At 37.5% G+C, this 115,343-nt stretch carries 101 protein-coding genes and 1 pseudogene (1 of these 102 running past the window's edge); 21 read left to right on the plus strand and 81 right to left on the minus strand.

The genetic code is table 11. The features are described 5' to 3' along the window. Positions 1–239: 239 nt before the first annotated feature. Entirely contained in the window at positions 240–644 is a 405-nt protein-coding gene (locus tag ACFSFY_RS14095; RefSeq protein ID WP_381539095.1) for a GNAT family N-acetyltransferase, read from the minus strand. Between the two features lie 236 nt (positions 645–880). Between ACFSFY_RS14095 and ACFSFY_RS14100 the strand changes: the two genes are divergently transcribed. Further along, complete coding sequence (locus ACFSFY_RS14100; RefSeq protein WP_381539096.1) at positions 881–1,264, plus strand: VOC family protein; 384 nt, start codon at positions 881–883, stop codon at positions 1,262–1,264. Between the two features lies 1 nt (position 1,265). Here the strand turns inward: ACFSFY_RS14100 and ACFSFY_RS14105 are convergent, their stop codons facing one another. The 17 genes from ACFSFY_RS14105 to ACFSFY_RS14185 all read right to left on the minus strand — a co-directional run bounded on the left by ACFSFY_RS14105 (position 1,266) and on the right by ACFSFY_RS14185 (position 21,298). Further along, entirely contained in the window at positions 1,266–1,685 is a 420-nt protein-coding gene (locus ACFSFY_RS14105) for a zinc-binding metallopeptidase family protein (protein ID WP_381539098.1), read from the minus strand. A 157-nt stretch (positions 1,686–1,842) separates the two neighbouring features. Further along, positions 1,843–3,195 (minus strand): tripartite tricarboxylate transporter permease, encoded by a 1,353-nt coding sequence (locus ACFSFY_RS14110; RefSeq protein WP_381539100.1) that lies wholly within the window; start codon positions 3,193–3,195, stop codon positions 1,843–1,845. Then, positions 3,195–3,437, minus strand: coding sequence for a hypothetical protein (locus tag ACFSFY_RS14115; protein WP_381539102.1), 243 nt, complete (start codon positions 3,435–3,437; stop codon positions 3,195–3,197). Before ACFSFY_RS14115 ends, ACFSFY_RS14110 begins: the two co-directional genes overlap by 1 nt. Before the next feature lie 544 nt (positions 3,438–3,981). Further along, the gene (locus ACFSFY_RS14120) at positions 3,982–4,224 is read right to left on the minus strand and encodes a hypothetical protein (RefSeq protein ID WP_381539104.1); all 243 of its coding nucleotides are present in this window, start codon (positions 4,222–4,224) and stop codon (positions 3,982–3,984) included. 225 nt (positions 4,225–4,449) lie between these two features. Further along, positions 4,450–5,676: a diaminopropionate ammonia-lyase gene (gene dpaL / locus ACFSFY_RS14125; protein ID WP_381539106.1), complete on the minus strand. Its 1,227-nt coding sequence runs from the start codon at positions 5,674–5,676 to the stop codon at positions 4,450–4,452. Between the two features lie 334 nt (positions 5,677–6,010). Further along, positions 6,011–6,352 (minus strand): cupin domain-containing protein, encoded by a 342-nt coding sequence (locus ACFSFY_RS14130; protein WP_381539107.1) that lies wholly within the window; start codon positions 6,350–6,352, stop codon positions 6,011–6,013. 76 nt (positions 6,353–6,428) lie between these two features. Next, a complete protein-coding gene (locus tag ACFSFY_RS14135) occupies positions 6,429–7,805 on the minus strand; it encodes a M20 family metallopeptidase (RefSeq protein WP_381539636.1) in 1,377 nt (458 codons plus the stop codon). A 181-nt stretch (positions 7,806–7,986) separates the two neighbouring features. Further along, positions 7,987–9,318 (minus strand): hypothetical protein, encoded by a 1,332-nt coding sequence (locus ACFSFY_RS14140; protein ID WP_381539109.1) that lies wholly within the window; start codon positions 9,316–9,318, stop codon positions 7,987–7,989. Positions 9,319–9,391: 73 nt separating this feature from the next. Then, entirely contained in the window at positions 9,392–10,765 is a 1,374-nt protein-coding gene (locus tag ACFSFY_RS14145; protein WP_381539111.1) for a CapA family protein, read from the minus strand. Between the two features lie 92 nt (positions 10,766–10,857). Beyond that, positions 10,858–12,474, minus strand: coding sequence for an ABC transporter substrate-binding protein (locus ACFSFY_RS14150; protein ID WP_381539113.1), 1,617 nt, complete (start codon positions 12,472–12,474; stop codon positions 10,858–10,860). A gap of 766 nt (positions 12,475–13,240) precedes the next feature. Beyond that, positions 13,241–14,476, minus strand: a complete 1,236-nt coding sequence (locus ACFSFY_RS14155; RefSeq protein WP_381539115.1) for a M20 family metallo-hydrolase — start codon at positions 14,474–14,476, stop codon at positions 13,241–13,243. Positions 14,477–14,539: 63 nt separating this feature from the next. Further along, positions 14,540–15,655: a mandelate racemase/muconate lactonizing enzyme family protein gene (locus tag ACFSFY_RS14160; RefSeq protein ID WP_381539116.1), complete on the minus strand. Its 1,116-nt coding sequence runs from the start codon at positions 15,653–15,655 to the stop codon at positions 14,540–14,542. Further along, the gene (locus ACFSFY_RS14165) at positions 15,645–16,958 is read right to left on the minus strand and encodes a hypothetical protein (protein WP_381539118.1); all 1,314 of its coding nucleotides are present in this window, start codon (positions 16,956–16,958) and stop codon (positions 15,645–15,647) included. Before ACFSFY_RS14165 ends, ACFSFY_RS14160 begins: the two co-directional genes overlap by 11 nt. Positions 16,959–16,970: 12 nt before the next feature. Next, positions 16,971–17,768 carry a serine hydrolase gene (locus ACFSFY_RS14170; protein ID WP_381539120.1) on the minus strand — a complete coding sequence of 266 codons (798 nt, stop codon included), beginning with the start codon at positions 17,766–17,768 and terminating at the stop codon, positions 16,971–16,973. A gap of 24 nt (positions 17,769–17,792) precedes the next feature. Beyond that, entirely contained in the window at positions 17,793–19,103 is a 1,311-nt protein-coding gene (locus tag ACFSFY_RS14175) for a GntT/GntP/DsdX family permease (RefSeq protein WP_381539122.1), read from the minus strand. A 744-nt stretch (positions 19,104–19,847) separates the two neighbouring features. Further along, on the minus strand, positions 19,848–20,609 hold the full coding sequence (locus ACFSFY_RS14180) for a glucose 1-dehydrogenase (RefSeq protein WP_381539123.1): 762 nt from the start codon (positions 20,607–20,609) through the stop codon (positions 19,848–19,850). A gap of 89 nt (positions 20,610–20,698) precedes the next feature. After that, positions 20,699–21,298: a TetR/AcrR family transcriptional regulator gene (locus tag ACFSFY_RS14185; protein WP_381539125.1), complete on the minus strand. Its 600-nt coding sequence runs from the start codon at positions 21,296–21,298 to the stop codon at positions 20,699–20,701. Positions 21,299–21,645: 347 nt separating this feature from the next. Between ACFSFY_RS14185 and ACFSFY_RS14190 the strand changes: the two genes are divergently transcribed. The 7 genes from ACFSFY_RS14190 to ACFSFY_RS14220 all read left to right on the plus strand — a co-directional run bounded on the left by ACFSFY_RS14190 (position 21,646) and on the right by ACFSFY_RS14220 (position 29,707). After that, entirely contained in the window at positions 21,646–22,578 is a 933-nt protein-coding gene (locus tag ACFSFY_RS14190; protein ID WP_381539127.1) for an NADP-dependent oxidoreductase, read from the plus strand. 796 nt (positions 22,579–23,374) lie between these two features. After that, positions 23,375–23,923, plus strand: a complete 549-nt coding sequence (locus ACFSFY_RS14195) for a helix-turn-helix domain-containing protein (protein WP_381539128.1) — start codon at positions 23,375–23,377, stop codon at positions 23,921–23,923. Between the two features lie 585 nt (positions 23,924–24,508). Then, complete coding sequence (locus ACFSFY_RS14200) at positions 24,509–25,525, plus strand: TRAP transporter substrate-binding protein (RefSeq protein WP_381539130.1); 1,017 nt, start codon at positions 24,509–24,511, stop codon at positions 25,523–25,525. Between the two features lie 85 nt (positions 25,526–25,610). Further along, positions 25,611–26,087: a TRAP transporter small permease gene (locus ACFSFY_RS14205; protein ID WP_381539132.1), complete on the plus strand. Its 477-nt coding sequence runs from the start codon at positions 25,611–25,613 to the stop codon at positions 26,085–26,087. A gap of 1 nt (position 26,088) precedes the next feature. Next, positions 26,089–27,360, plus strand: coding sequence for a TRAP transporter large permease (locus ACFSFY_RS14210; RefSeq protein WP_381539133.1), 1,272 nt, complete (start codon positions 26,089–26,091; stop codon positions 27,358–27,360). A gap of 61 nt (positions 27,361–27,421) precedes the next feature. Further along, complete coding sequence (locus ACFSFY_RS14215; RefSeq protein WP_381539135.1) at positions 27,422–28,126, plus strand: RraA family protein; 705 nt, start codon at positions 27,422–27,424, stop codon at positions 28,124–28,126. Positions 28,127–29,068: 942 nt separating this feature from the next. After that, positions 29,069–29,707 carry a 2OG-Fe(II) oxygenase gene (locus ACFSFY_RS14220; protein ID WP_381539137.1) on the plus strand — a complete coding sequence of 213 codons (639 nt, stop codon included), beginning with the start codon at positions 29,069–29,071 and terminating at the stop codon, positions 29,705–29,707. Between the two features lie 140 nt (positions 29,708–29,847). On the opposite strand, the gene ACFSFY_RS14225 is transcribed toward ACFSFY_RS14220, so the two are convergent. The 4 genes from ACFSFY_RS14225 to adh form a co-directional block, all read right to left on the minus strand. Continuing rightward, a complete protein-coding gene (locus tag ACFSFY_RS14225) occupies positions 29,848–31,059 on the minus strand; it encodes a NupC/NupG family nucleoside CNT transporter (RefSeq protein WP_381539139.1) in 1,212 nt (403 codons plus the stop codon). A gap of 974 nt (positions 31,060–32,033) precedes the next feature. Beyond that, the gene (locus tag ACFSFY_RS14230; protein ID WP_381539141.1) at positions 32,034–32,663 is read right to left on the minus strand and encodes a CBS domain-containing protein; all 630 of its coding nucleotides are present in this window, start codon (positions 32,661–32,663) and stop codon (positions 32,034–32,036) included. Between the two features lie 176 nt (positions 32,664–32,839). Then, complete coding sequence (locus ACFSFY_RS14235) at positions 32,840–33,196, minus strand: DUF779 domain-containing protein (protein WP_381539143.1); 357 nt, start codon at positions 33,194–33,196, stop codon at positions 32,840–32,842. Positions 33,197–33,216: 20 nt separating this feature from the next. Further along, positions 33,217–34,758 (minus strand): aldehyde dehydrogenase, encoded by a 1,542-nt coding sequence (gene adh / locus ACFSFY_RS14240; protein ID WP_381539145.1) that lies wholly within the window; start codon positions 34,756–34,758, stop codon positions 33,217–33,219. A 292-nt stretch (positions 34,759–35,050) separates the two neighbouring features. On the opposite strand from adh, the gene ACFSFY_RS14245 reads away from it, so the two are divergent. Beyond that, positions 35,051–36,889, plus strand: a complete 1,839-nt coding sequence (locus tag ACFSFY_RS14245) for a sensor domain-containing diguanylate cyclase (protein WP_381539146.1) — start codon at positions 35,051–35,053, stop codon at positions 36,887–36,889. 110 nt (positions 36,890–36,999) lie between these two features. Here the strand turns inward: ACFSFY_RS14245 and psiE are convergent, their stop codons facing one another. From psiE to ACFSFY_RS14285, 8 genes are all read right to left on the minus strand, one after another. Further along, complete coding sequence (gene psiE / locus ACFSFY_RS14250; RefSeq protein WP_381539147.1) at positions 37,000–37,440, minus strand: phosphate-starvation-inducible protein PsiE; 441 nt, start codon at positions 37,438–37,440, stop codon at positions 37,000–37,002. A 594-nt stretch (positions 37,441–38,034) separates the two neighbouring features. Further along, positions 38,035–38,247, minus strand: coding sequence for a hypothetical protein (locus ACFSFY_RS14255; protein ID WP_381539149.1), 213 nt, complete (start codon positions 38,245–38,247; stop codon positions 38,035–38,037). 59 nt (positions 38,248–38,306) lie between these two features. Further along, complete coding sequence (locus ACFSFY_RS14260; RefSeq protein WP_381539150.1) at positions 38,307–40,466, minus strand: M28 family peptidase; 2,160 nt, start codon at positions 40,464–40,466, stop codon at positions 38,307–38,309. 414 nt (positions 40,467–40,880) lie between these two features. Beyond that, positions 40,881–41,465 (minus strand): hypothetical protein, encoded by a 585-nt coding sequence (locus ACFSFY_RS14265; protein ID WP_381539152.1) that lies wholly within the window; start codon positions 41,463–41,465, stop codon positions 40,881–40,883. Positions 41,466–41,532: 67 nt separating this feature from the next. Then, a complete protein-coding gene (locus ACFSFY_RS14270; RefSeq protein ID WP_381539154.1) occupies positions 41,533–42,306 on the minus strand; it encodes a hypothetical protein in 774 nt (257 codons plus the stop codon). Positions 42,307–42,345: 39 nt separating this feature from the next. Continuing rightward, positions 42,346–42,768, minus strand: a complete 423-nt coding sequence (locus tag ACFSFY_RS14275) for a hypothetical protein (RefSeq protein WP_381539156.1) — start codon at positions 42,766–42,768, stop codon at positions 42,346–42,348. 464 nt (positions 42,769–43,232) lie between these two features. Beyond that, a complete protein-coding gene (locus ACFSFY_RS14280; protein ID WP_381539158.1) occupies positions 43,233–43,556 on the minus strand; it encodes a YolD-like family protein in 324 nt (107 codons plus the stop codon). 2 nt (positions 43,557–43,558) lie between these two features. Further along, positions 43,559–43,780 carry a transcriptional regulator gene (locus ACFSFY_RS14285; RefSeq protein WP_381539160.1) on the minus strand — a complete coding sequence of 74 codons (222 nt, stop codon included), beginning with the start codon at positions 43,778–43,780 and terminating at the stop codon, positions 43,559–43,561. Between the two features lie 298 nt (positions 43,781–44,078). On the opposite strand from ACFSFY_RS14285, the gene ACFSFY_RS14290 reads away from it, so the two are divergent. After that, positions 44,079–44,420, plus strand: coding sequence for a hypothetical protein (locus tag ACFSFY_RS14290; RefSeq protein WP_381539162.1), 342 nt, complete (start codon positions 44,079–44,081; stop codon positions 44,418–44,420). A gap of 191 nt (positions 44,421–44,611) precedes the next feature. Here ACFSFY_RS14290 and ACFSFY_RS14295 read toward each other — a convergent pair whose 3' ends face one another. Further along, on the minus strand, positions 44,612–48,526 hold the full coding sequence (locus ACFSFY_RS14295) for a S8 family serine peptidase (RefSeq protein WP_381539164.1): 3,915 nt from the start codon (positions 48,524–48,526) through the stop codon (positions 44,612–44,614). 418 nt (positions 48,527–48,944) lie between these two features. Then, positions 48,945–49,469 (minus strand): competence protein ComK, encoded by a 525-nt coding sequence (locus tag ACFSFY_RS14300; protein WP_381539166.1) that lies wholly within the window; start codon positions 49,467–49,469, stop codon positions 48,945–48,947. A gap of 551 nt (positions 49,470–50,020) precedes the next feature. On the opposite strand from ACFSFY_RS14300, the gene ACFSFY_RS14305 reads away from it, so the two are divergent. From ACFSFY_RS14305 to cysK, 3 genes are all read left to right on the plus strand, one after another. Further along, positions 50,021–50,506 carry a sigma-70 family RNA polymerase sigma factor gene (locus ACFSFY_RS14305; RefSeq protein ID WP_381539168.1) on the plus strand — a complete coding sequence of 162 codons (486 nt, stop codon included), beginning with the start codon at positions 50,021–50,023 and terminating at the stop codon, positions 50,504–50,506. Positions 50,507–50,973: 467 nt separating this feature from the next. Then, positions 50,974–51,978 (plus strand): hypothetical protein, encoded by a 1,005-nt coding sequence (locus ACFSFY_RS14310; protein WP_381539170.1) that lies wholly within the window; start codon positions 50,974–50,976, stop codon positions 51,976–51,978. Between the two features lie 337 nt (positions 51,979–52,315). Next, a complete protein-coding gene (cysK, locus tag ACFSFY_RS14315) occupies positions 52,316–53,245 on the plus strand; it encodes a cysteine synthase A (protein WP_381539172.1) in 930 nt (309 codons plus the stop codon). A 624-nt stretch (positions 53,246–53,869) separates the two neighbouring features. On the opposite strand, the gene ACFSFY_RS14320 is transcribed toward cysK, so the two are convergent. After that, positions 53,870–57,352, minus strand: a complete 3,483-nt coding sequence (locus ACFSFY_RS14320) for a right-handed parallel beta-helix repeat-containing protein (protein ID WP_381539174.1) — start codon at positions 57,350–57,352, stop codon at positions 53,870–53,872. 684 nt (positions 57,353–58,036) lie between these two features. On the opposite strand from ACFSFY_RS14320, the gene ACFSFY_RS14325 reads away from it, so the two are divergent. Both ACFSFY_RS14325 and ACFSFY_RS14330 read left to right on the plus strand, forming a co-directional pair. Next, complete coding sequence (locus tag ACFSFY_RS14325; protein WP_381539176.1) at positions 58,037–58,300, plus strand: hypothetical protein; 264 nt, start codon at positions 58,037–58,039, stop codon at positions 58,298–58,300. Positions 58,301–58,663: 363 nt separating this feature from the next. Beyond that, the gene (locus tag ACFSFY_RS14330) at positions 58,664–59,977 is read left to right on the plus strand and encodes a bifunctional metallophosphatase/5'-nucleotidase (protein ID WP_381539178.1); all 1,314 of its coding nucleotides are present in this window, start codon (positions 58,664–58,666) and stop codon (positions 59,975–59,977) included. 128 nt (positions 59,978–60,105) lie between these two features. On the opposite strand, the gene ACFSFY_RS14335 is transcribed toward ACFSFY_RS14330, so the two are convergent. The 5 genes from ACFSFY_RS14335 to ACFSFY_RS14355 all read right to left on the minus strand — a co-directional run bounded on the left by ACFSFY_RS14335 (position 60,106) and on the right by ACFSFY_RS14355 (position 65,190). Next, positions 60,106–60,543, minus strand: a complete 438-nt coding sequence (locus ACFSFY_RS14335; RefSeq protein ID WP_381539180.1) for a hypothetical protein — start codon at positions 60,541–60,543, stop codon at positions 60,106–60,108. 583 nt (positions 60,544–61,126) lie between these two features. Continuing rightward, a complete protein-coding gene (locus ACFSFY_RS14340; protein ID WP_381539182.1) occupies positions 61,127–62,161 on the minus strand; it encodes a TRAP transporter substrate-binding protein in 1,035 nt (344 codons plus the stop codon). A 175-nt stretch (positions 62,162–62,336) separates the two neighbouring features. After that, entirely contained in the window at positions 62,337–63,620 is a 1,284-nt protein-coding gene (locus tag ACFSFY_RS14345) for a TRAP transporter large permease (RefSeq protein WP_381539184.1), read from the minus strand. Positions 63,621–63,644: 24 nt separating this feature from the next. Continuing rightward, the gene (locus ACFSFY_RS14350; RefSeq protein ID WP_381539186.1) at positions 63,645–64,181 is read right to left on the minus strand and encodes a TRAP transporter small permease; all 537 of its coding nucleotides are present in this window, start codon (positions 64,179–64,181) and stop codon (positions 63,645–63,647) included. 268 nt (positions 64,182–64,449) lie between these two features. Next, on the minus strand, positions 64,450–65,190 hold the full coding sequence (locus ACFSFY_RS14355; RefSeq protein ID WP_381539188.1) for an enoyl-CoA hydratase/isomerase family protein: 741 nt from the start codon (positions 65,188–65,190) through the stop codon (positions 64,450–64,452). 351 nt (positions 65,191–65,541) lie between these two features. Between ACFSFY_RS14355 and ACFSFY_RS14360 the strand changes: the two genes are divergently transcribed. Next, entirely contained in the window at positions 65,542–66,759 is a 1,218-nt protein-coding gene (locus ACFSFY_RS14360) for a CdaR family transcriptional regulator (protein ID WP_381539190.1), read from the plus strand. A 147-nt stretch (positions 66,760–66,906) separates the two neighbouring features. Here the strand turns inward: ACFSFY_RS14360 and ACFSFY_RS14365 are convergent, their stop codons facing one another. Next, positions 66,907–68,388, minus strand: coding sequence for an aldehyde dehydrogenase family protein (locus ACFSFY_RS14365; RefSeq protein ID WP_381539192.1), 1,482 nt, complete (start codon positions 68,386–68,388; stop codon positions 66,907–66,909). Between the two features lie 23 nt (positions 68,389–68,411). Next, positions 68,412–68,585 (minus strand): hypothetical protein, encoded by a 174-nt coding sequence (locus ACFSFY_RS14370; protein ID WP_381539194.1) that lies wholly within the window; start codon positions 68,583–68,585, stop codon positions 68,412–68,414. A gap of 1,479 nt (positions 68,586–70,064) precedes the next feature. On the opposite strand from ACFSFY_RS14370, the gene tnpA reads away from it, so the two are divergent. Genes tnpA through tnpC form a run of 3 tightly spaced genes read left to right on the plus strand, consistent with a single transcriptional unit; the run spans position 70,065 to position 72,365 of the window. Next, positions 70,065–70,382 carry an IS66 family insertion sequence element accessory protein TnpA gene (tnpA, locus tag ACFSFY_RS14375; protein ID WP_381539196.1) on the plus strand — a complete coding sequence of 106 codons (318 nt, stop codon included), beginning with the start codon at positions 70,065–70,067 and terminating at the stop codon, positions 70,380–70,382. After that, on the plus strand, positions 70,376–70,732 hold the full coding sequence (gene tnpB, locus ACFSFY_RS14380) for an IS66 family insertion sequence element accessory protein TnpB (protein ID WP_381539198.1): 357 nt from the start codon (positions 70,376–70,378) through the stop codon (positions 70,730–70,732). The genes tnpA and tnpB overlap by 7 nt, the downstream gene beginning before the upstream one ends. A gap of 55 nt (positions 70,733–70,787) precedes the next feature. Further along, positions 70,788–72,365 carry an IS66 family transposase gene (gene tnpC / locus ACFSFY_RS14385; RefSeq protein ID WP_381539199.1) on the plus strand — a complete coding sequence of 526 codons (1,578 nt, stop codon included), beginning with the start codon at positions 70,788–70,790 and terminating at the stop codon, positions 72,363–72,365. A 172-nt stretch (positions 72,366–72,537) separates the two neighbouring features. Here the strand turns inward: tnpC and ACFSFY_RS14390 are convergent, their stop codons facing one another. The 23 genes from ACFSFY_RS14390 to ACFSFY_RS14500 all read right to left on the minus strand — a co-directional run bounded on the left by ACFSFY_RS14390 (position 72,538) and on the right by ACFSFY_RS14500 (position 94,598). Beyond that, positions 72,538–73,614: an NAD(P)/FAD-dependent oxidoreductase gene (locus ACFSFY_RS14390; RefSeq protein ID WP_381539201.1), complete on the minus strand. Its 1,077-nt coding sequence runs from the start codon at positions 73,612–73,614 to the stop codon at positions 72,538–72,540. A 3-nt stretch (positions 73,615–73,617) separates the two neighbouring features. Next, positions 73,618–73,938, minus strand: coding sequence for a (2Fe-2S)-binding protein (locus ACFSFY_RS14395; RefSeq protein ID WP_381539203.1), 321 nt, complete (start codon positions 73,936–73,938; stop codon positions 73,618–73,620). Next, positions 73,931–75,052 carry an NAD(P)/FAD-dependent oxidoreductase gene (locus ACFSFY_RS14400; RefSeq protein ID WP_381539204.1) on the minus strand — a complete coding sequence of 374 codons (1,122 nt, stop codon included), beginning with the start codon at positions 75,050–75,052 and terminating at the stop codon, positions 73,931–73,933. The genes ACFSFY_RS14395 and ACFSFY_RS14400 overlap by 8 nt, the downstream gene beginning before the upstream one ends. Next, a complete protein-coding gene (locus ACFSFY_RS14405; RefSeq protein WP_381539206.1) occupies positions 75,042–75,365 on the minus strand; it encodes a (2Fe-2S)-binding protein in 324 nt (107 codons plus the stop codon). Before ACFSFY_RS14405 ends, ACFSFY_RS14400 begins: the two co-directional genes overlap by 11 nt. Before the next feature lie 88 nt (positions 75,366–75,453). Continuing rightward, entirely contained in the window at positions 75,454–75,909 is a 456-nt protein-coding gene (locus tag ACFSFY_RS14410; RefSeq protein ID WP_381539207.1) for a RidA family protein, read from the minus strand. A gap of 30 nt (positions 75,910–75,939) precedes the next feature. Further along, entirely contained in the window at positions 75,940–78,099 is a 2,160-nt protein-coding gene (locus ACFSFY_RS14415; RefSeq protein ID WP_381539209.1) for a malate synthase G, read from the minus strand. 138 nt (positions 78,100–78,237) lie between these two features. Beyond that, a complete protein-coding gene (locus tag ACFSFY_RS14420; RefSeq protein WP_381539210.1) occupies positions 78,238–79,356 on the minus strand; it encodes an NAD(P)/FAD-dependent oxidoreductase in 1,119 nt (372 codons plus the stop codon). 22 nt (positions 79,357–79,378) lie between these two features. After that, a complete protein-coding gene (locus ACFSFY_RS14425) occupies positions 79,379–80,389 on the minus strand; it encodes an ABC transporter ATP-binding protein (protein WP_381539212.1) in 1,011 nt (336 codons plus the stop codon). Next, positions 80,386–81,375, minus strand: a complete 990-nt coding sequence (locus ACFSFY_RS14430; protein ID WP_381539214.1) for an ABC transporter ATP-binding protein — start codon at positions 81,373–81,375, stop codon at positions 80,386–80,388. The genes ACFSFY_RS14425 and ACFSFY_RS14430 overlap by 4 nt, the downstream gene beginning before the upstream one ends. A 12-nt stretch (positions 81,376–81,387) precedes the next feature. Continuing rightward, positions 81,388–82,299 (minus strand): ABC transporter permease, encoded by a 912-nt coding sequence (locus tag ACFSFY_RS14435; protein ID WP_381539638.1) that lies wholly within the window; start codon positions 82,297–82,299, stop codon positions 81,388–81,390. Between the two features lie 80 nt (positions 82,300–82,379). Beyond that, positions 82,380–83,297, minus strand: coding sequence for an ABC transporter permease (locus ACFSFY_RS14440; RefSeq protein WP_381539216.1), 918 nt, complete (start codon positions 83,295–83,297; stop codon positions 82,380–82,382). Between the two features lie 71 nt (positions 83,298–83,368). After that, positions 83,369–84,919 carry an ABC transporter substrate-binding protein gene (locus ACFSFY_RS14445; protein ID WP_381539218.1) on the minus strand — a complete coding sequence of 517 codons (1,551 nt, stop codon included), beginning with the start codon at positions 84,917–84,919 and terminating at the stop codon, positions 83,369–83,371. Positions 84,920–84,964: 45 nt separating this feature from the next. Continuing rightward, positions 84,965–86,305 (minus strand): M20/M25/M40 family metallo-hydrolase, encoded by a 1,341-nt coding sequence (locus ACFSFY_RS14450; RefSeq protein WP_381539220.1) that lies wholly within the window; start codon positions 86,303–86,305, stop codon positions 84,965–84,967. 286 nt (positions 86,306–86,591) lie between these two features. After that, on the minus strand, positions 86,592–87,314 hold the full coding sequence (locus ACFSFY_RS14455) for a GntR family transcriptional regulator (protein WP_381539221.1): 723 nt from the start codon (positions 87,312–87,314) through the stop codon (positions 86,592–86,594). A 390-nt stretch (positions 87,315–87,704) separates the two neighbouring features. Continuing rightward, entirely contained in the window at positions 87,705–87,914 is a 210-nt protein-coding gene (locus ACFSFY_RS14460; protein WP_381539223.1) for a hypothetical protein, read from the minus strand. Between the two features lie 402 nt (positions 87,915–88,316). Further along, on the minus strand, positions 88,317–88,592 hold the full coding sequence (locus ACFSFY_RS14465) for a hypothetical protein (RefSeq protein WP_381539225.1): 276 nt from the start codon (positions 88,590–88,592) through the stop codon (positions 88,317–88,319). A 637-nt stretch (positions 88,593–89,229) separates the two neighbouring features. Beyond that, the gene (locus ACFSFY_RS14470; protein WP_381539226.1) at positions 89,230–89,469 is read right to left on the minus strand and encodes a hypothetical protein; all 240 of its coding nucleotides are present in this window, start codon (positions 89,467–89,469) and stop codon (positions 89,230–89,232) included. A 317-nt stretch (positions 89,470–89,786) separates the two neighbouring features. Beyond that, positions 89,787–90,263 carry a hypothetical protein gene (locus ACFSFY_RS14475; RefSeq protein ID WP_381539228.1) on the minus strand — a complete coding sequence of 159 codons (477 nt, stop codon included), beginning with the start codon at positions 90,261–90,263 and terminating at the stop codon, positions 89,787–89,789. 20 nt (positions 90,264–90,283) lie between these two features. Next, a complete protein-coding gene (locus ACFSFY_RS14480) occupies positions 90,284–91,540 on the minus strand; it encodes a replicative DNA helicase (protein ID WP_381539230.1) in 1,257 nt (418 codons plus the stop codon). 3 nt (positions 91,541–91,543) lie between these two features. Further along, positions 91,544–92,320, minus strand: a complete 777-nt coding sequence (locus ACFSFY_RS14485; protein ID WP_381539232.1) for a conserved phage C-terminal domain-containing protein — start codon at positions 92,318–92,320, stop codon at positions 91,544–91,546. 291 nt (positions 92,321–92,611) lie between these two features. Next, on the minus strand, positions 92,612–92,884 hold the full coding sequence (locus ACFSFY_RS14490) for a hypothetical protein (protein ID WP_381539233.1): 273 nt from the start codon (positions 92,882–92,884) through the stop codon (positions 92,612–92,614). A gap of 278 nt (positions 92,885–93,162) precedes the next feature. Further along, positions 93,163–93,303: a hypothetical protein gene (locus ACFSFY_RS14495; protein WP_381539234.1), complete on the minus strand. Its 141-nt coding sequence runs from the start codon at positions 93,301–93,303 to the stop codon at positions 93,163–93,165. Beyond that, positions 93,303–94,598, minus strand: a complete 1,296-nt coding sequence (locus ACFSFY_RS14500; protein WP_381539235.1) for a helix-turn-helix domain-containing protein — start codon at positions 94,596–94,598, stop codon at positions 93,303–93,305. The genes ACFSFY_RS14495 and ACFSFY_RS14500 overlap by 1 nt, the downstream gene beginning before the upstream one ends. A gap of 225 nt (positions 94,599–94,823) precedes the next feature. Between ACFSFY_RS14500 and ACFSFY_RS14505 the strand changes: the two genes are divergently transcribed. Together ACFSFY_RS14505 and ACFSFY_RS14510 are read left to right on the plus strand one after the other, a co-directional pair. Then, positions 94,824–94,973: a hypothetical protein gene (locus ACFSFY_RS14505; protein ID WP_381539236.1), complete on the plus strand. Its 150-nt coding sequence runs from the start codon at positions 94,824–94,826 to the stop codon at positions 94,971–94,973. A 709-nt stretch (positions 94,974–95,682) separates the two neighbouring features. Beyond that, a protein-coding gene (locus tag ACFSFY_RS14510) for an IS3 family transposase (RefSeq protein WP_381539238.1) occupies positions 95,683–96,794 on the plus strand; the annotation gives its coding sequence in 2 pieces (ribosomal slippage) (positions 95,683–95,935 and positions 95,935–96,794; 1,113 coding nt in all). A gap of 46 nt (positions 96,795–96,840) precedes the next feature. Here the strand turns inward: ACFSFY_RS14510 and ACFSFY_RS14515 are convergent. From ACFSFY_RS14515 to ACFSFY_RS14600, 18 genes and pseudogenes are all read right to left on the minus strand, one after another. Further along, positions 96,841–97,980, minus strand: a complete 1,140-nt coding sequence (locus ACFSFY_RS14515; protein WP_381539239.1) for a DegT/DnrJ/EryC1/StrS family aminotransferase — start codon at positions 97,978–97,980, stop codon at positions 96,841–96,843. Positions 97,981–98,029: 49 nt separating this feature from the next. After that, positions 98,030–98,872, minus strand: a complete 843-nt coding sequence (locus ACFSFY_RS14520) for a 3-hydroxyacyl-CoA dehydrogenase family protein (protein WP_381539241.1) — start codon at positions 98,870–98,872, stop codon at positions 98,030–98,032. A 77-nt stretch (positions 98,873–98,949) separates the two neighbouring features. Beyond that, entirely contained in the window at positions 98,950–99,510 is a 561-nt protein-coding gene (locus ACFSFY_RS14525; RefSeq protein WP_381539243.1) for a GNAT family N-acetyltransferase, read from the minus strand. A 14-nt stretch (positions 99,511–99,524) separates the two neighbouring features. Beyond that, positions 99,525–100,130, minus strand: coding sequence for a sugar transferase (locus ACFSFY_RS14530; protein ID WP_381539245.1), 606 nt, complete (start codon positions 100,128–100,130; stop codon positions 99,525–99,527). A 4-nt stretch (positions 100,131–100,134) separates the two neighbouring features. After that, positions 100,135–101,163: a GNAT family N-acetyltransferase gene (locus ACFSFY_RS14535; protein WP_381539247.1), complete on the minus strand. Its 1,029-nt coding sequence runs from the start codon at positions 101,161–101,163 to the stop codon at positions 100,135–100,137. Positions 101,164–101,167: 4 nt separating this feature from the next. Beyond that, positions 101,168–102,244, minus strand: a complete 1,077-nt coding sequence (locus ACFSFY_RS14540) for a hypothetical protein (protein WP_381539248.1) — start codon at positions 102,242–102,244, stop codon at positions 101,168–101,170. A 389-nt stretch (positions 102,245–102,633) separates the two neighbouring features. Further along, positions 102,634–103,794 carry a glycosyltransferase family 4 protein gene (locus tag ACFSFY_RS14545; RefSeq protein WP_381539250.1) on the minus strand — a complete coding sequence of 387 codons (1,161 nt, stop codon included), beginning with the start codon at positions 103,792–103,794 and terminating at the stop codon, positions 102,634–102,636. A 2-nt stretch (positions 103,795–103,796) separates the two neighbouring features. Beyond that, complete coding sequence (locus ACFSFY_RS14550) at positions 103,797–105,080, minus strand: nucleotide sugar dehydrogenase (protein ID WP_381539252.1); 1,284 nt, start codon at positions 105,078–105,080, stop codon at positions 103,797–103,799. A gap of 12 nt (positions 105,081–105,092) precedes the next feature. Beyond that, positions 105,093–106,103 (minus strand): NAD-dependent epimerase, encoded by a 1,011-nt coding sequence (locus tag ACFSFY_RS14555; protein ID WP_381539253.1) that lies wholly within the window; start codon positions 106,101–106,103, stop codon positions 105,093–105,095. 36 nt (positions 106,104–106,139) lie between these two features. Continuing rightward, complete coding sequence (locus ACFSFY_RS14560) at positions 106,140–107,234, minus strand: glycosyltransferase (protein ID WP_381539255.1); 1,095 nt, start codon at positions 107,232–107,234, stop codon at positions 106,140–106,142. A 58-nt stretch (positions 107,235–107,292) separates the two neighbouring features. Next, complete coding sequence (locus ACFSFY_RS14565; RefSeq protein ID WP_381539257.1) at positions 107,293–108,192, minus strand: glycosyltransferase family 2 protein; 900 nt, start codon at positions 108,190–108,192, stop codon at positions 107,293–107,295. Between the two features lie 66 nt (positions 108,193–108,258). After that, positions 108,259–109,482, minus strand: a complete 1,224-nt coding sequence (locus ACFSFY_RS14570; protein ID WP_381539259.1) for an O-antigen ligase family protein — start codon at positions 109,480–109,482, stop codon at positions 108,259–108,261. 169 nt (positions 109,483–109,651) lie between these two features. Beyond that, positions 109,652–110,965: an oligosaccharide flippase family protein gene (locus tag ACFSFY_RS14575; protein WP_381539261.1), complete on the minus strand. Its 1,314-nt coding sequence runs from the start codon at positions 110,963–110,965 to the stop codon at positions 109,652–109,654. A 144-nt stretch (positions 110,966–111,109) separates the two neighbouring features. Beyond that, positions 111,110–111,667: pseudogene (locus ACFSFY_RS14580) on the minus strand (glucose-6-phosphate isomerase); the annotation flags it as partial. Positions 111,668–111,705: 38 nt separating this feature from the next. After that, complete coding sequence (locus tag ACFSFY_RS14585) at positions 111,706–113,532, minus strand: polysaccharide biosynthesis protein (protein WP_381539263.1); 1,827 nt, start codon at positions 113,530–113,532, stop codon at positions 111,706–111,708. A gap of 99 nt (positions 113,533–113,631) precedes the next feature. Next, a complete protein-coding gene (locus ACFSFY_RS14590) occupies positions 113,632–114,399 on the minus strand; it encodes a tyrosine-protein phosphatase (RefSeq protein ID WP_381539265.1) in 768 nt (255 codons plus the stop codon). A 63-nt stretch (positions 114,400–114,462) separates the two neighbouring features. Next, positions 114,463–115,170, minus strand: coding sequence for a CpsD/CapB family tyrosine-protein kinase (locus tag ACFSFY_RS14595; RefSeq protein ID WP_381539266.1), 708 nt, complete (start codon positions 115,168–115,170; stop codon positions 114,463–114,465). Beyond that, a protein-coding gene (locus ACFSFY_RS14600; protein WP_381539267.1) for a YveK family protein crosses the window boundary here: on the minus strand, positions 115,167–115,343 show its end. Its footprint extends 552 nt past the window's final position; 177 of the gene's 729 nt are visible here — the last part of the coding sequence; its start codon lies beyond the right edge, outside the window; the stop codon is at positions 115,167–115,169. The genes ACFSFY_RS14595 and ACFSFY_RS14600 overlap by 4 nt, the downstream gene beginning before the upstream one ends.

The raw sequence follows: 115,343 nt of genomic DNA on the forward strand, positions 1-115,343 counted from the left end.
TCCAAGTAAAGTCGCGAGTTATCTAGCTTCGTGTGAATTCTATATACAAAGTGAAAAGTTGAAAACACGATTAAGGAAAAGTACACAAGACTATGGACTTGACTTCAAGATTTTTTATCCGCACCTTTTGGACGGATATCCGACAGTTCGAGCATTATATCCGCACCTTTTACATACATATCCGCAAAACGTGACTTTATGCTCACGGAAAAAAGTTAAGGCCCCACCAGTTCAAACACTTATACGTCCCTACTTAAGAACATTAATCTGTCTATTTCTATAAATCCATTCTTCTTATAAAATGCCTCCGCTGGAATCCCTCTATCCGTTAATAACGATAAGTTGCTCACATTTTCTGAATCAAGTTCTTTTAGTAGATAATTCAAAAGCATTGATCCTATCCCGTTTTTTTGTTTCTCAGCATTTACGCACATTTCATTAATAAAGAATTCATTTCCACTCCACCAAACCCTATGGGCGCCGAAAATAAATCCAATGATCACGTCCCCTTCGACAGCAAGAATCCCCAGAAATCCGGGAGTATTCGTGTAATCAAGTAAATACTTCTCAGCCATTTCTTCTGACCACTTATCATTCCACGGCTCTTGATTAAAGACATCAACAAATAATCTAGTACACTTCAAAAGGTCATCCTTCTCAAATAATCTTAAATCCATTGGCTACATTCACTCATCTCAATTAAAGATTTGTACTTTCCGAACTGATCCGTGATATATTGCGTTGTCCCACTATTTACTCTCGCTCCAACAACTGTGTTATTCAAGCTATTCTATATTATCGAAAAAATCTATTTACGAGACCGGAACGAAACAGGTAGAATAAATAGTAAGTGAAAAATATATTTTATGGAGGGAATCGTTTGAAAATTTCACATGTACGCTTATTAGTGCCGAATATTCGAGAATGCTTTTTATTTTACCGGGATATTCTCGGGCTTGAAGTCCTTTATGAAAATGAAGATACACCGTTTGCTGAGTTTCAAACGGGCGATATCAATATTGCGTTGGAACCTCCAATAGTGAGTGAACCTCTTGAAGATTTGCGTACGTCGCATGAATTCAGTGTTAATGATCGGGTTGCCATCATTTTTAGAGTTGATGACGTTGACGCAACGTACAATCAATTGAAAAACAAGGATGTTGAATTTGTAAAGGAACCACATGACGCACCTGAATGGGGTATGCGTGTTGCCTATTTTCGTGACCCCGCGGGGAATTTGATTGAAATCAACAAAGGAATTTAACTTAAATCAGCAACAGTAGTACACCGTTGTCAGAATAGTGTCCGGATCGTGTGAGTGACTGGCACCACGACAGACCGGCACCACGACAGTAGATTTTGCCGATACGGATTGTTGGCTCAAATGGCGGACTGTCCCATTCTTCTAATGGATCCGCCGCTTGAACATCGTAATGACCGTAGATTAACAATGTGAAATAAGCAGGGTCATTCATAATTTCACCGTACACAACCGGATGACCTTTTGTAGGGAGCAGCTGCGTTTTGATTCCTACTTCCTCCATCATTTTCTGAAGCATTAGAGAAGCCTCGTCCATCCCTATATTTTGTGCACTTATGCTCTTTTGTCTCAAAAATGTAAAGAGCAGTTCCAAATATTCCTCTTTTTTATCCTCAGTGAGTTTTTCAATCTTCGACATATTCATCCATTTTTCACTCCTCATATCACTATTAATTATGTACAGATAGCTATAATTAATTAATAAATCTATTATATCAGACTTCACGCTTCAGAAGACCCTTCGGCACCAATCAAAAAAGGTCGCCATATCCATTGGATACAGTGACCTTCCTCAACTCGTATTAACCAAACAAACCCAATAACCACGGTGCAGCGTACAACACCATGAACATGACACCGTAATTTACGCCGTGTCTATGAAGAAGACCCGATACGAGTGCAACAAGCATCACTCCGAAAATGTTGATCCAACCCGCGTCCATATAGGCAAGCATTACGACAAGTCCTGCGAATAAACCAATCAATGCTTCGTGTGGAACTTTTTTAAAGACAAATTTACTAATTTCACTTGAGAATTTAATCGTCGCGTAATAGGTGACCAGAATTGCGATGGATGCTCCGATAATTGTAACTATCATAATTTCACTCATTGAAAGGATATGATGAATATTATGTTCCGGCGTAAAGACAGGCGGTGCATTGAATAACGCACTTGCCGGTCCGATGGCCATAGGAGATAACGGCAATCCAATCGCAAGAAGTGGAACCAAAGTACCCGCAATATAAGAGGCATTCGTGAGCGCATCCATTGTTGAAATGGCTCGGGAAGCTCTCTTTATCGGATCTTTAATATGTCGCGTCAAAAACTCCCCAAGAAAAACCGTCATTCCAACAGGAGATAAAAAGAATGTAGCGGTTCCCAATATACTTCCGAGGGTAGCCGTACCTATTTCCTTTTTTGTTAAGATTTTAAATGGATTCGGAAATCCTTTTAAGGGAGCCGACTTTTTCAAATATATTTCTTTATTTCCAAGTACGGGTTGCTCTTTTCGATAGTCTTTATCCAACAGTTCAAACAGCTTAAAGATGATTGGACCGATCGTAATTCCTAGGAAAAATGAAATGAAAACGGTTTGAGTCGGTGGAATAATTTCCAATCCCCAATACAGATGACGCAATCCTTGAATAAGAAGTGCAAATGGAACAATAATGGATAAGGATAATAATTTATTCTTCGTCATAAGTGCTAGGAATATTGCTCCAATAAAGAAAATAAGTCCGGCATGACCGCTGATTTTACCTGCAATAGGAAGAATAAGGCTGGCAATTAAAAAACTCGCTGGTATTGCAATAATCGTTCCAATAACGGATCCTGAAGCCATTTTTCGAATACTCAAATCCGGCAATCCATGTTCCTTTAAAACCATGGCATGTTCGACCATTGGCGCGGACATTACACCCCCAGGGATACCTGCGATGGCTACTGGTATTGAGTCTGTCAGCTTCTTTGCGACAATTGCGGACATGAAGAAAGCCAATACTACATAAGGGGATGTCCCTAGTAAAACGAGTGCCAATGTAACAGGCGCAAGAACCGCGGTTTCATCTGTTCCAGGAGCGATTCCGATAACGGTATAGAGAACCGCAGCCCCAAAACTCGCTAGTATCATTTGAATGATGATCGACGCATCCATTAGTTTTTCTCCTCTCCCTCAACAGTGAGTGTCCTTTTCGGTTTAATGATAAAAAAGTTGATGACAAATGCAATCAAACCCCCAACCAGTCCGAAGATTAACGGCTGAGGGGCTTCGCCCGGTGCAATCAAAAAACCGCCAAGAGTGAAAAGAATAGAGATTCCCATAGAAATACACAGATCTTTTAAATCTACGTTATCTCCCCAAATATCAACATACTTTTTATCTTTTACCTCTTTCATACTAAAATCCCCCTTTTCAATTCAAAGTTCCTTAAGAAACGTGAATACATTCATTTCGCCACATTGAAGATGAATGTACAAGTGTTTCATAAGTATATCCTATTTATTAAGTACAGAGAACAATAAGTCGAGCTGTTTTCTATGTAATCGACAAATTCCTATCTCCTTCTACTTTTTCACATATGCTAGTCGCGTGTATCTCGATTATGTACCTAAAACAAAAAAGTGCCTCCCTGCCTTTTACTTGGCTGGAAGACACTTGACTGGAAAGATGTATTCAACGTATTGTTAATTTGGTCAATTCAAAAAAATTGTTCTTATCCATGACCTGTTTAATCTGACCTATATTTGGCGCATAAAACGTCGTATAACTTCTCCTTCACAGTAAAAGTATACCTAGTAAACCATTACAACATTTAACGCCGCGAAGGGGTTCGACAATTATGAATAGTGTTGAAGTTGTAAAAGGGACTGTCACCACCCAGACTAGACAAACAAAAAAACGCCCAAATGGACGCTTCTTTTTGTGAATCGATGCTTGCAGTTATTTGTTTTTTATATAGTCCATGCCTTGTGGTGTTATGGATAAAACTAGATTATCTGTCCCTTGCCCATTATCTACGGCATAGTCCTGTTCGATAAGATAATCAATAGCGATTTTGCTGCTGGGCTCTGCCTCTACCATTGCTTTGGGTAAGTGATAACTCCCACCATCATTAGCAAAATGATAATCATAAAGACTTTGCAACAGCATATCCGATAGTTTGTTTTCTTGTTCATTCGTCATGAATAATCCCTCCTATTTCTTTCATCTATCATACGACAAATCGAGTGAAATATCCTTTATGGACAATTTAGGAGGGAAAACATTCATATGTGTAAATGACAATACAACCTTTTCGTTGTGTTCGCCCGAGTGGCTAGTAATTCTGACAAGCTCTTAGCACAATCCAAAGACTGAATGTAGCTTCCTTTCTGTCAACACTATACAATCTCTAGTTTTTTGTATCTATTATTCGTTTGGATAGAAACCTTTCCAAACTACATCCAAATAGGATTGATAATCCGTATCTCCCTCTGTACTAATAAGTAGAATCCTAGAAGTTTCATTTAATCGTAATTCTTCACATGCTTTACGATTTTCGAATGCTCGAAGATAAAATAATAAACCTAAAGGTACTGCACCCGATTCACCTGAAATAATTTTAGGGTCATTTAGAAGTGGATTTCCTAGAACTCTCATTCCAAGGGCAGCTATATGGTCTGCACAGGAATAAGATGCCCATGCATACTGTTTTAAAATCCGAAATGCGCGTTTATTTGGCTCACCACAGGCTAGTCCTGCCATTATCGTGTTCATATCGCCGGATACAATTTCCATAGTACCTGTACTATTTGAAAATGAACGATAATAACAATCTGCAAGATTCGATTCAACAACTACGATTTTTGGCGGATCATCTCTGTAATATTGTGTATAGTAAGCTCCAATACCAGCTGCATAAGATCCTACACCTGCTTGTAAAAAAATATGAGTGGGAGGCTTTTCCTTTTGAACTTCCATCTCCTCAATAATTTCTTGAGCGATTGCGGAATATCCTTGCATAATCCAAAGCGGAATTTCATCGTAGCCTTCCCAAGCAGTGTCCTGCACCATTACCCATCCGTTCTCCTCAGCCAACTTCGCACAAATTCGAACTGTTTCATCGTAATTAACATCTGTAATTGCCGCCGTGGCACCTTCCTCGCGAATCGCATTCAAACGTTGTTTTGAAGAGCCCTTAGGCATATAGATTACTGACTTTTGACCAAGTTCTCTTGCCGCCCAGGCTACTCCACGACCATGGTTTCCATCCGTTGCTGAAATAAAAGTAATATCACCTAGTTGATCTCTCACTTCAGATGATTGTAATTCTGAAAATGAAAGACTTTCAATATCTCTTCCTAACTTCTCAGCTAAATACTTTCCGATAGCATAAATTCCACCCATAACTTTAAATGCATTTAGTCCAAATCTTTGAGATTCATCTTTCACTCTTATCTCTGCGACTGATAAATAATCTGCTAAACTTGGTAAAGACTCTAAAGGTGTATTCGTATATAAAGGATGAGTTTTTTGAAACTTCAATACTTTATTGATTTCATCCTTACTGAAATAGGATAATTCTTTTTCATTGTATTCGGAAGACCGGGCATGATTAATAACCCAAGTACTCTCGCCATCGGATAACTGACCCATTAAATATCACTCCACTTCTACTTTTTGTGTTCCCTTGAAATAGTTACCAGAATAATAATGAGCTATGTATAGGAATCTCATGTACATAAAACAGGACTTGCTAGACACTCCACTTAACCTTAACCGTCAATGTATGAACACAAAAACAGGTAAAGGTTAAGGAAGAATGCCAACAATGCCCGATATTAATTGTATCAAACCCTACGAAATGTAAAAAAATTTCGATTGATAAAACTCCAAAGATGCCAAATCTTGACTAAGGGTGGCCTGTAAAAAATATTCTGATCAGCCTTATGAGATAGTATCTATAAAATCAGTAAATATCTTTCATTATTCATGTATGATTGTCAAACATAATTATTTTCGCTTCAGATTCACCAGGATTGAATGAGCGATGTGGTACATCGTCCGGAATGATAAAGGCATCTCCTTCACGCCACTCCAACTGTGAATCGCCTAAATCCATTTTATAAAGTCCTGAAATAACATAAATTGAATGCCCTTTATAGCAAACATGATCCCCTTCATATCCCGGAGGAAATGTAATTAAGCGCATGCGAACTGAATCAGTCTGAAGCCATCTCGATACCGCACCTTTTGCGGCCCGATCTGGAACACTGGGGGCATCACCCCTACTAACCAATAACTTCATACTATTTTCATCCTGTTTCTCCATCTTTATATGCCTCCTCTTTATGTTAACCCCTATTATGCCTCTAAAATATCTACAGCCATCTTGGCCATCTCAAGCCTTAACTTCTCAGTCCGGACGGTTTTACACCTTCAGGAATTGGGCAAACATAAGGAGTCTTTGCAAGCTTTAACGCATGTTCAGCTTTAATAGGACCTAGTAGTTCAGGGTCTTCAAGAATTTGAATTGCCGTCAGAGCCATTGCTTCACCAGCACGCAACATTCCAGAATGTGCAAATGAGTTGATTCCCTGTGCGACCATCTGCCACGTATGGAGTTGTGTGCCAATTGCTGATGTAGATACTGTACATTGTGCAGTCGGAACAACCCAGCTTACATCAGCTACATCTGTAGATCCAGGAAGAATTCCATCAGTGGCGACATATGGAGAAATTGTTTCGCATAAATATTTACCTTCAAATTCAGTACCGTCACCTGAATAACCAAATCCCTTCATCAAGTCGACAGAACTATCCTGCTCAACTTCTGATAAAGAATTCCAAATCCCTTTGGCAAAGGTTTTATCAGCTTCGGAAGACTCACCCGGACCGACTTCCACCAGTTTATCAAATAAAATTTCTTCAAGTGCACGGTTCGGTATATAATTCGAACATGCTTTGTCAAAGACAATCGTTAAATTTGTTTCCGTCATAAGAGCTGCCCCTTCTGCAATTTTGCATACACGTTTGTAGATTTCATCAACTTCACTAACTTTTGGTGCACGAATTAAGTAAAGAACTTCTGCATCCGCTTGTACGACGTTTGGAGAAAAACCGCCCGTATTGGTCACTGCATAATGCATACGCGCTTCTGGGATGACATGCTCCCTTAAGTAGTTGACTCCAACATTCATCAATTCAACTGCATCAAGTGCACTACGTCCTAGGTGTGGTGAAATAGCTGCATGGGAAGTAACCCCTTTGAACCGGAAATAAACTTGATAATTCGCAAGTGAAGACAAACTCATCACAGCATTCACGGTTGATGGATGCCACGTCAATGCGATGTCAAGATGATCGAATATCCCATCCCGAGTCATAAATGTCTTACCAGAACCACCTTCTTCTCCAGGGCATCCGAAAAACTGTATCGTTCCAGGAAGACTTTTTTCCTCCATATAGGCTTTCACAGCAAACGCTGAAGATAAAGCACCTGTTCCAAGAAGATTATGGCCACAACCATGCCCCACGTCATCGCCCTCTAGCGATTCGCACTCAGTTACATCCGCTTTCTGACTTAGGCCGGACAATGCATCAAACTCACCGAGAAAACCGATATAGGGAGCACCTTCACCAAACGTTCCCACAAAAGCTGTGCTAATTCCAGCGACATTTCTTTCAACTTTGAATCCTTCCGCTTCCAATGTATCTGCAAGATATTTTGCCGATTCAAACTCCACAAACCGTGTTTCGGGATGGTCCCAAATGTATTTGCTTATTTCTTCAAATTTGCTCCTGTTCTCATCTAGATAAGTCTTAACAACCGATTTCACTTTCAGCATACACCGTCACTCCTCGATTCATATTTAAATCTACTTCACAAGTCTTTATCTGCACGAAAACTTCATATGGCATCAGAATAAGTCGAGTATTATAAAATAAAATCTAAGCTGTACAAGCTTAGATTTTTACAATAAGTTCAAATAATGTTGTTGGCCTGCCTATTTGAGAAACACGTTCTTCTCCTACAACTTTCAAATGATTTGAGTCTAATAGGATTTTCGTAAAACGTTCTGCACTGCGGCGGCTGATTTGCATATATTCGGCAAGTTCAGTTGCTGAGAAGGATTTATAGTTTCTTAGCTTACAAAATTCAACTATCTTCCGAATATTTTTCATATTAATACCACTACTAGTGCTTATTTCAATTATATAGTCAAAATCAAACTTTTCTTCTGTACCCTGAGTATTTTCTGTTGTACTTTGCGTTAACGGTCCTAGCAGACTTTTATCAACATTCATGATATAAGCACACGTTTTATCTTTACTTTCAGATGAATAGTGCAGAGCAATTTGGGCATTATATTCCGCTTCTTTTGCTGTTAATCCAAATCCAAATCCAACATTTACTTTCATATCTATAAGCTTTTTTATTTTAAAAAGAACAGAAAGGTCATTGTAATTGTTTGTAATTATTTCGAATGACCCTTTTGTCCCGTAAATAATGAATTTATCCTTTCCGACCTGTTGCAACGAAGAATCAATCTCAGTACTAAAATCCAGGAGCAATTGGTGCAGTAATAAGGAATTACTCTCTGCAAAATAATTACCTTTCTCAATTACGTGTGATTGATAATTATCTATGGAAACAATTCCTACTACGATTTGTGCTTTCTTACTAACTTCCAATTTTCCAAGCATCATCGCTTGTCTAAATGTATCTTTAATTGTTTTTTGTGGATGGTTCATTCGAATTACAGGAATACCCTTTTTACTAAGTGCTTTATATACGATACTAATACAAGTAACTGCAATTTCTATTTTCCCATCATTCCATAGTTTTTCATGAAATTGTATAATTTCTTCATAAATTCGTTTTCCTTCATGATCATTAATAGTACTTAAATTCTTTATATATACATCTTCATGGTCTAAGCCAACCTCGCCAAATATCTCATAAATATCAACATTATCTAAAATATCAAGAGAGAATTTCTTATGCCGTAAATGATATTTCACGTTGAACAAAGTGAGTACAACAACATATTCGTCAAGTGGAACGTAAACTGCAGGTATCCCTTTTTCTTCAAACACGTGTTTAGATAATGTGTATGGTATTGAACCTGTAAAAAGAAGAACGTCAACACCTTTAGCACTGCGTACTAACTCTATACTTTCTTCAATAGTTTCATATACGTATGGTATCAATTCAACCCCTTGAAAATGAGGTACATACCGGCTTACTCTTTCAATCATAGAATCCGATCCAAAAGCAGCGATACGAATCTTCATGATGATGACCCTCCTATAAGTTTTAGTAAGACTGTTCACACATCTTAGTATAAACTAAGTAGAGTCAAACGAATTATATTGAACTTGGTATTTTTGATGAAAGATTCACAATCGCTTTTCCTGAATCATCGATTTTCATTATTGTGCCAAATTCAGTTGATAATTCACTAAAACTTTCTAAGATTTTTTTCCCAGCCTCTTTTTCAGATAAATAAGGCCGCCCTCTTTTAAATGGAACATCTCCTTTTGTTAAAGACACCGGAAATATTTCAATGCTACTAAGTTTACCGGCTTCAAAATGGCAAACCGGCATAATACTTTTCCAATAAATATCGTTACCCGGAAACCCTCTCTTCCCCCCATCGCTACGCAAGTGAAATACTTCACTTGGAGTTAAAGAGGGGTCCACTTTAAATCGATTATAGGAATCATATGGTAGCTTATATATTAGTTCATTGTGACCAATAAAATTACCGAGGCTATAGAAAATAGGTTTTTCATTGTAAATTTCTAGCCCACGCAGTAAATGTGGTCCGTGACCTACTATCATGTCCGCCCCTGCATCTATAATAGTATGTGCAAACTCTCTAATGAATTCAGCTGGATGTTCCCTAGACTCTCCTTGCTCATGGGCATGTAAACTTACAATTACGACGTCTGCTCTGGATTTAGCTTCTTTTACCCATTTACAAATATCTTTCATGTCTTTTTCATTCGGCTTAGTTCTAACCTTTGCTGAATTTGCAGTACGAAAGTTGGCGTTTAAAGTTCCTGCTACACGTAAATTTGAATCGGTAAAAGGTAGTATCTCGGAGTCTTCCGGCTCAGATCCAAACCCCAAGTGAATAAATTCACGTCGGTGTGCCTCAAGCCCTAAGTCTTCATATATTTCTTTTAAAGACTTCATTTGTTCTTCCGTCACTTCATATTCAACATCAAATCTTAAAGGATTTACTCCTGGTCTTCCTTGTACTTCCGGTCTCTCTTCTCCTGCAGCTTGTTCTTCAAAAAATGTGGAAGTACAAGCAATCATGGCCACTGTACCTTCAGATGTAGTGTGGTAAACAGGCATTCTCGCCTCGGTAAGATTTCTTCCGACTCCAGCATACGAAAGACTTCTTTTGTCTAGTTCAGCCATACTAGAGAGTAGACCCTCTACCCCATAATCCAATGCATGATTGTTCGCACATGAATATAAATTGATACCTAATTCTTTTAAGTCATCCATCACATATGAATGCGCAGCAAAATGAGCGCCATCACTCCGGGCTGCTGGATAGCCAGTGAAATCATTAGGCAGTACTTCCAAGTTTGTAAAAGCTACATCTGCCTCTTTTATTTTATTGTATAGAGCGATTGTCTTTTCATCTTTGTGAACAGATATAGGACGTGAAATAATACTGTCACCCGTAAGCGCTATACTTAATTTTTCATTCGCGGTATTCAAGATTTTCTGCTCCTTTTTCCAATTAGAATAAGTTATTTACAGTTAAAAATTAAACTAGGGAGGGGGATTGTCAGCAATTCCCCCCTACTTTTTTATTCGTTAATGGTAACATTCCACAGTATAGGTCCAACTAAATAATCAAACCCTTCAATCTCTGTACGATACGATGATATTTCTACACTATTACCGGGTTTGATTATCGGTAGATAGTCCCAGAACTCTTTCTGGAATTCTGCAGTTAACGCTACTATTTCTTCTTGGTTGGTTGCATTTATTATTTCTTCAATAAGTCGGTCCATCTCATCACTTGCTGTCCACCCAGGCCATTCGGCTTGAGAATCTAAAAAAGGATATTGAATTGGAGTTGGTCTTAAAGCCCAACCACTTATGAACATCTCATACGCATCTGGATTTGCTCTTTTTTCAAGAACTGATGACCAATCATAAACTTCAAGAGTGACATTCATACCAATTTCTTTCAGTTGTTGTTGAGTAACTACAGCAATAGTATAGTAATCGTCATATTCACGGGAAGTCAGAATTCTTATCTCTTCCCCTTTATATCCAGCTTCTTCTAAAAGTTTTTTTGCTTTTTCTGGATCTTTTTGGTTATATTGATCGCTTCCTGCGTCAGTATACCAATCCGTTTGTTCCTTAAGCATTAGCTCGTGATTCAAGCCAAAGAATTTTTCGTTTCCATAAGTTGCAAACATCAAATCCTCTATATTTAATGCAGCAGCAACCGCCTTACGCATAAGTATATTACTGAATAACCCTTGCTTTTTATTAAAGACAATACCAGGAAAAGAGGCTTGATTTATACTGTTTTCAACTTCAGTATCCTTCTCTAGTTGTTCCGCATTATCATAAGGAATGAAGTTCCCTATATGATAATTACCTGCTTGTAATCCCGATACACGAGTAGATGGGTCTGTTACGAATTCAAAAACAATTTCATCAACATAGGCATTTTTCTCACCCGACAAACCATCTGCTGGCTCATTACGAGATTGGTAATCTTCAAATCGTGTCAACTTTATATGTTGATCCTGTCGCCATTCTTCCAATTTGTAAGGTCCAGTCCCAATATATTCAGTAACTCCACTTTCAGTAGCAGCTTCCACAATTTCCTTCGGCATAATGGCTGCTATTTGTGTGACGTCCGCAAAGACAAACATATCAATTGAACCTGTTTTTTCGAGTTGAGCAACGACTGTGTTATCATCACCTGATTCGAATGTAATCCCTTCCAAAAAGGATTTGGCTTGGGCTGACTTTCCAGCCCACATTTCCATAGATGCAATAACATCTTCCTGAGTCATTTCTTCTCCATTATGAAACTTTATGCCTTCTCGTAGTTTAAAAACTACCTTGTTCCCTTCAACATCTACTTCAAATGATTCTGCTAACATAGGTTGCACATTCATGTTGCTATCAAACGTAACAAGCTGCTCAAAAATATTTCTAGATATATCACGTGTCGCAGTCGCAGTTGTAGCAGCAGGGTCTAAGGTAGGCGGTTGAGCATTGAATGCAAAGCTAAGTGTGCCGCCTCGAGTAGGATTATTTTCTTCAGTTATATCATTCTCGTCTTGTGTGTCGTCCTCTTTTGCATCTACATCTTGATCCTTTTCCCCCGAACACGCACTAATAATCAAACACAAAATGAACAATAGACATATCCATAACCAACTTTTCTTCTTTCCCATTACCTCACTCCTTTTTATGACAACATAAAGCATTTCAAAATAGATTAATTGCTAATATTGCTTCAATGATTGTGTACTAAACGAAAGGTCTACAGTGATAATTAATTACAGATTCGAACTTATATTTCACATATTCATTTCCATATAAAGTAACTTCTGTTTGAGTCAAATTACGAATACAAAGCTATTACTGAAAAAGATCTACTATCATTCTTAGGACTCACTTGACGTACTCGCCCAATTAAAACAGTTCTATTAGTCTTTAGTTTTCTACATTGCGTATATATGTTGTTTGTGTTTTATCAAAGTTTCAAACTACCCCCTTTTTTAAACAGTCCTGATTGATGAAACACTTACTTTTAAATATTTCCCCATTCAGAATCCTCACTTAACGACAATAATATACAACTTTTCGCTAACTAACACTTACTATAAACTAAGTATTCGGGTTATGTCAATACTATTTCCGAAAGATTCATAATATTATTTTAATTGTGCGCATTTCATACACTTTTGAACTAAACCATTCTGAAATCCATAATGATATTGGTGCCTAACACTTGCGTTTCATAGAATCCAGAACAAACAAAAAAGCGCCCAAATGGACGCTCTTTTTCAAATTGATTTATGCATGCAGTTATTCGGTTTTATATAGTTCATACCTTGTCGCGTTCATCTATCACGACAAATAGAGAAAAATAAAAAACTTTTCATTGTAGGGCTTCCTCTTTATAGACATAGTTTTAAATACTTCGAGAATAGCATCTTAGTCCAATTCGTTATCCGCTATCAAAACAGCTTGTAATAATGTGTTTGCAGCTATTTCAATATCATCTAAACGACTGTATTCTTCAGGACAGTGGCTTTTACCATCGATGCTTTTCACAAAGATCATCGCTGATTTTGTATTATCAGCCATGTGTGTAGCATCGTGCCCAGCCATGCTACCAAAGGTTGTATAAGGGATTCCCAATGAATCGGCTGCGCGTTGGAGGTATTGAACAATATCTCCGTCAAATGTGCATTCTTCTTGATTTAATATTGTTTCAATGTTGATTTTCACTTTACGCCGGTCTCGAATAAGTGCGAATTCCTTATAAATCTTTTTTCTTATTTCCGCGCGCTCTTGTTTACTTGACGACCGGATTTCTAAGATGAAATCGACTCGTCCAGGTATAATGTTCGCAGCATTTGGAAAATTATCTAACTTACCTACCGTCGCTACTGCATCAGAGTTAAATTTAGAAACAACCTTCTCTACGGCAATGACCATCTCACTTGCCGCCACTAATGTATCTACTCGGTCTTCCATCATCGTTGTTCCTGAATGATTTGGTTCGCCTAGCACTTCTATCTTGTCTCGATATATGCCTACGATTTGATCCACAATCCCAATCGAAAGATCCTGTTTCTCAAGCCTCTTTCCTTGTTCAATGTGTAATTCAATGTAGGCTGCTAAATCATCTCTCTTAATTTTCGAAAGGTCCTCTAAATTACCTCCCGCTTTCAATACAGCATCAGACAACTTTACTCCATTTGAATCCATCGCTTTAACCAACTCTGAATAACTCAGTTTTCCAGTCAGTGCTCGACTTCCCATTGTTGACAAATTAAAATCATTTGGCTCTTCAGCTGTAAAGGATACGATTTCTAAATCATGTTTTAGAGATACATGATTATCTTGTAGCGTTTGAATTATTTCTTTAGCAACGAGAACACCTAACGCCCCATCAAATTTACCACCGTTAGGCACGGTATCTAGATGGGACCCTATAACGATTGGAGAGTCCGATTTACCATTACCTTTTAAAGTGGCCCATATATTCGCAATTGGATCTACTTTCACAGATAAATTTAACGCTTCCAATTGATTAATAAACAGTTCTCTTACTATATAATCATCATCTGAAAAGCTAGGACGTGTTATCCCATTATTCTGCTCTTCTCCATATTTACCATAGTCCTGGATCTCTTGCATAAGTCTATCTATATTGATTTTCATAGAATACCTCTTTCCTAAATCAATAATTCATTCAAATAAATTTATATTGAATGTATCAGCGTGTTACTTAGAAATAAGATCCATATTAAACTCAATTCCTAATCCAGGGCCATTAACTACTTTCATTTTTCCATCACTTACCAAGTCTTTCGCGGGAACTGTGGTTAAGTCATGTGTATGGAGATATGCACCACAGATGAAATCATTATGCCTACTAATTACAGGTGTACTTGCAGCTACATGCATACTTGCAGCAATTCCAATACCGAGTTCTAGATTACTCCCAATTGCACACGTAATACCCGCGGCCTCAGCAATCGCTGCAATCTTTTTAGATTGGTGAATACCGCCCACCTTACAAATTTTCAAGTTAATAATATCAGCACATTCATATTGAATTGCGAACAATGCTTCCTCAAGACCAAAAACTGTTTCATCAATCATGATTGGTGTATCTACAGCTCTTCTAATGTCTCTTAGTCCTTTTAAATCAGACTTTTTAACTGGTTGTTCCACTGACTCAAGCTCACCCGTTGTCTCCAATTCCCTGATTACACGGATTGCATCTGGAACATTATAGCCTTGGTTAGCATCTAATCGAATTTTAACTTCTTTTTTAGAATCACTTATAGCTTTTCTGATTAACTGAACTAAGTGAACATCTCTTTTGGGTTCTCTACCAACCTTTACTTTAATAACAGAGAAGCCTTCTTCTATTTTTTGCATCGCTTCATCATAAGCACTTTGGTCATCCTTTATACCAACTACATATGCAAGTGGAATTTCATCTCGATACTTTCCACCAATTAATTCATAAACAGGTTGGTTCAGGGTTTTACCCCAAGCATCGTGAATCGCGATATCAACCGCAGATTTTGCCGCACTATGTCCATGAATAACTGCATTCATTTGTTCATGGATTATACTTAATTCATTAACACCCTTACCTAAAACAGCGGGTCCTAAGTAGAGATCATTTACTAACTTAACTGTATCTGCAGTTTCACCCATAAATGCTGGAGAAGGCGATGCTTCACCATAACCTCGAATACCATCGGAGGTTATTACTTCCGTTATCGCATGCCTTCTAGTATTTGCAGCATAAAGCGATATCTTCCATTCGTTTTGTAAAGGTACTTCTATTATATACGTGTTTACTTTCACTATTTTACTTAACACTCAATTCATCTCCCATACTAAATTGGTATAACTGTCTCGGACGCCCTTGTTGATAAGGCTTTTCTTCGCCTACAATGCTTACTACTTCATTGTCCAATAGTTTACGAATCATTCGTTCTGCACTCCGCTTTGTTACATTATTATAATCTGCTAAAACTTCTGCAGAGAAAGGCGTATTATTTCGAAGATGATAAAACTCGGATAATCTAATTATCATTTCATTGCTAAACCCAGTAACTTCAGTCATTTTTCTGAATAGTTTTGAATTAACATTGATTTTTCGATCCCCTAAAGGACCAATAACTTCACTAAATTCATCCACTATATAGCAACTACTTCCTTCAGAAAGCTTTCCTTGTCTAAAGGCCATTTTTGCATTCCTATCCGCTTGATTGGCTGTTAAACCAAATCCGAACCCAAAATTGACAGCTGCTTTTAATTCATCTTCGATATCACGGACAAGTGGAAAGTCCTGATAATTATTTGTAGCATAGTCAAGAATTCCCCTAGTTCCAAAAATCACAAAGTTATTGTTACCGTTATTAATAATAGAAGCATATACACTGTGACTAAAGTTAAGTAATAATTGATGGAGTCTTAAGAGCAGTTCTTGACCGTAAAATTCACCTTTTTCTGTAATAATATTATCAAAGTTTTTCACTTTAATAATACCTACAACTATTTGTGAGCTTTTACTAACCTTTAACTCACCTTTCATTTTGGCCTCTTCAATTGCTCTTTCTAAATTCCTATTTGGAATCTTCATCCGATAACATAAGACACCTTTTTCTATTAACGTAGTTTCAACTTCTTTAATTGTCGTAAGAACATAATCAATCTTTTTCTCATTCCATAATTTCAAATGGAACTTTACAATATTTCCAATATCTAGTTTCTCGTCATTTCCAAACCCATACATGTACGTATCTTTATTTTCAAGTTCAAGTTCATTCATGACTTCTATAACGTGGCTTTCATTCATAATATCAATTGAAAATTTTTGTAGTTTTTGATTCTCCTCGTTCTTTAACCTAAAAAACGAAGTAGTCACCATAAATTCATCATAAGGAACATATACAGCTGGAATACTAATCTCTTTTAATTCTTCTGTAGCGTAGAGAAAAGGAATCGGGCCTGTAAAAAGAATGACATCACATAGTTGAGTCTTATGAATTAAATGTTTACTCTCCTCTGCATTTTTATAAACAAAAGGAACAAGCGTAACATCATCCATATCCTTGGCATAGTTCTCTAGCCTATTTATAGATGACTCCAAACCAATTACCGCGATTTTCACACTCATTTTCAACATCCCCTATGACAATAAATTCATATAATTAATAATTTCTTTACCAAGTAATGAAATCGTCTTTTTACCCGTAACGTTATCAGGCCATCCCTTTGTAAGTATTGCAAGGTAAGCGGTCTTTCCGTTCTTTTGAATGATACTAATATCATGCTCAATCCCTGGAAGTTCTCCTGTTTTATTATAGAAAGTAAATCCAGAATCAGCATAATTATAACCAGGTATTTTACTAGTAAACTGTTGATTGCCCATTATTTTCAACATTTGATGTCTACTGGCATCACTTATTTCGACATTTGAATTTCCAACAACCTTCAGGAACTTCATCATATCTGCCGCAGTTGTTTTATTTTCATAACCATTTTCGACAGCTGTAAAATCCATGAAAAATCTTTCGAATTTTGTATTGGCACAACCAATCTCTTCCGAAAGTTTATTCACACAATCCATACCTACTGTTTTCAAGGCGATATTAGAAGCTGTATTGTCAGAGACAATCATCATCAGTTCCAATAAATTACGGAAGCTGTACGTATTGGAGTCCGTTAAATAATTAATGACTCCCGTTCCGCCAACCTTTTGCGCATTCTCTATTTTTATTATCGCATCAATATCAATCTTTTGCTGTTCGAACTGGCGGAAAGATTCGATTAATATGGGTAGCTTAATGACACTTGCAGCTTTCATTATTTCATTTTCATTGATGAATAGTTCACCTTCGTCTGAACTAAAAGCCAGTGATATTTCACCAGAGCTTTTAGTTACAACATCTGTTAATACAACCTTCAGATCATCTAAGTTCAACATCATCACACCTCATCATTCATTCAACTAAATAATCAAACTTCTTAACCCTACGAATAGCACTACAAACACAGTAATTACAATGCCGAATACTACCATAGTTTTCAAATCCTTTGAACGTGCTATTCCCATAGAAGCTAAAGTATCTCCTACTGGATATAAGAACTCAGTCATTTGCGAACCGACAAGTAAAACGAGAACCCATATACTTATTGGAATGCCTGCTTCAAGATACAATGAGCCAAACATTTCATTCAGCACAATACTTTGAGCTACAGCCGCACCTGGTACACCCGCAATTCCAGTTAAACTAGTTAATAAAACCAGAGTCAAATTTCCACCTTTATCAATTAAAGGCATAATCATGTTTTTCAATGATTCAAATCCGCCTAATTCTTGGATGTAAAAAATGAATGGTGTGAATAAAATAAATTGAAAGAAAAGCCATATTAATGGTTTAGCACCTTCAAAAAACGTATCTGCAATTTCGTTCGGCGATAGTTTTGCTGCTAATCCAGTAATGATTGCTGTTCCGATAATAACTACCAAAGCAAAAGTACTTCCGCCTTGAGTGATAACCCCGTAAACAATCAAACCAACTAATGATATTACGAAAGCCCATGTTGCCCTAGCAACAACTTTAGGGTCTAATGGAGTATCATTATTATTCACACTAAAACTTGCCACATCTTCTTTAGTATAAGGATGTGTTTGTATTGTCTTTGGAAGTATCCATTTGACATAAAAGAAAGTAACTATCCACATAACGATTGAAACGGGTAAACCAGCATAGAGAACTACTTGGAAATATGATAATCCAGTGATTTCCATAAGGGTTACCATAGGTGGAGTAAAAGGTCCTAAGAATAAACCTGTGACACCCGCACCTTGGAAAATTACCGCAACTGCACTAGACGACAGTCCTATTTTTGAAACAATTGGAATGACAACTGGAGCTGTTACAGCATTCGCTCCTGAGAGTGTACCAAGTGATCCAGAAAGTATTGTAGATGAAGCCATCGTTCCCAAAATAGCTTTGTTAGCGCTGTCAATTCCGATCTTATTCATGACAAATTCTACAATCTTCTGTGCAACACCTGTTTTTTCAGCAATCTTTCCAAGTCCCGCGCCTGCCATTATTATTAATCCTACATATGCTAAAAATGACCCTAAGCCTTCCTTCGTAGTAGTGGCAATTTCCACCATGCTTGCTCCTGCCATAACTGCACCGACAATAGTGGCAATAAATATCGACACTACTGGATTCCACTTTCTAAATACCAATACTACAAAGATAATAAGTGGAACTAAACCAAAAATCGTTGGACCTGAAAACATACTATTCCTCCCCTTTGAATAAATCTAGAATTTACAAGTTTCCGATATTAATGTTTTGTTTAACGACTCATCTAACGACGTTGTCTCTAATGACTTTATTATATTAACTATTTATTGTCAATACTTATTTTTATCCGGATTAAATCTAGTGTTTTTTAGTAGGTATCATTAATACGTACACAACAGCAATAGATTCCATGACTTTTACCATTCGCGGCGACATGTTGGATGAAGTAATAAAGAAAAACGATTACGTGAGGCGCATGAGTTAAAAGCTACACATCACGCTAAAGGAAAGATTGTCATTGTAGTGAAGTAATGCTCTAAAGTAGATGTCTTGAGGAAAGCATAGTTCGCTATGCTTTTTTGTTTTGGCGTACTTGTGGAATGCAGTTCTTTTTATGGGATGTCCGCCCTTTTTGTTTGGTTGTCCGCTCTTTTGATGAAGATGTCCTCTCATTAATGATATGTCCCCTCTTTTCTTCGGGATCTACGCTCTATCTGTTCGAATGTCAGCCCTTTTAATAAAGATGTCCCCTCTTTCATGGGATGTCCTCTCTTTTCTTCGGTTTGTCCGCTCTTCTGATAAAGATGTCCCCTCTTTCGATGAAGATGTCCTCCCTTTCATGGGATGAGTCTGGAGTGCAACACCACTTTTATTCAACAAAAACACCCGCCAACCGGAAGCCCGATTGGCGGATGTTTATCATTTATACAAACACATATGATCTTTTGAAATTCCGATTACTTAGCCATTGTACCCCCATCGATAGGAAGCGCGACGCCTGTAATATATGAAGCTTGATCTGAACATAACCAAACCGCAGCATTTGCCTGATCACTTGCTTCCCCCATCCGTCCCAGCGGAATGTTACTTTCCATATAATTGAACTGATCAGGTGATTCTTTTGCCCACGCCTCAACCGCGGCTGTTCGTGTCATTCCTGGGCAAATTGCATTGACACGAATACCTTTCTTACCATATTCTAGCGCAACGGACTTTGTTAATCCGATAACTGCCGATTTTGCCGCACTATAACTGGCTTGGTTTTCCTCCCCACGGAGGCCAGAAAGAGAAGCCGTATTAACGATTGCGCCGCCACCTGTTTCAAGCATTGCCGCAATTTCATGTTTCAATGAATAATACATTCCCGTCGCCGTCACTTGAAGGCAACGATCCCAATGAGCAGAATCAGTCTCAGCAAGCGGTTTTGAAGGACCCCCGATACCCGCATTATTATGTGCCCAGTCAAGTCGACCGTATATTTCAACCGTTTGTTTTACCAAGTCGATTACATTTTGTTCGCTAGTAACATTACAGAAAATGAAGGACGCTTCTCCGCCAGCTTCTTTAATGAGGCGAACCGTTTCGTTTCCAGCCTCTTCATTCATATCTGAAACGACAACTTTAGCACCTTGTGCAGCAAAAGCAAGTGCACTTGCACGACCAATTCCATCACCTGAAGCCGTAATTATTCCCACTTTATCTTGAAGTAACTTTGTCATTAAAATAACCCCCATTATTTAATTTATGTTGCTTCTATCATCCACAATTATCTAGACAAAACTGAGATATTTCCTAGACCATTTCCCAATCACCTTACTTTTAAATAATCAATGAAGATACTTTTCACGATTGCCAACTGTTTGCTCGGAGTCACTTCAGCCTCTAGATAAGGAATGTTTTCAAATAATGAAAGTTTCCTTGAGAATAAAGAGAACGCATTTATTATGGACAATAAGACATCTCCAGTTGGGATATCCCCCCGAATTGAACCGTCCGACTTTCCTTCTTCAATGATACTTGAGAAAACATCCGAGATTTCCTTATGCGCGTCATTGTATGTAGCCATATCGTCAAGCGGCGCAAATTGAAGAGCAGCATAACTTTCAAAGGCCTCAATAAGTCTTGTGTACCCTAAGTTTTCGGGATTAAGTTGAGATGCAAAATAATCAAACAGTCTATCAATCTTTTCAAGTGAAGAAACATCTAGTTGAGCAATCGTTTGAAATGCATGGAAGTATCTTCCTATAGCATTTACTGCGACCGCCACAATCAACTTGTCCTTTTTTGGAAAGTAGCGAAATAGTGTAGCGATTCCTATACCTTCTTCATCCGCTATGTCTTGCATAGTAGCTTTCTCAAAACCTTTTATACCGAAAACTTTTTCTGCAGATTCAGTAATACCAGTCATTCGTTTTCCTTTTCCTTTTCCATGCAAGCGTTCTTTTTCCAATCTATTATTAGAATCTATATCAACAACACCCCTTTTGAACCTTTAAATTGTTCTTATGATACTAAACAACAAAGTTCGTTTCAATTCGCTAAGTATAGAAGTAGACTATTTTCTGAATTAAAAGATATTTGATATTACTACTATCAATATACTGTCTATTCCGATTTAAGTCAAGCGTTTACAAATCGTTATCTGTGCGATAAAACACAACATGGATACGTACTACTTTGTTTAGTTAGGAATATGCATACTTCCATAACTATGAGGGTATAGATTAAAAGATATCATTGAGGAGAGTGCAACATATGAAAGCAATCGTAATAGAACAATATGGTGGATCAGAGCAACTTGTTGAGAAAGAACTTCAAAAACCGGTAATTCAAGATAATCAGGTGTTGATTGAAATGCATGCAACGTCAATCAACCCAATTGACTGGAAAATACGAGAAGGGTATATGAAAGAAATGATACCTTTTGAATTTCCGCTTATTTTAGGTTGGGATGCAGCTGGTGTTGTGAGTGAAGTCGGCGATAAAGTGACCAGCTTTAAAGTTGGAGACGAAGTGTTTGCTCGCCCAGCTATGCCAAGCGGGACGTATAGCGAATATGTTGCTGTTGAAGAAGAGCTAGTCGCTTTAAAACCAAAAAGTCTAAGCTTTGAAGAAGCAGCTTCAGTTCCACTTGCAGGACTAACGGCTTGGCAGTGTCTCGTTGACTTCGGACAGGTCAAAGAAGGAGATAAAGTCTTAATTCATGCCGGATCCGGTGGCGTAGGAAGTTTTGCAATCCAAATCGCGAAAAGTTTTGGTGCTCATGTTCTTTCAACCGCTAGTGGTAAGAATGAAGCCTTCTTGAAAGAGCTTGGTGTGGATGAATTCATCAACTACAAAACAACTGATTTTACGGAAGTAGCGCAGAATGTGGATCTTGTAGTCGATACAATGGGCGGTGAAATTCTAGAAAAAAGCCTAAGTGTTGTAAAAAAAGGCGGTCGTCTTGTTTCAATCTCGGGACAACCGGATGCAGAAAAAGCAGAGGCGAATGAAATTACAGCTGAGTCCCTTTGGCTAAATCCAAATGGTAAGCAACTCGCCGAACTTGGCGAGTTAATGGAACAAGGCAAAGTTAAGGCTCATATTGGTCATACTTTTCCACTTTCAGCTGAAGGATTACGTGAAGCGCATGAGTTAAGTGCAACACATCATGCTAAAGGAAAGATTGTCATTGTAGTCAAGTAACTCTTTAAAGTAGATGTCTTGAGGAAAGCACAGTTCGCTGTGCTTTTTTGTTTTGGAGTGCTTGTGGAATGCAGCTTTTTTTATGAAGATTTCCGCATTTTTGATAAAGGTGTCACCGCTTTTATGCGATGTCCGCTCTATTCTTCGGATTGTCCGCTCTTTTCTTCGGGTCGTCCGCCCTTTTGATGATGATGTCCTCCCTTTAATGGTATCTCCCCTCTTTCCTTCGGGATGTCCTCTCTTTCTGTTTGATTGTCCGCCCTTTTGACGAAGATGTCCTCCCTTTTAATTGGATGTCAGCTCTTTTCATCGGATTGTCCTCTCTTTCTGTTTGAATGTCCTCCCTATTGGCGAAGATCTCACCGCTTTTACGCGATGTCAGCTCTTTTCATCGGGATGTCCTCTCTTTCTGTTTGAATGTCCTCCCTATTGGCGAAGATCTCACCGCTTTTACGCAATGTCAGCTCTTTTCATCGGATTGTCCGCTCTTTTATTAGTCTGAATTGTCTTTATCACACAAAAAGGAACAGTTCAATTAACTTCACATACTTAGAATTCCAACTATTTCTTCAGGAAATACCTAGTAAATATGTAATTGTAGTGTATATTCAGATTAGATTAATATATTACTACCTATAATTTAAAGCTGGAAGATTATCGATGAATACGAAAGGTGTGTTAACATTATAAAAAAATAATTGAAGAAGAACTAATGCACGCTCAATACTCAAAACATATGAAATAATAAAGTTAACTTATAAAAGAATGAAAATATTAATGATGAAGGAGTTTTCACATGGCGGAGAAAACAATTGGCGAAAAGATAAAAACATTACGTAAAAATAAAAAACTAACTCTTAAAGACTTGGCAAACGGAACAGACTTGTCCATTAGTTTCTTATCACAAGTAGAGCGCATGCAATCCTCACTCACCTTGGAATCATTAAAGAAAATATCAGATGCACTTGGAGTCAATCCAAGTTACTTCTTCCAAGAAAGCAAGAAACAAAGTCAATCCAGTATCGTGCGGAGCATTATGAAAGAAGAGGATTATGCAACCACAGAATTCATTTATAGAGATCTTTCAGGCAATAATTCTGCCTTGAATTTTAGTCCTATATTAGTTGTTTTGAAACCAGGAGGAAACCGTGGTAATCCTTTTTCACATAGGGGATTTGAATTTATCTATGTATTAGACGGGATGCTTACAGTCGAAATTGACACGGTAGAACACCAGTTGTACTCGAATGATTCAATTGTCATCGACTCAAAAAAACCACATTATTGGTGGAATCGTACGAATGACACCGTTAGATTTCTTTGTGTATCCTCAGAAAAAAACTAAATTCTTTTATATATTTTTTCAAGTAAAATTCATCTATCATTCTATGATTAAGGAGTCACCTAAACTCGGACAGCTACGGCTATGTCCGTTTTTTTATTCGAAATCCAATATCTTTTTCTAATAATAACTACCAAAAGGTATTGACAGAATCTTCATAGTTATCTAGTATGTAAAACAAGGATATTAAAGTGGCACTTCAATAAAAATAAAGCGATACTTTAATAACTCTTTTGAATTAAATAATTATTCATATTTAGGAGGCGTATATTACAAGAGTATTTATTCAAATTCAATTAGTACCTTAACTTGCAATCCCAATTCAGCTTTTTCATAAAAAAGTACACACACAATTAATTATAAATACATCTTTTAGGTCAATCGGTTTGAGAGCGCTTTCTCGTTAATTAACTGAAGGTTGGGAAGTTCTGAACATTCTTATTGGTACAAAGAGAGCTACAGTGTATTCCTTACTTTTCAAAGTAATCGGGTTAAGTATTACCAATTACTGTCGCTAGTATTGACTAGAGTAAGATAATAATTAAAATAACGATACAATCTTCAAAACCTTGAAACGGAGGAATAAAAATGAAATTTATTAATCTGAAAAAGATATTCTCTTTAACAGCATTATCATTAGCTTTATTATTGACAGGATGTAGCGATAGCGACGATAAAGCTGGAGCTGATGATAAAGAAAAAGTTTATGAACTAAGTTTAGGCCACGAAGTATCTCAGTCCCATTCATGGCATGTAACCGCCAGTGAATTTGCGGAAGCTGTTAAAGAGGAGTCCGACGGCAGACTTGATATCGTAATATTTCCAGATGGTACATTGGGCGGAGCTACTGCAATGCTGGAGCAAATCCAAATAGGTGATTTGGATATGGCTATTACTGGTGGTCCTTCACATGCACCAATTGTTCCAGAAATGAGCATCCAAAACTTGCCGTTTCTATACGATGACCGTGAAAAAGCATATGAAGCTGTTGACGGAGAACTCGGAGATCTTCAATTTGGTTTACTAAAAGAAAAAGGGATTTTAGGTTTAGCATGGTGGGAAGATGGATTTTTCCAAGTTACTACTAACACTGGCCCTATAGAGACTCCAGAAGATTTGGAAGGGGTTAAAATCCGTGTTCCTGAAATTAAATTACGTCAAGATATTTTCAAAGAATTAGGTGCTAACCCTGTTCCTATGTCCTTTACAGAACTTTTTACAGGCCTTCAGCAAAAAGCAGTAGATGGACAAACAAATGGTCTCAACACTATATATGATTCGAACTTTTATGAAGTTCAAGATTACTTGTCTATTCTTAACATCACTTGGAGTCCAGCAGTTCTTGAAATCGGATTGGACAAGTTTAACAGTTTACCTGAAGATTTACAGAAAATATTAAAAGATAATGCAATTAAATATCGCGACATTCAAAGAAAAAGAACACAAGAGGAAGATACAGATCTTATACAAAAACTTGAAGAAAAAGGTATGAAAGTAAACGTCGTTGATGATTTAACACCATTTATAGAGAAATCAAAGCCAGTTTTCGAAAAATATAAAGATGTATTTGGCGAAGAATTAATGGATTTAATTTTAGAAGACTAAGGTTCTCACAAGGGTTAACTCCGTACTTAATAAAATATATACGGAGTTAACCCTAATTTTTATGATCATAAAAAGGAGGGATTGAATGGTTGCCTACTATCATAAGATATTATTTTCAATAAATAGGTTCATTACCTTAATTAGTATAACGATTATCGCATTAATTGTTTCAGTTACATTTTTACAGGTAATTTTTAGATACGTTTTAAATAATTCATTGGGATGGGCTGATGAAGTTTCAAGATTCATGCTAATTTGGGCCTCATTCTTAAGTATCTCTATTGCCGTTTGGCACAAAGCCCATTTAAGAATCGATTTTTTCATTAAAAGATTTCCGAATGGGATTCTTAAATTTGTAACACCGATTATACATATTGCTAATATGGCTTTTCTATTAATAGCGTTCGTTACCAGTTTTTACGTGATTAGTATTTCATCTAATTTTGCACTTGTATCTGTTCCGCTTAACTGGGGCCAAGCATTGATTTCTTTTCCAATTGGAATCGGTTTATCTTTTTTATATTATATAAACTTTTTAATTCAGGGAGAGGGAGTGAAATGATATGGTTTTCCTATTAATTCCCATAGCTGTGCTGATATTTCTAGGACTCCCTATTGCTTATTCAATGGGACTAGGTTCCTTTATTTATGTAGCGACCACAGATCACATTTCACTTAATATTGTAGTAAAGAAAATGATGGATGGAATAAATTCGTTTCCATTACTTGCTGTCCCACTTTTCATTTTAATGGGTGAGCTCATTGTCAGAGGTGGTGCAATGCAGCGTTTAATGGCCTTGCCTAACGTTTTATTCGGTCGCTTTACCGGGGGCCTTGGATATGTAAACGTTGGATCTTCCGTGTTACTTGGCGGCATTTCTGGTTCTATGGTTGCAGATGTTGCAGCATTATCGACTGTATTTGGACCAGAAATGAAAAAGAAAGGTTTTTCTCCTGGATTTATTGCATCACTTCAAGGAAGTTCAGGTACACTTGCTGCAGTTATTCCACCTAGTATTATACTTATTTTAATTGGTGTAACAGGAGGAATATCGATTGGGGATTTGTTTTTAGCAGGAATTATTCCCGGTATAGTGACGGCTCTTTTCTTATGTGTGTATGTCTATTTTTATGCTAAGAAAAACAACATTAAAGATGATTACAAGCCTAAAAAAGCCGATTTTATACATGCAATTAAACAATCCTTTTTACCTCTAGGTTTACCAGTTGTTATTTTAGCTGGAATCTTAGGTGGGGTGTTTACAGCTACAGAATCAGCCGCTATTGCTGTGTTCTATGCTTTCATTTTATGTAAATACATTTACCGAGAGTTGAGTTGGTATGATGTAAAAGTTTCTTTAATAAACACAGCAATCAACACAGGAGCAATTATGATTTTAATCGCTGTGGCGACTGCTTTCGCTTGGATACTTACTCGGGCAGGCGCAACACAAAAGTTGCTGTCTCTGTTAATGGGTATAAGTGATAATCCAATTATTATATTCCTATTGATGATGCTTTTACTCTTACTTTTAGGAACAATTTTAGAAGGGACTCCAGTAACTCTTATAATGACCCCCTTACTAGTGCCAATAGCTATAGAAATTGGTATGAATCCTGTTCATTTTGGAATATTAATGGCAATGAATCTATCGATTGGAAGCAACACTCCTCCGATGGCTCTATCCTTGCTTACAGCTTGTAGGGTATTAAAAACCGATATAGAAGAAACTTTTCCACATATCCTAATTTTTCTAGGACTAATGATTTTATCATTGTTAGTTGTAGCTGCATTCCCAAGTTTAGCTTTGTTTATTCCAAGCTTGCAGAAGTAATAATTTAGCGAAGATATTTTAATCATTAATATTAAACACTCAACTATTAGGAGGACTTATAATGAATCCAGATCGTTTTTTGAATGAATATAGAATAAAAACAAAAATATCAAGACTGAATCCGAGCACATATAAAGAATTCCTAAATTATCCTACTGCAACTGTTTCAGATGCAATGAGAGGCCGAAATACAATGTCTCAAGATATAAAGTCTGTTTGGTCCCCTGTTCCCCATCTTGTTGGATCTGCCGTAACAGTAAGTGCAAGCTTAGGCGATGAACTTTTAATATTAAAAGCCATAGAGATGGCTGAGCCTGGCGACGTAATTGTAGTTGCAGGGAATGCAAAACCATATACAGCTTATTGGGGCGGTATCATGTCCACAATGGCGAAGGCTCGTGGAATAAAAGGACTTGTGACTGATGGAATGATCAGGGATCTTAGCGAGTGTGAACAGTTACAATTTCCAATTTGGGCTACCGGCGTAACGCCAATCGGCCCCAAGACAGATGTGCCCCCTGGAGAACTTAACTTGCCGATATCTATTGGCCAAGTGATTGTACATCCCGGAGATTTAGTTGTAGCAGATTCAGATGGAGTAGTCGTAGTACCACAACATATGCTCGAGGATATATCAAAAGCAGTGAAAGCACGCTTAAAGATTGAAGATGAATGGATTAAAGAAATACACGCAACTGACCAAATGATTCTGAAGGATAAAATCGATGACCTTTTAAGTAAGCGAACTGTAACCTATTTAGATTAAGTTGATTTTAGTTTGATTCGAATAACATATCGTGAAGTAATCAGATGTTAAGTGATTCAAGAGCCATTGGAAAGATAATAATCCAATGGCTCTTTTTTTGTGCAGTACTATCTAACCACACTTTAATAGAGATATAATTTTGTTCACTATAGTTATCTGATTATGGCTCCTAGGAATGATTTTCCAGCTCTTTTCTTCGGAATGTCTTCACTTTCTGTTTGGATGTCCTCCCTTTTGATGAAGATGTCCTCCCTTTCTATTTGGTTGTCCTCCCTTTTGATGAAGATGTCCTCCCTTTCTATTTGGTTGTCCTCCCTTTTGATGAAGATGCCCTCCCTTTCTATTTGGTTGTCCTCCCTTTTGATGAAGATGTCCTCCCTTTCTATTTGGTTGTCCTCCCTATTACGCGATGTCAGCTCTTTTCATCGGATTGTCCGCCCTTCCTATTCGAATGTCCGCTCTTTTTATGTAGATGTCCTCTCTTTCATACGATGTCCCCTCTTTCCTTCGGGTTGTCCCCTCTTCCTGTACGAATGTCCCCTCTTTTTATAAAGATGTCCTCTCTTTAATCAGTCTGAAGCAGCTGTACTAGAAACAAAAAAGTCTTCTCACCAATTACTTGGTTGGAAGACTCTCATTTACTAATTTACATCTAAGATAGTTTCAATTAATGAACACAAACCCTGGACAACAAAGGATTTACAGACAAGCGCACAATATGTCAAAATTTAATTTCACAAAGTCCTAGGGTCTAACTGATACAAAAACCATTTGTAGAATTATAAAACAGATTACCGTTTTTTCAAACTTGCGATATATTAAAATCATGTGATAAAATTAATTTATTCATAGAAAAGTAGTAGTTCATACTCCTATCATCAAGTATTTGAAGTAAAAAGCGTACTCGTTCCGAAAATCGGTTTTTTAAGGGGAAATTTGAAGATGATAATGGAGAAGAAGGAACAAACAATATTTGCCCACGCTGGAAGTAAAATAAACACAGACAGAGAAATCGATATCATCACAAGAGTAGAAGAACCGTTAATAGTAGTTTTAGATAATGTTTTAAGTAACGAAGAATGCGATGAACTCATCAGGTTATCAATAAATAAAATGCAACGTTCAAAAATCGGGTCGACACACGATGTAAATGAACTGAGAACAAGTAGTAGTATGTTTTTCGAGGAAAGTGAAAATGAACTGATTGCTAAAGTTGAAAAGAGAGTCTCATCTATTATGAACATCCCCATCGAACATGCTGAAGGCCTTCAAATCCTTCGGTATACTCCTGGTCAAGAGTACAAAGCTCATTATGATTATTTTTCATCGTCAAGTACAATAGCAAAAAACAATCGAATCAGTACGCTCATTATGTATTTAAATGATGTAGAACAAGGTGGAGAAACGTTATTTCCTAAACTAAATCTATCAGTAACACCTAAAAAGGGTATGGCCGTTTATTTCGAGTATTTCTATAACGATACAGATTTAAACGAGTTAACGTTACATGCTGGAGCACCTGTTATCACTGGTGAGAAGTGGGTAGCAACACAGTGGATGAGAAAACAAAAAATCAGATAAAAAGGCTCACGAAAAGAATGGAGACTACCCGAGTTAGAATTCCTTCGAATCCTTTAAAACGCTTATTTTAAATTAACCATATAAAAGGACTGGGTGGCTCAATGGCCATCCAGTCCTTTTTAGTACTTGATATGTAGTCTTCAAATGAACATCCCAGCAATTGCAGCACTTAATAACGAAGCTAACATTCCTGCTGCGACTGCACGGACGCCTAGTCTAGCAATGTCTGGGCGACGACTTGGTGCAAGTGAACCCAATCCACCAATCAGAATTGCCAATGAACTTAAATTCGCAAAGCCACACAGCGCAAAGCTTACAATAATCACAGTTTTAGGACTGAGTGAAGGTATTTCAGGTGTAAATGCCGCATAAGCGACGAATTCATTCAACACAAGTTTTTGACCAATGAATCCCCCTGCAGTAACCGCTTCAGACCAAGGAACGCCGATAACAAACGCGAGAGGCGCAAACAAAACTCCTAGAATTCCCTCAACCGTCAACGACTTAAATCCAAACAGATTCCCTAACCCGCCCAACATTCCGTTCATTAAAGCAATAAGCGCAATGAACGCCAATAACATCGCACCAACGTTTAAGGCTAGTTTTAGTCCATCCGATGCTCCGCGCGCGGCCGCATCGATGACGTTCACCGAATCCTGATCTTTTTCCATGTCAAAGCTCGTAATTTCCGGACTTTCCGTTTCTGGAATAAAGATCTTCGCCATGATTAATCCTGCCGGTGCAGCCATAAAACTTGCCGCCAATAAATACTCAAGAGGAACGCCTAAAAGTGCATATCCTGCAAGAACAGATCCGGCGACTGATGCAAGACCACCCGTCATGACTGCAAATAGTTCCGACTTCGTCATATTTGCTAAAAATGGCCGGATGACAAGCGGGGCTTCCGTCTGACCGACGAATATATTCGCTGCTGCCGACACCGATTCCGACTTACTCGTGCCAAGCAGTTTCGATAATGCGCCTCCAATCAGTTTGATAACCATCTGCATAATTCCAAGATAATACAACACTGAAATTAAGGAAGAAAAGAATATAATGATGGTCAACACTTGGAACGCAAAAACGAAACCGAATTCTTTAACATCCGCTGCTGGACCAAAAAGAAATGCTACCCCGTCTCCGGCATAGTCAATGACATTTTGTACGAGTCCAGAAAACGCTTTTAATCCAGCTCTCCCGGCTTCCCACTTCAAGACGACAAATGCAAACGTCACTTGTATGATTAAACCAACGATAATAGTCCGGTAATTAATCGATTTCTTCCCGTTAGAAAATAGAAATGCGATCCCTAAAACGACCACTATCCCTAGAATTCCCCACAATATATTCAACAGCTACACCTCAAAAATGGAAGTTTTCCATTTATATTTTTCTTGCAATTAAACAAATTCACACTATGCATTACGCTGCACACTCGTCTGACGTCGGACAACCTAATTATTTTATCAAAGGAATCGACAGAAGTAAACGAGTTGATTGAGAAACAGGAAAGACTATGTTTTCTAAACGATTCAACTATTAGTATTCCACATATTTGTGGAATTACTCGTGCTAAATTCAACTGAATTTTTATCTGAATGCGCTCGAAATGATTCTAGATATATTTTGGAAAATGTCCGCTCTTTTCTTCGGGATGTCTGCTCTTTCTGTTCGAATGTCCGCTCTTTCATGGGATCTCAGCCCTTTTGAAGAAGATGTCCTCCCTTTCCGTTTGGATGTCCGCTCTTTTTATGAAGATGTCCTCCCTTTTCCTTGGATTGTCATCCCTTGCCGATCCGATGTCCTCCCTTTAACGGCATGTCCGCTCTTTTCCTCGGATTGTCATCTCTTGCCGTTCCAATGTCCGCCCTAATGATGATGATGTCCTCTCTTTAATGGTATGTCCGCTCTTTTCCTCGGTTTGTCCTCCCTTGCCGTTCCAATGTCCGCCCTAATCATAATGATGTCCTCCCTTTAACGGTATGTCCGCTCTTTTCCTCGGTTTGTCCTCCCTTGCCGTTCCAATATCCGCCCTAATCATAATGATGTCCTCCCTTTAACGGTATGTCCGCTCTTTTCTTCGGTTTGTCCTCCCTTGCCGTTCCAATGTCCGCCCTAATGACAATGATGTCCTCCCTTTAATGGTATGTCCGCTCTTTTCCTCGGTTTGTCCTCCCTTGCCGTTCCAATGTCCGCCCTAATGATGATGATGTCCTCTCTTTAATGGTATGTCCGCTCTTTCATTAACACCGAGCACCTGCACAAAAAAAAGCCTTCCGGCCAATTGCTTGGCTGGAAGGCTTTCTTTTACTAATTTACAACTTCATCACTGCTTCTCAATTCGGTTCGTTTGCAAGATCGTGAACCCATTTTTATCGAGTTTGTTTTGTAGTTTTTCGAGTTCCTCATCCGTTTTATCATCTCTAAGTGTAACAACGACACGTCGTGCGAGAACTGAACCATTATCGAGCGTGAATAATCCTTCGATTTGTTCGCCGCGTAATGTTTTGGTCAATCTTTCGAGTGTGCCCGCGGACTCTGATGATGCGACGGTCATATTGATGCCGCCTGTTTTCAGGCCGAATGCATCTTCTAATACGCTTTCGACTTGGTTATGTGTGAGTATGCCCGTCAACTTGCCGTCTTTCACTATGCTGATGAATGGCAATGCTTTAATTTCAAGCAACGCATTTAAGAACGAGACATTTTCATCGAGATGAATATCTTCGTGTTTCACTAAGTGACTGATGGAGTCATTTTCATTACCGTTTTGCTCAAGAAGATATTCGAGCAAGTCCATTTTATAAATCGCACCTCTATAAGTATCGTCTTCATCGACAACGGGTACGGCTCTGTATCCACTCTCATTGATTTTAACCAAAGCTTCGGCAATGGTTTTATCGCTGTCCACAGTTGCTACAGCAATTCTTTTTAATAATAAATCCCCAATATACATGGTCATTCCCCCGATAAATAAATTTATGTACAATCACGATTATAAGTATCTACTTTTCATTATAGGTGATGTTTACTAGAAAATACAAGGCCTTAGTAAGTAGTGCATACGCAAGTGTCGGCAACTCCTTCAATTCAAAAATACCTTCTGAGCCCCCCCAGAAGGTATTTCCGAACTCAAATCTGAAGTTCTAGATTTTCTTCAGTTGTAAAGGCGCGCGATCTTGTCAGGAAACGTTTCCCTTCAACTCCTTCTAACGAAAACATACCGCCCCGACCGGGAACTACATCAATGATGAGTTGTGTATGCTTCCAGTACTCAAACTGGTTTTTATGCATGTAAAACTGAGCGCCGCCAATGGTACCAAGTAAGATATCGTGATCCCCAACAATGAGTTCACCGTCCGGATAACACATCGGAGAAGAACCGTCACAACATCCCCCTGACTGATGAAACATGAGCGGGCCGTGCTTTTTCTCCAAAAATTCCATGAGTTCAAGTGCAGCATCCGTGGCAATTACGCGTTCAGTCATCTACACTTTCCTCCTTTTGTTTAAAAGAAGCCCTGTTTGTTTTCGTTGTAACTTACAAGCATATTTTTTGTTTGTTGGTAATGGCTCAACATCATTAAGTGGTTTTCGCGTCCTACACCTGATGCTTTATACCCTCCAAATGCAGCGTGTGCCGGATAGACATGGTAGCAATTTGTCCAAACGCGACCTGCTTGAATACCGCGGCCAAAACGGTACGCAGTGTTCATATCTCGTGTCCAAATACCAGAGCCTAAACCGTATAATGTGTCATTCGCAATTTCAAGTGCTTCTTCTTTCGTTTTGAATGTCGTGACAGAAACAACCGGTCCAAAAATTTCTTCTTGGAAAATACGCATTTTATTGTTCCCTTTAAATACAGTCGGTTGAACATAATAACCGCCGGAAAGTTCACCTTCCAAGTTGTTTTGCGCGCCGCCTGTTAAGCATTCCGCTCCCTCTTGTTTACCCACATCCAGATAGGATAATATCTTTTCCAATTGTTCAGTAGATGCTTGGGCGCCCATCATAACCGTCGGATCAAGTGGATTACCGATTTTAATCGCTTCGACTCGCTCTAATGCACGTTCCATGAATTTATCGTAAATCGATTCCTGTATTAAAGCACGGGATGGACATGTACACACTTCCCCTTGGTTGAGTGCAAACATGACAAATCCTTCAACCGCTTTATCAAAAAACGCATCGTCTTCATCCATAATGTCTTCGAAGAAAATATTGGGTGACTTCCCACCGAGTTCAAGCGTTACAGGAATTGCATTTTGTGACGCATACTGCATAATGAGACGCCCCGTTGTTGTTTCACCTGTAAATGCGATTTTTCCAATGCGCGAGCTTGACGCCAGTGGTTTACCCGCTTCAAGTCCAAAACCATTCACAACATTAAGAACGCCAGCTGGCAATAAATCTTCGATGAGCTCAATAAGAACCAAGATGGATGCAGGTGTTTGTTCAGCAGGCTTCAGCACGACACAATTTCCAGCTGCCAGTGCTGGTGCAAGCTTCCAAACGGCCATTAGAATTGGGAAATTCCACGGGATAATTTGTCCCACTACACCAATCGGCTCATGGAAATGATACGCCACAGTATCGTTATCAATTTGGCTCACGCCGCCTTCTTGTGCTCGAATCGCACCCGCAAAATAGCGGAAGTGGTCAATTGCAAGTGGCATGTCCGCATTTAACGTTTCACGAACGGCTTTTCCATTGTCCCATGTTTCAGCAACAGCCAACATCTCTAAGTTCTGCTCCATTCGATCAGCTATTTTCAGTAGAATATTAGAGCGTTCTGTTACAGATGTCTTTCCCCACGCATCTTTTGCCGCATGCGCAGCATCCAGTGCAAGTTCAATATCCTCTGCAGTCGAGCGTGCTACTTGTGTAAATACCTTGCCGGTTACAGGTGTCGGATTGTCAAAGTATTCCCCGTTTACAGGAGCCGTCCACTTACCGCCAATGAAGTTCTCGTACCGTTCCTTGAAGTTCACCTTTGCTCCTTCGGTATTTGGAAATGCGAATACTGGATTTTCAACCGTTTGGACCATTCTATCTTCCTCCTTTTTTCTATTTCTGCGCAAAACACACGATGTATGCGCTTACAAACTACGTACCTCTTATTCTGACAGATTAGATGGAATAGTTCAACTATTTAAAGGACTAATCTTTCGACAATTTTTTTACTAAAAATAACGATTGGATAAACGAGAAGTATGTTGGACAGACATCTGAAATATCTTATAGGATGAAGTGACTAAATATTCTATCTCAATTCATTCATTTTATGGTATAATATGTCCAACAAATGCCACAAAATTGAAAGCGGGTGGAAAAATGACCATGATTCCCAAAAAACACAGACAGTTACTGTTCCCCTTATTCGTCATGGTTTTCCTCCTACCTTTCGTCTACCATGCTCCCGCAATCGGCACAGTTCATGAAAATGCATCTACAGATACACACGATTTAGGTATGTATTATGAAATTTTGAGGGATTCTACGAATTCCATTACAATTGAAGATTTGATTGAAGGCACTTATAATTCTTCCTTCACACCCAGTACCGAAAAATACTTATCTTTCTTACATACAGATGATACGATCTGGCTGAAATTAAATGCAGACGACCTCATAACAGATCACGAACAGATGCATTGGTTGGAATACAACGACAAAATTGAATTCCTTACAGTTTATGCTGTGAATGAAGACGGATCCTACGAGTCCTATGAAAGTGGCCTGTTCAACTTACAGAACCAGCCTTTTCCCTATCCTTCCCTACTTTTCCCTATAGACGGCCCTGAGGTAAAAGAACTCTATTTGCAGCTGAACGGCCAACTGCCTTTGACCATTTTCACTAAACTGTATTCCAATAACAGTTTCATAGAGAACGTTCTTTCTTACAAATTTTATTCGGGTACTTTTTATGGTTTTCTACTCGCTTTGGCTCTGTACAACCTATTCCTATTCTTTTCTTTCAGAGAACGATCTTATTTATACTACACACTCTATATGTTCAGCTTTATGCTCTACCAGGCCACTATGAATTCATTCGACGTCCAGCTGTTCGGGCACATTGCCTCTCCTTGGCTGCTGACAAAAACACTTGGCTTCAGCTGTAATCTGATGATTGTCGCCATGATTTTATTCGGCAAGGAATTTTTGGAAATCAAACACCATCTGCCAAGAAGCAATCGGGTGCTGAATATCGCAATTGGGCTAGCCTTTTTATCGACAATCGCTTTATTTGCAGGTGTTGGCCAATACTTTACGGATCTATTCATTACAACTATGGCTCTGTTCGTCCTAGTTTTCCTCTGGATTTCAGGTTTACGACTCTTGTTGAAAGGCCATAAATCCGCTCGATTTTATCTGTTAGGCTGGAGCTTTTTACTCTTCTCCATGATGATTCAAGCATTGGTCATGCTCGGATTTATGCCACTGTCACTCGCAGTTTTTGAAGAAATACCTGCGTACAGCGCAATGTTTGAAGCTTTGATTCTCTCGTTTGCTTTGGCGGATAAGATTACCTTGATTATGAAAGACAATCGACGAACCCAAGCCGAGTTAAATGAAACACTTGAAAACAAAGTACTGGAGCGGACAGAACAACTCAAAAAAATCCAGGTGGAGCTGGAGCATCTGGCAAACACAGATCGCCTTACAAAAATACCGAACCGCATGCTGCTGGACCATGTAATGGAAAGCGAGTTCAAGCGCTCTCAAATAGAAGGAATTCCTTTATCCATCATACTGATCGATCTCGATTATTTTAAAAACGTCAACGATACGTTCGGTCATCAAGTCGGCGATTCTGTATTGGTGGAAACTGCGAAGCTCTTTCAAGCATCCGTCCGCGACTCCGATACGATTGGACGCTGGGGCGGTGAAGAATTTCTCGTCATATGCCCTTCGACAACTTTGGAAGATGCTTTACGACTTGCCGAAAAAATCCGAACAACACTGGCAGATCATCCTTTCGAGGAAGTAGGTCATAAAACCGCAAGCTTCGGAGTCGCTTCCCAAATATCGAGTGATACGCTACGCTCCCTCATATCGCGAAGTGACAAAGCCCTATATGCCGCAAAAGAGAACGGCAGAAATCGTGTCGAGTTCATCAAGATTGGGCAGGGCGAAGAAACTTTACAGTCTGAATCCGATCCACTTCTTCGTAAATAGTAGAGTGATGCTCAATCAAGGACGCAAAAACAGCCAAGCAACCGTGGAAGACCCGGTGCTTGGCTGTTTTTTATTTGGAAGACCATATACCCAATATTTGAAATCTCGTTCTATTGCTTTTTAAAATACCATTTACTATCCGGTCGATCACGTGGTGTCATATTGATGATAAAATACCCAACAATTAAAATGAGAATGACAAAGGAATAAATTAATGTGTGAGTGGGATGATCATGATCCACAATGACTAATCGTACCATCGCAGTGATGCCGATATAAATGAAATAACGAAGCGGGAAATGATATTCTTCTTCAAAATACTTAACAATCATCGCGATAAATTCAAAATATAAAAAGAAGATTAGAATATTCGCCAAGTAAGCATTATAGTCCGTCTGATCACCAACTAACAAAAGACGCCCAAAGACAAATAATTCTTTAATTAATACAACAGACAAAATAAGTGCGAGAATAACGAGCATAATATTCAAAAAGATTTGTAAGGCTTTAGGAAAGACATGTAAAGCATGTGCATACTTTTTCTTCAGCATAGGAGCTCCCCCTTTCGATGGTATAAGTAAATGTCTTTATCATTATACCGTACCTCACTCTTTTAAGAATATCGGTCAGCTCTCACATTTTTAAACTTCGATTGCGCGAATGTCTTTCCTTTTGATGGTGATGTCCTCCCTTTCATGGGATGTCCGCTCTTTTCTCAGGTTTGTCCGCTCTTGCTGTCCGGATGTCATCTCTTTTGATGAAGATGTCCTCCCTTTCATGGGATGTCCGCTCTTTTCTCAGGTTTGTCCTCTCTTGTTGTTCGGATGTCATCTCTCTTGATAGAGATGTCCTCCCTTTCATGGGATGTCCGCTCTTTTCTCAGGTTTGTCCTCCCTTGTTGTCCGGATGTCATCTCTTTTGATGATGATGTCCTCTCTTTCATGGGATGTCCGCTCTTTTCTCAGGTTTGTCCTCTCTTGCTGTTCGGATCTCATCTCTTTTGATGATGATGTCCTCCCTTTCATGGGATGTCCGCTCTTTTCTCAGGTTTGTCCTCTCTTGTTGTCCGGATGTCATCTCTTTTGATGATGATGTCCTCCCATGCCGTCCGGATGTCTTCTCTTTTGATAAAGATGTCCTCCCTTTCATGGGATGTCCGCTCTTTTCTCAGGTTTGTCCTCTCTTGTTGTCCGGATGTCCTCCCTTGCCGTCCGGATGTCATCTCTTTTGATGAAGATGTCCTCCCTTCCACGGGATGTCCTCTCTATTCCCAGGTTTGTCCTCCCTTGCCGTCCGAATGTCATCTCTTTTGATAAAGATGTCCTCTCTCTCTCATCAAATGTCGAGTACCCATCCAACAAAAAAAGCCCCCCAGCCAATCACTCGGCTGGAAGACTTTCATTTACATCCACTTACCTTACTTCAACTCACTCAATAACTCACCAAGTTTTCCAACACTCTCTGTTTCATCCATCACCGTTGTATTCAGTAACTTAATTTGTCTTTCGAGTGCGCCTTTTAATGTTTCAATTTCTGTGGAAACATCGGCATCCGCTTGCTCACTTTTCGCTTTCAATGAATGAATCGTATCGAATAAGTCTTCGTGGTCGACGATTCTTCCTTCGCCCCACATGAGTTTTTCTTTAGGTGCTTTTAGTACGTAATCTGTGAAGTATGTGAAGACTTCTTTATCGAAGTCATATGCGTACCAGTTGTTATCGATTGCGTATAAATGCTCGTCTAACGGAGTAGTGATATCGCCTTTGCTTAATGCTTCAATCGATGCAGCTAAATTTTCGATGTTGTTTTGTGCATGTTCATGCGGGAAAATCTGTTCGTCTTCCCATGTTAAACGTACAAATTGATCCTCCGCATACTTGAATGCAGCGAGCAATCCGCTGTTCAATTCTCGGCTTTCCTCATACAATTTCTGAGCAGCGTCTGTATCTCCTTTTGAAAGAGCAGCTGAATAATCTGCATTCACCTGAGCTACGTTTCCATTTACCTCTTTAGTAATCGCAAGAACTCGATCGATTTCTGCAATTAATTCATCCGAAGAAACACCTGCTTCTTCAAATACAGTTGCGTCTACTTCCTCTTTCAACGCGTTCAAACGCATCGTGAAATCAAGTGGAACGACTGCAGTTGTATCGTAATGCATCGTCAACAGTCCATATAAATTCAAGTGGAACTGAAGTGCATGTGCATTGAACGCATCTTCACTATCGAACTGGGAATGATAATGCGAGTGCATGAATTCACTGTCCTGGAAATCATTCCGAAGTGCTGGAACACCAGCGATTCCAAACGAAAAGTCATCCGACCATGTACGAAGTGGAGATACAACTGAAATTCCGTCATTATACACTTCAGACAGCCGTGGTACATCTTTCGCAAACTCTGTCAAATAACTGTTCAATTCATAAACCGAACGAATCTCATCTTGCGTTGTATGTTCATACGCCGGCATCTCAAAGTTCATATTCGCAAATGCTTTTCCTACCCATTCAGGATGGATGTTGAAGATTTGGTTGTATGCCCCTGTCGACCAATCGTACCGGGTGTTCGAAACGCCCCATTCTTCCGCCGCGAGCGCGTTAAATATAATAGTTTTTTCAGGTTGATATCCACTGTCAATCAAACCTTTTGCAACGCCCATCATAAGACCGATTGCCGCGTTGTCGTCTTGAAATCCAGCAAAATACGAATCATAATGGCCCGATAAAATAATATACGATTCCGGATCTTTCCCAATGATTTTACCGTAGTAATTATACGTTTTTCCATCCATTGTCACAGTCGATTTTGCATCGAACTTCACTGTCAACGAATTTCCATTGGCTTCAAGTGCTTCTTTCAAACCCTTTGCATCTGTTTGCGACATCGAAAATGCGGGTGCGTCATCCGGTCCACAAATGTCTTGTGCATTGAGAGCATCAGGATCCACTTCACCATAACCCGCTTCTTGTACGGTAATGACTCCAGCTGCTCCTTTTACATGTGCCTGATAAGCCGGATAATTGACCCACCATTCTTCACGCTGATTAATATCGACTAAAACGAGTTTACCTTCGATATCCAGTCCTTCTAAATCAGCCGCAGTTCCCTTACCCGCGTAGATTACCTCAAGTTCTTTTACGCCTTCCGTATCAAAATTCACTTGATACGCACCGAGGACAGCTAAATGTTCTTCACCGTTCGCATCTGTAAACGTGAGATCCGCTTTTTCAAACTCCCACGTATCTACCGTGAACTCATCTTTTGTCACTTCGACAAGGCCAATTTTCTTCATTTCTTCACCGATGTGTTCACCGGTTTCTATTTCTGCAACCGATCCTGCAGTGCGGAATCCAAGCTTCTCATTCGACTTGAATTGTTCCAAACTCTTTGCGAATTCGAAAGCATATTCCACATCAACCGCAGAAAGGTAATTTTCTTTTTCATCTACTAAAGGAACAACTTTTACATCCTCCACTTTCTCTTTCTTCACTTCAGTGGCTTCTTCTTTTTGCGTACATCCTGCTAATGAAATGCCGATTACCATCGACAAAATCAAGGTTTTCATAAGTCTTTTCATTGATCACAGTCCTATTCTCTTTTTTACTCCAACTAGCTAATTAAACGATATAAATGAACAATTAGCAATACTTATTTTCAACTAACTTTATGGAGGGACAGATGAATAGATGGAGTATCTACATTAATCAAAAAAAGTACAAACAATTGTGTGTAATTAGTTTGAAACAAAATTGGGTCTGGGAACTACATTTTTCATCAAACTCCCAATTATAAACGGTGGAAGTACAGATTTTTAGTGTGAAGCATGTTCTTCACCCCATTAATAAGGTAATTCCTATAGGGCGAAATCTCTATGGGGCTTTTTTTATATTGGTATCTGTGTAAGAAACAACAAAAAATATATAGGCACCTAAAATTAAATACAAAAAACTCCTTGCCCATTCGCTTGGAATGAATAAGGAGCTTTCTAGTTTTATAACGCTGATTCTGGAATCGTTTCGGGTAAAGGTTCAGGTACCACCGAGGGTTCCGTTTCTGCATCTGGTTCAGATGGTAACACTGGTTGTGTACCCGCTTCAGGTACCGGTGTTGTATCTGGTTTTGCTTCCGCCTCCGGTACCGCAATTGGCTTCGTAGGAGTGATTTTTTTCTCCAAGTCTTTGATTGCTTGATTATGCTTCGCATCTAGGTCTGCGATGATTGCCTCTTTTTCTTCGGTAAGATCGGTTTCCATATTCTCTATTAAAGCAGCGGCATATTCTTGTAGTGCAGCCGTCCGTATCCGTTTTTCATTTTCGGTAAAAGCTGCTAACTCTTCTTCTGCCCGTTGTTTTTCTCCCTGTAAAGCGATTTTCAGTTCGCCCATAAGTCGATCCTTTTCCGCAGTAATTACATTGGCTATCTCATGCTCAGATGCCGTCCTTTTGGCTCCAAACCAATTTATTAATGAACTCTCAGCATCTTGTCCAGCAAAAGCATTATCCATTCCACTTCCTAGACCAATCATTAACAGAAGAGAGCCGAGTAATAGACCTATCTTTTTAAAACTGTTGCTCAATATAGGTACACCTCCATTTAAAACAATAAGGACCTCACTGGATGAGGTCCTTATTGGGTATTAGTACTTATTTATTAATGCCATTTACCAAATCCTGCATTGCCTTTTCAGCAGCAATTTGAAGTGCTTTTGCTGTCATTGTGATAATTTTTTCCTGATCTTTTACTAAAGCATTTTTCATAGTAGTAATTTTAGTACGAAGCTCAATGATTTTCGCATCTATTAAACCTTTAATTTCAGTAACCGTTAAACCTGTTTCTTTATCCAATTGACCTTGAAGTTGTTCTTTCGCCTCATTGATTGTATCTTCCAGATCTTTAATGGCTTGAGCAGTTACTGCATTCACATCAGTTTCAACTTTTTCTTTCGCAGTTTTTCCTGCATCCCCCGTATATTTCCCTAAATCACCTTTTGCATATTTAATGGCATCTACACCAGCCTGATTAATTAAACCGCTAGCAAAGGTTGATAAGCTATCAAACTGACCGGACAGATACGTGTTGATATGTGCTTGTTCTTCTTTTATTGCATCTATGTGTTCACGGCTCTTAGCATCAATATTACCACTTGCTACGCCAGCTACGAATTCACCTTTTTCATTAATGCTATCTGTTGCATCTGATTTCAGTCCGTTATATTCAGCTACTAATCCCGGGACTTTACTACCCGCGTAAGTTGCAACTTCGGTTTCTATTGAAGCAGATGCCTTTCCAAACTGCACATCATACCACGCTTTCAAGTTCGTTCCTGCGTCAGTTGCACCAAACGCTACCCCAGTTCCTGCTACAAGTCCAAATACCAATGTTCCTGCTACTAGTTTCCCTTTAAGTGTTTTGATCATTTAAATATCCCCTTTTATCATATTGGTTTGTATGAGTGCTTAATCGCTGAATACGTCTTCTATCATCTGTTCAAAATCTTTATCAATTTGTGCATTTATGTTCAGCTTGTCCACGTAATCATCGAAGTTTACGTTTTCAAGTTCGGTAACTGTAGCATTCAGACTACTGATCGTTTCAGCTCGATACTTTTCGATGCCAGACTCCGCCTCTTTCACCTTGATGTCGCGGAAACTTGTCAATGCGTCTTCAATGCTTTTTTTTGTTTCCTCCACTAAAAGATTGACCTCTTTGAAGACCAATACCATGCCGGTTGCAGAAGTTGCCCCCAATTTTTCACTCTCTGTCTGAAATGCTTTCTTATACCAGTCCGAAAGATTTTGCCCCGAGTTTCCACTTGCGTAAATTGTTCCTGCACTTATTAAGAATGAAAACAGTAGAATAATTCCTAGAACTTTTTTCATTACGAACACCTCTTTAGTAATTTTCAAACCTTTTATAAAAGAATCTCCTCCAGTACTTTTCGGTTTTATAACGTTTTGTAACTTCTCTTAGTATAGGTTCCATTCCATTCGCAAACATCACTCTTTAGTGTACTCTTCAGTGTTCGTTGGTCTACCATGACCTTACACTTTCGTACCATGTCCATTATTCTATTGAATGAATCCATGTATAAATACCCCCGTGATGGGTCGGGGAACAATTATTGATAATCTATTTCTTTCTGAAAAGATAGGAATAGAATTACTAAAAAACAGGCAACGTTCAGATATAAATCTGAACGTTGCCTGTTTTAATAAATTAGTATCGTTAGTGTAAGGAACCAGGCTTTATAGAACAATCACTTTCATACACAGTTCTCTAATGACTAGAACGAAAGCACTACAAATGGTGGTACATACAAATTCAAACACCTTTATAAATTTCTTTAAAGACTAATTACTTCTTTTACTGGGATTTTCACAGTCGCGTTTGTGCTTTTCAGAGTAATGATCATCAACCGTACATCAATATCTTCTATGATACCTTGGTGTTCTGTTATTTTTCCGGACTTCCAAGTTTTGATAAGCGTTTCGCATTTACTTTTATAAGCGATATCAATTTCTTGTTGGATTAATTGAAGATCGAAATCATTGAGCTCTGGTCGGTCAATGTATTCATCTTCATCCATCCAATCGCGAAGTTTCACGATATGTTCTGGCAACATCATCGCAGTCCATTTAATACTTCCACGGTCTTTGTTGTTTTTCAACATTAAATCACCATGCTTTCTTTCCGGATGAGGGGAACAAGTGCCAAGACGTTATCGATTGTAAAGGTTCGTTTTGATTGTCGTAGAAAACAATACGCTCGAAATGAATGTTCACCGACCTGCAGCACATTAATTCGCCTTTTACTTATAGAACCGTCTTTCGCCATGTACATCATATCCAGAGATTGTTTATACTCCAAAGATTTGATTAGCTGATTACGCACACCCGTTCCCTCCCTTACTATTCATTATACAGAATACACGTTCGCATTACAAGCGAATTAAAAAGGCAAGAACCAATTGTATTTACATACAAGTTCAACACGTTTTTCAGCATTTGCTTAATAAATATGTACTTGTATTGTCGGAATGGTTTCGTGCAAAAGCATCTAAAATTAAAAATTGAACTTTATCCACAAAACACTCAAATGCACCTAGTATTTTAGAATCATTGTGAGATAATAGTACTTATATCAATAGATTTATTATTCAAAATAGAATGATATGTAGAGGATGTATATGATGAATGACAATCTCAAAATCGAATTGCCCGAAGAAGGACCCGAACACTATCAAGTTCACAATGTGTTACATAGTTCCAATAGTGACGGGCCGAGCGTACTCATCCTAATTCATGATTTGTCTGCGGTTGCTGAAGGCTATATTGTGAGGGTGTATTCGTCGAGACAGGAAAATGATGAAGAGATTTTTGACCACGACCTTGCGGCATTTGCTCTTCCAACTTATGAGTCTGCAGTCTCATTCGCAAACCGGCTTCCTAAACTAACCGCAATCGAGCTGTTAATGATGCAAAGAGAACATGATTTTGAATCGACGCACTGGAGTCCTATCCTTCTCAATTAAAGTTCGTCTTTTTCCAGTGAATTTGTACGTTAAAATCAACGAATGAGTAAAGAAAAAAATACATACAAATCCCATGTGTTCTTCAGCATATATCTGATAAAAAACATGATTTTTGTGTATTGTAAGGACACTTTCAAGTAATCGCAAAAAAAATGGACTTTCAAGGAATAACTCTTGAAAGTCCATTTTCATTACTTTTTAATCACGATGAATGTTCCTGTTGGTTTTGTTTCGAATTCGACGTTGCCTTTTTTCGCTTTAGCTTTTAGTGTTTTATTCGTGCTAAGGTCTAGTACTTCTACTTTGGCATTTTTCGCGAGTTGCGAATCGTCGATTTGGATTGTAATTGTAATTTCTTCTTTAAGTGTTGTTACGCTTTGCTTCGACTCTCCGAATCCTTTGTAGATTGAGATTGAGATTTCTTCAGAAAGTGCTTCTGCGTGTGTCGCGCTTACTGCTTTACCTAGGATAATTGTTACGTTTCCGCCTGTTTTGTTAAACAACTCTTTTGCAGCGTCATCTTCAAATTCGATTGTTGTACCGTTCGAAGTGAAGAGGAGCGCTTTTTTCGATTTCACAATTTGAGATAGTACTGTTTCGCTGAACTCGATTGCAATTTCTTTGTCGTATGTCGGTACAGAAATTATGATTTGTTTTGCTTTTTTATCGTTAATAAATGCCGCAACATCAGCTTCAGAGATAACAACTTTTTGCATATTTGGCTCAACGATTGCTGTCACCGTTGTTGTGAATTTTGGATGTGTGACTGTAATTATTGTTTCTCCTGCTGCAACTGCTGTCACCGTCGAACCTTCAACAGTAGCAATTGTATCGTCTGATGAAGCGAATGTTGCTTCTGCTGTAACGTCTTTTTCTTCTATTGTGCCATCCGTTTTTGTTGTTATTTCAGTTACTTTTAGCTGTGCTGTTTCACCGACTTTAAGTGAAAGTTCTTCGTGATCAACCTTGTATTCAATGGATGTGCCGTCTGATTCTAAGAGTTGCTGGGCTTTATTGCCACCCGCATCAATGTATTTCACATTGACGGTAGCGCCTTTATTCAACGCACCTGTATCAAATGCAAATGTCCCGTCTGGCTCCAATGTGATGTCGCCTGTTTTTGTAACAACTTCATTTTCAAGTACTTCGTATGTTGCTTTGAGTTTTGTGTTAAGTGCGTAATCTAAACCGTATTTCTCTAATTCGATGTTGTAGTCAATGTATTTATCAACCACTTTACCTGTTACTTTTGTGCCTTCCAGTGTTCCTTCGATCTTGCCTGCTGTAGACTTAACGACGACTGGCCCGACATATCCACCGACAGTTGCAGGGTTTCCAGAAACAGTTTTACCTGAGAAATCGATTGTGTATAATCCATCAGGAATATCCGTTATCTTTGCTCCTGTAGTCCACGGGGTGTACTTGCCAGCCACGTTTAGTGTGTAAGAACCTGCTGCAAGAGATGAACCTGCATGAAGATAGCCGATGTAGCCGTCAGCAAATTCTCCACCTGCCGGATTCATGATATCCCAAAGTTCAATATAGTTCGTCGTAACGCCTCCCGTTAATGTGAAAGACAGGAGAGCTGAGTCTTTAACGCCATCTCCATTAAATGAAAGATCTGTTTCAGTGATTTTGAAGTCTTTGAATTCAACCGCTGCCGCCCCACCGAAATCAGCTGCAAATGGTAATGAAATCTCGGTTTCTCCACCTGTAATATGGATGTATCCAAGGAATTCATCTCCCGTTTTCACGTTAGCATTTTTGGATGCTGTCAGCGTGACAGTCAATAGCTCTTCGCCAGCCAAATTAAAGGATGGCTTATCAATTGTCAGTGTTGCGTCTCCGAATGCTTTTTTGACATCGACTGAAACAGCATAAGATCCGCCTGTTCCTTTCATGTCTTTTACTCGAATTTGCTTTGTCACTGTTACGTTATTTGCGAGTGATTGAGGACCAAATGTTACTGTCCCTTTAAGGTTTTCAACTACTACCCCATTGTTGTTCGCTGTATCAATTGCATATGCCAGCGCACTTGGATGCGCTGCTGCATATGCATCAACTCGTCCAGCTCCTTGTGAGAAGACGTCATACTTAGCTGTATCCAACAGTTTTGCCGTGTTAGAAAGTGCGACTTTAACGTCGAAAGCGTTCCAACTAGGATTCGCCTGTTTAACGAGTGCTGCAATTCCTGCGATATGCGGTGTTGCCATAGAAGTTCCTGTGAATCGGTCATACGATTGGTCGTATTTCGCATCTGGGAAATCCGCTCCGTATTGAGGAATGGATGACATTATGTTCGTTCCAGGTGCACTAACGTCTGGTTTGATGTCAAAGTTCGGTGTGGAAGGTCCACGTGAACTTGAATCATTGACTTCATCGCCAGTTGTTGACGCTGATGCAAACGATCCGAAACTAATTGTTGCTTGTTCAGTTTGAAGCGTTGCGCGAATTTCAGTTGCATCCGTAACGGACATATCAAATGTTGGGATGAATTCAAATGAATCGCCTAAGAATGTGCCTGATTCTCCCGGAGCGTTAGACCCTCCAGCGAAATTGTGAATAATTGTTGCAATTGCACCGTTTTCCTTAGCAAATGCGATTTTATCCACAAAGGCAATTTCTCCTCGTGAAATCAATGCAACTTTGCCCGCAACGTCGATGCCGGTATAATCTGTTGCTTTACCGTTTCCTGGTACTGCGACTAGTTCGAATTCACCTTGAAGCCCAGTTTCAAGATTTTTTCCGAATGTTGTTGCCATAAGATTTAATTGTTTAGCATACTGATAACTTCCTGCTGCGATTGTTACTTTACCGTTGTGTTTCACTTCTGGATTCGTTGTATTACCAACCGCGATACCAAGTCTAGCAGTCGATGGAGTTCCCATTGTTCCGCGTTTTGGTCCAGAGTTACCTGTTGCGATTGCTGCAATTGTTCCTGCAAGCATTGCGTTATTAATAGCGAATGAACCGCCATCTGTTTCAGAGTTTGCGCCGCCACCTAGTGATAGGTTGATAACGTCCATCTTTTCAATTACCGCTGTATCAATTGCTTTGATAATTCCTGAAGTAGATCCACTGCCGTAAGCACCTAATACGCGATACGAGTAAAGATCAACTTTTGGAGCAATTCCTTTGATACCGTATGGATTATTGCCTATTGCAGCAATTGTTCCTGCTACATGCGTACCGTGTGAAGTGTAGAAAGCGCTTCCATTACTGTTGAATTCAGGACGATTTGCTGGACGATCGAGTGGTGATGTTTCAGATCCGTCATTGTCAGCGCGTGGTCGTGCATAATCGCTCCCAATATGTGGTACAAAGTTTTTACCGCCTTTGTAATTTCCCGCAAATTCAGGATGGCTTGCATCAATTCCTGTATCAAGAACTGCGACTTTGATACCTTGTCCTTCAAATCCTTCTCTCCAAAGTTTCTCAATTCCTAAGAATGAAATACTTGTATTCATCTTCGCTTCGATTTCATCTGTTTTGATAAGATCGGATTTAGTATTTTCTACACTTTCCAATTCTTTGTTCTTCATCTCAAATGACTTTGTAGGCTTTGGCTCTTGAAAAGCATGTACTTCTGTATCTGGTTCTACTAACGTAACACCAGTTATTTTTAATAGTTTAGGAATATCATCTGCTTTGACTGTTACTGCAAAACCGTTGAGTACTGTATCGAATGAGTACCCTGCCTTAAAACTAATCTTTTTAATTGTCATTTCCTTTTTAGACATTGACTGCTGAGCTTTTACTTTCGCCCGAACTGTTGACTCTTGGGCTGCAGTGAAGTTTTTGCCCGCAAGTTTCGCAATGCCTTTTTGGAGCGCTACAGATTTTTCGGATAAATGCACGATAACTGCTACTTGCTGATTACCTGAGACGCTTTGTAGGTCCCCGTGCAACCTGGCCTCTCCGCCCAACAATTCTAGTTGTTCAGCGATAGCTGCTTTTTGTTGCATAATGCTTTCGTCAATGTGATTCGGTTTGAACTGTGAAACTAGTTCTTCATTTGCCGCAGACGCGATTGGCGATAACAATGAAAGGACCATTGCAAAAGCAAGGAATGCACTGAAAAACTTCATCGATCGATTCCTCTTCAAATTCCATCTCCCCTTTGCTCACTCATTTCACACTAATTGAAGTAGTGCAACAATATGAAGATAGCATATAAAAACTATAATTGTAATAAGATATTAATGAGAATTTAGTAGTTTTATGCTGTTCAAGTAAAAATCATTCAAAGGGTTGTCCTTGCTATCCTTTAAAATAGGCCTTAAGAGTATTGGTGTATGTTGGTAACGGATAAATGTACCCATTTTCTTTTGTACTCGTTTCTACTTATCTTTGTTTATAGATTTTATTGAGACAAATGAATACTCCTATATGCTTTGAAAATCCGGTACCTGTGGTCAAAAATAGCTCCTTCAAGTACTGCGTTAAAGGCAGTACTTGAAGGAGCTATTTTTTTGGAATCTTTATTCGTGCTGCGCCAATAGAATATGTACGTTTAGATTCTCATTATGTTCTCCGAGTGTTATAGCTCTCATTTGTTTCAGCTACTGCCATTTGGTTTTGAGTTGCATGTGTTCTGTACACACGCCTGCCGATTAGTTTATAAGCTTTACTAACTCTGGAATCAAATGAAGCCTTGCTGATGTCGATAATGAACGAACTTCCATCGCGGAAAGTCACTTTCGTTTCTTGCTTACTTACTTCGATATAATCCTTGATTTGATGGAGTGCAAACCATATGCAGTCCTCTTTTTGCGGTGATTTACTAGGGAACCAACACTGCGGTTCTTTTTCATTGAAAAGGACGGGATACATATTGCCACGGCCCAAAATCATTCGAGCACCATCACCTGCGCCTCTTAAACTAGAACCGTAATACTTTAAATTATGGTCGATTAGTTTTGTAGGTCCTAATTCAACAATTCTTTCTTTAGTTGAAATTCGAATCATTGTAAATAATATACCTTTTTCATATATAGGTAATAAAACAGTCGCACCGTATTCAAGTATCAAGCTATCACAGTAAGTCACTTCTCCAACTCCCCTATTTTATTTCTGTCATTTCTTTGGATTAGGGAGTATACTAACGGTACGTTGGTATACTCCAACTGATTTCCTCGGGTCCTTATTGTCTACCAGGACAGACCCGGGGATCTTTTTTTGTTCAATAGTACCACCCACTCACCCCCTTAGGCGAAGTTATAGGCTTTATAATTCCCACTCCTTTTTTGGTCACCCACAGTATTAAATACCTAAATAACCACATACTATTAAACTAATAAAAATTACAAATATTGTATATTAATTATGTAAATGTACTTACTTAATATTATATCTATATTAATATCATATGTCCACAAAAATCCTAATTTTCCAACAATTTAAATGTTTTTTGATAAAAATCATTTGTGAATACTTTAAAACCATCACTATTGGGCTCAATAGTGATGGTTTTAACTGTCCAAACCGCTTGTATTGCGCTCCATTCCATCCAAAGCACGATTGGATTCGGCATTCCCGATAACTTACGATGAAAGCACCCGGGAATAAAAGAATCGTGCACGGTCGAAAGGGCCGCAGTTGTGAATACGTTTGAAGAGGTTTTGAAACAGTACGAACCGATGATATCCGCATCCATCCGCACTCTCAATATTTACCGTGACCAGGAAAGTTTTAGACAAACAGGAAGAGTTGCTTTATGGCAAGCATGGACTCGTTTTGATACAGAGAAAGGAAATTTCACACCATTCGCCTACAGAAGCATTCGCGGAGCCATGTTGGATGAATTAAAAAAGGAAAACATATTTGATACGAACACAACCCAAATGGACAATGAAGTCCTAGAAGAGTTGATCACAGTCGCAGAACCAGTCGAAATTGAGTGGTCTGATGCGCTAAACGAAGCACTTGAAACACTGACAGCAGCTGAACAAGAGCTCACTCACTGGATCTTTGTGGAGGGGTTGTCCTTGGGTGATTGCGCAAAGAGGGTATCCATTTCGCTTCCCGGCATTAAAAAACGCAGGCAGAAAATGCTGAAGAAGTTGCGGGAGGTGTTGGTGAGGTAAGCTGAAGGGACAAACAATTAGAGGGTACGAGAATCAGATTAAAATAAAAAGCCATTGGAATGATACTGTTCCAATGGCTCTTTTTGAGTATCTGTGCATGAAAAAGTAACAACCAATTGCATATTCATGCATTTCCAACTCTTTTTTCATCAAATACCGAATAAATATGTAATTTTAGTATATTGTCTCAATATTTCCATGTACAGGTACCTAACACTATTTTTCAAACTGAAAGTAGATGTATCTTTAGAACCGCATCTATTGTATTATTATAATGGTTATATACTGAATAGAAGGTAAACAAAAGGAGATATTTTTAAAACCATTAAGACTACATTGAAATTGAGGTGCGTTGAAACTTTAAATAATTCATTGATATGCATATTTACAAGCGATACAATGTCTCACAATTATGATTTCATTAAAACTAAAGCGGGTTAAAAAGCATCTGAAACAGGAGGAACATTATGGGCGTCTTACTTATTTTGGTTATTGCAGCAACAGTCTACATAGCGGTCAAAAAGAATAGAAATCCAATATTATGGCTGATTGGTGGTATTCTTTTACCACCGGTAGCAATCCTAATAATTTTATTCTTAAAACCTTTGGAAAGTATTTCTGAAGAAAGTGAACAGGAGACTCCCACTAACGAACAATTCAGTATGAAGAATTTTGATAAGTTTACAATTAACAGAGAATGGTTTAAGAAATATCAATCATACTTTATAGTCCTTATTGTAACTGCACTATTTACAGCAGCAGGTGCTAGTTATAAAATGGTACAACTTGCAATTGCCCAAGAACTTAGCGGAACAAATGAAGTAACAGATGAAATGATTAAACTTCTTTTAATGCAACAGCTTGGCGGGAAGGAACTGGATTTACAGGTTATTGCCGGCGTGGCAGAACTATTACATTACCGTTCTGGTTCATCTGGTTGGATTTTAGAAGGAATATTAATAGATTTAACGATAAAAAATGCTCTATTATTTGGTTTTATAGGTTTAATTATGTCACTTGTTTTCATTTTCAAAGAAAAGATTAATATAAATGCGAAGTACACTTCCAGGGTTGTTGCTATGAAAGCATATATTCTTTCTAACAAGAAACAAGTCTTACTATCCATCGGAATTGTTTTGCTGGCCGGTTATGCTACGGGCCTGACGGGCTATTACGGAAAACAGTTTTTTATAAACAATAATTCCGACGAATATTATAATAATAAGTTCAGTAAACAAATTGGCGAAAAAAACTTTGCTCAAATAGAACCCTATGTCCGTTCATTCTTAAATAGCGAGTACTATATTATTGATGGAACAACCCTGTATGAAGCTGAATTGACCAGAAAGAAAACAAAATGGCTGGGGTATTTTTTGGCAGTGGCATTCTTGCTTTATCGAAGAAAACAGAAAACCGCGTGGAAATTCGATGAAAGCAACTATACGGTATCCGCACCAAACTCATCTTCGTAAGTGTCAAATCGTGTACAGATTGTTTGTTTCAATAGAAAATGCCCTTCCAGCGAAAGCTTGAAGGGCATTTTCTATTTCTTCATTGGAATATAGCAATTGACTGCTAGTTTCTATCAATTAGAATGTGACTGATATCATCCAGGTCCAACTTGTCTGGAGTACTTGTAAATTCCTTGGGATGTCCGCTCTTTTGATGAAGATGTCAGCCCTTTCATTATTCTGGATTACCTGTACATATTGTTAAATCCGTTTTTTATTGTGACCTGAAAAGATAGGTATTGTATGCATTCATTTGTTATGATGAACAGATAACGTGAGATTAGAAAGGATGATTTTGATGAGAGTTGTGAATAACATAGCTGAATTGATTGGTCATACACCTTTGGTCAGATTGAATAGAATTGCTGATCCTAATGGCGCTGCGGTCTACGTCAAATTGGAGTCTTTCAATCCAAGTAAAAGCGTGAAGGACAGAGCGGCTTTTAATATGATTGTTGAAGCGGAATTAAGTGGGAAACTAACTGAAGGAGCGACGATTATTGAACCGACTTCCGGCAATACCGGAATTGGTTTGGCAATGAATGCTGCGGCGAGGGGCTATCAGGCGATATTTGTTATGCCGGATAATGCAACGATTGAGCGCATTAACTTGATGAAGGCATATGGCGCAAAAGTTGTTCTTACACCTAGTGAGGAACGGATGCCAGGGGCGATTGCGAAGGCAAATGAGTTGGCTTCGCAAATTGACAATAGCTTTATACCAATGCAATTTGAGAATGCAGCCAATCCAAATGCACACCGCACAACAACAGCTGTCGAAATCATTGAAGCACTTGCATCTATCAATCGAACACCAACTGCATTTGTGTGTACGTCAGGAACAGGTGGCACGGTGACTGGAACTGGTGAAGCGCTAAAAGAACATGACGCACGTATTACTGTCCATGTTGTTGAACCTGCTGGATCGCCGGTGCTTTCCGGTGGAGTACCTGGGAAGCATAAACTGGTCGGGACAAGTCCGGGCTTTATCCCTCCGGTGTTAAACACCGATATCTATGATGAAATTTTCCAGATTAAAGATGAAGAAGCGTATGAAACTGTCCGCAAAACTGCGACGCAAGAAGGAATTCTTGTAGGTCCTTCAGGGGGCGCGTCCATCTACGCCGCTTTAGTCGTGGCCAAGCGCCTGACACCGAGTGATACGGTTGTTTGTATTGCACCTGATTCCGGTGAGCGTTACTTATCAAGTGATTTGTTTAGTTTCTAATTAGTTCTTTTGGGGGCCTATAATTCCCTTGGGATGTCCGCTCTATTGATGAGGATGTCCGCCCTTTCATCGGATGTCCGCTCTATTCCTTGGAATGTCCTCTCTATTCCTTGGAATGTCCTCTCTATTCATTGGGTTGTCCTCTCTTTTCTTCGGGATGTCCGCTCTATTGATGAGGATGTCCGCCCTTTCATCGGTTGTCCGCTCTATTCATTGGGTTGTCCTCCCTTTTCTTCGGGATGTTCGCTCTTTTGATGAAGATGTCCGCCCTTTCATCGGATGTCCGCTCTATTCATTGGGTTGTCCTCCCTTTTCTTCCGGTTGTCCGCTCTATTGATAAAGATGTCCGCCCTTTCATCGGTTGTCCGCTCTTTTCTTCGGGTTGTCCTCCCTTTTCTTCCGGTTGTCCGCTCTATTGATAAAGATGTCCGCCCTTTCATCGGTTGTCCGCTCTTTTCTTCGGGTTGTCCTCTCTTTCTGTTCGGATGTCCGCTCTTTCGATGAAGATGTCCGCCCTTTCATCAGTCTGGAGTACCTGTACAAAAAACAAAAAAAGCCCTCTAGCCGATTTCTTGGCTAAAGGACTGAATTCTCTCGGGGTACCTCACTCTTCCAACAAACCCTTCAACTCTCCAACAAAACCAAATCACCCAACGTAATTTCCTTCTCAAGTACAATCCCATTCTCTTTATTGCTCGCCACAGCCATTCGGTAATCGACTTTACGCGTCATTTCTTTCGCGATCTTTTTCGCAAGACCGGCATTCCCGAACGTACTGTCTCTACGCGCATAGATTTCTTCATAGTGACGAACTAACGCACTCTTCGCTTCATCTGTTATGCCGTAGCCTTTACTGTAGAGGTCGGTAATCTCCATTAATTCCTCGGGTGTATAATCTTCAAAATGGAGCGTGAGTCCGAAACGTCGACGAAGTCCGGGGTTGCTGTCTAAGAAACGATTCATTTCTTCTTCGTACCCTGCGGCAATTAATAGGAACTCGCCTTGTCGATCGGACATTTTTTTCAGCAACACTTCCACTGCTTTTTTCCCGAAGTCGTTCTCTCCACCGCTCGCAAGTGTGTACGCTTCATCAATAAATAACGCACTGCCCATCGCCTTTTCAATCAGCCCGGCTGTCCGCTTTTCCGTTTCACCAATATGACTGCCGACTAAATCACTGCGATCTACTTCAATCAGATCGCCTCGTTCTAATAATCCAAGCGCTTGATAAATACCCGCAAGCACACGACCGACTTCGGTTTTACCAGTCCCTGGTTTACCAACCAACAGCGTGTGATTCATCAATTTCTCTGTAGAATGATTTTCTCGTTTGTAGTATCTCATGAGTTCAATCATCTTATCGATTTCAGCCTTCACCGAACCAAGGCCGATAAACTGATGGAGTTCTGCACGTTTATGGGCGAGTAGCGCTTCATCGATCGGTACTTCGTACGCCTTCACCGCGCGCTCCTCTACCGCTTGTACAACGTCTTGTTCTTCAAACGTCGTGAGTACTTGTTCCGTCCACTCTTCACGCGGGAGTTTCGCAATTCTCATCGACTGAGCAAGCCCGATTTGATCATATAAAATCCGTGTCATTCGAGCGTTACTGAAGGTTTCACCCCGCGTACGATAGCGTTCCACGAACTCCTCGTAAACCGCTTGCTTCGCTGCAGGAGTGAGCACATAGCTTCCTTCACACTGAGTTAAGAAGATTTGCATCAACTCATCTGGTGTATAATCTTGAAAAGTTATCTGTTCAGTAAAACGATCTTTTAATCCCGGATTAGACGCTAGGAAACGATCCATTTCTTCGGTATAGCCTGCCGCTATGACCATGAATTCACCGCGAGAATTTTCCATTGCCGGAAGCAACGTTTCAATTACTTTTTTCCCGAAATCATTACTCGAGCCGCCCCCTGCCGCAAGCGTATACGCCTCGTCTATAAAGAGCACGCCGCCCATAGCTTCCTTAAGAATGACTTTCGTTCGTGCTTCCGATTCACCAACATGCGTTCCAACAAGATCTTCCCTTTTCACTTCAGTTACGTGGCCTGTTTTTAATAAACCCAGTTCCTTAAAAATGTTCCCAATGAGCCGAGCGACTGTCGTTTTACCCGTGCCCGGATTCCCTTGAAAGACCATATGGGGCGCTACCATCGGATTTGCTTTCATTCCACGCTCTAATTTGAATTGATTGATCTCCGCCAAGTTTTTAAACTCTAGCATTTTGTCTTTCACATCTTCCAGTCCAATAAAACCGTTCAAACCACTCATGAAATCGTTCATCGGATTCGTAGTTGATGAATCAACATTAGAAGAATGTCCAGCACTGCCGCCTAATTTACTCGTGATTGGCGGAACCTGCACGTCTGTACCTGTGAGCACAGGAACACTGTCATCCCAACGAACTAAATCTCCTGCTCCATTGTTCTGAAATGAACAGTCCTTCAAAACTGGAACCGAACGCTCGAGTCGTAATCCAGCCTTCTTCCCAGTCATCACGTGCACCCCAGTGAATACCGCATCCGAACAATCTTGCAAGACGATTTGATCATCCCCGTGGCCATGTACGCGAGAACCCGTCACTTCAGTACGCTCCACCTGACTGAAGACGATTCCTGACGATTTACCGTCATAGATTTCACAATCCGTTATAAAGACTTTTGCAGATTCCGTTGCACTGATTTGCGGTCGTTTATGATTAAACAAAATCGACCGTTCCAGTGAAACAACGACTTCAGGACCTGCAAGTATGCCGTTCTTATCGCCAGTCGAGATTCTACAATCGGTCAGTTCTGCTTTAGCCGCTGCGCTTAATAAAATATTCGTTCCCTTATGACCGAAAATGATGCAATTCGCTGCCGTCAACTCGGATTCCTTCGCGAAGATCCCTGCACTGTCCCCACTCTTTACTTCAGTCGCCGACAGAATCACTTCCGATTGTTCAGAAGCAAAAATCTGTACACCGCTATGTTGGCTAATTAAAGAATCCGAAATCGTCACTTGACTACCCGTCACGTAAACTCCTTTATTGTTCCCACTCTCAATTTCACAATCCTGAACCGTGAACACGCTTTGAGTAAACGCAGAGAGTTGCGTCAGCTGATTGTATTTCACTTCAGATTCGATGAGTGTACACGTGGAATTTCCAGACACAATACCTCTAGACGCCCCCGAAAGGATCTGTGTTTTTGTAATCAAGAGTGTGCTTTGTTCGTTACAGGAAATTTGGTCTCCCTTTTGGTTTTTAAACTGCGAGTCGGATACCTCAACTGATGAACCACTAACGTTCATTCCTTCAGCCTCACCATTTTCAAACGTACAAGACTCAACTTCGATATGGGAACCATTCATAATTGCTACTTGCTCAAGAGTTTGGTTTTTAAAGACACAATTTTTCAGAACACCTTTAGACTCGTCACAATAAATTCCTTGAACATGTCCAAAATAAAAATTCGTACTTTCCACGTCCATCGAACTGCCTTGTTCCAAACGAAGTTGAACCCCGCGATTTCCGATGAATGAACTTTTGGTAATGGTGGCTCGACCTTTTTCATACAAATAAAGCCCCTCTTCTTGCCCACTCAAAATTCCGGAATGAGTGATCGCGACTTCTCCCCCCGCGCGCACACTGATTTGTGCAGACTTGATCGTGTCTTCTACTATGCATTCGAACATTGCAAGACGCCCGAATACCTCAATCCCTTGTATGTTTTTTTGAAAAACCGAATGCTCTGCGGAAACTTTTGCCGCTGCATCCACTCGTAGAGCAACTCCTTGAATCTCAAAGAAATGACAATGGTGAAGCGTTACATCTCCCGATTCAATATGTACACTACAGTCTACTAGACCAGTGTCTCCACCAAACGTGATCGATTCGAAACGCACTTCTTCAGTTGTTGCGACACGAACACTTCCCGTAAGACGAACTGAGCTCGCTTCACCTTCCGAACTTCGAAGCACGAGTTGCTTATCGATTGTAATATGTTCCGAATAAACGCCTTCATCCACTTCCACTGTATCTCCCGGTAGAGCCCCCTCTACCGCAGCCTGAATGGTTGTATAGTTGGATCCCTCGCGCTGAGACACTTGAATAATCGCCACGTATCTTCCCACTTTCTATTCATTAATTCAATTGATTTCCATGCTTTGTATTTTTCGAAACACTTTAATACGAATAAATGCTTTCATCCATTAAGTATACTAGTAAGCTTGGGGACAGGGCAAAGAACTGCTTGTGAATGAGGGGGGATAGCAAAAAAGACTCGGCTTGTTGCAGTGAATATACGGATAAAGTTCTTTTCAAGAGGATTGTGCTTAACCTGTTGGTTTCCGTTCCATGCGGACGCTTTCTACTGGGCGGGCGTTGAGCCTCCTCGCTCGCTATCGCTCCGCTGTGGGGTCTCAACTGTCCCGCTTAATCCCGCTAGAGTCGCCGCATTGCACTCCAATCAACGGAATATGTGCTGAAAAAAGTGAAAGAATTTGTATGGAGGCCCTGTGCAAGAAAAGCAACAAACAATCCAACCAATTGTATATACATACAAAATCGAAGAATCTTTCACCATATACTTAATAAACATGTAACTGTAGGGTATAGCCGAGGCACTGGTACGTAAATTGCAGTACCAAGGAAACAAAGTTCTATGGAAAGTTGATTGAATTGGGCTAATCAATTCATCTTTGATTTCACAGCCAAATACATATAAAATGAACTATTGTAGTTCTATTATGTACAGAAGAAGTATGAGCTCATATAAAGAATAAATGTTTTAGTGGAGGTTTAGTATGGAGTATAGAATCATTAACAAGCAGGTATTCGAACAAGCGCAGCTGCGTTCGGTTTCGGATGTACCGTTCACCGAGGAAGAACTTCAAAAAGGCATGAAGTTAGCAGTATCGAAAGAAGACAATACGTTGGAATTGTATGTAGTTGAGGTAGACGGTCAAAAGAAATTCGAAGTGCGTTGGGATGATTCACAGGAGTTGTTCACCGGTTGGTATTCCGCTTGGGATAACTTCACTTGGTGCCTAAGTATCGTTGGTGATTGACGTTTAGAGTACGTAAGAAAGAAGCCACTCATATCCATATATGAGTGGCTTCTTTCTTACTATTTCTAGTTATTCATGCTTTGGAAATCAATTAACCCCGAACAATTTTACTGCGGATTAATTTTTGGGGTACCTGTGCAAGAAACAACAACAAACAATTCAACCAATTGTATATACATACAAATAAGACGCATTTTTAAACATATACCGAATAGATATGTAATTGTAGTGTATAGTCAGAATAGTTTTAGGCACAGGTACCTAAAACTGGTACCTAAAACTCAAATCGAAAATGGCGACTTTATCCAAGGAAGCCCGTTAACCTATTATTAACAAAGCTTTGTAAATGGAAGTGAAAACTCCGTGATTGGTTTAGCAAATGCGCTGAACTATGATCTTGCGGTATTCGGAAACCACGAATTCAACTTTGGGTTACCTGTGCTGATGAACGCAGTGGAACAATCGAATTATCCGTGGCTTGCAGCGAATATTAAACGTGAAGATGGCTCGTACTTTACTAAGCCTTCTATTATAAAAGAAATCGACGGTGTCAACATTGCAATTGTTGGTGTAACAACACAGTTCATACCCATTTGGGAAGTGGCGGAAAATATAGAAGGGCTCATCTTCGAAGATGCCTTTGAAGCGGCAAAAAGAGAAGTGGAATGGCTTCGTGCCAATCATCAGATTGATGTTATGATCATTGCCTATCACGGTGGATTCGAGTGTGACCTGGAAACGAGAGCAGTTCTTGAATCTACACGGGAAAATGTCGGTTATCAAATCTGCAAAGAAATTGAAGGTGTGGATGTTGTCATTACAGGTCATCAACATCGTGAGATTGCTCAGCATCTTTTCGGTAAAGCCGTTGTACAAACGGGAACGAAAGGTGTTTGTCTTGGTAAAATCGAGTTGACTATAGATGAAAACGGTAAGCTGGATAAAGCCGAACCATCCCTCGTTTATATGCAAGATGTCCCCTTAAACGCAACTATCAGAGATTCGATAGCGCCAATTCACACAGCAACGGAAAAATGGTTGGACCAAAGCATCGGCAAGCTAAAGGGTAATATGCTCATGAGCAGTCCTTTTACTGCACGATTAGAAGGACATCCCTATGTTGAATTCATTAACCGCGTTCAAAATGAAGTCGGAGGCACGTCCATTTCATGTATGGCCATTTTTAATGATGTATGTCGAGGATTTAACCCGGATGTGACCATGCGGGATATCGTGACGAATTACATTTTCCCGAATACGTTAAAAGTACTGCAAGTAAAAGGTCGTTATATAATAGAAGCACTTGAGCAATCGGCAACCTATTTCACTTTGGTCGATGGTGTTCCTGTCGTATCAGATGCTTTTCTGATTCCCAAAGCAACACCTTTCAATTACGATCTCTGGAGCGGAATCGATTATACGATTGATCTGCGCAAGCCGGAAGGAAGTCGTGTTGTAGAAGTGCTCTATAACGATAGACCCCTTCAGCTGGATGAAACCTATGAAGTCGTCATGAATAATTATAGAGCCACTGGCGCGGGCAATTTTGAGTATTTCAGAGATTGTCCGGTTGTAAGAGACATTCAGACGGATATGACGGAACTGATCGCGAATTATTTTGTGAAGCACGAACCCATTCTATCAAAACCGATGGAGAATATGAATATCTTGTATTAAGGATAGGAAGAACACTGCCTTTTGGAAGGGGTAGTGTTCTTCTTTTTTGATTGCGGTATTTTGTAAGACCATAAATGAACTCAACGAAAAAGGCCACTACTCATTTAGTTGAGTGGTCGCCTTTTTCATTAGTAATCCTCTTCATCTTCGCCTTCGTTTTCGTACTTAAACCCGCGTTCAATTTCGATAAACGTTAGATTGCTTGCGTCCCAATTGTATTCAGCAATTCCACCTCTATTCCGCAACTCTTCGATTTTTTCTATTGCGAAATGTGCATCTAAAAAGAAAGTAGCGCTACTAGATAAGGATGATGGTTTTTCTCTTGAGTGCTCAATTTTTAATATATATGTCGGTTCGTCGTCACATAAGTATTCGCGAAATTCATAGTTATATAAATCATGTGTCTTTTTAAATGGATCGATCTCCTCTTCTACCGGTGTTAGCCACATTTTTGTAGGGATCGGCTGATTATTAAGGATAATTGCTTTTGGCTGACTCTCATACTCCCTAAACTCCCCACCTTGGACTGCAAAGACAAATTTATCGTCACTCTCATATAGCTCCATCTGTTCGCATCATATATTAAATAAACTAAATACTTAATCAGTACAATTATATCATTAGGAATTCAGTTGCAAAGCGAACACTTATTCTGCATGTTAATTAAAGAGAGGGAAACATGCGCGCCTAATCAGTTGGTCAAATCAGTTGGTCAAATCAGTTGAGTATAACCAATCGAGCAATAGGTGCCTGTGCAAGACGCAAATTCAACACAATTCGGAGTAGTGCCTTTTTTGTGTGGTGCACAGGAACAGGTCACTAGCGTTGTATAACCGTAAATAAAAGTAAATTAATCTAGTAAATCATTTCATTTTTATAGCGAATTTCACCCCATAAAACACAAATAATGGCCTACCTTCCTAAATGGAAGTGAGCCTAATTATTTGTTTTGACGGAATTTCACATTTATATTTTCAATCCGAAAATAAAAGCACCCGTCAAAGAGACAGGTGCTAGTACGATAAACTTAAGCGAAAAACAATAGGTGCCTATGTAAGACGCAAGTTCAACACAATTCAGAAAGTGTGTAGTGCACAGGCACAGGCACACTCCACCCACTAGCGTTGCACAGGAAACTATTTTATCGATCTATTCCCCTGCATTATCTTTAGCAATTTTAATAAATTCGGCAATCAAAGGATTGCTAGAATATTTTTCATGAACTTGTTCTGCAACCTTTCGAATTTCATCCATCTCTTGAAACTCAACAATTTTCACACCTTTTTCTTCTAATTCCCCTTTAAACTTATTTTCGGACTCTAATGTATATTCATAAGAAAATGTTGATGCTGCATCTACGGCCTCTTGAACAATTTCTTGATCCCCATCTGATAATTCACTCCAAATCTTTTCACTGAAAAGCACTCCCATTGTCCAATGATGATGCCTTGTTAGATTTAGGTTTTCAGAAATTTCAAAGAATCGATTAACGATGACCGATTCAAGATCCGAATCCATACCATCTATTACACCCGTTTGAAGTGCGTTGTATATTTCCTGTTGTTCCATAGCAGTGGGAACCGCTCCTAATGCTTTATAAAAGTCTCCAATTGCTTGAGCCGGAGAAATCCTTATTTTCATTCCTTTAAAATCCGACATCTTCGTTATTTCTTGTGGTGAAGATATATGGCGAGGAGGTATCATAGAGTAACCCAATGGAACCACACCCTCCCCCTCCGGTAAAGAGTTCAGTATATCTTTACCTATCTCTGAATTAGTCATTTCATAGGCAACTTCCAAACCGTCTACAGCATACGGCATAAGCCAAGCGTTAAAACTCTCCGACCGTGAAGATAGCGTGGCTACTGTAATTTGCGCCATATCTAATGATCCGTTTTTCATTTGTTCCATCATATCAGCTTCTCCACCCAGTTGCATACGCGGATAAATTTCAACTTTTATTCTTCCATTCGTATTTTTCTCAACTTCCTCTTTAAATTTTTTACTTGTTAAATTTAACACATGATCATCACTTCCTATATGCGTAATTTTAAGTGTTCTTTCTGCATTCTCATTATTACCATCATTGTCGCCAGACTTAGCAGTGTCCCCGCAACCAGCAATAACCAACAATGAAAGAATTAAAACTGATAATAAAGTAGCTCTAAAATATTTTTTCCTCATAATCTTCCTCCGATAATAATTTATTTTATGATTAAAATATGCTTTTAAAATTGGAACTAAATAGAGATATTATGGCTACCTTTTCGTAAAAAACAGCTTCTTTATAATATCGCCCCCTTTAAATTTGTGTCTACTTTGCAAATCTACCATAGTGGAAAGAATAAATTCACTTTTGTCATTTAGTCATTTGACTAGGAATCCATGTGCTAATAGATGGTATATATGTAATTATTAATAATACAATGAGTGCTGCCACTAGAAATGGAATGACCGACTTTATTAAACGCTCTAATGTGATGTCAACAATACTAGAAGCGATAAACAGCCCTGTTCCAACTGGGGGAGTCAATATACCGATTGTTAAATTAACGACCACGATAACTCCAAAATGTAAAGGATCTATTCCATATGAAAGTGCGACCGGCATTAATATCGGGACTAAGATAATCATTGCAGCTGCGCCTTCCATGAACATACCCACTAACAACAAGAAAATGTTTACGACTAATAGAAATGTCATGGGACCGCTTACAATTGACATGATATAATCAGCTATCAACTGCGGAATTTGTTCAAAGGTTAATATCCATCCAAAAATTGAGGCTGTTGCGACCAAGAATGTAACAATGGCTGAATTAACTGTCGTGTTAATCAATATTTTTGGGATGTCTTTAAGCTTAAGTTCTTTATATAGGAAAAAACCTACTAATATAGCTACTAACGAAGCTATAGCTGCAGATTCTGTAGCAGTGAAAGCTCCTGTCATAATCCCTATAATGATTGCTCCAGGTATGATCATAGCAGGTAGGATATTCAGAAAACTTTTACTAATAACAGAGAATTTTACACGCTCTGATTTAGGAAAGTTATGTTTTCGTGCAAAAAAGGATACAAGAATAGCAAAAGCAATTCCAAATAATATACCAGGAATGATTCCTGCAATAAATAAGGCTGCAATTGAAACAGCCCCATTAGCCGTTACTGCAAATAAAATAAAAGGCATACTAGGTGGAATTAGTGGCCCCATAACGGATGACGATACCGTTAAAGCAGTACTAAAATCTTTTTTATAACCTTGTCGTTCCATCTCCGGCACCATTACCTTACTCATAACTGCGATTTGTGCATTTGCTGAACCCATTATAGATGCCGCCATCGCGTTTGCCAATACGTTTACATAAGCTAAACCGCCTCGTACATGACCTAACAACGCGGTACAAAAATTTATTAAACGCCTTGTGATTCCCCCATAATTCATTAGCTCTCCAACTAATATAAACAAAGGAATTGCAACCAATCCAAAATTTAGCGTACTGCTAAACATACGGGACGGCAAAGAGTACAGCATCGCCATATTGCCAGTTGTCGCTATAGAAATTAGTGTGATTAACCCCAAAACAAAAGCAATAGGCACCCCGAATGCAATAAGTACTATAAAACCAATTAATGTGAACTGCATTTAGTGATCACCTCCATAATATATTTAATTACTTAAGTTGAATTCATCTACACCAATTTCCTCATGGTAATAAAACTTAATGATATTGGTTAAAGCGAACAATGTTATGATTGCCATACTTACCGGGAGAATAATTGTCGGAACCCACATTGGCACTCCCATAGTTGCCGAAGTCGCATTGAACGTAGATGACGATGACCACCAAATATAACTAAAATAAGTCAATGTTGCCCCGAAAACTACTATAAGTATCTGAATAAAAATATCAATAAAGGTTAGTATTTTATCTGAAAAGCGGTCAACCAACATTCGAACAGAAGCCATATTATTTTTTTGGACACCTAATCCAGCACCTAAAAAAGAAGTCCAAGAAAACAAATACAATACCATTTCGTCTGCCCAAACTAACGGATAAGTAATAAAGTATCTAGAAACCACATTTAGGATCATAACAATCGCTAAACCGCCCATAGAGATAATACAGAGAAAACCAAGAACCTTTTGCAATTGTTGATTTACTTGGTTAGATAAATTGAGAATCATACGTTTATTGTTATCCATTCTAAAACCCCCAAAATTTAATACATTAGTAATCCTGGCCCTTCTCACTTCGGTCATCTGATTCTTATCTCATTTATAAAATAGAAAACACTTATGGCCCATCAACTCCAATAGTCTTTAAAATCTAGTCTGCCGATTATTGTTGATGAGCCATTTTTAAAAAGTTCTTATTGTTAAAGATAATCAACCCTCAAATATCGACATTACATTGGGAAAAAAACAAAAGTTTTCATCAGAATTGGGTCCAGTTAATGGTGTTACGGAATTACTAAAGACTATAGGCCTCTCCAGAAGCAAAAACATCGGAATGCAAGTCACCTGATTTTTGAAGTGCTTTTCTAAAATTCGTTTCACTTAATTCCCTAAACCATGCTTTTGTAACCTTAACGGAAAGAGGACCAAGTGTATTAACATTCGTACACATCTCATTTAATGTTTCTTCAAACTTATCTTCCGTGGCTACTGTGCCCACTAATCCCCATGAAAGCGCAGTTTCAGCAGAAATTGGTTTTGCTTCAAAAACCAATTGACGTGCCCGTGCTTCACCAATCATTGGTATCAATAGACTTGTACCGGCTATACAAGGTATTCCCATTTTGAGTTCCTGCATTTGGAGCTTTGTAGAACTTGTTACAATACGTAAGTCGCATAACATCGCAATTTGTAACGAAGCTGCGGCTGCCATACCTTCAACTGCAGCAATGGAAACTTTTGATAAATTCCTAATAGAGTCGTATAATTCTTCAATTTCCGATATCCAAATTCTTGCCTCTTCCCCACCCATACCTTTGGTTTCAGTGCCATCCTGCCCACTTGAAAATACATTCCCACGGCCACGAAGGACAACACATGTTATCGATTCATCTTTATCTATCTCTTTTAGGGTTTCAATAATCGCTTTCTGAAGCGAGCGGTTCAATGCATTCGAAACCTCAGGTCTATTCATCCACAACGTAACGATACTACCATTTCTTTCTACTTGAAGTTCATCTGTTAAACTGTTTAACAATTCAATTTCCTCCCTATTTTAATAACCTTTTTATCAATTATGAATATTCATAACCTGATAAACTAATCTTATCTCTTTATATCATCTATAACTATGGAAGTTTTACACAAACATTTGACCCAGTATCGAGAATAAACTGTTCATTTTAACAACAGAAGATCTTTTAAAAATAGCAAAAAACATGTTTTCCGAGAAAGTACATTGAATTATTAAAGATTAGTATGATAAAGTAAAGGATAAGGGTGAAGTGGTAATTTTCAAAAAAAACACTTCAACTCTCTTGCAATATGTATACATCACTTCAATCCAAGTAATATTTTTTAGGATTGAAAGATGAAAGGAGTAAATCGTTTGAATTTTTTGGAGGATATCTCTCAAACCATCGTTGAGAATACTAATAAAATTATTGGCTATCCAATAAGTATTATGAATGATAAAGGATACATCATTGGATCGACTGACTTAAATCGATTAGGTAATTATCATGAATTCTCTATGGATGTATTAGAAAAAAAAGATACTATTTACTATGAGTCTGACGATGTTAAGCCATTTAAAAATGTTCTACCAGGCGTCGGAACACCCATTATTATAAATAATAAACCTATCGGTGTTTTGGGAATTATTGGTGAGCCTGCTGAGGTTGAAAAATATGCTCAACTTGTTAAGAGTCATGTTGAATTAATGTGTCACGAATACTTAAAAATAGAGATGAATGTTCTTGAATCGAAAACACTTAATAATTTTATACATTATCTATTGAACGATATTAATACAGAGGAATCGGGATATATCATTAGGTATGGAAGAATGCTGGGACTAAATCTAGAGTTGGATATTAGGCGAATATGTTTTCTTATAGAAATTGATATGCTTTCGGACAGTTACTTTAAGCAACAAAATACGCTATCAGAAAACTTCGCCTGGCAAATTCACCAAGACAACTTATTGAATACGGTAAAAAATTATTTAAGTGATAGTAAAGAAGATATGATTTCATTATTAACACTTGATCAGTTTATTGTCATAAAAACAATACGCCCTGATGAAACTTTTGAACTTTTCATTAAAAGAATGGAACACAATATGAATGAAATGATGCAATATTTAAAAACCAAATTTGATTTGACTACCTATATCTCAATTGGAAGCGTTGATAATGGGATTGAAGGAATTAAGAGGTCTTACCATGATTCTTTCGAAGCTTTAATTGCGGGAAAAAAAACGGAACTTTCATCTAAAATCTACCACTACAATGACTTAGACATTATGTTAGAAGTCGTAGCAAACAGCTTGCCTCGTTACCTCTCTGATAGACTCACGAGGAGTTTAGACAACTTTATAAAGCACGATAGTTATCGAGCCCTGTCGAGTACATTCATGACCTATTGTAAATGTAATATGAACTTGAGTGAAACCGCACGAACGTTATTTCTACACCGAAACTCGTTAGTATACAGACTTGATAAAATTAAAGAACTAACTTCTTTGGATACTGCTAACTTTGAGCATTGTCTTCTTTTATATTTTGCAATCAAAAATTCTAGAATTGAGAGTAAACCAAAGTAATTTGAAGATAATTTGTTGTTTAAGAAACATCTATTTTCTAATACTGAATATATTCAAAATTAAAGCTGCTCTTCCCTTGAAGAAACTCTTCAGGAAAAGCAGCTTATTTATGCAAACTACTTCAATTTACTCAGTTTATACAAACAATCAGTAGTTATCGATTTGTGCTCTTTGTAGTTTTCCGCTGTAATCAATATAAACAGATTTCCACTCTGTGTACACATCAAGCGCGGCTACTCCAGAGTCTCTGTGTCCATTTCCAGTACCTTTTGTTCCTCCGAATGGTAGATGGATTTCGGCACCAGTCGTACCAGCATTAATATAAACAAGTCCAGAATCAAGATCTCTCATTGCCCGGAACGCAAGATTAACATCCGCAGTAAAGATTGAACTAGATAATCCAAACTCTACGCTATTATTGACTTCAATTGCTTCTTCCAAGCTCTTAACAGAAATAATAGAAAGTACTGGGCCAAATATTTCTTCCTTTGCAATTCGCATTTCAGGAGTAACATCTGTGAAAATTGTTGGCGCGTAGAAGTTCCCGCTCTCCAAACCATTTTCAGTAACAATATGTCCACCAGCAAGAAGTTTCGCTCCTTCCTTTTGACCAATTCTTACATACCTATCAATATTTTCTAGAGCGGGACGGTTGATAACAGGACCAATTTTAACCTTCTCATCTAAACCATTGCCTAGTATCAGTTCTCCAATACGATCAACAAGCTTTTTCTCAATTTCAACTTTAACATCTTCGTGAACAATGACACGACTTGTTGCTGTACATCTTTGACCACTTGTGCCAAAAGCACCCCATAAAATACTATCAACAGCAAGATCCAAATCAGCATCCGCCAATACAGTCACAGCGTTTTTACCGCCCATTTCAAGGGATGTGCGTTTCAGAAGTTCTCCGGCACGGCCATTGATTGCACTACCTACCTCATTAGAGCCCGTGAATGATATCAAATCAATATCTGGATGTTCTACCATTGCATTTCCTACTTCTCTTCCTGCACCGTTCACAAGATTTAACAGTCCTTTTGGCAAGCCTACTTCTTCATAGATTTTCGCAAATTCGTATGCAACCATCGGTGTTTCAGTTGATGGTTTCCAAACAACCGCATTCCCAGTCACAAGAGCTGGAAGTGATTTCCACGATGCAATTGCAATCGGGAAGTTCCAAGGTGTAATGAGTCCTGCAACCCCAACTGGAATACGAACACTCATTGCAAACTTATTGCGAAGCTCAGATGGAATCGTGTCACCTAAGAGGCGTCGACCTTCTCCTGCCATATAAAAAGCCATATCAATCGCTTCTTGTACTTCTCCTCTTCCTTCTTCAATTACTTTACCCATTTCAATTGTGAGAACTTGCGCAATTTCTTCTTTTCGTTCCTTTAATAGGAAGGCGACTTTATATAAATACTCTGCACGTTCAGGAGCAGGAACGAGACTCCATTCTTTTTGTGCCCTTTTTCCCGCTTGAACTGCACGATCAACGTCTTCTTTTGTCGATTGTGTAACTTTTCCAAGTACTTCACCATTTGCAGGATTCAAAACCTCTACAAACTTACCTGATGATGATACGCTCCACTCGCCGTCAATATAGTTTAAAAACTCTTTCATGTCTATTCCTCCAATTTTTCTACTTAATTGCTTGCTATTTGTAAAATCTTCTTGATTCTTCCGATTGCTTGAAATAATATTTCAGTCTGAACAGATAAAGACATTCGGAAATTTTCTTCTTTTGATGGACCAAAAGCATTACCCGGTGTAAGATTCGCACCTGTTTCCTCGAGCACTCTAGTGACAAAACCAGCCAATGTATATCCTTTCTGAAACTAGCACCCATATGAGCCAGCGCCCTTAGGTGGATCCACTTTTATCCCGATGGATTCTAGTCTCTTTAACATTCGGAACGTGCATTCCCCATAAATATCATTGTGCTCTGTTACATAGCTTTGATCAATATCCATAATAAATGCGCTAGCATTCTTAAATCGGTGTAAACTATTCCGTATCTGTTTTTCTTCTATTAAAACAGAATTAAAACATAGTCACCTGGACCTACTAACGAAGGAATTATATATGCAACCCCTTCTTTGGATCCCATTAAAGCCGAGATTTCTGTTTCTGTGTCAAGATCTACATCGCATTGACGCTTTTAGAAATCCTCACAGCTTGTCTAAATTCCTTGCACCAGACTAGACTTGGATATTAAAAGTTACCCAGCTCCTCCATCTCTTTCACTAGTATCTAAACAAAATATGGAGGCGTTAGAAGATTAGGGCTGCCTATTCCTAAATCAATGACTCTATTCCAGAATTAATCATTACAGCTTATTTCTAATTAATTTCTGCGAATAAACAGGAAGGTATTTGACCCCTTATTTTAGATTGATAATTCACAAACTCACCCACCTTTTCTCCATCTTCAATTATTATCAATCACCTGTTTACTAAATTTACAGTTTTTGACCTCAAATTGCTATGGATGTTTTGCACGAAAATCAAACCCTAAAGTATGGACAATCCGTGTACTATTACAAACATGAGAGGCCGCGATTGCTAAAAGGGGAAGTTATTGGACATAAATCATCGAAGTTTTCCATCATTTAAAACTTTCTTTCCGAATTCAAAATAGCGATCAGACATTATCTTCATCGCTACTTTGGAAATTATATGTATTTTGGTTGTGATTAAATCCTGCTAAGGAAGGAACTTTACTGGTATACACTTCCAGCTTACTATTTAAAAAAACGGGGATATTATGTCACGCCTCTTCAACAGCAACCAGGTCAACATCCTGAATTACAATATTAAGTTAGCCACTCAGATAAAATCCAGTGTATTTACGAATGGAGATATTTGCGTAAATTGCAATATTAAATGCAACACTCTTCGTGAAACCGGTAAACTAGTGGCGGGATAGCACTTTCTTTTTCTTGTGGCCTAGGCCACAAGAAAAAGAAAGTACGAAAATGCTTTAGTGTCGAGTACCCGTGCATGAAACAACAATAAACAATTCAACGAATTGTTTATACATACAAATCCAAAGGTGCTTTCAGCATATACCTAATAAATATGTAATTGCAGTGTATAGTCTGAATAATTTTAGGCACAGGTACGTAAATTTTGGCCACCCCCTCTTCAACCGGTAGTCGACTTTCAACACCTAGCGATTACCCATTCCGGGTATACCAAAAAAATCCTGAACATTTTAACAGTGTCCAAGATTTGATTATCATTCGCTTTTTGATTATGCGATAATCTTCTCAAGACAACAAATGAGGAGGTTTTACAGTGAAACATACAGAACTCAGAGAAGTGTGGACATCCCGATTAGCTGATTTTAATCAAAGTGAAGAGAGCATACCGGAATGGTGTTCACGTAATAACTTGAAATCCCATCAGCTTCGTTATTGGATTCGTAAATTCGAAACAACTGAAATTGCAGCTCCTACTTCAACAGAGTGGTATTCTGTGGATATAGATCAACAACCGGCTGAATCTAATGCAGCCGTTGTTGTTAAGGTAGGAACAATTAACGTTGAGGTGAAATCAGGATTTAATCCTCAATTACTAATAGATGTAATTAGGACACTTACAAGTATATGTTAAACCAGACGCTCGTAGAGCGTGTCTATTTAGCTCGTGGAAATACTGATCTACGTAAATCAATCGATGGATTGGCTGTATTGGTAAAGGAAGGGTTTGATTTGGATCCTTTCTCTCCCTGTTTATTTGTATTTTGTAATCGGAAACGAGATAAACTTAAAATATTACAGTGGGAACACAACGGATTTTGGTTTTATTATAGACGTTTAGAGCAAGGGAATTTCCAATGGCCATCAGAAGAAAATAATGCACCCCTTAAAATAAGTCAACGCGAATTACGTTGGTTATTGGATGGTCTTCCCTTAAATCAAAAGCAGGCACATTCAGCAGTAACCGCCAGAACTATCATTTAAAATTAAATATTTATCTACTATTCCCTCTGAAAGTAATTTCTGTTATTCTATTAATATGAAAAATACATCGGCTAATACACCCACCCCTACAATTGAAGAGTTACAAAAACGATGCGACACATTGGAACAGCAGAAAATTGAAATGGCTGCGAAAATAAAATGGTTTGAAGAACAGTTTCGTTTGAGCCAGCAACGTAGATTTGGCTCTTCAAGTGAGCAGTCAAACCCAGATCAGGTGAATCTATTTAACGAAGCGGAAACAGAGAGCTCGACATTAAATATAGAACCTACTATCGAAACAGTTGTTTATCAACGTAAGAAAAAACGTGGTCATCGTGAAATAATACTTAAAAACCTACCTACGGAAACGATCGAATACCGACTTACCGATGAGGAACGGTTCTGTTCGTGTTGCAATGGAATTTTACATGAAATGAGTACGGAGGTACGTCAGGAATTGAAAATCATTCCGGCCGAAGTCAAAGTGGTAAAGCATGTACGTTACGTATATGCCTGTCGGCATTGTGAACTTGAAGAGGTTAACACGCCGATAGTTACTGCCTCTGCGCCAAACCCTGTTTTCCCTAAAAGCCTGGCATCTGCTTCAATAATGGCGTATGTTATGAACCAAAAGTATGTTGACAGTATGCCCCTTTATCGCCAGGAGCAACAATTTTCACGTCTCGGTGTAAAATTATCACGTCAAACTCTTGCGAATTGGGTACTCCATGGTGCAAACACCTGGTTAAACGTACTTTATAAACGTATGTACGAACACTTATTAAAGTGTGACATACTTCATGCAGACGAAACCACTTTACAGGTACTTCATGAAGAAGGAAGATCGGAAACATCGAAATCCTTCTTATGGCTTTATCGTACAGGTAGTGAGGGACCGGCCAATGTCCTTTATGAATACCAACAGACAAGGGCAGGTGAAAACCCCCGCAAATTTCTAATGGATTTCAAGGGGTATTTGCAAGTAGACGGTTATGCCGGCTACAATAAAGTGTCCGACGTTACTCTGGTTGGGTGTTGGGCTCATGCTAGGCGCAAGTTTGATGAAGCCTTGAAAGCATTACCGGCTTCATTGAAATCAGCCCCAGTAGGGGCAAGGACAGGATTGGATTTCTGTAACCAACTCTTTTCCATTGAGCGAGATTTAAAGGAAGTCACTAACCAAAAACGTTATGAGGATCGCTTGGAACGCAGTCAGCCAGTGCTGGATGCTTTTTCAAGCTGGCTTGATGAACAATCCCTTAAGGTCCTGCCCAAGACCGCTTTTGGACAGGCTATCAAATACTGTCTTAATCAGTGGAAGAAGTTAAATGTATTTATGGAGGATGGACGTTTGGAGATAGATAACAATCGAGCCGAGCGTTCTATTAAACCATTTGTAATCGGTAGGAAAAACTGGATATTTTCAAATACACCACGAGGTGCTCAGGCAAGTGCAATAGTTTATAGTATTGTAGAAACAGCTAAGGAGAATGGTTTAAATCCCTTTATCTACCTTACTTATCTCTTTGAAATGCTTCCCAATATTGACACAGAAGATATGGATATTTTGGATCAGCTTCTCCCGTGGTCATCAACTCTTCCGGAAATCTGCCGTGTCAACAAGAATACCTAAATAATACACTAACGCCCACCTGTTTTATAGGTGGGCGTTATTTTACGCTTACAAAGAAAGACAAAGTATTTTAATTTATTGGGGAAGAATAATAATGGTAAGCGTAAAATAGGTGTGCACTATTTTACGCTTACCGCTTTTATAGTTTAGCATATGATCGACTAAAGTCTGATTACTTATTGAAACGCTCTAAACTATAACGATGAAGGTCAATAGAAGGTTCAGCATCTAATAATAACTCTGACATTACAGTCCCCACTAATGGAGATAATGTTACACCACTGTGCATAACAGCTAAATATGCATTTTTCAAGCTTGGAAGTTCTCCGAGAATAGGTAAACCATCTTTTGGAATTACTCTAATTCCTGAAAAACAACGTACTACATTTGCTTTCGCTAAAGCTGGTACATAATCAATAGCCATTCGAGCTGTTTCCTGTATGACATCTAAAGTTGTTCGTCGATCATAGCCGACCTCTTCTTTTGAGTAACCTATTAACACTTCACCATTATCTGCTTGTCTCATGCCACCTATTGTATTTGACAATAGTGGAGCTAGTGGTTCTGTCACAATAATTTGCCCACGAACCTGGTCAACAGGAATGTCAACATTTAAAAGCTTCCCAAGCTCCTTAGTCCAGGGACCAGCTGCCAAAACTATTTTTTCTGCTTTATAGGTTTCTTTCTTAGTAATTATTTCGAACATCCCATTTCTCTTTTTTATATCAAGAACAGGATTATAAAAAGTGAATTGAACATTATTTTTCCTTGCTGCTTTAATATAAAGTTCTACCAATCTAAACGGGTTCACATTTCCATCTATTTTACTGTAGGTTGCGCCAATTATTTTTGGTGATAAGGCAGGTTCTTTCGCTAATAATTCATCTCGATTTAATACTTCGATATCAATTCCTACCTTAGCCTGTTCCTCTGCCAACTTCAATGCTCTACTTCGATCCGTCTCTGAAAAAAAAGGAGCAATTCCACCAGTTCTTTTATATTCGAAATCACCAATTTTTCTTTCTAGGAATGGATATAACTCCGCACTAAACATGCTTAACTCTGCATAAGATGAAGGTCTTTTATTATGAACCCACACCCATGCTTGTGTTGAACCTGAAGTTCCGGATAATGGAAATCCTTTGTCGATTACTAAAACATTTTTTGTTTGGCTTTCGGACAAATGGTAAGCAATGCTGCTACCAACAACTCCACTACCAATAATTACAATATCAAAACTATTTTTCATTTCTTAATCACCTTCTTCCGAAATAGACTCTTCAAAAATAGAAACTACATTTTTCGGCTCGCAGTCACCCGCTAATACTTCTATTCGGATCATTTTTAATGGCATTCGCATTGTTGCAGGCGATATTTCCGATAAAGGTATATCTGAAACTTGATGAATTAAATTTCTTACTAAGTTCATACATATCTTTGCTTGACATTGTCCCATCCCACATCTAGTAAGCCTTTTTACATCATTAAATGTCTGAGCCCCCATTTTTAATGCTGTCTCAATTTCATCAATGTTAATCTCTTCGCATTTACAAATGATTGTTGACTTATCCATTTAATGATTCCTCCAATACAGAATCTAAAATTCCTGATTTTTTTCTATTAGCATACACTTGAAAATCTGCAATCAAGGATAATCTGGCTTCAAAAACTCCTTTTGATTTAGTAGATTCTGTTACGTAAAGTTTTTTCCACAATTGCCTTTTTACTTTATCAGCATCATTTTCGGTTAATTTCCCCAATGAAGCCAAAACGCTTGTACCTGCAATTTTTCCAGTTAGAAGTATAGCTTCAAGACTTGTAATTCCTGCCGTATTACCTGCTACATAAACGGATGAAATACTTGTTTCTAGATTTTCATCATAATTTGGTACCCATCCACCGAGTTCCTTCTTATAAGCCATCTGACAACTTAGCACCTCAATTGTTTCTAGTATTGGTGATATACCCACTCCTACACATATGAGATCCACATCTAAGCTTTTCAATTTGCCATCAATATCTAAAAGAACTTTTTCTACACTTCCTTTACCAATTGCATGCACTATAGAAGTATTGCAATAGATATTAATTTTATTTTCGGTAAGATATTTAATATTTTCAGAGTTATCACCCTGAATTTCATTTTCACTTTCAATAATTCCATGTATATTTACGCCAACTTCTTGTAATTGTTTCGCAACCTCTAGTGAGAAATTATTGCTCCCTAAAATTACTGCATTTTTTCCTGGATAGACAAACTCACGGTTCATCAATATTTGTGCAGCACCTATAGTCATAATGCCAGGTAATGTCCAACCAGGAAATATAGCAGCCTCTTCTGCTGCCCCTGTTGTGATAATTATTTTTTCAGCATGAATAGGAAAAACTTTTTGCCCATTTGACACTCCAACTGTTCCATCTTTATAAACTCCCACCATTGTATGTTTGGTTAGAAATACTACATTAAATAAAACAAGCTTATTAATGAGTGTTTCTACAATTGTGAAACCTTTTTGACTGCCGAGTTCTAATGGAAGATTAGTATATAATTGAGTTTGTTGTCTTAACTGGCCACCTATTGAGGTTGATTCATCTACAATGGTTACCATTAACCCATTTGATGCAAGATACAATGCAGCACTCAATCCCGCCGGACCTCCACCTATAATAAGTACGTCAGTCTCCATTGAAATCTCTCCTTAAAATAGGTATATCGTTAGAGGAATACACTTTCATACCCTCTTCAACCAATGTTGAACAACTCAAAACATGATTTAATTCGTCAATAGTTACAAAACAACTGCAGCATCGCCCGTTCGCACAAAATAAGCCCCTAGGTTGCTGTAATTTCCGACTAATGCCAAACTGCATAATACGATTTGCAATTAATCCGGAAGCAATAGTTTGGCCTATTTTAACCTGGATTGGTTTTTCATCAAAATAAATTGTGATAAAACTTCCAGGCGTTTCTCCTAAAATAGGATGATTTTTAATATGCATATTAAAACTCCCTTTTAGTATTTAGTTAAATGGATGAAAGGTATAATGTTATAACTAAATTCTAGATATGATGAATATTAAAAAAGTATTAAATCTCAACAATCATTTCTATTTCTACAGACGCATTCGATGGTAATCCATTCACACCTACTGCAGATCTTGCATGTTTCCCCTTTTCTCCAAAGATTGAAAGTATTAATTCTGATGCTGCATTCACTACAACTGGCTGATTTTTAAAGTCTTCTGTACTTTGAACAAATGCTAAAACTTTAACAACTTTTTTAATCTTATCCAAATCACCAAGATGTGATTTTAATACTGACAAACAATTCACAACACATTGTTCTGCCGATTTTTGTCCCTCTTCAATACTTACTAACCCTCCTAGTTTTCCAGTGGATATTAACTTACCTTCTTTGATGCAAACCTGTCCGGATGTGAACAATAAGTTTCCACCTTGATTCACTGGAATAAATGGTATATTCGTTGACTTAACCTCTTCTAGTTTAATATTAAGTTCTTTAATTCTTTTTTCGATTGACATATGTGGTTGCTCCTTTTTATTTATACTTTTTTATCTTTCCTTTACTTTGAGTCTTAAATGGTGCAAAATTGGTTCAGTATATCCACTTGGCTGCTGCCCCCCTTTAAAAACCAACTCACAAGCAGCTTGAAATCCAATAGAGGCTTCGAAATTTACCGACATGGGTTTGTACTTAGAGTCATTCTTGTTTTGTTCATCAACAATTTTAGCCATACTTTTAAAAGTATTTTCTACTTCTTCTTTTGTGCAGATTCCATGATAAATCCAATTTGCGATATGCTGACTGGAGATACGCAAAGTTGCACGATCTTCCATTAGACCTATATTATTAATATCCATAACCTTTGAACAACCAATTCCTTGTTCAACCCATCGGATTACATAACCCAAGATACCTTGAGCATTATTATCTAATTCTTGTTGAATTTCTTCTTTACTCCAATTCGGAGCTTTAGCAATTGGTATTTTCAAAATATCATTCTTTAAGGAAATTGAATTTCCGGTTAATTTACTTTGAATATCTTTTACAGAAACTTCATGATAATGCAATGCATGTAATGTTGCTGCTGTTGGGGAAGGAACCCACGCTGTACTTGCTCCTGCTTTTAGCTGATCAATTTTTTGTCCAAGCATATCATTCATTTGTTCGGGAGCAGCCCACATTCCTTTTCCAATTTGAGCACGATTTTGGAATCCAGCTTCAATTCCGGTCAATACATTTGATTTTTCATAGGCTGCAATCCATTCCGTTTTTTTCATATCATTTTTCCTTATCATTGGACCTGCTTTCATTGATGTATGAATTTCATCTCCAGTCCTATCTAAAAATCCGGTATTGATAAATGCAATTCGATCCTTCACTTCCCAGATACATGCTTTAAGATTTAGTGAAGTTCTCCGTTCTTCATCCATAACACCAATTTTTATTGTATTTCTGTCTAAACCAAGTAGATCCTCTATTCTATTAAATAGACGATTAGCGAAAGCCACCTCTTTCGAACCTTGCATTTTAGGCTTAACAATATATATAGAACGCTTAGATGAATTTTTGAACTCACATCGTCCATCTAAGGAATGCGTTGCAATTAAAACAGTGATAACCCCATCTAATATTCCTTCATAAATTTCCTCACCATTTGAATCTAGAATTGCGTTATTTGTCATTAAATGCCCTACATTCCGAATGAACATCAGTGATCTACCTGATAAAGAAAACTCTTTTTTGTTCTTCATTTGATATGTTTGGTTTTTATTTAGAACACGCGTTATATTTTCTTCGTTCTTTACGAATTGAACTGATAAATCACCTTTCATAAGTCCAAGTAGATTTTTATATACAGACACTTTGTCAAGAGCATCTACCGCCGCTACAGAGTCTTCGCAATCCAATATGGTAGTAAGGGCTGCTTCCATTAGAATATCTTTCACGCCAGCAACATCTGTTTTTCCAATTTCATGTAAAGGATCAATTTGAATTTCAAAATACAGTTCATTGTTCTCGAATAAAAGCGTAGTCGGATTAATACTTTCTCCTTTATAACCAATAAATTTATCTTCATCTTGCAACTTCGTTAGTTTTCCACTATTCAACATGACAGACAATTCATTATCGACTAGTGAATAAGAAGTTACTTCCTTATGGGAACCATTTACCAAAGGGATTGTTTTGTCTAAAAACTTTCTTCCATACTGAATTACTTTTCTCCCTCGAATAGGGTTGTAATTAATATTTTTTGTTGCCCCGTTTTCCTCACTAATAACATCTGTTCCATATAATGCATCGTAAAGACTACCCCATCGAGCATTTACAGCGTTAACGGCATAACGAGCGTTACTTAAAGGAACTACTAATTGTGGACCTGCTTTTATTACTTCGTCATCAACATTTATTGTTTCAATGTTAAAATCACTTGGTTCCTTCTCCAAATATCCAATCCCTTTTAGAAACTCAACATAATCTTCAATATTCATTTCACGATGTTCTTTATGCCATGAATCAATTTTTCTTTGAAGATTTTTTCTAATTTGCAACAATTCATTATTAAGTGGTGTAAAGTCATTTATTAAACTTTCAAAACCAACCCAAAATTGCTTTACTTCTAGGCCAGTTCCATTAAGAACCTCATTGGATAGAAAAGAGTAGAGTTCTTCAGCAATTTGCAACTTCCCTACATTTACGTACTTCTGCATATTATTATCGCTCCTTATACTGTAATAAAAAACTGAAAGTATCCACATAGTAATAGTAATTATAGTTTTTAAAAGAGTATATTTTCATATATTAAAAAAGAGTTTAAGGATAACGTTGTTGGTTTAAATTAATTTAACTCATACTTTGATTGCGTGTCGAAGTGGATTATAAGGAGAAAGATCTATCGGTATCTCGTCATCCAATGCCAAACCTGCAGCAAGTTTTCCGACAATTGGCCCAATAGTCAATCCTGAAGCTCCAAGACCCGTTGCCACAACAATATTAGGAAAATCATCAAGTGAACCAAGTAAAGGTAAGATATCCTGTCCCGCTGGACGAAAACCTATTCTTACTTCTTCCAGCGTTGCCATCGCTAATCCAGGCGCAACCTCCAAGGCTTCATCCAAAACTTCTTTTACACCAGATACAGTTAATCTATAATCGAATCCCGATCCAGTTTCTCTTGTCGCCCCTACAACGACTTTAGAATGTTCAAATGAAACTAAATAGTGCGAGCTTTGAGGTAATACCACCGGCCATTCTGAAGTATTAATTCCCGGCATTTTCAAGTGAGCAATTTGTCCTTTTTGTGGTTCGACTTTTATTTCGATTCCAAACTCTGCAAATAATTTAGGAGTCCAGGCACCACCCGCGACAATTATCTTGTCAGAAATAATCGTTTCACCATTTATATGAACACCTATAATTTGTTCATCAACCTTTAGTAATTCTGCTTCCCCTGAAACAAAACTTGCACCATGTTTAATAGAGGCTCTTTTTAAAGCATCTATTAATAAACGACCATCGACTCTCGCAGCTCCTGAAACATGAACAGCCGATAAGGAATCCTTAAGTGGTGGAAATAATCTTTTTGCTTCTACAGGAGATAAACGGCTAACCTTGCCAACAGCGTCGGTTTCCATTCTTTTCAAATTAACTATTCTCTCTATTTCATCCAATTCACCGCTATCTTCTGAGACCGCTAATGCACCCACTAGCCCATATCCTACATCATATTCACCGTCATCTTTTAGTTGTTGGATTAAATTTGCATAATCGATTGCGCCTTCTTTTGCTAACACATACCAATCTTCATCAGTCACATTGGTAATCCAGGGACAAACAATGCCTGCTCCAGCGGCAGTTGCTTTTCCATCATGAGAGGAGTCTATTAGAGTAATATCGATCCCTTTACGAGCTAAATAATAAGCCGCGCTAGACCCAACTATTCCTGCACCTAAAACAATTATCTTCATAATCTACACTCCCTTATTTAAATTATGTTGTTGTTGTTTCACTCATCGGGTAATGACAAGCCACATAATGTTCAGAATATAACTCTATTAATTGTGGTTTCTCATTTATACATTTTTCTGTTCCAAAAGGACACCTATTATAAAATTTACATCCAGTCTGAGCTTCTAAGTTAGTAATAACACGATCCTCCATAACCATGACTTCCTTGCAATTCCTTAATTCTGGATCAGGAATTGGAACAGATGAGATTAACCCAGTTGTATACGGATGGGAAGTTCTTTTAAATAGCTCGTTTTTTTCAGCCATTTCTACTATTTCACCCATATACATAACCGCTATCCGATCACTGATATATTTCACAGCAGGAATCCCATGGGCAATAAAGAGAAAGGTTAGGTCAAACTTTCGTTGCAAATCAATCAGTAAATTTAAAATTTGGGCTTGTATTGAAACATCTAATGCGGATACGGGCTCATCACAAATAATTAATCTTGGTTTTAATGCCAACGCCCGCGCAATTCCAATTCTTTGTCTTTGCCCACCACTAAATTCATGGGGAAACCTTGTAGAATAAGATTTATCCAATCCGACTGTTTCCATTAATTGCAGTACTTCTTTACGTAATTCCTTTCCTTTAGCAATCTTATGTGTTCGTAAAGGCTCGGCAATGATATCAAATACTCTCATTCGCGGGTTTAAAGAAGAGAAAGGGTCTTGAAACACCATTTGTATATCCTTTTTAATCTTTCCCATTTCACGCTCATTCAACTTTAAAATATTTTTACCATCAAAGAATATTTCGCCACTTGTAGGGTCTAGAATTCTTATAATCATATTTCCAGTAGTGGATTTACCACAACCGGATTCACCGACAATTCCTAACGTTTCACCTTTTTTTAGAAAAAAACTCACTCCGTCTACTGCTTTTGTAACTTGTCTATTCTTACTCATCAATCCTTTAGACGATATAAAATACTTCTTCAGATTTTTAACTTCTAATAAATATTTTTTCTCTTTAGTGTAATTACTCATTCATTCATCACCTCTTTTTCATGCAACCAACATCTAACTTCAGAACCATCTTCAAACTTTTGAATAGGAGGCTCCTTAATTCTGCACTTTTCAAATGCAAAGGGGCAACGCGGATTAAATTTACAGCCTACCGGCATTTCGAAAGGACTCGGAACATTCCCTATGATTGATTCTAAACTATCTTTCTCTTGATGTATCTTTGGTGTGCTATTTAGTAAACCTTTCGTATACGGATGTTTTGGTTCCTTAAATAAATCAAAAACATTGTTCTGTTCAACAATACGCCCTGCATACATAACAATTACTTTATCCGCCGTTTCGGCGATAACACCCAAATCATGTGTAATGAGCATTATAGAAGTGTTTAATTTTATACTAAGGTTTTTCATTATCTTTAAAACTTGTGCTTGAATTGTTACATCTAGTGCGGTTGTTGGTTCGTCTGCGATTAGTAATTCTGGATTACAAGATAGTGCCATGGCGACCATCACCCTTTGTCTCATACCACCGCTTAACATATGTGGAAAATAATAATATAATTTATTTGGATTAGGAATCCCTACCTCTTCCAACATTTCTATAGCCCTCTTTTTCGCATCCGGTCTTTTTAACTTTTGATGTAAATTGATTGCCTCTACTATTTGACTTCCAATTGTAAATACAGGATTTAAAGAGGTAAGAGGTTCCTGAAAAATCATCGAAATTTTATTGCCTCTAATTTTTTGTAATTGCGATTTGGAATAATGCCTTATATCATCCCCATTAAAGATAATTTCACCATCAACTATCTTTCCTGGGCTACTAACTATGTTAAGAATCGATAAGGATGTCACACTCTTTCCACACCCTGATTCTCCAACAATACCTACAGTTTCCCCTTTTTTGATAGAAAAAGATATTCCGTCTACAGAGGGAATAACACCGTTTTCGGTATAAAAATAGGTTTTCAAGTTATTTACTTCAAGTAGGGTTTGCGAATTCTTCATTAAGCCAACACCTCATTTTCCACCTTGAATTTTCGGATCGAGAATATCTCTTAACCAATCGCCTAAAAATATAATACCTAAGACGGTAACCATGATTGCAATCCCTGGAAAAGTTGCTAACCACCAATTTGTTGCTAAGTAATTACGTCCGTCGGTTAACATCCCCCCCCAAGAAACAGTTGGGGGCTGAATACCTAATCCGAGGAAGCTAAGAGATGCTTCTAATATTATTGTAGAAGCGACACTAAGTGTAGAGATTACAATAAAGGACGAAATAATATTGGGAAGGATATGCTTAAACATGATAACGCTATTTTTTGTACCAATCGTCTTAGAGGCTTTCACAAAATCTCTCTCTTTAATACTTAAAACTTCGCCCCTAACAACACGTGCATATGCAACCCAATTCGTAACACCAATTACTATTATTAAAACAGTAATTCCTGGTTTAAATACGGTTAACACTACCAGAATGAATAATATACTTGGGATTGCTAGAAAACTATCTACAATTCTCATCAAGAGACTATCTATCCATCCCCCATAAAAACCAGATGTAATTCCTACGAATACTCCGATAATTCCTGCAACTACAACTGAAAATACTCCAACCAATAAAGATACTCTAGCGCCAAATAATATTCTACTTAAGATATCTCTTCCTAAATTATCTGTACCAAGAATATAAGTTGATGAACCACCATCTAGCCACATTGGTGGCTGAAGCATATCTGACAAATTGTTAGTCACAGGATTATGAGGAGCTAAAGTTCCAGCAAAAAGAGCAATGAAAACCACTGAAGAAACTATAATAAAACCTAATGCTCCTGTTTTGCTCTGAAAAAGTAAGCGTAGCCATTTTTTAAATACAGTTGGTTTTTTATTTAACTTTAAGTTATTATTTGTTAAAACATTTGGTTTCATCCCTGTTTCCACGTATAAACCACCTCTTTTAGTAATCGAGAACAGTAATAGATTAGATATCTTTTCAATTGACGATTAATTTAAGTATATTTAATTCTTGGATCAAGTAACCGATAGGTCAAATCTGTAAAAAGATTTATAAAAATGACCAAAATTGCAATAACAAAAACAGCTGCTTGTACAACCGCCATGTCTCTACCATTTACCGCTTGAATGAGTAATTGTCCCAGTCCTGGCCACGAGAATACAGTCTCAGTAATTAGGGCTCCAGAAACCAAATGAGTTACTTGAAGGCCGATTATAGTCACGACAGAAATCAAAGAGTTCCTAAATGCATGTTTAAATATTACTTTTCTTTCACTTAACCCCTTACTGGTTGCTGTTCTAATATAATCTTCTCCTAAAATTTCCAACATGCTTGATCGAATTAATCTTGTCATCTCAGCAGCTACCCCGGTCCCCAAAGTAATGGCTGGAAGAACTAAATGCATTAGGGTACCTCTTCCTGAAACAGGAAAAACAGTATGATTAACTGCAAGAAATAAAATCAACATAATTCCTAACCAAAAGTTTGGCATTGCCTTGCCCAAAACAGAAGAACCAGTAATAAAAATATCAGTAAAGCTATTCCTTTTTCTTGCAGAGTAAATACCAAGGGGAATCGCAATTATTATTGCGATAAACATGGAGGCTGCAGCTAACTCAAATGTTGCTGGTAACCTTTCTAAAACTAATGGTAGTGCCTCTTGGTTGTATCTAAAGGAAGTTCCAAAGTTTCCACGGGAAATTTCAGTAACAAATTGTATATATTGATATAAGAATGGTTCATTTAATCCTAAAGCCTCTCGCAATGCTTCTCTATCTGCCGTACTAGCATCTTCCGGAAGCATTAGTGAAACAGGATCTCCCGCAACGTAAACTAATGTGAAAACTACTAAAGTGATGATTAATAATACAGGTATAATTTGGAGTAGTCTTTGCAATAAATAGTTTCTCAAAAGATAACCTCCTACCATAATAGAAATCGGGGTTTATCCTAACAAGGTACGGTAAACCCCACATTATTTTATTACTTTTTGATAATTTCAGAGAAATTTATTTCTTCATCTAATCTTGGTTTAAATTTCAGCTTATCACTTACTCCATAATTTGCTCCTAGTTGGAACAAGAATATATGCGGTCTTTCCTCAGATATAATCTTTTGAATTTCTATATATTGCTTAACTCGTTCTTCTTCATCTAAATTACGTCCTGCTTTGTTGAATAACTCTTCGACTACTTCATTATCATAGTCTGTCTGTCCTGCTGCACGTTCCTTAGTATAATGTACTAGTGAATATGATGCGTCCAAAAGACCGTCTGCCAATGCGATCATGATAAGTTCCTCATTCGAATTCGAGTTATAAACATCTAAAAACGCACTAGATTCTAGCAGATTTATTTTCACTTTAAAACCCGCTTCTTCCAACATAGCCGCTACCAGTTGTGCCACTTCAGCATCCAAAGTATATCTTCCTCGCGGGGCAGTAAATGTAATTTCAACACCATCCTCATAACCAGCCTCTTTAATTAAAGCTCTGGCTTTTTCAAGGTCATATACATACGAATCATACAAGTCTGGATCAGATCCAAGAATACCTTTCGTTACTCTAGATCGAACTGGTACCGCAGTACCCTTAAGTATCGACTCTACAATTGCTTTATTATTTATGGCAAGATCTATTGCTTCACGTATTTTCGGATCCGCAGTTATAGCACCGTCGGTTGTTCGAACAACCAAAAGCATTACACGTGTCGTATCACCATTCATTAGTTCCACACCAGCTTCAGTATTGACACGTTCCCACTCATTTGGTGGTATGTCAGTAGCTAAATCAACTCCACCAGTTAAGACTTCTCCCACACGCGTTGAACTTTCAGGAATTGCACGCACAATTACTTCATTCCATGTTCCAATTTCACCAAAGTAATCTTCATTTAGCTCAAGAATTACTCTGTCATCCCGAATCCAATTTACATATTTGTAGGGTCCCGAACCGATAGGGTTTTTCTGGAAACCATCTACCTTTACTTCTTCAAAGTACTTTTTTGGCACGATGTCAGACCCACTTTTTGCTAGTAACCGTAACAATGTTGGCATTGGGCCATCTGTTTTGATTTCAACTAAATATTCTTCAAGAACATTAACTTCAGAAATTTGTTTAAAGTAAGGATATTCTTTTAAAGATTCATCATTCATTACACGTTCCAAGCTGAACTTAACATCTTCTGCTGTTAATGGGTCTCCATTATGAAATTTAATACCCTCAATTAGTTTAAAAGTCCATGTGTCTTCCGCTGGATTTTCAAAAGACTCAACAATTAGAGGTTGAATTTCCATATTTTCATCTCTTTGGAAGAGACGACTAAACATATTCCGGAATACTCTATCTCCATTAGTACTTAATGAGTTTTGTGGATCCATTGTTGTTAAATCTGCACTTTGAGCAATTGTTAATGTTGTATTACTTTTACTATCATTTTCTTTATTAGTTTCATCGGGATCGGCTGAATTACTACAAGCAGTTAGTACTAATAAACTTGTAACAAATAGCATAAATATTAATTTAATATTTTTCATTATCAGGTTTCCTCCATTAGTCGAATTTTAAAAATTTAGATAATACTAAAGGTTTTTTATCACCGCAATAGTTACCTTGATCCCTTGAAAATAATCCTCTAAAAATATATTTTCGTTTGGAGCATGATAATTCGATTGCGTATTTGCTACACCAATTTGAACAGCGGGAATATTTGTATCTTTAAGAAGTTTGTACATTGGACTTGAACCTGCCAAATTACGATAGATAATAGGAGCTTCATCGTATACTTCATTCATGCTTTTTAGCACAACATCAACAAATGGATCGTCCGGGTTCGTATTGAAGGGATGCATTCCATGAGATTTTTTAATTTCTATATCAGCAAATCCGTTATTATCCAGATGATCCCGCAATAATTGAACAGTTTTTTCTGGGTCTTGATTAGGAACTAAACGAAAGTCTAGTTTTACTTTTGCTATGGACGGTAATACTGTTTTAGAACCTTCACCTGTATAACCAGAATCTATACCGCAAATTGTACACGTCGGTTCTGCTATTAACCTTTCTTTAAGCTGATAACCAGTTAAACCTTTTAAAAATCCACTAATACTATATTCTTGTTTTATATGATCCTCATCATAGTCCATAGTTTCAATAAAACCTTTTCCTTTCTGCGATAAATCAATTACATCTTCATAAAATCCATCAATTAAAATATTTTCATTTTCATCTTTCAAACTATTTAACGCCCAGATTAATCGCCATGCAGGGTTCTCTATAATTACTGCCTCAGATGAATGTAAATCTGAATTTGCACCTTTGCATATCAATTCTACAAAGCAAATACCTTTTGCGCCTAACCCAACATGTGGTCGTTTATCTTTTACATTTCTTGATCCCCCTTCCCAGACCATGGCATCGGTAACAAGCTTATCTTTAAACTCTCTTGCGAAAAACTCTAGATGCGGACTTCCTACCTCTTCTTCCCCTTCAAAAATAAATTTAATATTTATTGGTAAATCACCAATAACATTTTGATAGGCATGAATCGCACAAATTCTCGCTATTAGATTACCTTTATTATCCGCAACACCACGAGCAAATAGCTGCTCACCTCTTATCTCAGAAACAAAAGGATTACTTAACCACTCTTCAATTGGATCCTCAGGTTGCACATCATAATGGTTATAAAAGGTAAGTGTTTTATTTTTCCCTGTATTTAATTCCCCATATATAATTGGATAACCACCAGTTTCTATTATCTCAGGCTCAACATTAATCTTTTTTAATAACGATACTACTATATCTTTCATTTCATTCATTCCACGATTTTGTGCTGATACACTTTCTTGGTTACAAGCTTTAACTAGCCAATCCAAATACATCTCACGATTCTCATCAATAAATTTATAAACTTTTTGCACAGTATCTCTTCCCTTCTTTTCATAATTAAGGCTTAGCTAAATAGATCACTTCATAAACTTCTATACATCAAACATCTATTAATATTTCATTATTAATCACTTCCCATATTTTAATTTTGTTATCTAACTATATTTCAATATTATAAGGTTATAACATTATAACCCCATAATGTTGTAATTATTTTTAAATTTATAGATGCTCCATTATTATAATGTGCATATCTAAATGAACTAATAAATTCTTATTCATCTATTCTTATAAAAGTTTAGACCTAAATCAAAACAACTATAAAGTGACTTCTATAAAATAGTTTGCTTTATCTTGCCTAATAATAAACTTCGAATACTCCACTATTCTTTTATCTTCTGAATAAGTGAATCTTTCTAAAACAAATAGCTGATCAGCTTTGGAAACTTCAAGTATATCAGCCTCGTACTCGCTTGCTAGGATTGTAGAAATATAAATTCTAGCTTTCCTCAAAGTCACTCCATATTTATTTGTGAATGTATTATATATCAAATCATCTTGAAACATTGCTGGTGTAATATCTGTAAATAATTCTTGTGGTAAATAAGTATATTCAATTCCTACTGGATTAGAGTCCTCTAATTTTAATCTATGAATGGCGTACACTAAATCATTCGGTTCAATTTCAAGAGCTTTACTTATTACCTCTCCTGCAATGATTTTTTCAAACTTTAGTTGTTTATGAGGGTAGTATTTCCCTTCATCTTCTAAGTTACGTAAAGTAACTAATTGTTGAATATTTTTATCCACCTTTTTACTGACAAATGTTCCTCTACCTCTTTGCCTATAAAGTAATCCTTTACTTACAAGTTCTAAAACTCCACGCTTTACCGTTATCATACTTACATCAAAATGCTTTGCTAAATCTTTTTCGGTAGGTATTTTAAATCCTGGTACCCACTCGCCAGTTAGAATTTTTAATTCTAAATTCTTTTTTATTTGGCTATATAATGGAATAATACTTCTCTTGTCAATATGCATTTACATCACCTTATAGTGTTATAGTATTTTAAAAAGATGGTATTTATAATATTCCTCCTATTCTCATTTTCAGAATACCATACATCACTATCGATTAAAAGTCTTTTTAAACAGAATTACACAATAATTCTGAAAAGATTCTGTTTAACCTTGTATAATATGTTTTATTGCATTTTTTTAGTATATCGACTTTTCAATATATATCTTTTTTAAAAAACAATAAAATAATCGTCTATATCGATTGGAATGTTAGTAGATGTGAAAGTAGATCAATCACATTTTTCATACTATCTGTCAACAAAATTATCAATTAAACTTTTACTTTATTACTAGTATAAGTTGTCAAGTCAAACACGGCAGTTATTTCATAAATTTCTCAAATGGCACATTTTATTTAATAAGCACTTTTCTAGGTACTTGATTGAAATTCAATAGAAAATCATTTATATCATTTTTGGGTTTACTACCGAATTTTGTTCCTTTTGGATACGTGCATCGGATTCGACCGTTCGTATTTTCATTGGTATCTCGTTGATCAGGAACACCAGGACTGGAAAGGTAGGAAGAAATATCCAGTCCCTTTTTAACTCCTACCCACATATAAAATTCTTATCCTCTGTCAGCCGTGTTTGACTTCACAAGTTCTTCAGAAAGGTTTTACAAAAGAGAAACGATTTCTTTGGCTGTATGCTTTGCGTTCAATAATTCCAGTTTTTGAACGATTTTAAAACGACTCATTCGTTCCGGAAGTGTGGAATTCAAGAGTCGAGGAACCTGTACATAAAAGAATTCAACTAATTGTATATACATACAAATTCAAAGAGTTTTCCAGCATATCCCTAATAAATATATAATTGTAGTGTATAGTCGGAATAATTTTAGGCATAGGTATCTAAATCCTACAAGAGGAGATAGCAAAAACGACTCAGCGTGTTGCCGCCTGAGTCGTTTTCGGATGTACTATATTAAGCGTAAAATAAAAAAGCTTCACAATGGAAGCTCTCAACGATTAATTTTTGCATATTCGTTATTCAGTTTCCTGCTCGCAATACTCATAGCAATTTCTTTACTTTTTGAAGATCCTTTTACAAGGATATTTCTGAAAGGTGCTTCCCCCTCATCGTAGAGATTAAGATATGCATCAAAACGATCTGCATATTCCAAAATCAAATAGTTTACTGCATAGTTATGTTCAGTAAACATGATACCCACATCGTGACTAATTGCGTCTACAGCAAATGTTTCGTCGTCCATTAACTCATCAAGTTTAGATTCCACTTTATCATCCCCCCTCCTATAGGCATAATTTGACATATAAGAAGATAGTCCTCTATTATATTCAATGTTTTGTGCAAGAAAGAACAATAAATAATTTAATTAATTGAATATACAGACTAATTCGACATATCTTGCTGTATCTATAACTTAAATAAAGAAGGGCTATTCTAACTATTAAGGGATTAGGCATATAGAGCGCACCCGACCCACAAACATCTGTCTAAAAATCCAAAACTTCCTTCACAATTGAGAAGGTTCCGCAACATACAACAATATCTGGGTTCATAAGTTCAATTATTTCACGGTGCCCGATCCCCATACCACTTAAGAACAAAGGAAATTACTGTCTGAATTACATCTTACACAAATATCGTACGCTCCTAACGTTCGAATCCTTCGAAGTTGGATATTAAACCTCTAGTTCTCATATTACCGCATCTGGCGTCCCATACTTTTCACCCGTTTTTAATTTCTTGTTATAATAATCGACATAATGCTGATCTGCTTTTGGATGTATAAAGAATTGCCTATACTGGACTTCATTAATATAATACGCTGGCAATTCGGTGAGACCATTTCGTCTTGCTTTTTCCGCCCGATGATGACCGTCAATAAGTCGATAGATATCCGGCCGAATTCAAACAGCTATTACTGGTTTGGATATGTCTACTGTTGGTATATGCACTTCAGTCAACGTCCCCATATGCGGACTCGTTGGCGATACTTTTACCGTCGAACAGACAACCTCATCCGTATGGGATCCAATCCATTTTTCCAGCTCACTGATGTTCCAGGCAAACGGAAAACCTCCCAATACCTCATCATCCGACTTTGCTAAAAAAGGTTTGAAATTTTCGTTCACGATTAACTTCTTCATATACCAACACCCCCAAAGTTTACACAATGGTACCTGAAATTATCTTTGCATTCAATGCAATTTTTTCCGTCTTTTTTCAAGCGTATATGTAAGAAACAACAACAAACAATTCTACCAAATGTATATACATATCTGACGATATTTTCACCTTTCACTATGCAACAGTTTGTTCCTACTGCTGAGTAAAGATTACCCGTTTAAAAGCGGATGTTAGTCGAAAATCTACGAATGAACTAAGTCTACGTCTTTCAATTTCTAAGTCTACTTGTGCAACAGTATTCGCCAACTGTGTTATAAGCAACCCAATTCCTTGCCTTCTAAAATCCCCCTTCCACCATTTTGTACAGAAATCTCTCCCCAGCTCTCGCATGCCCTAAATAATACGGAAAAGCAACAACTTGTTTACGATGAAAGTACAACACTTCCGCATTATACTGTTCATCCCATTCAAATACTCTTCCGAGTAAATTAGGCGCGTTTGTAAGTCGTTTTGCTGATTCTCTAAACAGTTCTTGGTGGAGGGCATGCGTTTCCAATACGTTTTCACTGTAATAAAATGCGAACTCTTCTGGCTTTGTTGTTTCCACAACGAACAGTTTGACTTTGCCGATGTTGAGCACGTTTTGTGCGATCATTCGGGCAATGGCTTCTCCGTCGTAGTCGAGGTTGTCGAGGATTTCCGAATTTTCCTCGGCACTCACAATACACTCGGATATCGCCCAAAATACACGGTGTGCAAGCCCGTGCATATCCGTTTCAATCGCTAACTGAAGTATTTCTCCCACCGTAATCATATGCATGCCCTCCCTTTTAGTTAACGCCCAATTGTATGGAGTATCCCAGTTTCTTTCACATACCCGACAGTTGCGGTACCTGTTGGCCCGTTGCGATGTTTTGCTACGTTCATTTCCAATGTATTGGGCGTGTCTGTTTGTTTATTATAATAATCGTCTCGGTACAGGAAAATGATGACATCCGCGTCTTGCTCTATATTTCCTGAGTCGCGTAAGTCGCTCATCATCGGTCGTTTGTTGTCTCTTGCTTCTACGCCGCGGTTCAGTTGGGAAAGACAAACAACTGGACAGTCAAATTCTTTGGCCATTTTCTTTAAATCACTGCTGATTTGGCCCACAACTTCCGTTCGATTCAGTCGCATTTGATCGCCGTGAATGATTTGTAAATAATCAACGAAAATAATCGGTTTTAGTTTCGGCTCCATGTTAATAATCTTTCTTGCTGCTGAGCGCATTTCAAACACTTTTAACGCTGCACGGTCATCGATGTGAATATTCGCTTCGTCTAACCTACCAAGTGTCGGCATCCAGTTCGCTTTTTGCGGATCCGTGAAATGCTTATAGGGGTTCCGCATGCGAAGTCGATTGTACCCACCCGTCACAGCAATCAATCGGTCGATCATGGATGTTCTACTCATTTCAAGAGAGAAAATAATCGGCCGATATCCCGCAAATCCAGCATGTAGTGCAAAATGATTCAATGTATCGGTCTTCCCCATCGACGGTCGTGCAGCGATGATTGTTAATTCAGCAGGTTGGAAACCATCCAGCAAGTCATCCAAATCGCGGAGACCTGTAGGAACTCCGGGGATATACTGGGCGGGTTCATAAGGTCTTTCCCCCATCTTCACCAAATCCATTTGGATGCTCGTTTCCAATCCGGAACTCCCACTTTTCTCCAAGTCTTCGAACGCTTTTTGAATACGGTCGATTTCCCAGTCTCCTTCTTTCGCATGAATCAGGATTTTGTTTTTCTCACGATTCTTCCACCTGTCCAGAAAAATTGCTATGTAGCTGTCAAACTTCGTTGGACTTGCGAAATTGGTTAACTCCGATACGTAATTCGCACCGCCAAGCGCGGTTGGTTCCATCATCGTCAGCACAGTAACAAAGTCGACTGGACGCCTTTTTGACAATAACTCTTGCATACAGTGAAAGATGTTTTTATGAATGTGGCTGATGAAAAAATCCAGTTTCACACCGCTGTCGACAATTAAATAATTCTCCGCCAACATCGTCCCTAATATGCTTTTCTCCATTTGCTCATGACGCTGCATCCCTTACTCTTCCCCTTTGCTGAAGTCGAGTTCGAATGGTTTTGGCGAACTGCCTTCTTGTGCTCGAATTTCCCTGGCCTCTTCCAAATAATTTTCAAAATTGGTTGCGCTGAACAAAGTGGAAGGTCGTAAATACATAAGCCATTGTGGATTGTTCAACCACTGTTTCACTTTCACATCAATGACCTTTTTAAAATCATCCAACGTGTATCCTTCACGGTACCGCGCATTCACAAATCGCTCTGTTGCTTTTGAATTGGTTTTAAATTCTTTATTTGCTTTTTCGTTTAAATAGTCAATGACAGACACAACGTCGAGCCCCTGCTCGACACTATTCTTTTTAATACTCTTAACCTCTTTAGGTATTGCATTAGGCAAATTGCATTGCATATTGGGTGCAATTTGCAGTTCCCCTTCGGCTGTATTTGCATTTGCGATAGGTGCAATTTGCAATGTCAAGTCGTGCAGAACCCCATAGTCAATTCGGTACCATTTCGTCTTGTCTGTTTTCACGTGATTATACGTTGCCGATGAAACGATGCAACCACTTTTCTCCAACCTGCGAATCGTTCGTTTAATCGTATCGACAGACCAAAAAGGAAACTCCACTCTTTTCCACTCATCGTATGTATTGTGAACCCATTTATATCCATCCTGTTCATTGTGAGAAATGAGCGATCTAAAATGCACTTGCTGCAACACAATGGCTTCATTCAACCCAATCAACTGTGCAAGCGACGGAATAATTTGAAGTGGTGATTCATTAATGAGTAATTTCATACTACATCTCCTCTAATCCAATTTTGTGTACCTCCACTTCCCAATCGATGGCCGTCAATTGGAAGCACGCATAAACGTTTTTGCAGCGACGAAAGAGTCCCTTCACTCTCTATATAGAGTTCCTTTCCAAAAAAGGATACTCTTTTTTGAAATTAAATTAAAAAGATTTTAGCTACCACATCCGAGTCACAACAAAAAACACTCATGAAATCAATTAAGATTTCATAAGTGTTATTAGAATTGCATTTAATTACTAAATAAAAAAAGCTTCCCAAAGGAAGCTTTTAGCGATTACATTTTTGCATATTCATTATCTAATTTTCGGTTCGCAATACTTATAGCAATTTCTTTACTTTTCGAAGACCCTTTTACGAGTATGTTTCTATAAGGTTCTTCTCCCTCATCGTAGAGATTAAGATATGCGTCAAAACGATCTGCATATTCCAAAATCACATAATCTACTGTATCACCCTGCTTATTAATCATCATACCAACATCGTTATTAATTGAGTCTGCAGCAAAAGTTTCATCGTTATCAAACAGCTCATCAAGTTTAGATTTCACTTCAACACCCCCCCTATAGTCACAATTCGACATACAGGTGTATAGTCCTTCTTTTTATTTTGATTTTTGCAATAAAAACACTAAAAAGTTCAGCCAATTCTATGTACATACAAATTCAAAGGGTTTTTCAGCATATATCTAATAAATATGGAATTGTTGAGTATAGTCAGAATAGCTTCATGCAAAGGTACATAAAATTACGTAAAATTCTAACGTCCGGACCCCAGGCTGAACGAAAAAAGAAGCAACTCTGGATGGAGTGGCTTCTTTTACGGATATTATTTAAGTAATTGTACGTTGTCGATTGGAACACTGAATGCTCTTAGTTTAGGCATTTCATCTGCACTGGCAAATGCCTTACTCTCTGCGGTTCCGCCTAAAATAACTAATAGTAATATTGCTGCCAAAAGTTTCTTCATCATAAGTCCTCCCATGTTTTCTTTTTTCTATAAATATAACCAAATCTATTGGCCTCGTTAAAGGTAATAGATGACAGTTTATACTTCTTATTACTATAATACCACTCAGCTAGCGCAATAGAATACTTATATATATATTGATAGTCCTGTAAGGTTTTAAAGTGATTTATCGCTTGAATAGCAACCTCTTCGGATAAACCCTGTTGGCTATTAACTGACTTGTAAAAAATAAAATGATGGTAATACGAAGAGAGATTTTCACTATCCAGCTGATCCAACAATGAGATTCCTTTGTCGCACCACTCATTTACAAGATCCTTGTTACGCATCTTGGAATATTCCATCACTAAACTAAAAATTGAAATGAGCCGGCTATTTTTATCACTTTTATATTTAATACTCATTTTAAAATAATCGATCGCCTTTTTATTATTACCCATCATTCCATAAAGGGAGCCCAGATTATGATGAATAACCCCTTTTTGACTATACAAGTTAAATTCATCACATAGTTGTTTTGCTTTTAAATAGGACTCTAAAGACTCTTCGAACTGTTCGCTTTTCTTTCGAGTAACTCCGATCAGTACATAGCAATCTAAAACTCGACTCATTAAAAAGTTTTCCCTGAAATAATCGAGAGCCCTTCTTATGTATTCAATAGAAATAAAAATGCGGTTATCTGCGGTATAAATCAATCCTAGCATATAGTTCAATTCTGCTTTTTCCCAGTCTTCTAACGCGATAGTATCTACAATGGATAAAACGCCTTCCAAATATTCAATCGATTTTATACGGTTTTTTGTAGCGTAGTAATAGATTGCCTTATTTATTTTAAATAAATAAATTTGGAAAGAATTGAAGCTCTTGCTGATTTTTTCAAGTGCACCAATTTCTCTGCTGCATTCATCCAAACTTCCGCCTAATATAAGCCGGAATCTTAATACGATCAGGAGATAGGTATAGTAAAGTGAATCATTTTCGAATAAGGCGCTTTGTTCTTCTAAGTAATCTAACTTCTTTTTTGTGAACTCGTCATTTCTGGTCGTGATCACCGCTTTATAATTTTCTTTTAACAGCTTGGCAAATTCAGCATCTGATTGGTGGTCATTTTTTTGTAGCGAATCAAAAGCGATGTCTAATTTATTAAATAACAATCTAATTACTTCTTCACTTGGTGAAATTAAGTTTCTTTCAATTTTGGATAGGTAAGAAGGGGTACAGATACCCTTAGCTATAACAACTTGTTTCATTTCTTGCCTAATTCTTTCAGCCCTTATTAAATGACCAACATTCATTATCGAATCCCTCTCTTTATATTATAGTACATACCTACTACAAATAACATAGTTTAATTGTGAGAAATATATTCCCGAAAGTTTAAATAAACTAGCGTTTTAGAAGAAAATGTCCCAACTAGATTGTATCCTCTGATTAGCTTTCCCATGGTATGGTTATGTTAGTTAGGGAAGATTGAAGGGATATATCAATTATACCATTTCGCAGGGAGGAGTAATCTTATTATGGTGGAAATGACAAGCGACGGATTCGAAGTTGGACACAATGACCTAGAGTTGTTTGAACTAAAGAAGGAATTATTGGAGTTTGTAGTCAAGATGAAATCCGAGGGATTTTTGTCTTCGGTAGATTACGACGATCTACCGGAATTGTAGTTAAATGAATAGGTCCGCTAAGAGATGATTGATTGTTCTCTTAGCGGACCTTTTTTTATAATTGGGTGCAAGTCGCTACCCTGAATTCAAACTGAAATAGCATCATTTCTTATCAACAAATTGAAGCGATGGTTTGCTTCACCCCCCACTATCCAGAGCCTACCACCTATACTATATTAATTTTCATTTCGGGGTGTCCATTTCGGGGTGCCTGTGCATGAAAAAACAACAAACAATTCAACCAATTGTATATACATACAAAATAAAGATGTTTTTCACCATATACCGAATAAGTATGTAATTGTAGTGTATAGTCAGAATAGTTTTAGGCACAGGTACCTAAAATTTATGTATTTGATGTAACGTCAAAATAGGCTCTTTTTTGGTAAAAACATTTAATACATCAGCGACTTTCAAAACTGATTGGATAATTGACTTATCTCTCATACCGCTACTACACACCTTTCTATTATAAGGATTGATTTCATAATACGAAATTTTAAAAAATCATAAATAAACAGAAGTTATAATGATTTAATAAAAAAACAAATGAAATAAATAAAATTTCTTTTCAGCAATCCACGTCTTAGGTCATCAATGATATCATATATGTACCTTTTGATAAAAACTGTTTGGATAGGCTACACTTAGTTAGACAATAAAATTAAGGTCTAGTAGAATACAACCAGACAAACAAGGAGAATCTACGATGACCCCAAAAAGAACACGAAGAACATTTACGCCAGAATTCAAAAGCCAATTAGTAAGACTTTATGAAAACGGAAAACCCAGGGCAGACATAATCCGTGAATATGATTTAACTGCATCTGCTTTTGACAAATGGGTTAAACAAAATCAAACATCTGGTTCGTTCAAAGAAAAGGACAACCGAACGCTTGAAGAAGCCGAGCTAATCAAACTACGTAAAGAAAACCAACGTTTACTTATGGAAAATGATATTTTAAAGCAAGCCGCGCTGATCATGGGACGAAAGTAGATGTGATCCGTAACAATGCTCACAAATACTCGGTATCAGCAATGTGCGAAGTCCTTAACATTTCTAGAGGCACCTTTTACTATGAACCTGTTAAAAAGCAAGGAGAAAAAGAGCTTGTTAAAGCCGTCAAGAAAGTATTTAAAGAGAGTAGAAACAACTATGGAACACGAAAAATCAAGAAAGAACTTGCAAAGATTAATCTGTGTGTTTCTAGACGACGTATTGGACGAATCATGCAGGAACAAGGACTTGTTTCAAACTATACAGTAGCCCAATACAAACCATTCAAGTCCCAAGTGAATGAAGATCCTGTGAAAAATGAACTTGCCCGACAGTTCAATGGTCAAGAAGAATTGGCCGTTGTCGTTAGTGACCTGACATACGTTCGCGTGAGCGGGAAATGGAACTACGTTTGCTTATTTGTCGACCTTTATAATCGTGAGATTATCGGTCATAGCGCTGGGCCAAGTAAGACTGCTGAACTAGTTTACAAGGCTTTATCAAGCGTTAATCGTGACCTTAATTCGATTCAGATGTTTCACACCGACCGAGGCAGCGAGTTTAAAAACAATCTCATTGACGAAGCGTTAAAGACTTTCGGAATTCAAAGATCATTGAGCATGAAAGGTTGCCCATATGATAATGCAGTAGCTGAGTCAATGTTCAATATCGTCAAGACAGAATTCACGAAGCAAGCGCACTTTATGAGCCTTAACCAGCTTGAGCTTGAACTAAATGATTACGTAAATTGGTACAATAAGATTCGGATTCACGGCACGCTTGGATATTTAAGTCCATTGGAATACAGATTAGGAACCTTATAAACTTTGTTCAGTTTAGTGTTGACTATCCAATACTATTAATAGATGTTTATAACAGTGCCTCTTTGATTACATCAATAACTTTCTCTTGCTCCTCCACCGTCATATTCGATCCTGACGGTAAACAGATTCCCGTCTCAAACAATCGCACACTCACAACATCATCTTCTGCATGCGGATAAAACTTACACCCTTCAAACAACGGCTGCAAATGGAGCGGTTTCCAAACAGGGCGTGCTTCGATATTCTCAGCATCTAGCACATCCATCAATTCATAAGGAGTTATTTTAATCATTTCTGGATCCAACGTCATCGCTGTCAGCCAACGATTCGAATAGGTCCCTTCAAGCTCCGGCATAAAATGAATGCCTTCAATCTCACCCAACGCCTGCGCGTATCTGTCAAACACATCGCGTCTTGCTTGTACCCGTTCATCCAACACTTCAAGCTGTGCACGTCCCACACCAGCAAGGATATTACTCATGCGGTAGTTATAGCCAATTACACTATGTTGATAGTGTTTCGCTTGATCACGAGCTTGCGTCGCTAAAAATCGAGCTTGCGTCAACGCTTCGATATCATCAGACACAAGCATTCCCCCGCCAGAAGTCGTAATGATTTTGTTTCCGTTGAATGAATAGATGCCAAACTTGCCAAACGTTCCACTTTTTTTGCCTTTATAAGACGAACCAAGCGATTCCGCAGCATCCTCAATCATAGGAACATCATACAAGTTACAAATCTCCAACAACTCGTCCATTTTCGCACTCTGCCCATACAAGTTCACAACGATTACTGCTTTAGGAAGCTTTCCGGCTGCCTGTGCATCTGCCATAGCGGTTGCCAATGCATCCGGCGACATATTCCATGTTTCTACTTCAGAATCGATAAACACAGGTTCAGCCTTCAAATACAGGATTGGATTCGCACTGGCAACAAACGTCAAACTTGAACAAAAAACGGTATCCCCTTGACCGATACCTACTAATTCAAGAGCCAAATGGATAGCAGCTGTCCCAGAAGATAATACCGCGGAATCTTCTACTCCCGCATACGCTGATATTTCTTTCTCAAATCCATCTACGTTTGAACCAAGAGGCGCAATCCAGTTCGTTTCAAATGCTTCATTTATGTATTTTTGTTCGTTTCCACTCATGTGAGGAGAGGATAATAAGATTCGTTTAGTCATTCAGATATCTCCTTTATTAAATAATCACCAAATATCTATTAAATCATGGTTAATATGTATAAAAACCTTTTTTAGTTTTTCGGCCTAATCTATTTGCGTGAACATATTTTTGTAATAAGGGAGCTGGTCGATATTTATCATCACCAAAATCAGTCTGAAGGGTTTTCATAATTGATAAACATGTATCTAATCCAATAAAATCAGCCAATTCTAATGGACCCATTGGCTGGTTTGAACCCAGTTTCATTGCTTTATCAATTTCTTCTGCAGTAGCAATACCTTCTTGTAAAACAAAAACAGCCTCGTTTATCATAGGTATAAGAATCCGATTCACAACAAATCCAGATTGATCTTGAACAAAAACGGCTTCCTTACTAATACTATTGATAAATGTTGAAACCTTATCCACAGTTTCGCTCGAGGTTTCCAATCCACGGATTACTTCTATTAGTGGCATAAGAACAGCAGGATTAAAAAAATGCAATCCAATTACTTTAGATGGATTTTTATATAAGGTACCTAATTTTGTAATAGAGTAGGATGAAGTATTTGTTGCTAGAATTGCATTATCATTCATGATTCCACTTAAGGTGACTATAAGTTGCTCTTTTTTGTCAATATCTTCTGGAATTGCCTCGATTACTAATTCCATTTCGCTACAATAATCCAATGTAGTTGCATAGTGAATATTGTTTTGAACTTGTAAAAGTTTTTCTTTAGTAATCTTTTCTTTTAATAACAATTTATTTAAACCGCTTTCGATTGAAGCCATAGCCTTATTAATATTACTATCTTTATAATCAATTAAAGTTACCTTCATGTTATTCATTGCCAAATATTGTGATATTCCAGATCCCATTTGGCCCGCACCAATAATTGCTATCGACTTCATGAAAAAACCGCCTTTTTGATTTCCACACTTTAATAAAAGCTAGCAACTTTATCTTCTAATTCAAAATACGCTTTGCTTTAAGAATTCCAATAGTTATTTTGTTTACAAACTTCTTCATATTCATCTTTCAAAATCCCAACAATAATTCGATCATAATATCGATTATTCCTATAAATGTGTTGTCTTACTCTACCTTCTTCAACCCATCCACATTTTTCTGTATACAATTTTAACGAAGGTATATTATGTTCTACAATATCACCGTCAAGTCGATTCAATTGAAGCTCTTCAAAAGCAAATTTCATAGTAGTCATCACAGTATCTCTACCATAACCATATCCTCTTAAGTCTCTTTTACCAATAATAATTCCATGATGTGCAGACCTGTTTTTTAAATCTATATTAGTTAGTGTGGAAATACCTATAAACCCATCCTCTTTTGTTTCAATGGCAAATCTATGGTTATTAGTATCAGAAACAGTTCGATCGTACCATTTCATTTGTTCTTGTGACGAAATTGGAAAGGACCATCCCCCAACCAAGTTACCTATTTCAGGATCGTTATGATAACTCCTTAAAGCTTCCATATCACCAGGTTCTAATGCTCTTAAAACAACTTTTTTACCATGTATATTCATACTAATTCCTCCCTTTATAAATCATCAACATCTTTTTCTGATTGTTCATGTGAAATGCCTTTTGAAAATACTACAGATGGTAATGTTAAAATTAATATTTTAATATCTAACCATAATGTATAGTTATCGATATACCAGACATCTAATTCAATTCTCTTACTCCATGGAATTTCATTTCTGCCATTAATCTGAGCCCATCCAGTAATACCTGGCGGATACTCCAGTCTTCGTTTTTGAAAGTCGCTATATTTATCTACTTGATATTTTAATGTTGGCCTTGGTCCAACAAAACTCATCTCACCTTTTAGGACATTAAAAACTTCTGGAAGTTCATCTAGGCTTGTCTTCCTTAAAAAGTTCCCTACTCTTGTAATCCTGGGATCATTCTTGCCATCCATATAATATCCAGCACCAAGTTTATCTGCATTTTGAATCATACTTCGAAATTTATAAATTTTAAATACTTTTTCATGCCTGCCGACTCTTTCCTGTTTAAATAGCATTGGGCCACTTGAAGTTACCTTTATTAAAGCCCCGATTATAAGTAGTAGTGGCGATAACAGTACAATAAGTAATAATGAGAGTAACAGATCAAATAGTCGTTTAAGTATTAATCGCATCTATCTAACTCCTATACAACGGAAAATACCCATTGTCTTCTGTAATTCTATTTTCTTTAACTAGCTTTTCATATAAATTCAGATTATGAACTTTTTTTCCAATATAAAAGTTTAATGGATCAGATTTTGAAAATGACTTTTTGAATTTAAAGAGATTATCTTCACTGTCTGAATAACCTCCGCCTAAATGGAAAGACTTTATTCCTTGTTTCCTTCCCCATTCCGCAATTTCAAACAAAAGAAGGTTATTGGCACCAAGGGACAAATGCTCTCTTAATGCACCCGATAAGTGATAATGCATAAAATCTTCATAAGTGAAAATTAAACTAGTAGCAATCATTTTATCTTCACAAAATGCACCAAACATATGTATATTTGAATCTAAAAGTCGAAAAGTTTCTTTAAAATAAGTTTCATTAAAGTAATAGTATTCTGTAGCATCATTACGATTCATCGTGGAATAATAGATAGACAAAAATTCCTTCATGTATTTTTGTTTATCTAATTTCTTTACTTCTACACCATTCTTATATGCTTTTCTAATCATATTTCGAGTCTTTCCAGGCATTTCATTTAATAGTTCCGTACCCTGTTGCAACTTAATTTCAATCGTATCCCGATTATATAAAATATTTAAGCTGTTTTCCAAATCCTTTTGATTTCCAAGCATAGGGTGAAACCTAATAAATTCAGAAACAATATTATTGTCAATACAGTATTGACTTATAAACTTTCTGAATTTCAATATTAAATCAATTTCTGTAGAAACGGCCTCTACAAGAGGTCCACCGTAGCCATATGGTGTTGTAATATCATATAATTGTTCACCTAATTTATTATCTATCTTTCTTAAAATCACTGGATAGGCAACCTTACCATTTTCATCTTCATAAAAAAAAAGTAGTGGTTCTCCTTTATCTAATAACATGGAACTAGTAAAATATTCATGGGAAAAATAAATATCCCTATTTTCAAAGTCATCTACAATTGTGTTCCATCGGAAGTGATTTTCCGAATTTATAACTTCTAACATTCCTTCACCTACAATAGTGTTTTTTTATTACGTTAATCATACGCATCATATCAATATCAGAATAACGTTGATCACATGGTAATGTTAAAATGTTTTCCGATATATGCATATTTGCTTTAGTTTGAATTAGTAATAAATCTTTTGGTAATGGCCAATGAACGGGTGGATAAATCTCTGCATCAATTAAGACAGACTTTAATTCATTACGATTTTTCACTTTTATCGGAAATCCTAAAGGAACTTTCATTTCATTAGGATACCCATTTAAAAGTTCGATTTCTGGAATTACACTTAGTCCTTCATACAAGGTCTGATAATTCATTCTACGGATTTCAATCATAGATTTAAAATCGAAATTATTTATTATTTGTTTTGATATACTATCAATATTCTGTACTTCAATGTTGCTTTCGTCCAGCATAACTTCTGCTTCTGAGAATAAATCAAGAAATTCAGACTTTGCACCTCTCAGTTCTTCCATTTCTAGGTAGTTCTTTTTTAGATTTGCAGCATAAAATCTCTTTTCCACTACACGAGTATTTATCTTGCAGTTCAATAGTAAAGTAACTTTCCCCATATTAGTATTACCATTTGTCCGAATTAATGCACCACTTGGTATTCCCAACCATTTTCTTAGACTCGCAATTTGAAAATGTCCAATTGGTTCTTTTCGATCAAAAAGACTATGTGTGATATCTTCGATAATAATATTAGTAGATCTGATACTTTTTAAATAAAATAATAGTTCATGATTTTTATCTATATTGAAATAATCCAAGTGGAAAACTGCCCAATCAGGTTTAATCTTTTCTTGTAGACTTTCTATAACGACACTAAAGTTTTTGTCTATTTCATAAAATTGATATGGTAAGTTAATAGCGTTTATTGGTTGTATTATACTTTCACAAAGATAATTTGGTAGTAGAATTCCTTTTAATCCATTATTATCTTGAAGACTTTTAACAAGTAACTTTATAGCAGTCCTACCAAAATTCAGTAGAAGGTCCGAATTATTTAATATGGAAGAACGTGTTTTCAAAGTATCTAGGGTGCTTATATGAAATTCGCTACCTATCTCCATACTCACCACTCCTATCCTAAGTGAATCTAATTATACTGAGCCCACCGCTTAATCCCTGAACGCTTTTCTGTCATCAAACTCAGCTTAAATCCTTAAATATAAATCTACTTCAGGTTAGTCTATGGACATATAATAATACAGGAGAGTCCAATTTCAGATACATAAACAATACCTTTCTACCAGAGACTAAAGATTAAAGATTAAATAATTAACGTAACTAAACTTGTATTTATATCAATCACTATTTTCTGAGCAATGCCTGCATTTCTAAAGCTTTTTTACAATTCCACTATTATTTCTACCATTGAATGCTTCCCAGTGTGCTTTTTAAATACTATGGCGAGTCTGATTAAATATAATCTAATTTAGTAATAGATTAAGTTTGTAAATTAAGTTTTTTTAACTAGTTTAGCAAACAAATCAATCTGCTTTTTCAAAACCTTCTCCTCATCAAACAATTCCTCAACAATTTCTCGACTTCTATTTCCATACTCAGCAACGAGCTCTGGATTTTTCAAAATAGAAATCATAGCTTTTTCTAGCTCTTTTGTATTTTCTCTTTCAACCAAAAACCCATTTTCTCCAGGGAATACTTCTTCTCGACAACCTCGAATATTTGTTGCAATAATCGGTTTCTCCATCGCCATGGCTTCAATAATCGACCGAGGTAAACCCTCTCTATAGGATGGTAGGACGAACACATCAGACGCTTTCATAATTACCGGTATATCTTTGCGAAAGCCAAGGTAACGAATGTTAGAGTGATTTAGATCATCCATCAGTTTTTGATAACTTCCATGATCTCTCTCACTTTCTAACAGTCCACCTATCAAGACAAGCTTTGCCTGTGGAAAGGTCGTTGATAAAGACTTAAAGGCCTCGACCAATTCGAAAACCCCTTTTTCTTTCACAAGTCTTCCAACGAAAGAGAAAATAAAGTCATTATCATTCAAATTACTTTCAGTTCGAAAGTTTTCTATTTCTTCATTAGTAATTTGATTTTTGTGAAAGTTGTTCCATATATCCACACCATTACTCAAATGGATTGTGTGTTTTTCAGGTTTAAAGTTATGGACTAACGAAAGCTCATAGTCTTCTTTACTTTGTAGCAACAACCAATCTGTCATCCATCTTGCAGCGTACTTCTCTATATTAAAGAATATATTATATTGCTTCTTGGACATTTCATCATGAAAGTAAAATCCGTGAGCAGTATATACAATATGTTTAACTCCAGCAAGTTTAGCCGCTACTCTTCCTAATAGTGCCGCAATTGGCGTGTGTACATGTACAATATCATATTTCTCTTTTCTCATCAGCTTATATAATTTCCATATGGACTTTAAATTCTTAAGGGGATGAATTTGTCGATCTATCGATACGTCAATCATCGTTAAACCTTGTGCTTTCAATTCAGTGAACCTTCCAGTATCCGTACAAGCATTATGAACTTCATACCCATCCTTCATTGATTTCAAAATTAATGGCTTTAAAAGGGCCTCAACACTTCCATCTATCGCACAAACCTGTAATATTTTCTTTTTAGTCAATTTTATAATCTCCACAGATCAATATTTTCCGGCTTGCTCTCTTTATCCAATACACTCTTAATATCCACAACAATCCCTTTGCCCTGTTTCAATAACCGATCAAACTGTGACCAGCCTTCTTCTAAATACTCTCTATGCGATACGGCTAAAATAACTGCATCAGCAGGTAATAGTTCTTCATTCGGAATTAATGAAACCCCGTATTCCCGAACAGCTTCAGCTGAATCTGCATGGGCATCTGTCACTTGAATATCAATACCGTATTCCTGTAATTCTCTAATAACGTCAATCACTTTTGAGTTTCGAATATCTGGAACATTTTCTTTGAAAGTTAAGCCTAGGACAGTTACCTTTGCGCCCTGCACAGGCATATTCGACTTAATCAGCTTTTTAACTAACGCGGTGGCAACATATTGTCCAATGCTATCATTCATACGACGGCCCGCTAAAATCATTTCTGGGTTATGTCCGACGGATTGTGCTTTATGTGTCAAATAGTAAGGATCAACACCAATACAATGGCCTCCTACAAGTCCCGGCGAGAAGTTCAAGAAGTTCCATTTCGTTCCCGCAGCCTTTAGTACTTCAGAAGTATCAATGTCTAGCTTATTGAAAATCATTGCCAACTCGTTCATAAGTGCAATGTTCACATCACGTTGTGTATTTTCAATCACTTTTGCAGCTTCAGCAACCCGAATAGAACTTGCCTTGTATACCCCTGCTTCCACAACACTGCTATATACTTCAGCAATAATCTCCAAAACCTCGTCCGTTTGTCCAGAAACAACTTTCATTATTTTCGTAAATGTTCGTTCTTTATCACCCGGGTTAATACGTTCAGGTGAATAGCCAACAAAGAAGTCAATGCCGGCTTTTAAACCTGAATGTTTTTCCAAAACAGGAATACATTCATCTTCCGTAACCCCTGGGTAAACCGTTGATTCGTAAACAACAATCGCACCTTTTTGTAAAGCACTTCCAACTGTCTCCGAAGCTTTCAACAAGGGTGTCAAATCCGGTTGGTTATGTGCATTAATAGGTGTCGGGACAGATACGATAATAAAATCGGCCTGTTCCAATTCCTTACTATCAGCAGTATAGTGGATCTCCGTTATTTTTAAATCCTCAAGCTCAACTTCATTTGTATAATCAATACCATTTAGCAATGTTTCAATACGATTTGTATTAATATCAAATCCAATTACGGGATGCTTTTTACCAAATGCAACCGCAACAGGAAGGCCGACATACCCCAAACCGACAACTGCTATTTTACGCTCACTCATTCAAAAATCTCCTCACAACTTAATTTGGTAATAATCCAAATACCATTCTACAAATTTCCCAACGCCATCTTTAATGGAAGTTTCAGGTCGAAAATCTATGTCGCGATAAAGATCTTCAACGTCTGCATACGTGGCTGGAACATCTCCAGCTTGAAGTGGCATAAAGTTCTTAATTGCCTTCTTACCAACCTTTTCTTCAATTGCCTCAATAAAATCCATCAGATTCACCGGATTATTATTTCCGATATTATAAACTTTGTAAGGGGCATAGCTTGAACTAGGATCGGGGTTCTTACCAGACCATTCGGGATTTGGATTTGCCTTCCTCTCAACTAGTCGACTAATTGCCTCAACAATATCATCAACATACGTAAAGTCACGCATCATATCCCCATTGTTATACACATCGATTGGCTTGCCCTCAATAATATTCTTCGTAAATTTAAACAAAGCCATATCTGGACGCCCCCATGGACCATATACAGTGAAGAAACGAAGACCAGTCGTAGGAATGTTGTATAGGCTGCTATATGTATGCGCCATTAACTCATTGGCTTTCTTTGTAGCAGCATATAAGCTTAAAGGATGATCTATGTTATCACTTGTAGAAAATGGTAGGGAAGTATTTGCTCCATAAACAGAACTAGATGATGCATAAATTAACTGTTCAACATTATTGTGCCGGCATGCTTCAAGAACATTCATAAAACCAACAATGTTGGAATCAATATATGCATGAGGATTTTCAAGGCTATAACGAACTCCGGCTTGTGCAGCCAAGTTAATAACAATGTCTGGTTTTTCAATTTCAAAAATCTTATTCATGACTTCTTTATTTTCCAAATCAATTTTATGTAAACTAAAGTTTTCATCTTTAATTTCTTTTATACGGTTTACTTTTAAAGAAACCTCATAATAATCGTTTAAATTATCGATTCCTATTACTATGTGATTTAATTTCAATAGTTTTCTCGATAAATTAGACCCAATAAATCCAGCAGCACCTGTAATAATTACTCTCACTACGAATCCCTCTTTTCTTTTATTAATACTACAATCCTACGATTTATAAATCTCAATTAATTCTAACGCTGCATTTGTAGAAGTATACTTTTTTCTTACTTGCTCACTTGCTACAATACCAAATTCAAGAATTTTTTCTTTTTCTTTCATTAAAGTCAGTAGTTTATTTGAAAGTTCTTTATAGTCTCCACAATTAAATAGATAACCGTTAATACTATCAGAAATAATCTCTGGTATCCCCCCAGTAACTGTTCCAACATTGGGAATTCCACGCGCCATTGTTTCAATAATGGAAATACCAAAACCCTCTTCTATTGACGGAAGTATATGGATATCGATATCATCAATTACTTCATTAATATCCGATTGGAAACCAGGAAAATCAACAAAATCATTTATTTCTAATTCATTTGCGTATGACTCCAACATATTGCGTTGTGGCCCATCTCCATATATTGTATAGTGAAAATCAGTGTATCCTAATTTATAGACTAAATATCTTATAGATCTTAATGAAGTTCGCAAATCTTTTCTATGCTCTAATCTTGCCAATGTTCCTATTCTAACTTTCCGAAAAGTTAACTGACTATATTTTTCTATAATTTCCTTTTGAGGTTTTATGTCTATTTCTGTACCATTATGAATAGTTACTAACTTTCTATGACTAACACCTGTCCATTTCAAAACATGTATTTTAACAGCATTTGATATTGCAATAATTGTTTCAAACCTTCTATAGATTAACCTTTGAATAAACCCGAAAGATTTATACTTTTTCCTTCTACTTGAAGTGCTATGTTCCGTAGAAATTCTTTTAATTTTTTTATAATGAGTAAATGAACTTAAAAAATTATATATGTCACTCAAAAACAAATGAGAATGTACTATATCTATTTTATTCTTTTTCAAATAACTTCCAAGGCGCCAAACCTTTTTCAAAGATAAGTTTTCATCTTCTCCTAATGAATAAAAAGTTACTCTTTCATCTAATTTATTTCTTTGCGCAATTTTATTAGAAACGGAACAAACATAAACTTCTATATTATTGTTCACTAAATTATTTGCAGTCGTAACAACATGTTTTTCAGCTCCACCTATTTGCAAACTATTTATTAATAATAATACTTTCATTTTGCAATCAACCACCTATTTCAATTCTTTGTCTCTTCTACAATTTACAACTATTCAATTAAACTTTGCGATATATTTTCAGTAATTGAATAATGGACTTTTTGGGGAGAATAAATAAAAATAACAACAAAATATGTTTGTAAGTATATTTAAATAGTTTTATCCAATAATAAATAGCCTTTAGCTTTTGTCCTGATAACAATAAATACATTATTGCACCTTGATATTTTTTTATTAAAAAATTTTTATTTCCGGAAGTTAATAAATGACTTTGATAGTTTTTAATAATACTTAATTGGAATGAAGCGAACTCCAATGATGAATTTACTTGTCTGTCTATATTAGTTAGTCTGTCCTTAGCGTCTTCACCTAAATTTACCAGCACTTCATTAACTACTGGTAAACCATAATCCAAGGCTATTTTATACCACAATAAAGATTCTGCTCCGATTTTATAGTTTGGAAATTTATAATCATTTACCTCAAGAAAAGATTTTTTATTAATTACATGAAGAAGATCGCCCTGAAGTTTACCTTCTATTAACTCCTTAAAAGAATAGATGTGATAGTCACATATTTTTTCCACTCTAGCATTTGAAATTAGAAAGTTAAATACTGGAAAGGAATTGTCGAATGATGTTTGGATAAAACTATTTATTTTTGTAAAAGCTTCTTCCTTAAAAACATCGTCATCATCCATAAGAATAACATAATTATTATCTGCAATTAGTATCCCAGTATTCCGTGCAATGCCGGGTCCGCCATTTTCTTCCTGAACTATATATTTTATATCGGGGTACTCTGAAATAATCTCATTTTCATAACTAGGTTCTGAATGATCATCAACTACTATTATTTGGTAGTTGGAGTATTTTTGATTTTTTACCGAATCTAAACATCTTTTTAATAATGTCTTTCTATTATAAGTGGTTATGATAACACTTAATGGTGTTTCCATTTTCAAACCTCCTTAGCATTTTTCCATTTATCAAAAGACTATATTGAATTTTACAAAAAAACGATTCTATTGTCTTTTCATTAAATAACTTGGGTATCTATAAAATTTAAAATATGCTGCTGCTGGAATAATAAATGTCATCCATTCTGCAAATTCTGTACTATATGGATGAAACAAGCCATTAATATTAAAATAAATTAACATTAAAATTGAACTAAAGATTATAGACTTTAAGTGTAAATCTGTAGTTTTCTTTGCATTCTTTAATATTGTCGGAAAAAAAGGTATCCAACTAAACGTAATCGCCATGTACCCTGTTAATCCTAAAAGACCATAATCACCCCATACTTGTAAATAAGTATTATGTACCACCATCTCCGAACCACTACTGTACACTCCTATCGTTGAAAACGACCCATTTCCAACGATAGGATTTTTTATTATCTCTGATATAGCTGAATTAATCATCATGAAACGTGATGAATCAACACTTTGTAAGCCTTCGGTTATTGTATTCGCATTCCAAAAAGATATTATACTCACACCTAATCTTGAACCTAAAATGTTTGTCAAATTATTAATAATAATTAATAAAGAAATTATAAAAAGAAACACTATAGTATATGACATTTTTATATTATTAAGATGATTTTTATTTATAATGAAAATAGGAATAACTAAGAGTAATAATAGACTTAACAAAAACCCCGTTCTTGATCCGTCCATATTTATTATTACAATGCTTAATAGAACCATAGTTCCTCGAAATAAAGGTTTGTCTTTACTATTAAATATAATTAATAAAACGTTGTAAAATAATGAAAGTGAGCCTATTTTGACCAAAGATCCTGGATAATTTAAAATTGTACCCCAACGCCCAGACCCTGTAAGTATTTGTGCTGTAGGGTAAATATTAAAGTATGCAATCATTAATAGAGCGAAATTAAGAATTGCTGATAAATTAAGAATAAAAAACACATCTTTTATTTCCAACGTTTTGTAAAAGACTATGTAATATATAGTTATAAAAACCAATGAAAACTTAATGAACTGAATGAACGGTTCAATAGTTGAACTATTGAAGCTACTTATTAAAAAACCTATAAAAAACATTAAAACGGAAAAGATTAAGAATGGTAACTTAACAAATCCTTTTTCTATAAAATCCTTCAACATTATTGGTAAAATCAATACCAACCAAGCTACCCAATGTATGTATGGATATACAGTAATTTTTAAGTCGGCTGATAGCGTTAAAATAACAAAAAGTGAAATCATTAATCTTCTCATCCATAACCTCTACTCTCAAAATCATGAAAAACTTTAATATTTTCCTGATTGATTGATAAGGGTCTTTATAAAACCCTAAATTTGTTCTTTTACATTCAAATAATTATTATTAGATCTTTTAAAAACTACTCCAGAAAAATATTCAGTACTTTTATTCAAGTTAAAAGTCTTACAGAATTAGTAATATGACAAGTGTGAAAAAAAGTATATTCAAAAGCAAAGTAATAAAAATGTTTTTGTATCCGACAACAATTAAAGTTAAATAATCCATAATCAGGCTATATACAAACTGACTAATAACCCACGAAATTGCAATAGAGTAAATGCCGTATAAATCAATTAATAAATAGAAACTACCTATTATTAATAGTAAAATTATGAAGTTAATTAATATTATTACTTTTAACTTTGAACTAGCTTGTAAGAATTCATAACTTAGATTAGTATGTGCATTTAAACATACCCCATATAATAATAAGTAAAATAAATATAAATCCTTAATTAACAAGATATTTGAAATATAGGGAACTAAAAGTACGGCAATTACGAAAAACAATGTATATGCAAACAAACTAATTCGTATAAATAACATTAATTTACGAATTAACACTTTAATATTTTTCCGATCTAAAAGTAACGCTGCGAATCTTGGAAATATTACCATCCCTAGACCATTAGATAAGAACCATACTTTAGCAGCCATATCAAATGAGGATTTATAAATTCCAACTTCAGTTATAGTAAAGTTTTTATTTACCAAGTAAGTTCCTACTGCTAAAACTGTTACTTGTGATAATTGAGCAGCTGACAGTAAAATTGACTGGCTGATAACAATTTTAAATTCGCCTTTTTGATAGTTAGGTTTCCACGCACCCTTTGGCAGTGGATCAAGATATTTAAACGCATATATTATGTCGAATAGTCTTCTAATCAGCACGATGAAAATAATCGGAAGTACAGATTTAAAAACTAAGACACCTATAATTAAAAATAAATGCCTAGATAATCCTGCAATTAAATTATACTTCGAAATAATTATAAAGTTTTCCTTACCTTTATTAAATGTTAGTAGTATTGCCACTGGTATAGATAACAGATAATCAGCAACTGATAATATAATTATTATTTCAACTATATTTCCTTGTTTACTTACAGGAAACACATAATTTGGAACAATATATAAAAGAATAGGCGTAAAAAGAATTAAAATTGCAGCGATTCTTAAATATATCCCAACGGCCAATTGCATTTCTTTTTTTTGTTTTTCTTTTCCAATGGATTGCGCAATGCTTTTAGTGAAATATTTGGATACACCCATTTCAACAAAAAAAATGTACGAGGTCAAGATAATAAATATCGAATAAATAGCATATCCTTCCACTCCAATCCCTTTTAAAGCCAAAGGGATAAAAGCAATTCCAACTAAACCATTAACCAGATTCACACTGTAAACAGATAATACATTTTTTTTAAAACTAGACATATACGGTTTCCTCAATCTCCAATATTTCATTTAATAAATCCGAAAAATTATGATCATACATTCTAATTTAGTTTGTCATTTATGCAAAAGAATTGGCATAGTTTCCATTCATAAATCCGAATATAATCAATTGTTATTATCAAATATCGCACCTTTTTCCTTATCTGTTGTTGCAAAAATTCTTTTTGCCGCTTCTTCTTTTCCGTATTTCTCTTCCAATAGCTTCCGGAAAATACGGAATGCAATGGCTGGTTCAGTTGTCGTACCTGACTTTGAAATCACATTGATGGAGAAGTCTTTATCCCTTAAAAGCTCAATGACATGTGTGATATATGTAGAACTCAAATTATGACCTACGAAAATAATTTGAGGGTAATTACGCTTTTCATTAGACAACAAATTGTAGAAACTGTGGTTCAGCATCTCAATCGCTGCACGTGCACCTAAGTAAGATCCACCGATTCCGATTACGAGGAGTAGTTCACTGTTTTTCTTAATCTGACCTGCATATTTCTGGATACGAGCAAACTCTTCTTTGTTGTAGGTACTTGGCAAGTCTATCCATCCCAAATAGTCTTTATGGGCACTGGATTCACTGTGCATTTCATGATGGATTGACTCCACTGTCTGCTCCAAGAATGAAAGCTTATAACTCCCGAAAAAAGGAGTGGCTTTAGAATAGTCAAAACGTATATGTGTCAATGCTACACCCCTAAAATGCACTACTAATAGTGCTCATTTCAAACCGTCAAGCCTTTCTGCACTTGAACGATTTTCCGATTTGCCAACCCAACCAGCACATCCTTAACTTCCTCACCATTCATCTCCGGAAGTTTCTCAAGCACATACTCCATCTCGGTCTTCGTAATCGGTTCTGCCTTCCCAACAAAAATCTTCGGGAACACATACTCGCTCTGTCGTTCATTGTCATTCAATAACTCTTCAAACAACTTCTCCCCTGGGCGAATCCCTGAGTAGTTGATTTCAATTTCGTCTTCACTATACCCCGACAGTTTAATGAGGTTTTTCGCGAGGTCGACAATCTTCACCGGTTCGCCCATATCGAGGACGAACACTTCTCCACCCGCAGCTAAAGTACCTGCCTGAATGACAAGTCGTGAAGCTTCGGGTATGGTCATGAAATATCGGGTCATTTCAGGATCCGTTACAGTAACCGGCCCCCCCATTGCAATCTGCTTCTTAAACAGAGGAACAACACTTCCCCTTGAACCTAAGACGTTACCAAATCGTACTGCGGCGAATTTTGTGTTGCTTTCTTTCGCTAAGTTTTGGACGATCATTTCGGCAAAACGTTTTGTTGCGCCCATGACGTTCGGTGGGTTTACGGCTTTGTCTGTTGAGATCATGACGAAGTGTGGGACTCCGAATGTATCCGCTGCTTCAGCGACGTTTTTCGTGCCGAAGATGTTATTCTTCACAGCTTCCATTGGGTTTGCTTCCATTAAAGGAACATGTTTATGTGCCGCTGCGTGATAGATGACGTCCGGTTTGTATTCATTCACAATGTCAAAAATACGCGAACGGTCTTGTACGTCTGCAATAATTGGAATGATTTCTGTTAAGTTCGACGCCTTTTTTCGAAGCTCTCCGTCTATATGATAGATTGAGTTTTCACCATGCCCTACAAGGATAATACGTCCGGGCATAAATCGACTGACTTGCCTGCATATTTCAGAACCAATGGAACCACCCGCACCTGTTACTAAGATAGTTCGATTCGTCAGTTTTTCGGATATGGCATCTAGATCCAGTTCGACTTCGTCACGGCCTAGTAAGTCTTCGATTTCAACGTTTTTCATATCACTGACGGAAACTTTTCCAGTCATTAAGTCTTCGATGCGTGGAATCGTTTGTGTTTTAACTCCTGTTTCAAGACATTCCTTCATTAAAAGAGACATTTGTTGTCGCTCCAAAGATGGAATTGCAATGATGATTTTTTCGATTTTGTTGTCTTGAACGATTTCAGCGATTTCCGTTGTTCCACCAAATACTTTTAGCCCGAATATTTCGAGTCCGCTTTTCTTCGGATCGTCGTCTACGAATAGAATGGGCGTCATGCCCGACTCGGGATTGTTTTGCAGTTGACGTGCCACCATACAACCGGCTTGTCCAGCTCCAACAATCATTGTCCGAGTAAGTACCCCACCGTTCCGGTTCATTAACGAATGACGCATCAAGCGCCAAGAAAGTCTCGATCCACCAATTAGTAAAATATGAAGCATCCATGTAAGGAATAGTGCACGAACGTAAACGTCTTGGTTGATGATGTATTGCACGCAAGCTACGACAAAAATCGTCAGTGTGACAGCTTGGAAGATCGATTTCAGCTCTCCTATGGACGCATACGACCACGCTTTACGATACAACCCGAAATGCCAAGCAAAAATATGATGTGCTATTTGAATGATTGCCGCGCTTATCAAAAGTGTTGTGTTCGCAAATACGTTAATAACCGGATGCAATATAAAATATCCGACGTAAATGGAAAACAACACGATGATTGAATCGACAAAAAACAACATTGTCATTCGTCTTTTAATAGTCATAAAGTCTCTCTACTCCCGAAATTACATGTTGAATTACATATTTATCACTTAGAGTAATATACCTATAAATATTTATAATCCTACTACAATAGTAGCATTCTACTCGTACGTTTGCCACCACTTTCTGTCTTCCACATTCCCCGGTTCAAGAAGTATGAAATCTTCGTTCGACACAATTCGTGCATTGTTTTCCAGTAGTATATCGACAGTGTCGTGCAGTTTTCGTTTTTCTAAAAAACGTAACCCTTTTTCAAAGTGAAAAGGACGTGTTTTTGCATTGTGTACGTCAGAGCCGTATGTATGGACGAGATTGGCTTCTACTAATTTAAGCGCCAGTCGCTGAACACCTTTACCGAAATGCCCGGATAGGCTTCCCGCCGTTACTTGTGCAAGTGCCCCGTGTTGGACGAGACGTGTCAGCCTGCTTGGTTTATCGGCGATGCCACGGTTTCGTTCAGGATGTGCAATGATCGGTATTTTTTTCAAACTGAGAATTTCTTGAATGACTTGGACCGTATAGGCCGGAACATTCGATGATGGCAGTTCGAGCAAAACGTATTTGGAATCGGCAAGTGTAAGCACTTCTTCGTATTTCAACTTTTTGCTTACGTACTCTTGAATACGAATTTCCTGTCCTGCGTAAAGTTGGATCGGCAATTCTAGTTTCGTTACTTCTTTTTGTAAGATGGCCAGTTGTTTGAGTACATCGGCTTTTGGTACATCATACTGCGGGCTGAACGCGTGTGGGGTTGCGATTATATCTGTAATTCCTTCGTTCACAGCTTGTCGAATGAGTTCTATCGACTCTTCAATCGACTTTGGTCCATCGTCTACATTTGGAAGGATGTGTGAGTGCATATCTAACATGTGAGTTCCTCGCTAACGATTCATTTTTAAATAACAAAAGAGTGATTGGGCATTTCAGCCCTCTCACTCAGCAGTACCATAGTATTGATAGTAGTAATGATCTTTGTCTAGAACAAAGTTGTTCAACACGGCACCTAGTATGATTGCCTGTGAGGCGACCAGTGCTTCTTTCGCCTTCAAAATGCTCTCTTTTTCAGTTTTATTCGCGCTGATGACTAGAATTGTACCTTCGCATTTATTGGACAGTATTTGAGCATCCGTTACCGAAAGAACTGGCGGTGCGTCAAAAATAATGAGGTCGTATATCTCTTTTACTTCTTCAATAACGCTGTCCATTGACTTAGAACTTAGAAGTTCCGAAGGATTTGGTGGAATCGGCCCACATGTGAGTATATCGAGATTATCGATGCTGCTGTGGTGGATTGTTTCCTCTAATGTTGTTTGACGTACCAATACGTTCGACAGACCAATCGTGTTTGTAAGGTGGAATGTATAGTGAACGGTTGGTTTTCGCATATCTGCGTCGATGAGAAGAACTTTCTTCCCTTCTTGTGCGAAAACGACTGCTGTGTTTGCTGCGACCGTCGATTTCCCATCTCCAGGTGAAGAAGATGTGAAAAGAATCGTTTGGATTTCAGCGTCCGGCATTGAAAAATTGATGTTCGTTCGAACTGTACGAAATTGCTCAGAGACGACCGATTTCGGGTTTACGTCTGTGATGAGTTTACGTGCAATCGTTTGAATGCTTTTTTTATTACTCCTTTTCATCATGCTCTCCTCCTTCGATTAGTAATTTCGAGTTTAGAATCTTTCAGGTCTTTATCCGAAATCGGACTGACGTGACCAAGGATTGGAATTCCAAGGAGTTCTTCGATGTCTTGTTCTGTTTTCATCGTTGTATCTAAGTATTCCAGCAAGAATGCGAGACCTACTCCGAGCATGAG

Source organism: Sporosarcina siberiensis (assembly GCF_042681925.1).
Lineage (GTDB): Bacteria > Bacillota > Bacilli > Bacillales_A > Planococcaceae > Sporosarcina > Sporosarcina siberiensis.

Bases quoted from the DNA above. Each gene is read 5' to 3' on its own strand.
- ACFSFY_RS14105 (WP_381539098.1), bottom strand. From the start codon at position 1,685: ATGAATATGTCGAAGATTGAAAAACTCACTGAGGATAAAAAAGAGGAA.
- ACFSFY_RS14110 (WP_381539100.1), bottom strand. From the start codon at position 3,195: ATGGATGCGTCGATCATCATTCAAATGATACTAGCGAGTTTTGGGGCT.
- ACFSFY_RS14115 (WP_381539102.1), bottom strand. From the start codon at position 3,437: ATGAAAGAGGTAAAAGATAAAAAGTATGTTGATATTTGGGGAGATAAC.
- ACFSFY_RS14120 (WP_381539104.1), bottom strand. From the start codon at position 4,224: ATGACGAATGAACAAGAAAACAAACTATCGGATATGCTGTTGCAAAGT.
- dpaL (WP_381539106.1), bottom strand. From the start codon at position 5,676: ATGGGTCAGTTATCCGATGGCGAGAGTACTTGGGTTATTAATCATGCC.
- ACFSFY_RS14130 (WP_381539107.1), bottom strand. From the start codon at position 6,352: ATGGAGAAACAGGATGAAAATAGTATGAAGTTATTGGTTAGTAGGGGT.
- ACFSFY_RS14140 (WP_381539109.1), bottom strand. From the start codon at position 9,318: ATGAAGATTCGTATCGCTGCTTTTGGATCGGATTCTATGATTGAAAGA.
- ACFSFY_RS14150 (WP_381539113.1), bottom strand. From the start codon at position 12,474: ATGGGAAAGAAGAAAAGTTGGTTATGGATATGTCTATTGTTCATTTTG.
- ACFSFY_RS14155 (WP_381539115.1), bottom strand. From the start codon at position 14,476: ATGAAAATCAATATAGATAGACTTATGCAAGAGATCCAGGACTATGGT.
- ACFSFY_RS14165 (WP_381539118.1), bottom strand. From the start codon at position 16,958: ATGAGTGTGAAAATCGCGGTAATTGGTTTGGAGTCATCTATAAATAGG.
- ACFSFY_RS14170 (WP_381539120.1), bottom strand. From the start codon at position 17,768: ATGTTGAACTTAGATGATCTGAAGGTTGTATTAACAGATGTTGTAACT.
- ACFSFY_RS14175 (WP_381539122.1), bottom strand. From the start codon at position 19,103: ATGTTTTCAGGTCCAACGATTTTTGGTTTAGTTCCACTTATTATCTTT.
- ACFSFY_RS14180 (WP_381539123.1), bottom strand. From the start codon at position 20,609: ATGACAAAGTTACTTCAAGATAAAGTGGGAATAATTACGGCTTCAGGT.
- ACFSFY_RS14185 (WP_381539125.1), bottom strand. From the start codon at position 21,298: ATGACTGGTATTACTGAATCTGCAGAAAAAGTTTTCGGTATAAAAGGT.
- ACFSFY_RS14190 (WP_381539127.1), top strand. From the start codon at position 21,646: ATGAAAGCAATCGTAATAGAACAATATGGTGGATCAGAGCAACTTGTT.
- ACFSFY_RS14195 (WP_381539128.1), top strand. From the start codon at position 23,375: ATGGCGGAGAAAACAATTGGCGAAAAGATAAAAACATTACGTAAAAAT.
- ACFSFY_RS14200 (WP_381539130.1), top strand. From the start codon at position 24,509: ATGAAATTTATTAATCTGAAAAAGATATTCTCTTTAACAGCATTATCA.
- ACFSFY_RS14205 (WP_381539132.1), top strand. From the start codon at position 25,611: ATGGTTGCCTACTATCATAAGATATTATTTTCAATAAATAGGTTCATT.
- ACFSFY_RS14210 (WP_381539133.1), top strand. From the start codon at position 26,089: ATGGTTTTCCTATTAATTCCCATAGCTGTGCTGATATTTCTAGGACTC.
- ACFSFY_RS14215 (WP_381539135.1), top strand. From the start codon at position 27,422: ATGAATCCAGATCGTTTTTTGAATGAATATAGAATAAAAACAAAAATA.
- ACFSFY_RS14220 (WP_381539137.1), top strand. From the start codon at position 29,069: ATGATAATGGAGAAGAAGGAACAAACAATATTTGCCCACGCTGGAAGT.
- ACFSFY_RS14230 (WP_381539141.1), bottom strand. From the start codon at position 32,663: ATGTATATTGGGGATTTATTATTAAAAAGAATTGCTGTAGCAACTGTG.
- ACFSFY_RS14235 (WP_381539143.1), bottom strand. From the start codon at position 33,196: ATGACTGAACGCGTAATTGCCACGGATGCTGCACTTGAACTCATGGAA.
- adh (WP_381539145.1), bottom strand. From the start codon at position 34,758: ATGGTCCAAACGGTTGAAAATCCAGTATTCGCATTTCCAAATACCGAA.
- ACFSFY_RS14245 (WP_381539146.1), top strand. From the start codon at position 35,051: ATGATTCCCAAAAAACACAGACAGTTACTGTTCCCCTTATTCGTCATG.
- psiE (WP_381539147.1), bottom strand. From the start codon at position 37,440: ATGCTGAAGAAAAAGTATGCACATGCTTTACATGTCTTTCCTAAAGCC.
- ACFSFY_RS14260 (WP_381539150.1), bottom strand. From the start codon at position 40,466: ATGAAAAGACTTATGAAAACCTTGATTTTGTCGATGGTAATCGGCATT.
- ACFSFY_RS14270 (WP_381539154.1), bottom strand. From the start codon at position 42,306: ATGATCAAAACACTTAAAGGGAAACTAGTAGCAGGAACATTGGTATTT.
- ACFSFY_RS14275 (WP_381539156.1), bottom strand. From the start codon at position 42,768: ATGAAAAAAGTTCTAGGAATTATTCTACTGTTTTCATTCTTAATAAGT.
- ACFSFY_RS14290 (WP_381539162.1), top strand. From the start codon at position 44,079: ATGAATGACAATCTCAAAATCGAATTGCCCGAAGAAGGACCCGAACAC.
- ACFSFY_RS14310 (WP_381539170.1), top strand. From the start codon at position 50,974: ATGGGCGTCTTACTTATTTTGGTTATTGCAGCAACAGTCTACATAGCG.
- cysK (WP_381539172.1), top strand. From the start codon at position 52,316: ATGAGAGTTGTGAATAACATAGCTGAATTGATTGGTCATACACCTTTG.
- ACFSFY_RS14325 (WP_381539176.1), top strand. From the start codon at position 58,037: ATGGAGTATAGAATCATTAACAAGCAGGTATTCGAACAAGCGCAGCTG.
- ACFSFY_RS14335 (WP_381539180.1), bottom strand. From the start codon at position 60,543: ATGGAGCTATATGAGAGTGACGATAAATTTGTCTTTGCAGTCCAAGGT.
- ACFSFY_RS14340 (WP_381539182.1), bottom strand. From the start codon at position 62,161: ATGAGGAAAAAATATTTTAGAGCTACTTTATTATCAGTTTTAATTCTT.
- ACFSFY_RS14345 (WP_381539184.1), bottom strand. From the start codon at position 63,620: ATGCAGTTCACATTAATTGGTTTTATAGTACTTATTGCATTCGGGGTG.
- ACFSFY_RS14350 (WP_381539186.1), bottom strand. From the start codon at position 64,181: ATGGATAACAATAAACGTATGATTCTCAATTTATCTAACCAAGTAAAT.
- ACFSFY_RS14365 (WP_381539192.1), bottom strand. From the start codon at position 68,388: ATGAAAGAGTTTTTAAACTATATTGACGGCGAGTGGAGCGTATCATCA.
- tnpB (WP_381539198.1), top strand. From the start codon at position 70,376: ATGTTAAACCAGACGCTCGTAGAGCGTGTCTATTTAGCTCGTGGAAAT.
- tnpC (WP_381539199.1), top strand. From the start codon at position 70,788: ATGAAAAATACATCGGCTAATACACCCACCCCTACAATTGAAGAGTTA.
- ACFSFY_RS14390 (WP_381539201.1), bottom strand. From the start codon at position 73,614: ATGAAAAATAGTTTTGATATTGTAATTATTGGTAGTGGAGTTGTTGGT.
- ACFSFY_RS14395 (WP_381539203.1), bottom strand. From the start codon at position 73,938: ATGGATAAGTCAACAATCATTTGTAAATGCGAAGAGATTAACATTGAT.
- ACFSFY_RS14400 (WP_381539204.1), bottom strand. From the start codon at position 75,052: ATGGAGACTGACGTACTTATTATAGGTGGAGGTCCGGCGGGATTGAGT.
- ACFSFY_RS14405 (WP_381539206.1), bottom strand. From the start codon at position 75,365: ATGCATATTAAAAATCATCCTATTTTAGGAGAAACGCCTGGAAGTTTT.
- ACFSFY_RS14410 (WP_381539207.1), bottom strand. From the start codon at position 75,909: ATGTCAATCGAAAAAAGAATTAAAGAACTTAATATTAAACTAGAAGAG.
- ACFSFY_RS14415 (WP_381539209.1), bottom strand. From the start codon at position 78,099: ATGCAGAAGTACGTAAATGTAGGGAAGTTGCAAATTGCTGAAGAACTC.
- ACFSFY_RS14420 (WP_381539210.1), bottom strand. From the start codon at position 79,356: ATGAAGATAATTGTTTTAGGTGCAGGAATAGTTGGGTCTAGCGCGGCT.
- ACFSFY_RS14425 (WP_381539212.1), bottom strand. From the start codon at position 80,389: ATGAGTAATTACACTAAAGAGAAAAAATATTTATTAGAAGTTAAAAAT.
- ACFSFY_RS14430 (WP_381539214.1), bottom strand. From the start codon at position 81,375: ATGAAGAATTCGCAAACCCTACTTGAAGTAAATAACTTGAAAACCTAT.
- ACFSFY_RS14435 (WP_381539638.1), bottom strand. From the start codon at position 82,299: ATGAAACCAAATGTTTTAACAAATAATAACTTAAAGTTAAATAAAAAA.
- ACFSFY_RS14445 (WP_381539218.1), bottom strand. From the start codon at position 84,919: ATGAAAAATATTAAATTAATATTTATGCTATTTGTTACAAGTTTATTA.
- ACFSFY_RS14455 (WP_381539221.1), bottom strand. From the start codon at position 87,314: ATGCATATTGACAAGAGAAGTATTATTCCATTATATAGCCAAATAAAA.
- ACFSFY_RS14460 (WP_381539223.1), bottom strand. From the start codon at position 87,914: ATGTGGGTAGGAGTTAAAAAGGGACTGGATATTTCTTCCTACCTTTCC.
- ACFSFY_RS14470 (WP_381539226.1), bottom strand. From the start codon at position 89,469: ATGAAGAAGTTAATCGTGAACGAAAATTTCAAACCTTTTTTAGCAAAG.
- ACFSFY_RS14475 (WP_381539228.1), bottom strand. From the start codon at position 90,263: ATGATTACGGTGGGAGAAATACTTCAGTTAGCGATTGAAACGGATATG.
- ACFSFY_RS14480 (WP_381539230.1), bottom strand. From the start codon at position 91,540: ATGCAGCGTCATGAGCAAATGGAGAAAAGCATATTAGGGACGATGTTG.
- ACFSFY_RS14485 (WP_381539232.1), bottom strand. From the start codon at position 92,320: ATGAAATTACTCATTAATGAATCACCACTTCAAATTATTCCGTCGCTT.
- ACFSFY_RS14495 (WP_381539234.1), bottom strand. From the start codon at position 93,303: ATGAAGAAACTTTTGGCAGCAATATTACTATTAGTTATTTTAGGCGGA.
- ACFSFY_RS14500 (WP_381539235.1), bottom strand. From the start codon at position 94,598: ATGAATGTTGGTCATTTAATAAGGGCTGAAAGAATTAGGCAAGAAATG.
- ACFSFY_RS14505 (WP_381539236.1), top strand. From the start codon at position 94,824: ATGGTGGAAATGACAAGCGACGGATTCGAAGTTGGACACAATGACCTA.
- ACFSFY_RS14515 (WP_381539239.1), bottom strand. From the start codon at position 97,980: ATGACTAAACGAATCTTATTATCCTCTCCTCACATGAGTGGAAACGAA.
- ACFSFY_RS14520 (WP_381539241.1), bottom strand. From the start codon at position 98,872: ATGAAGTCGATAGCAATTATTGGTGCGGGCCAAATGGGATCTGGAATA.
- ACFSFY_RS14525 (WP_381539243.1), bottom strand. From the start codon at position 99,510: ATGAATATACATGGTAAAAAAGTTGTTTTAAGAGCATTAGAACCTGGT.
- ACFSFY_RS14530 (WP_381539245.1), bottom strand. From the start codon at position 100,130: ATGCGATTAATACTTAAACGACTATTTGATCTGTTACTCTCATTATTA.
- ACFSFY_RS14535 (WP_381539247.1), bottom strand. From the start codon at position 101,163: ATGTTAGAAGTTATAAATTCGGAAAATCACTTCCGATGGAACACAATT.
- ACFSFY_RS14540 (WP_381539248.1), bottom strand. From the start codon at position 102,244: ATGGAGATAGGTAGCGAATTTCATATAAGCACCCTAGATACTTTGAAA.
- ACFSFY_RS14550 (WP_381539252.1), bottom strand. From the start codon at position 105,080: ATGAGTGAGCGTAAAATAGCAGTTGTCGGTTTGGGGTATGTCGGCCTT.
- ACFSFY_RS14560 (WP_381539255.1), bottom strand. From the start codon at position 107,234: ATGAAAGTATTATTATTAATAAATAGTTTGCAAATAGGTGGAGCTGAA.
- ACFSFY_RS14565 (WP_381539257.1), bottom strand. From the start codon at position 108,192: ATGGAAACACCATTAAGTGTTATCATAACCACTTATAATAGAAAGACA.
- ACFSFY_RS14570 (WP_381539259.1), bottom strand. From the start codon at position 109,482: ATGAGAAGATTAATGATTTCACTTTTTGTTATTTTAACGCTATCAGCC.
- ACFSFY_RS14575 (WP_381539261.1), bottom strand. From the start codon at position 110,965: ATGTCTAGTTTTAAAAAAAATGTATTATCTGTTTACAGTGTGAATCTG.
- ACFSFY_RS14585 (WP_381539263.1), bottom strand. From the start codon at position 113,532: ATGACTATTAAAAGACGAATGACAATGTTGTTTTTTGTCGATTCAATC.
- ACFSFY_RS14590 (WP_381539265.1), bottom strand. From the start codon at position 114,399: ATGTTAGATATGCACTCACACATCCTTCCAAATGTAGACGATGGACCA.
- ACFSFY_RS14595 (WP_381539266.1), bottom strand. From the start codon at position 115,170: ATGATGAAAAGGAGTAATAAAAAAAGCATTCAAACGATTGCACGTAAA.